Raw genomic sequence first — 115,343 nt, forward strand, 5'->3', positions numbered from 1 at the left:
CATAATTGTGATTAAAGTTGAAGGAAATTCAATCCAATCAATATTTAATGTTTCTGGATTAGAAAACAACAACACATTCGGTTCTCTTTTTATATCCTCTCTATTTTCTAAAACCCATTCGGCAGAAATTTCATTTATTGGTGATATTCTATCCCATATTGTAACTATCATATTAACTTCCATTTTTTATACTCTCCTTTATTAATAAAAATAGGCAAATGTATTAGGAGTTATAGATGGATAATTATAACCACCAAACCAATACAATTTATTATTGACTAAAGCAATACTACCACACGATTTTTGGGAAGGCGGTATTAAATGAACACTATAACTATTTAATGTAATATCATAATTATAAAGTATTGTTGACATTGCATAGCTGTATTTACTTCCTCCTCCTACTAAAATATTGTTGCTATCTTTTATAATAGCTGAAAAATAAATCCATGAATCATTAGAAAACATTGAAGCAAGTTGTGTCCACGTATTTGTAGTACAATTATAAACATAAGTTTTTGTTGCACCACTGTATACATTTGTTCCAAAGCAATAAATAGAATTATTATTAGGATTATATACCATACCAGAGTAAGCAAGAAAAACGGGGGCATGACCTTTAATAGTTACTGTATCTAATGATTTATTATATAACCACACTTCATAAGAATTGTCGCCACCAATATTATAAAAAGTGTTTTCATCAGACATAACCCATCGACAAGAAGGTCCTTTCATAGTAGGGGTTTTAGCAGTAATATTTGACCATGTTTTTGCAATTGTATCATATATATAAATAATATCAGTAGTGGAAGTTGGTTGACTATTTGTATACCAATAAATTTTATGATTAAAAACACCCAACACATAAGAATGATATACTATAGGTACGGGGGGCGGTGTTTCATCGCTCCAAACATTGGTTGTTGGGTTATACATTTTTGTTTTTAAAGTTTCACTCATAGAAAAAGTAGCTATGTAATATAACTTTTCGTCGCATACACATGAGCCAATATCTTTCCAAAATGTAGTTGTTTCATAGTCAGCACAATTATACCATTGCCCATGCGGGTTCCACCATCCTTCCTCTGGAATATCCAACGTCCCGACTTCCAATCCATTTTCAGTTCCAAATGTAAATCCTTTTAATACTTTAGGTGCTGTTACATTTCCGTATTCACCCCCTTCACCCAATAACTGAAAATTTTCCCCGTCCCGTATGAAAGAATAAATCCCTGCCTTTGGTTTAAAATCTTCGCCACTGGGTTTTTTTAAGCTTCTCGCTAATTCATCGGATGAAATACTCAAAGTGGCTGGTCCTGTGGCAATAGCATTAAATTTAACGCTGAATTTCGAACCATCTGAAATAGTTTTTTCGCTATCAATTGTGTATGTATTACCGTTGTTAACTGTGGTACCCAAATGCGGGACATGACTCTGTGTATCCCCCACATGCCCCTCCAACTCCGTCTCAACCCTCTTAATCTGTGTATCAATAATATCCATATTCCCGTTGTGATCCTCTATGTTATAGAAGTCCTCCTGGGATGGCTTTTTCAAATTATAGTTAGCCGTATTTACTGCCATAATTAAAACACCTCGCTTCTTAATTGTTCATGTGTATATTTTCTTAAATGTGCATGTTTATAGCTGCCCAAAGCCGCGTTTTGCTTGTAAAGCAAGTTCAAATCAATGCAGATGTTCACCGGCACAATTCTCTTTAGCAGTTTTTCCACCTCGGCAAGCATGGACTTGGCCGCCAGCGCCACCCTTACAATGAGCTTGTACTCATTGTTCATTAACTCCAGTGAGTAGCCGGACTCACCGCACAGCGTCTCCAACTGCTGTGCAAGTTTCTTGTAAGTGTAAGGCAGCTTTTCATTAAGTCTGGTCAGAATCCTGAATTTTCTCAATTCAAGGCTATCGGAGCCTTTTGGATTTATATTCAGTATAGCTTCCCAACGTTTTACCCCGTCTTCCGTGGCATCTTCTATAAACTGCTCCTTCATTACATTGTCAAGCCTGCCCCAAAGGGCAAGAATTTCAGGATTTTCAGCAGCAGCAAGCTCTTGGAATTCCCTGAAATCCTGTAAAAACTCCGGCAAATAGTTCAGCATATTGATTTCTCTATCCAATAACATCACCCCTGACCGGAACAGCATCTTTGTCAAGCATCAGATTCTGCTCTAAACCATTGATTTTCGTTCCCGATATGTCCAGAATGCCCTCAACCTCCAGCAGACGGGTTTCAATCTGGCTTATTCTGACTATGAGGTTATCACTGTCAGCCCACTCTTTGCTCAGCTCATTGAAATAATTATCAATAACCGAGTATACATAGCCCTTTACATCCTCCCAAGTCCAGCCTTTACGGTAGGTCAGGTTCAATGTTATGTCAACCCTAGTTTCCGCAACTCCTGTAACCGTAACTATATGCCCGATAGGTGCAAACCCTACCCCATCGCCTTGGCTGTTCAAAGGATCTATCTTAGTTTGAAGCTTGTCAATCAAGTCACTTGAAGGCTTTTGAAACTGGGAGCTAATAACCACCAGTTTAACAGTACCCCCTCCATTCCAAGCAGGATAAACCTTAATACCTCCAACCCCTTGAAGCTGATTAACCTTTTCCTTATAGTCGGACATATTGCCCCCAAAAGCTTGTGAATCCAAGGTAGCAAAATATCTGGCTCTTAGCTGTTCCGTATCCTCCTCATCTTCTCCGGAAATAAGAAGTTCGGTAATTTCCGCTTTTGTCAATCCCTCAATATAGTCCACGGGAATCAACAAACCAAAATACCTGTTTCCTTCAGCTCCTGCAGTTTCACACATGAGTTTGAACTCACACTCATTTATTTTTTCAGCAACAACATAATTAAGATTTCCCAGTGAGAACCTTGAACCCAGCGGAACATTAATATTAAACACACCTTTTAAAATGGCATTGGTAGCTTCAGCAGGTGTTACTCCACGCTCTGCAGCCCTTTTGATTAAAAAATCCCTTGACGCTGAATCGGCAAAGGTTTCATTCAAAATTACATCTGCTTCAATATACATTTGTGCCAGTTCGGCAGCAGCCGGAGCCAACGCATCAAAAATAACCGAGCCCTCACGCTTGTCAATTGTGTCGGGGACCCTATCCAACATCCTTTTTAAAAGCACCTCATAGGTTACAATTTCGTACATTTAAACCATCACCGCCTTTTCAATATCAACATTACCTTCAGTAGTGTATGCAGTAAACTTAACCAAAACCTGACGTTTGTCAGACTCAAAAGAGAAGTCTCCCAAATCTTTAATCCTGTCATCCTCCTGCAAAGCCTCTCGTATTCTGTTTTCTATTTCTGAATAAACCAATACAGCCGCTTCACCAAAAAGGTCTGTTAATTCAATCCCATAATCCCAGTCATAAATCAGATATTGGAATTTCTGGGTATTAAGAATTTTATAAATTGCCTGTTTAACCGCCTCAACCCCGTCAATGAAGCCCCCTATTCTCATTTCCTCAAGATTCATTTTATAGGTATATCCCGGCTGCTGACGGATTTCAAAATCAGGCTGTAAATCATCATTTAAAGTTGGAATCATTTCTTCACCGCCTTATCAAGAACAAGGTATTTTTGTCCCCCCTGAAACTGAATCATTATTACACTCTCACCCTCTGCTAATCCGTTGTGAACCGTAAATGTCTTTTTTCCTCCCAGCTCATCTGTCAATTCCATCACGTGCTCCTTTACATTGTTGGTCAATATCAAATGAGCCTCCTTTAAAATCAGCTTTTGGTCAATACTGATTGCAAGAGGAGCGACACTCAGAACATTTCCGAAAACAACGTTTGTAGGTTTTGAATCATTCACCGCAGCTATTGCCGCCAGCTTGATAATTTCAACCATATTAGGCAACAAAATCACCGCCCTTCAAAGTGATGTCCATATAATGCTCATTACTCTTAAAGGTATGCTTCACAGTTTCCACAAGCATGTAATTCTGAACCTTTATATCTCCAAGCTCCAACCAGACGGGAATAAGGCAACCACCTCTGACCCTAATATCTCCTATGGCGTTGGAAACGGAAAGATTTCGGGTTTTCTTGTTGTATAGCTTTAGAAGCCCGTCAGCTTTGGCTTTAGCATTGGTATTTTGATTAACTTTCTCGTAATACTGAAGAAGTCCCCACGCAGCTATGTTATTACTGTCTATGGCCTCATAGATTTCACGTTTCTTTGTTTTATCATTATCGTAGGCCAATTTTATGAAGTTGTAAGTATTTGAGTCAATAGACGAGGTGTAATCAAAATCCTCAGCTGTACTCTTTTCAATCAGCACATCAAGCTTCAAGGAATCAATACTTTTAAGACTAATAGCACCGAAGTCATCAAACAGAACATACATCTTATTCCTGTTCTGCAATGTAATATCAAGAGCACTCTGAATCATATCCATAAGTGTCTTATTATCCTCCACCCTAGTAGCTATTACATAACCCGTATCTTCGATAGCTCCCGTTAACAGTTTAAATTTACCTGCCAGTTCTTTTATTATCTGGCTTGCGGTACGATTTTCAAATACCTGTGTATCCTTATTTTTGAGATACCTCAGCTGGTCATATGCAGTAACCTTTATAATCTGGTCGCTGCTGCGCTTTTTAGTGAAAACATAGCCCTTGAAAACATTTTTATTGTCTACCATCAGTTGCACTAAGTTACCTTCCTGAAAGCTTATAATTTCATCTTTAACCACTGAAAATTCCAGCTTCCCGGGGACACCTTTTCTGGAAGTCTCCCATGTAATTTCATCCTCAATGCAAGGCTGATACATTGTAGAACCGTTCTGAATCTTTAATTCAACCAAGCTTAATCACCTGCCCTACTCTGATAAGGTTAGGATTTTTGATTCCGTTTAGTTTGGCTATCTGAGGATATTTTGAGCCATCGCCCAGATATTTTTTGCATATGCCCCAGAGGGTGTCTCCCTTTTTGACTTTATAGGATTTAGGTTTGACAGGAGTGGATTTTTTAGTCCCTCCTTTTGGTTTAATACCTTCTACCGGATATTTTATTGCGGTACATTGCCTATACTGTTTGAGGGTCATAGCCACGGTATAATCAAGGCCATTTTCAGCAGCCTCTGTTATGCTGTAATCTTCAAGAGAAACCAAAGTATTTGTTATTTTACGTACAAATTTATTTTTAAAGGATATCTCTTCTTCAATATATAGCTTAAACGGCTTACAATCCGTTTTTAACCGACTGAAATGGTCCAAATAGTATTTGGGATTTACAAAACTCTTATCAGGGTAGTCTGCAAAAGGGTAGTTCACCTGAGGAATTAGTAATTCAAAGGAAAATTCCGTCAAGCCCGGAACCTTTAATATACTTGCCTCACTTCCGTCAATCAGGTTAACAGTCTTATTCTGATTCTTGATTTTTGTTTCAAACTTTGAAGGGGCAACAGGCATCTGAACCCCTCCCAGCCATATTTTATAAGGCATTAGCTATACACCCCCTCTGCTGCAACCGACATGGTTTCATAAACCTTCTGCTCCATATATGAAACAATCCCATCCAAATCAAGTTTGCTGTTTACATTGTTATGATTAGTCATGTCCACCTTGATTTCCGCAGTAGTAAATTTATTCACTACCTCCTGTTCGGCTATATCTCTCATGTACTTTAAGTCCTCTTCGGAAACTTGCATTGAATCCTTCATAGCCCCAGTGTTAGCAGCGGTATTGGCAATATGATTTTTCATATCGCTGTCTGCAACACCGGCGGTCTTAGTAGCAGCAGAATTTGTTAATGACTTGTATCCCGGTACATTAAATTTTGGATCTGATTTTTCCTTTTTAGCTTTAGCCATTGCAATATCAATGTTTGCTTGTCTCTTTTGCATATCTGTACCCATCTGGACTTGACGGTTAAATATATCAGCATCATGCTGCTGCTTTATTGAGTCTATTTTCTGCTTGTACTGCTCCAAATCTGCCTCTCTGGCTGTCTTTTCAGCTTCATTCTGGATTTTCGCCTGTGTTCCGAAGTTAACACGACTAATAGCTTCAATAGATACTCCCGGGAGATTATTCAGTAATCCAATAAACTTGTTGATAATATCAACTGCTCCGTTTACCATGTCTTGCAAAATGGTGAGCACACCCACCTTCATATCTCCCATGAAATTCTGAATGCCAACCCCTGCCGACTTCATCCCCAGCATCATCAAATTCCAGAGATCAATAACCCAGTACACACCAGTAAAAAATGAAATTTTCAGAGCATCCCACAAAATGAGCATAGCATTAACCACAATCATCCAAGCAACATGAATACCTCCTACAGACTGAATCCAACTATAAATAAGGCCTATTATTACTCCTATTACCAATGCAATCCAAAACAATGGAGAAGTGAACAAGGATGCATTTAATCCATCCTGTGCTATTTTCTGCATAGTTGTAGCTATAGTGGAAATACCAAGCCCTATGGCATAAGCACCCACTGCCGCAGCAATCCCCCAGAAAACAGGTGCAATGGAAGCCCAGTTGTTATAAATCCATGTAGCAGCGTTTGCTATTGCTGCCATAACGGGAATAAATGCTTCAAAGAGAATATTTTTAATAGTTGTTCCAATCTGCTGGAAGGTTGCGGGCATAGTGGCAAACCTTGCCTTAATTTGGTCCGAAGAGCTTAAAACAGAGTTTTTCAAAACCTCTGCCGAAACTCCGTTACCTGAAATGAGCTGCTGTTGAGATTGTCCCGTGTATTTTGAAACTGCCTGCCCCAGTGCAGGTGCATTTTGGAAAACAGACGCCATGTCCTCTCCCTTTAATTTTCCTGAAACAATTGCATCGGTTATTTTATCAATGCCCTTTGTTGCTTCACCCGACTCAGCTCCCGCAAAAGACTTATTCATTAGTTCGGTAAACCCAAGGATTTCATTATTATCTTTAAATTTACCCTTAGCTGAAAGCCCCAGCTTTGATACAGTTGCAGCAGTTCTATCATAGCCGCTTCTTGAATTATTGGCAGCAGAATAAACTTGATGCTGTAATTCTCCTGCGCTTTGACCTTTATCAGTCATCTGTGAAAGTCTGGCATTTTGATTTGAATATTTATCAACCATAGCCATACCTTCCTTAATCTTAGGTAAAAACCCTTTAACCTTTGCCGCCACGTCAGAAAAAGTAAGCTTCTTCTTTTGTTCCTCAGTCTTCTCTTTTAAATTTTCAATGGATTTACCAATAGCATCAATTGATTCCTTGACTTGACTTTGAGCTCCGTAAAATTCCCTTGACATTATTCTTGCCACATTTATAACTTCTCTGAAGCCACTCATATTAAAGGGTTTTTTAAACTGATTCTGAAGTTCCTGCGTTTTATCAATTATTTCTATCACAGGCTTTACCACCGTACTTAGTGCAGTTGTAGTCCCAGACGTCAATTGTAGTGCATTTGCTACTGTAGCCATTTATATCACCACCTTTATGAAAAAGGGGTTACCGCAAAATTAAGCTTATCTTCTTTAACCTGTACTAAGGAGTATAAATTGTATCAATGGAAGCTTGGTTAATGATATTTGCAGTTGTTTCTCGGCGAACACGGATATTTTACCGGAAAACCTTCACGATGAAGGTTTTAGCGACACAATGAATCATGGACGATGAATGTGAGCGACGGTAAAATATCCTATGATGAGCCGCTAGAAACTCTTGCAAATATCTTGGAAGCAATCATTGATACAACTTTATACGGGAGTACAGGTGTTAAAATAAAAAGCTTTCTGTTTTGCCACAACCCCTTTTATTTTTAGTTACCTCTTTTTTGGCTTGTTTTTGTTGATTTCCTTTTTATCGTTTTCAATCTTAATCTGAATAGCCGCAGTTATAAAGGCCCTTTCTTCTCTTGGAAGCTTCAAAAACTCACCGGGTGTTATATGAAATTTGTGAAGGCAATAGTATGCAATATTAGCATCACTATCGCCTTCGTTAATTAGTTTTTTGCTTCGTCTACCATGTCTTCCATAGTAACGTCAAAACCGTTAATCTCTTGGATTTTAGCCAGATAATCTGCATATTCTCCCGGCTTTAGCATGGTTTTAAGAAGAATGTCCTCACCCATACAGCCATAGCTGTTCTGCAACTCAGCATTATGTAAATCAGGAAAAACAGTACATCTTGCAGCCAACTTCCCGAGGTAGGCATTGTAGTCGGTTTCGGGAGTATACTGATTTTTCTTTCCCGGTATCTGCACCTTGCGAGTACATGCCTTTCTGATGGCTTCATCCTCTTCCGAAGTAATAGAGCAGATTTCCCACTCCACTGGCGCCCCGTTTTCATCTACAAACCTCTTTGATGCAGCATACTTTACATTCTCATTATCTAATACATTCTGCCTTAAAAAAGAACTTAATCCGCTCATATTAGTAACACCCTTTCCTTATTTAACATTCCATTCCCGGAAGTATTGAGAATTTTTCGTGAATTTCAAAATCTTCAAAAGTAAAGTCCATATCTTCATCCAGAAATTCCGCATCTGCATCGAACTTTGTAAGTATTCCGCCGTCAACATTACAGCCCTTTAAAATAACAGTCTGCCTTGCTGCACTGGAACTCGAGTCCTCATTTGTTACCTGAATATCAAAATAGATATCCTCTCCCGTATCCTTGTATCTTGCCAGCAAATCTCTGAAAATAGAGGTATTGTAATGGAAAGAGGCAGAGCCTGTTCCCTTCCAGCCCGTAGCCTTGTTACCCTTTCCGGTTCTGCCAAGAATAGGTACTTCACTCTTGGTTTTTTCAACCTTTGCTTCAAGTTTTATAGCCTGCATAAAATTATATCTTTTATCCCCAATAGTAACGTAACACTCTGCTAAAGATGCATTTAAAACATCCTTTCCATTCATACTCTGCATATTCATCCGCTCCTTTTTTATTATTGTACAACCGTAGTCATATAAAGCTGTTCCATAGAATTCATAATGGTAACAGAATCCTGAATTACAATTGCCCTTTTGCTCTCTCCCTTTGCAATAACAACATCTTCAGGCTTAAAGTTTTCTATAGCCCTTATGCTTTGAAGCTCCTGATGGTGCTTTACAACGTCATTCCAGAAGGAAATTCTTCCGGCTGCGTCATTTGGAACATTGCCGTTGTACTTAGTGTTAAACAAAACAGCAATATCGTTTGCAATCTGGTCAAGAACCCTGATTGTCTGATTTCTTCCAAAATCGCTGTTCTTGTCATCGGTATAAGCTACAAAGCTGTTGATATCCTCAAGTATACGAATATCATCCCCAACCCTGTGAAGTATAAATTTACCTTCTGAAACAGCAGCTTCAAGCTCGCTTTGTCTGAAATCGGCATTCACGGTAAACTCACCGTCATACACCTTGTTTGTGTTACTCTTGTTAACAGGACAGCCCGCTGACATACCTGTTACCCAGTAAACTAATTCTGACGGTGCATTTTCTCCTGCAGCCTCGTTCTGGACATTGATAATACCTTCATAATCTGATGGTGTTCTGTAAAGAACAGTCTGGAATTTAACTCCCGACTCATCCCTCATTCTTTTTGTGAACTCAACAAAAATCTCAGTTACCTCCGGAGATGTCTCCAGACATCCAAGAGTGTTGAAGGAATAGGATTCAATTTTGTCCAGAAAACTTTGATAGTCCTCAACAGCAGCATTTGCGCCGTTGGTTCCTCCAATGAGCTGTATTCCGCTTGTTAATGCAATTTCACCCACAATAAAATCAACAAAATCATTTGGAATTAATTCAGCCATGCTTGAAACCGTCTGGGAATCAACTCTCGTTAATCCCAAAAATGTCTGTACATCAAACTTGCCTGCATCGTTGCCATGCTGTGTAATAACAATTTTGATATCATTTCCCCTTACTCCGGCATATTTTGCAGTAGCATATTTACATGCGGCCTTTTGCCCTTTATTGAGTTTGTAGAAATATCCTGCTCTTATGTGCCTGAACAAATCTCTCAGACCCTTTAATTTTTCATCCTTGAATTCATAACCGAAAAGCTTCAGGGAATTCTTCTGAAAGCTATCTGCTTCAACTTTGAAAACCTCTCCGTCAACGCCCCAGTCAAGAACCAGCGGCATTGCAGCATACCCCCTTTCGCTAAGAGTTGCGGTTGCCCTTGATGTGCTTACAAAATTAATGTAGCTTCCGGGTAAAACCTTGTTTTGCTTTAAAAAAGTGCCTCCTCCAAGTGCCATGTAATTCACCTTTCCTTTCAAAAATTTTGTTTATTTAATATCAACCGTATCAAAGAATTGAATATATAAAGCTGCTCCTTTGAAAAGGTTGGTATTTCTGAAATTGATGCTTTGCTATTCCTTTTTAAGTCCGCCTTCCACAGCTATATTTTCCATAGGCTCCTCTGACTGTGTTTCCTTATAAACATAGAAATTGTAATTTACGTAAAAAAGCAGTACACCCTCAACAACCTCACAACTCATTTTGGAGCCTCTGAACATGTCAGCTTCCATAAAAACAGACTCCAGTGTGTCGTATAAACGGTCAGCAACCTGACAAATTTCTGTATTTTTGTTTACCTTTGAAGGACAATACTTAATAGTGAAACGCTGCTCTCTGTAGTATCTCTTGCCTGTTATCTGTTTCTGACTGAAATTATTAAGAGAAACAAAAAAGCAAGGTGCTGTCAGCCCCTGCTCTGCCTCTTCTTTGTATACTGCAATAGAATTTCCGAAATCCCGGGTTAACTTAGCTGCAATTGCATCAATCACTTCAATAAGAATAAAAATCCCTCCTTTACTGTTTGAATCATAATAAACATTTAAATTCCCCCTCACTTTTAAAGAACAAAAAAGGAACCGGAAAAATTTATCCGCTCCCCACTTAACTTAAAGTTCCTTTTGAAATATTTTGTTATCTCTTTTTACAAATACTATTTTACATCATATATACTGGTATTGGTTGGTATTGTTTTTAGAAATTTATCATGTTTTTTTCTTACGGTCTCCCATGAGTAACTCATACATTCTCCTGTCTGCTCCCAAGTCAATCCGTCTATGTAGCGATAAACCATTATCTGTCTTACGGTACTGTCCTCAATACTATCTATAAATTCATAGGCTTTGTTGATTTTTTCCATAAGACTCTGTGTCTTTAACCTTATTCTTACTCCGATTTCATTTCTCTCTTTAATACATTCCTCAGACATTTCCTCCCGGCCTGTAATTGTAAAGGACTTTGGCAAATATGGGAACTGTGCCATACTTCCTCTTACCTTGTCAGTTACAATCGTCTCGTTGTCCCCGTAGCTCAAATCCAGAAGTTTTTCATTTAGCTGCTTTATTTCTTTCTTTAGCTTAATTATCTGACTTAATTCTTCTTTTATCATAATACTCTCCTTTTATATATAATCCTTTTGCGACTCTATTCCCATTCGGGAACAAGTTATTTAAAATAAATCTATATTTTAATGTACTCAATATAATATTGTCTCTTATTGGGAACAATAAAATAATAACACCACCATTTACCAATGTCAATAAAAAATCTCCATATGGAAAATAAAATTTGCATTCGGGAACAAAAGTTGTATAATATAATTGTTACGACTTACGCAGGAGGGTTTAACATGGCATCAGTCAATGAAAGAATAAAAGAACTGAGAACATCTCTGGGTTTTTCAGTTGATGAATTTGCTAAAATACTTGGTATTCATAGAAGTTCTGTTTATAGATATGAAGGAGAAAATGAAAAAGAGACTAGAGATGTGCCTTTGAGTCTGGCTATATTAATTTCCGAAAAATTCAATGTAAGCCTTGATTGGCTTGGAGGACTAACCGATACAAAACAGCCGGAACTAAGTGTAAAGGAGCTAACAGAAGTGTATGCTTCTCTAAATGAGGAAGCCAAAAAAGAATTATTCAATTATGCAAAATATTTAAAAAGTAGGGCATAAAAAAATAGAATTAATCCACTGTACGAAACATTTTTATCATAACGGAATAGGATGTAGTAGACATAAAATATTTATTTTAAAGGAGACTAAATTATGCCTACGCCGTTAGAAACTGCAATACAAAAAGGTATTGAATGGCTTGTAAGCAAACAAAACATTAATGGCTCGTGGGGGGCAACATATCCCGTTTCCACTTCAAGCCTTATACTTTTAAAACTTGAAAGCTACGCAAGAGAACAAGGCCTTTCACCTTTTGATGATAAATATATTTATAAAAATAATGTGATAAGCGGCTTGAATTTCATATTCGAAAATACAAAAGTAGATGTCAACGGGTTATACTATCAAGATGGGACTTATATAAACTACACAACAGGCGTTGCCTTATCCGCAATATGTGCTAACACTGAACCTGACAGGGTCATAAGCGCATCAAATCCTGCCGTGAATGGTCTGACCTATAAACAGGTTGCGCAAAAAGTTGTAGATTATCTCGCCTTTACCCAACAGGATATTGGAGAAAGAAAGGGCGGATGGTCATATTCAAAAGGTTTTGTACCAGATAACTCTAACTCCGGTTATGTAACTTTAGGCCTCGAATTTGCACTAGATCCCATTTACAATTTTGCATGCAGTATTCCTGATAGTACCATAAGCAACCTTAACGATTGGATAGATTTTATACAGAATACTAATGGAGGTTCAGGTTACCAGCTCCCCAATCAATGGGTAAATATTCTGAAAACCGGCAATCTCATACTGGAAATGAATATTTGTGCAGATCCTTTGTCAAGTGCCAGACTGAAAAAGGCAACAACATATATTGCAGACAACTGGACTGCCTCTGTATGCCTAGTGGACTGTGCAGGATGGAACAGCAGCCCTGCTGATTATCAGGCTACCTTTACAACCATGAAAGGTCTTACCTCTTATGGAATAGACATAATAACAACGAGTACCGATGTTGATATTGATTGGTTTGCTGATATGTCTACGGTTATAATAAACCAGCAGCTTCCTGACGGTTCCTGGCCCAGAAGTCAGTGGGATCAAGAACAGGACGCTCTGTTATCTGCGGTCTGGGCCTTGCTAACACTTGAAAAAGTTGTACTGCCTCCCAGCGAATCCAAAATACCTTATATTGATAATATAACTGCCATATCAAGTGAAATTAGTTTTCCAATGGATTTAAGCAAAACCGTTGAAGTACAGGGAGAAATCAAGCTCTTTGCTTACAAATATACTCAAAACGAAAGTGAAAATATCCCCGGTACAAAACCGAGTAAAGGTGACGATGTAGCTTTTGCTCTGTTATTCGGCAATTATGGTGAATTTCCATATGCAGCTCCGGCTGGAAAACCAACCGTAGAAGATACTCTTAATGTTCAAAGTCCTGCAAGTTTAAAGCTAATGAGTTTGTCATTGAATGACAACCTGAGATTGTTCAACGTTACCGATAATAAGTTAGTCAGTCTCGGTGATATGTTCCTTGGTGGAATTATATATAAACTGCAAGTGCAAAAATTGATTTCAGGAACGGCTGACCAATATGAGGCGGATTTTGATTTACCTGCTAACTCTATATACAGCGTTGCTATGTTGTTACAGGTAGAATTTTAGTCCTTTTCAATTATTATTTATATTTTGGGACATAAATAAAGAATTGAGATATAATCTCAATCCTTTATTTGGTGCCGAAGACCGGAATCGAACCGGTACGGGAGGTTAGTCCCGCAGGATTTTAAGTCCTGTGCGTCTGCCAGTTCCGCCACTTCGGCATATCAAAATCAACCGGCGACTAGCTTATTATAATACTATATCATGTCAGGTGTCAACACCTATTTGTCCAAATTTTTAATTAGTCATCCAGTTTAGTATTGTGCAGACTTTCTATATCCACTGCTGCCGCGTTTGGATTCAACACTTTTTTTCAGGTCATGCAATTTCTCATCGCTGTCCTTCATAAACTTTGCCAAACGGTCTTCAAAGGAAGCGTTAGATGAACTGTTTTTCCCTGAGTTCCAGTCAACTTCTACCGGCGGTCTGGATTTAACTATAGTTGGGTTTTCTTCCATAGCTTTTTTAATTGACAGGCTTACCTTACCATTTGTATCAATAGATAAAATCTTTACTTTTACCATCTGATTTTCTTTAAGATGAGCACTGACATCTTTGACGTATTCTTGAGCTACTTCAGAAATGTGAACGAGTCCTGTTTTTCCTTCGGGTAATTGGACAAATGCCCCAAATGCTGTAATTCCAGTCACTTTACCCTCAACTATCTTACCTACTTCAAGTGGCATAAAATAAGAAATCCTCCTCAACAACAGCCATAGATAAGCAATCACAATGTACAAAATATTGTACATTGCATAAAAGCAATTCGATTATATATCATATAATATAATCCGTCAAGCAATAGTTACTTATTGGTGTCTATGTAAATTTTCTCACCATCTTTAACATACCCAAGCTTATCTCTTGCAATCTTTTCAGCAAACTCCTCTGTATTTATTAGAGACTTCTGTTTCTCCAACTGCTGTTTTTTTACTTCCTCAGAATGAATATTTGCCTTCAAAGAAGATACCTTTAAATTACCTATATCCAGCAACGTCTGTTGATGATATACGGTATACCCAAAGTAGCAGATAGCAGCGATTAATAAAAATGTCCATACAGTGAATTTCTTTTGTTTCTTCATTGTCTTTCCTCGTAAGATATAATGATTGATATGTTTATTTGTTATATTCTATATGTCGGCTAAAACTCCTTCTTGATTAAGTCTTTTTTCGAACTTTTCTTTTAAATCTGCTCCAAAGCTTTACCTTTTTAAGTCTGCCGATTGCCACTCCTTTTGCCTTACGAGCTGCTTTTCCAAAAAGCCCGAATAATAGTCTGCCCAATTTCCCAAAACAGCCTCCTATAAACCTTAACGGTACCGATAAAATTTTAAATATTAATCTGAAAGGATAAGTTACTACCTTCCAAATGAAAAGTAATACTTTCTTTATAAAGTTAATAATCATCATTGAAGAGGCAATTACAAGCCTGCTAAAAACAGACAAATATAATGTAACTCCAAGTATATTTCCCAGAAATATAAAACCTCTCATCTGTCCGTCGTTACTGTTATATACGGTTAAAAAGACTATTATTGCAGACAGCAGCCAGTAGATTATGTCCTCTATACTTAGTATTACAACATTTGTCTTAATCGCTCTTCTTTTTATTCTTAAAACATCATATAAAAAAGCTATAATTACACCGGCCAAAACGGCATAAAAAAATATGTATACCTGTTCAACAATTAAACTCATTAGCTACCACAAGCCTTTATATATTATTTAAACATTTTACCGAAAAAGGACTTAGACTTGCCGGTTTCTCCATCACTGTATTCAAGTGAGAAAATATCTCCATCTACAACAAGCTCATTGGAATCAAGGTTCAGTTTGTTAATATGCAGTTCTGTCCCCCGGATAATAAGAACACCTAAATCAGTTACAGCTATAATGCTTTCTTCATTAAAGCTTTCTACGTCAACTACACCGGTCACGCATAACTTCTCCCTGTTATCAAGGGTTATGGTCTGCTTCATAGGTGTTACAGTCTTTTTCTCTTCCATAAATCCAGCCTCCCTATTGTATCTTGCATGAATCCCATTAATTATATATGCCTGTACAACATGAAAAAGAACATTAAAAAAGGATTTAATCCCCCCTGTGACAGTTGATTAAACCCTTTATATTTAACACTTATTTTAACATGTACATTTCCTTTGCATCATCTTTTGCAACATGTTCGGTTATACGTGTTATTTCTATTTTAGTTATGTTGTTTCCAAATTGAATTTCAACTATATCCCCAACTTTTACTTCTGAGCCCGGCTTGGCTGCTCTGTCATTTATCTTAACACGCCCCTGCTCACAAACCTCATTGGCTACTGTACGCCTTTTTATAAGTCTGCTCACCTTCAAGTATTTGTCTATTCTCATTTTGACCCTCCACATTTCTGATATGTATACATATTCGTAAAAGGAAATACAAGTTCAACGGAGGGAAGCGACTTTGCTCCCCTTGCTGAAACTTGCCGATACTATTTGTTAATCATTTCCTTTAAGTCTTTGCCAGCCTTAAATACAGGAGCTTTGCTCTCCGGAATATTTATTTCTTCCATTGTCTGCGGGTTTCTGCCTTTCCTGGCTGCTCTTTGTTTTACTTCGAATGATCCAAAGCCAATAAGCTGAACCTTGTCCCCACTGGTTAACGCTTCTTCAACGCTTTCCAGCATTGCATTTAAAGCTTTATCTGAGTCTTTTTTTGAAAGGCCTGACTTCTCTGCCATTTTGTCTACCAATTCCGATTTATTCATTAGTAATTCCTCCCATTTGGTTACTACACTATGATTTTATCCATTTTCCTCACATTTATTCATTTTGGCTTCATTCCACAATTCATCCATCTCAGATAGAGTCATATCATTTAAATTTTTACCAAGTTCTGCTGCCTTCTTCTCTATATACTCAAATCTTTTAATAAACTTATTTGTAGATTGGGTTAGTGATAATTCAGGATGCACCTTGCAAAAGCGAGATAAATTAACTACTGAAAAAAATACATCTCCCATTTCTTCTTCAATGCCTGTTTTACTCGAATTCAATACTTCCTGCTCCAGTTCGTCTATTTCTTCTCGTATTTTTGCAAAGACATCTGAGGTATTATCCCAGTCAAATCCCACTTGTGCAGCCTTTTGCTGGACCTTATAGCTTCTCATAAGTGCAGGCAAATTTTTAGGAACATCCTGAAGTACTGAGGCTTGATTTATCAGTCCCTTTTCCTTTTTCTTTATTTCCTCCCAGTTTTCAAGAACCTGATCAGAGGTATCTGCCTTTACATTTCCAAATACATGAGGGTGTCGGTGAATGAGCTTGTCACAAATCCCGTTGATTACGTCCTCCATGGTAAAATCTCCGTTCTCTGCTGCTATAACCCCATGAAAGACTACTTGTAAAAGTACGTCTCCAAGTTCCTCAACCATCTTCTTTTTATCGTTTAAATCTACTGCTTCAAGGTACTCATATGTTTCCTCTATAAAATACCTCTTTAAACTATCATAAGTCTGCTCACGGTCCCACGGACAACCGGTTTCGCTCCGCAGAATCTTCATAATATCTATTAATCTATCCAGTTTACCTTCATTCATATTAATTCTCCAATTGCCTGTATGTGGCCTTTGCGTATTTCCCTTTTCTTGTTATTATACTACATTTTCAGCATTATAACCATGACCGGCGTAAATAGAGAACTAATATATTATTATTAAATTACCTCTTCTTCCAACTCTTCTATTTCTGTTTCGTCAAACTCTTTTTGCTTAGCGTCGGCAAAAAACACCCTGTCTGCAACAACTTCCGTAACATAGTGCCTGTTTTTTTCTTCATCCTCCCATACTCTGGTATGTATACTTCCCTGAAGGGCTATACGATGACCTTTTGAAAAGTATTTGCTTGCAAACTCTGCGGTTTTCCCCCATGTAACCACCGGAATAAAATCTGCAGTTTTATCATTTGTTACCTTTCTGGGGTCCCTGTCTACGGCCAGAGTAAATGCTCCCACCGCTCTCATTTTTTTGGTTGTGTACCTGAGATCAACATCTTTTGTTAACCTACCTACAAGACTGACATTATTCATAAAAAAATCCTCCTTTGCTCCCGTTATACAGGAACTAATTTTTATTACAGCAACCGTTTCCCACGCTGCTATAGATATGCAATGCCTGACTTGTGAAGATAAGGTTGACATGTTCAAAGCTGTTAATGAAATATTAACGAAAAAAACTAAGAATTGGTGTTTTTAATTTGAATTAAAAAATTAAGAAACTTTTGAAAAAAAGAAAAGTTTTAGAAAATATTGCTTACAAAAGAAATTATATATTTTACATTACTTCCTGTCAACTGTTAATTATAATAGGGAGGATATGATAATCCCCCCTAAATAAAACCAACCGATTATATTTAAGCCTAAAAATAACCTATTGACCTATACACTATTGTTCCATTTGTTTTCCTAAAAATCCTGCTGCTGATTGTGCCAGTTTTGCTTCAACTTCTCCCATTCTTACATTTGCATCCACAGAAAGCATTATTACAGCTCCTATAGGATCACCTTCAGAAATGATTGGGGAAACAACCTGAGAGAAGTATTTTCTTTCACCATTTTCTTCTGCCAAAATTGAAATTGATTTTTCTTCAGGAGATTTTATAAGTAGTGTTGTTTTCTCCTCTATGGTTTTTTCAACATCAGAGCTAAGTTGCTTTTCAAGAAATTCTTTTTTCGATGCACCTGATACTGCAATTACTGTGTCTCTGTCAGTAATACATGTAATGTGCCCGCTAGTCTTGTGCAGTGACTCTGCATACTGTGTTGCAAAATCACTGAGTTCTCCAATTGGAGAATACTTCTTTAATATAACCTCCCCTTCCTTATCCGTAAATATTTCCAGAGGATCACCCTCTCTTATTCTCAAGGTTCTTCTTATTTCTTTTGGTATTACAACTCTTCCTAAATCGTCTATACGTCTAACTATCCCAGTTGCTTTCAAAGTATATTACCTCCTTAATAGGTTATTTTAGTCTTATTATTGTTTTGTTGATGATTTTTTATACATAATTGGTTGTACACACAGTCCCTCACTTTTGTTAAATTAAAAGTAACGAGTATCTATATGATTATTTATATAGGGTTTTATCAATTTTTGCTAAAGCATTTTCATCTTTTTTAAGTGGGAATTCTTTTTTCCAGCTGTCTAATTTCTTTGTTATGAATTCGTCGTTAAATCTTGTATTCAGGATTGTTGACTTTATTTCGTCTTTAACATCATCAAACTTTGTTTCTTCTCTCTTTTCAAATTTCATAACATGATATCCGTAAGAAGTTTCAACAACACCGGTATCTCCTGCCTTGTGGTTTGCAAATGCCCAATCTTCAAACTGTGGCACCATTTTACCCTTGCTAAAGGTATAAACACCTTTGTTATTAACCTTTCCGTCCTGACCCTTGTCGTCGGAGTTCTTTTCAGCAAGTGCCTGCATGTCAGCACCTTGTTGTATTTGTTTCAGAAGGTTGTCTGCCTTTTCCTTTGCTTCCTTCTTCTTACCCTCAGTGAAGGCTGCACCTGTTTGTAAATCCTGTGTAGCAACGAGTATATGTGTTACAGTTACTTTATCATAGTCAGCTTTATGTGCATCATATTGCTTCTTAATTTCGTCGTCTGTTATTTTAACTTTATTTCTTTCACTTTCCATGTATTTCTGTGACAAAACAAGCTCTTTGTAGACTTCTTTATAATCTGCCAGAGATACACCATAATCATTTTTCAACTGTTTTTCGGCTTCTGCTCTGCTTCCGCCTGCATTTTGGATTCTTTGATCAATAGCTTTTTCTATGTTATCCAAGTCTGCTTTTTCAAGCTTGACACCGGCTTCTTTCGCCTTAATCAACTGAATCTTGATTTCCTGTATACTATCGAGTGTAGCTTTCTTAATCTGTTCTTTTGCAGTACTTCCTTGATATTTCTGGTTCCAGTCAAACTTTGTAGAATCTTTACTTTGTGCATTCTGAAGGAATGAATTCATATTAAACTTTGACAACACCAAATATTCCTGTTTTGTAATACCTAAATCTCCTACTTTTCCAACATCTCCTGACGACATACTTAAAACAACGACTACAGCTATTACTGCAACTACCAGTATAGCGGCAATAATTCCTATAATCAGCCCTTTTGATGTCTTTTTCACTTTAGCGTTTTCGTTTTCCAAAGGTAATCTCTCCCCATTTTTTTATTCAAAACCTAATTTGTAACCTGAATTTTACAAATTACTCTGATTATAATTATATTCAATTATCCATTAGACTGCAATTTAATAATGTATTGTAACAAAATCTTAATATTTGCCAAATTTTCTCTGCTGGAGGAATTTATTAATTTGAATGACAAATAAGGGTTGCTGCTGGCATTGAGCATAATCCTTCTAGGGTATTTATCCATCAGCACTCCCAGATATTGAGATACAGCTGACGCAGATTTGCGCAGTGCAAACAGTATTATATCCTCCTTCTGTGTAATGCCGATAAAACCGCACTCCACAGCAAGTGCCTTGATATACGCAATATCCATCAGGTTTTCAACTTCTTCAGGTATATCCCCGTATCTGTCTATCAACTCATCCCTTAAATCAATTACATCATTTTCATTTTGTATTGCGGCAATTTTCTTATACATATCAATTTTTTGCTCTTCTGAGCTTATATATTCATCATCGATATATGCATTAACATTCAAGTCAACTGCCATTTCCTCGTCCGTAGTGCGGACTTCCTTGCCGCTGAGCTCCTGAACCGCTTCATCCAAGAGCTTGCAGTACATTTCGTAACCAACTGTTTCCAGATGTCCGTGCTGCTCCGGCCCAAGTAAGTTTCCCGCTCCTCTTATTTCAAGATCTCTCATGGCTATTCTGAAGCCTGAACCAAACTCAGTAAATTCTTTTATAGCCTGAAGCCTCTTTTCTGCTACCTCTGACAAAACCTTGTCCTTTTTATATGTGATATAGGCATATGCAAGCCTGTTGGATCTCCCAACTCTTCCTCTTATCTGATAAAGCTGGGACAACCCCATTCTGTCTGCATCCTCTACAACAATAGTATTAACATTGGGCATATCAAGACCCGACTCTATAATGGTAGTACATACAAGGACGTCATACTCCCCGTTTATAAAACCGTACATTACATCTTCAAGTTCTTTTTCATTCATTTGTCCGTGGGCGACCGCAACTCTTGCTTCGGGAATCATTGTCCTGATTTCCTGTGCCTTTAAGTCAATACCCCTTACTCGGTTATACATATAGAAAACCTGACCGTTTCTTGCCATTTCACGGATTATGCCATCTCGTATAAGCTCCATATTGTACTCCATAACGTAGGTCTGAACAGGGTATCTTTCTTCCGGCGGATCTTCTAAAACACTGATATCCCTTATTCCCACTAAGGACATGTGAAGTGTTCTCGGAATAGGTGTTGCTGTCAATGTGAGTACGTCAACATTTGGCTTTAATGTTTTAAGCTTTTCTTTGTGGGTTACTCCAAAACGTTGCTCCTCGTCAACTACCAATAGCCCAAGATCTTTAAATTCAATATCCTTTTGCAGAAGCCTGTGGGTACCGATGAGTATATCCGTATTTCCGGCTTTTACGGATTTTACTATTTTTTTCTGCTCTGCAGGAGTCCTGAATCTGCTCATGACATCCACAGTTACCGGGAAGTCGCTCATCCTTTTCTTAAAGTTCTCATACAACTGTTGGGCCAGGATAGTGGTTGGAGCAAGATATGCTACCTGCTTTCCGTCCATAACAGACTTAAATACAGCCCTTATAGCGACTTCTGTTTTGCCGTAGCCCACATCTCCGCAAAGGAGTCTGTCCATGAGTCTTTCTGACTCCATATCCTTTTTTATTTCATCAATACATTTAAGCTGGTCATCGGTTTCCTGATATGGGAATAGCTCTTCAAACTGTCTTTGCCATACGGTATCTTCACAAAAAGCATGACCCTTTGCAGACTGCCTTTGAGCATAAAGCTTTATGAGTTCTGCCGCAAGCTGTTGCAGAGATTCCTTTACACGGTTCTTGGTTTTAGCCCACTCAGTTCCTCCAAGCTTATTGACCTTTGGGGTTTTGCCTTCAGAGCCAATGTATTTTTGGAGCAAATCCAGCTGGTTGGTGGGAATGTAAAGGAAGTCTCCTTCCTGATACCGAATTTTCAGATAATCCCTCTTAATTTCACCAACACTGAGCTTTTCAATACCGATGTATTGGCCTATACCGTGAGCCTGATGTACGACAAAATCTCCAACATTCAGGTCCGAAAAGGCCTTTATTTTGTTGCCGGCTCTCTTTGCCTTTGCTTTTTTTATTCGCTTATCCTGTCCGAATACCTCGATATCACTTATTACAACAAAAGCCGCCGTAGGGTATTCAAACCCTTTCTGCAAGCTGCCGTGAGTTACAACAACCTCCCCGTTCTGCAACTTATACTCGGTATTATCTTTGTAACTGGAAGAAATCTCATTTGTTGCAAGGGTTTCAACTAACCTGTGTCCTCTGCCGCTGGGGCCTGAAAGAACTATTATTTTATATTCTTTTTTCCTTAGCTGTTCAATGTCGTCAACAAGCAAATCTATATGGCTTTGGTAAGAATTCCCTGATTTACATGGTATTGATATCTGATTATACGGTCTGATAAGGGAGTTGTTAGATGAAATGGCGGACAATGTTACAGTCCTCAAATTCAAAATCCGGTCTACTATGAAGTCTGCAGAAAAAGCCCATTCTGCTCCTTTAGGCAAAATACCGCCTTTTTCCAGAAGACTTTTTGCCAGCTCTTCATGCTCAAGCTGGACATTCTCAATTCTTTGAGTTATCCTCAGGGTTTCATCCAGTACAACTATTGATTCCCTCTCAATGTAATCAATTACGGAAGCAGGAGTTTCCAGAATGTACGGGAGGTATCTGTCAATGCCCGGAAAATAGTGGTGTTCAACCAGGTTATCTATGTCTTCCTCAACACGCTTTGATATATTTTTAACACCTTCACTGTTGTCCTTTTGCTTGAGCTTTTTAACATAGTCTGCCAAATCTTTTTTTATCTTTGAAACAATTGCTTCCTTTGATATATCCTTGTATACTACATCTCTTGCAGGGGCAATTCTGCACTCTTCAATTGAGTTTGTGGACCTCTGCGTTGTTTCATCAAAATACCTTATAGAATCAACTTCGGTATCAAACAGTTCAATACGCACCGGGTGTTCACTGTTTACCGCAAAAATATCAATAATCCCCCCACGGACAGCAAACTGGGCTTTGCCCTCAACAGCTTCAACTCTTTCATAGCCATATAAAACAAGCTTTGAAACCAGTTCATCAAGATCAATTTGCAGACCTACAGAAAAATCAACAACTCCTCCTCTGAAGAGTTCAACAGGTGAAATCATCTGTATTAATGCTTCGGCTGACATTACAATCAACTTGTAGTTACCCTCTAAGCACCTCAGTAATGTTCTAGTTCTTTGATATATAATATCGTTGCTTCTGGCTTCTATATTATATAGCATGGTCTCTTTAGGAGGATAGTACAGGACGTCATCACCCAGAAAAAAGGAAAAATCCTCATAAGCTCGCCGGGCCTGCATTTCATTGTAGGTTACATACAGTCCTCTTCTCTGTAAATGAGTACATAGGGAATATATCATATGCACTTTTTGTGAATCTGAAGGGCCGATAACCGAGACAGGCCCTTTCCCTTCACGCACATTGGTTAAAAGGGTATTATATTCATCTATCTTCAAGAGAGGATCTGTAAAAAAATTCATTTCTGCAACCTCCGGCTGTAATTATTTATTAAAATTGTTCATGGCCTTTTCCGGCCCGCTTTTCGCTGTCATTATTGCCGCCTGCGCAGCCTTTTCAACACTTTGGTCAATTACCTGCCTATCCTCTTTTGAGAATTTGCTAAGAACATAGTCAGCCAAATCCCATTTTTCCGGTGCCCTGCCGATACCGATTCTCACTCTGGGAAATCTATCATCCTGTAATTGGTATATTATGGATTTCATGCCGTTATGTGTACCGGAACTGCCTTTGGGTCTTACTCTGATTTTCCCCGGTTCAAGGTCAATATCATCATATATTACTACCAATCTTTCGACAGGCAGCTTGTACCAGTCAACTATTTCCCTTACACTTTCTCCGCTGAGATTCATAAAAGTCTGAGGCTTTACAAGAATGGTTCTGACTCCCTCTATCTCACCTTCTCCGTATACCGCCTTAAAACCGATTCTGGAGAGTTTTATGTTATACTTAGCTGAAATATAGTCTATAGTATCAAAGCCAACGTTATGCCTTGTATTTTCAAATTTTGTACCGGGGTTGCCAAGCCCCACAAGAAGATATACATCTCCCATCTGTGCCGCCTCCTGTCATTTGTATATAATATATTCATGCCTAAAAGGGCGGTTCCTAAAAAAGAACCGCCCCCGGAAAATCAACTTCTAAGTATACAGGTTATATCTGGGTAAACAATGTACTGATCGATATATCTCCATATATTCTCTCAATAGCCTCTGCAAATACTCCTGCTACAGACAAGGACTTAATCTTGTCAATTTTCTTTTCTTCGCTTAGTGTTATAGTATTTAATGTAACCAACTCTTTTATTGCTGATTCACTAATCCTCTTAATCGCCGGGCCTGAAAGTACTCCGTGGGTACAGCTTGCGTATACTTCTTTTGCGCCAGCCTCTATCAGAGCGTTAGCACCGTTGACAATAGTACCTCCGGTATCAATCATATCATCAACAAGGATTACTTTTTTATTTCTTATGTCACCTATTATATTCATTACTTCTGAAACATTTGCCTTAGGACGTCTCTTATCGATTATAGCCAGCGGGCAATCCAGTCTTTCAGCAACCTTTCTGGATCTTGTAACACTGCCTACGTCAGGGGAAACAACTACAACGTCCTCCATTGTGTCAAATTTTTCTTTGAAATATTCAGCAATAATAGGAAGACCCAAAAGATGGTCCACAGGTATATCGAAAAATCCCTGTATCTGTGGAGCGTGCAAATCCATCGTTAGTATTCTGTCTGCTCCGGCTATAGTTAAAAGATTTGCAACAAGTTTGGCGGAAATAGGATCTCTTGCCCTTGCCTTTCTATCCTGTCTGGCGTACCCAAAGTACGGCATAACTGCTGTAATTCTACCTGCTGAAGCTCTTTTTACCGCATCAATCATAACCAAAAGCTCCATAAGGTTATCATTTATCGGCTGGCAAGTGGATTGAATGATAAACACATCTGAACCTCTTACTACTTCACCGATATTAACAGCTGTTTCACCGTCACTAAACCTTCCAACATTCGCAATACCTACGGGTATTCCAATCTTTTCAGCTATCTCATCGGCTAAAGGCTTATTGGAATTACCTGTAAATATTTTAATATCCTTTCCGTGCAGATTCATTTCAATTCTCCTTTTTATTACATTTATAATATTGTGTGTTTATTTCCGCTTTAAATCCTTCTTTGTAACCCAATCCTGCTTTACCGTCTGCCTTTGTCGTGCTATTGCGAGAGAATTTTCAGGTACTTCCTCCGTTATGGTGGAACCTGCGGCAACATATGCATCATTTTTTACAACAACAGGTGATACAAGATTTACATTACATCCTATAAATGAATTATCTCCAACAATTGTCTTGTTTTTGTTCTTTCCGTCATAATTTACAAAAACAACGCCACAACCAATATTAACATTTGAACCAACCTCGGCATCACCTACATATGTCAGATGCGAGATTTTAGTCCTATCCCCGATAACTGATTTTTTAATTTCAACAAAATCTCCGATTTTAACGTTCTTACCCACATTACTTCCCGGTCTCAGATATGCAAACGGTCCCACATGAGTAGCATCCCCTATGGAGCTGTCATATGCAACTGAATTTGCTACTTCAACATTATTTCCAATCCTACAATTGACAATTCTTGAGTTAGGGCCAATTATGGAGCCCTCCCCCACAACCGTATTTCCCTCTATTATGGTATTGGGCATAATTACAGTATCCTCACCGATAACTGCACCTGCATCTATAAAAGTAGATGAAGCATCCATTACCGTGACGCCCGACAACATAACCTTTTTCAATATAACGGATTTAATTTCCCCCATAGCAGTTGAAAGTGCTACTCTGTCATCTACTACAATAAATTGGGTTTTGTCTTCCGAAGATATCTTGTTTTTGTTTTGAAAAGATTGGAAAATCTGAGCAATGTTAAACTTTGAAAATGATTGAATACCTAATTCATTTAAATGGTCTTGAAAGCTTTTGCTTTTAAACACATAGACCGAAGCTTTCCCATTACATGAAATAATAGCTGTCGTGTCGTTCCCCTCTGATGTATGCTTTTCCAGTAAATGCCTGAAAGTCTCGGCCAGTATCAGCGGCTGGTCTCCCCAGTTGATTATAAAATTCTCCGAATTGCCGATTAAATCCCTGACTCTATCAATATCATCACAATGTATTGATTGAACTTCACCTGTTACTTCGGCTAATGCAGACCCAGCCCACTGCAATACACTTTGACCCAGTATGCTATGGCTTTCAACAGGTTTTTTGGATTTAAACGTGCTGCTATTACTGTCTGTAATGACTAATCCTACAATTTTATTCATTATTAAGCCCCCACTGTATTTTACAGGATATATTCTCTCATTTTTAAAGAATAATTTCAACCCGTTAATATAACTAAAATTTAGCCGGATTTTGTTTACATTTTATTCCATTGTTATAGTAGTACCTATTTAGGATAAAAATAAAAAAAGATACCCTATTAAAGTATCTTTTTTATTCTTGGAATCACTGCTTTTTATGAGTTCGTATAGCTCTCAAGAATAGCAGTTTGAAGTTTTTCTCTGGCCTCAGCATTTATAGGATGTGCTATATCTCTAAATTCACCGTCCGGTGTTTTCCTGCTGGGCATTGCAATAAACAGGCCGCTCTGACTTTCGATTACTTTGATGTCATGTACAACAAACTCATTGTTGAATGTTACAGAAACTACTGCTTTCATTTTTCCTTCAGTTTCAATTTTTCTGATTCTGATATCCGTGATTTCCATAGTGGCGAACCCTCCAAGAAGTATTATGTTTTAGATACAATATTCGCCATAAATGCTAATAATCCTTCTTTTTGTACATTATTTTTACATTTTTTTGGTTTATTTTACATTGGATATTATTTCCCGACTAAATATTAGGTTTTATGTCGATAGAATTGTTCTCCTGCATCTCCGATGTATTAAGTTTCATCAAAGAATAATAATTTTCTACAAGTTTTTTATCCGGCAGACTTGTTTCTATCATAACTCCAATTCCAACTACTTCACTGTCAAATTGGTTAGCCAACTCTATAATACCCTTTGAAGTCCCTCCGGCTTTCATAAAATCATCTATAAAGAGTATCTTTGAATTTCTTTTTAATGATTTCATTGGAAGTACCATTGTCTGTATTTTCTTTGCCGACCCCGATGCATAGTTAATATTTACAGATGCTCCGTCAGTAGCTTCATTATAATGTCGTACTATTACCAGAGGAACATTAAGGTATTGTGCAGTTGCAAAAGCTATAGGTATACCCTTTGTTTCCACTGTAATAACGCAATCCAGCTCCAAACCTGAAAATCTGGTAGCAAACATCATTGCCATCTTGTTAACCCATTGTGGGTTATAAATGATATCCAGCATATATAAAAACCCGCCCGAGAGTATTCTGTCCGGGTGAGATAATTCATTTGCAAGTTCTTCCAAAGTTTCGTATACAGTCTTTTCACTCATAAAAGGAACATATTTAACTCCGCCTGAGGCTCCCGAAATAGTACATATATTTCCCATGGAGTTCTTACTAAAGGTTTTTTGCAGTAATTCAAGATCCTCACTTATTGTAGATTTTGCAGAGCCGAACATTTCCGAAAAATATCCAAGTGTAAATATCTTATTCGGATTGTCGCACAAAGTTTTGATTATAACAGAAATCCTTTCATTTCTTTGGATTTTATCCATAAAATCTCCCCACATCTTTAGTTTACATCATAGTTATTATACAATAATATAATGAATAATAAAACTTAAATTGCAATCATAATTCGGATTAATTGAATTTATCTAATATTTATCCCATATGCATCATACAATATGTAAAGGATATTTCCGCTTCAAATTGATTAAAAATATATATTCCTTTTACATTTATATGAAAATAATGTATTATCTTTTTGAGTAGAGCTTACTCTATATTCAATTCATCAACTAATTTTTATTAGCAATACAACAAGGGAGTGTTTTCTTTGAATAATAATTCGAACATTTTAGATTCTGAAAAAATCAGACGTGTACATTTTATAGGAATTGGCGGATCAAGTATGAGCGGTCTTGCCGAAATTCTTTTGGCAAAAGGCTATCAGGTATCAGGCTCCGACATCAAGTCTTCCCATGCAACTCAGAAACTTGAGAGCAAAGGTGCTGAAATATTTATCGGGCACAGTGCCGAAAACATAAACGCTCCGGACCTAACGGTTTATACTGTTGCTGTTAAAGATGATAATCCTGAAATGATACAGTCAAAAGAGCTGGGCATACCGGTCATAGACCGCGCCGAGCTTTTAGGACTCCTCATGAAAAAGCATTCCTTTGGAATAGCCGTTGCAGGTACTCACGGAAAAACTACAACAACCTCAATGATAACAACAATAATGTTGGAGGCAAATACAGACCCTACGGCACATATTGGAGGCGAACTGGATTGTATAGGCGGTAATACCCGCATAGGAGGTTCTGAATATTTTATAACCGAAGCATGTGAATATTATGGAAGTTTCCTTAAATTCCATCCTTTTATGGCAGTAGTTCTGAACATCGAAGTTGACCATGTGGATTATTTCCGTGACTTGGAGCATATTAAGTCTACCTTCGGAGAATTTGTTGCTCTTGTTCCCCGAAACGGGTATATTGTAGCCTGTGCTGATGATGAAAATACTCTTTCTGTTGTCAGCAAGAGAGACTGTAATATTATAACTTATGGTTTAAAAAACAAGGATGCAATGTGGACTGCAAAAGAAATAACATACAACAGCATGGGCTGTGCTTCCTTTGAAGTATATAAAGAGGGTACAAAAATGGGAGATGTCTCTTTGTCTGTTCCTGGCCCTCACAATGTAAGCAATTCTCTTGCCGCTATTGCAGCAGCACACACTTGCGGTTGCAGTATGGATAACATAGCTTATGGTCTTTCCAGATTCGGTGGAAGCCACAAGAGATTTGAATTGAAAGGCTTAGTGGACAATATTAAGGTTATTGATGATTATGCTCACCATCCGTCGGAGGTTCAGGCTACCCTAAATGCGGCCAAAAGCAGTGACCATAATAAAATATGGTGTGTTTTTCAACCCCACACTTATACAAGAACAAGAGCCTTTTTGGATAAATTTTCAGAATCCTTCGGAGAGGCTGATAATATAGTAATAACTGATATTTACGCTGCTCGTGAGAAAGACCCCGGAGATATACATTCAAAAATTCTTGCGGACAGGATTCGCGAGAATGGCGGTAATGCAGTTTATATAAGTGACTTTCAGGACATAGCCGAGTATCTGGATAAAAATGCACAATCGGGAGATCTAATTCTCACAATGGGTGCAGGCGATATCGTAAGGTGTGGTGAGATGTTCCTAAACTTAAGGGCGAACAAGTAATATGACTTAGCAAAACTAATTTTTATCTATCTTAACTTGTACTAAGAAGTATAAAATTGTATCAATGGAAGCTTGGTTAAAGATATTTGCAGATGTTTTTCGGCGAACACGGATATTTTACCGAAACACCTACAGGATGTAGGTGTTAGCGGAACCATGAATCATGGACGATGAATGTGAGCGACGGTAAAATATCCTAATGTGAGCCGCTGGAAACTCTTGCAAATATCTTGGAAGCAATCATTGATACAATTTTATACGGGAGTACCAGTGTTAAATCAGAAAATTTTTCTGTTTTACGACAGCCCCTTTTATTCTTTTAAAATTTACTTATGCTTTAGTCATTGCAAACTTGACTTCCCCTTCAGCTGCAACTTTGCCGTCTACACTTGCCTTAACCTTTGCCTTGGTAACTCCAAGCCTGCTCATTAGAATCTCTGCCTCAAGAGTAAGAACATCGCCTGGCATTACCTGATTCTTAAATTTCATACCATCAACGCCTGCAAGTACACCCAATTTACCCTTGTTTTCTTCCAAAACAGCTACAGCTATTCCGGCAGCCTGTGCCAAAGCTTCTACTATCAATACACCCGGCATTATCGGGTATTCCGGAAAATGTCCTTGAAAAAAAGGCTCGTTAATAGAAACATTCTTTACTGCAACTATCTTTTTTCCCGGTTCAAGTTCTATAACTTTATCCACCAGTAAAAAAGGGTATCTGTGGGGCAATAATTCTCTGACTTCTTTATTTGTAAGCATATAACCTCCAATTAACTTTTTAATACATATAATTATGACTAGGTAATATATTCGACTATATAAATAAAAAATCCTTTTAACCTATAAAATTTTACTACAGACCGTTTATTTATTTAATCTTTACCAGAAAACACCCTGCTACCGGTCTTTCAATACCTTTATAGGATGGTCTGTTTCGTAGGCTGCCATTAATTATCATCTGTGAAGAGGCTCCTCCATCCAGCATTGCCACATCCCTTACTCCCAATTTCACCAGATATTCGCCCATTTCTTTACCTGTCATTCCTTCACTGTAGCCCGGTTGACGTCCATCTGCAACCAACATTATTATTTTACCGTCAGTCTTGATGCCTATAACGGTTCTGGGGTCCCTATTACCCAGAGTTCCCGCCCACTTGTCACGTTCCGGAACTACTGTTTTTCCGTCTTTGACAAGCATACTTCCACACTCATACGCCTGATAGCGGTAGCCCAAATATGGCTCCATCCTAATATTTACTTTATCCCCTGCTTTTAAACCCATTTTTTCAGGTATTGACTCTTTTCCACCATAGAAGCTTATGACATTCATGCCTTTTCTTATGTTAACTTCTTTTGTACTCTCTACTAAGGTTGTTATTACATTATTATCAACTATTATTGTTGTATTTTTTATTTCAGCTCTGTTTGTACTTCCGAATTTGTCATTGTATAAAACAATGTCATTATTTTTGCCTATTCTGTTCATGTCATTTATTTTTATTTTATTACCTTTATGCTCAAGAGTAATATTTGAATAAAAGGTTTCAAATCTGGCACCTTTTTTATCTACAATGAGTACAGGACTCAGTCCCGTTGATGCTGTCAGCATCTGACCATCTATTGCAACCATACCCGTGGGCTCACCGAATTGATAGAAAAACCCTCCGTTAATTGCTGCATAAGCTTCGTTTCTTTTGCATATATCAGATAGTTTTTCAAAGCCGAAAATATTATCAAATGACAATGCCGGTTTGAATTCAACCCTCTCATCCCTTGGGTCAAACTCCAGCATATATATTTCCTGTTTATTTCCCTTGATAATTTCTGTTTTATGCTTGTATTGAACAGGTAAAGGCTGTACTGAGTTTAGTGACGTACCTGCAGAATTTTGGGTCTTATCAGTCTTTCCTTGAGTGTTGTCACTATTATTCCGAAAAAATAAAAATTGTCCTGCATAAATTAACATGAAGGACAATACTAAAATCAATCCAATATGTATAATCAGTTTCTGATTATTTTTTTTCATCAAATACTCCTCCGGTAACTGAGGCAGAGTCTTCCTTTTTGTACTTTTTAGACAACTGCTTGTACATCATATCACCTAAACCGATACCTCTTTGAGATGCAACCTCACAAAGCTGATCATCAAGCATTGATTTGTATATGTCAGACGCTGTATCGTTTCCCAGATAATCCGACTTTGGTACCGTAGCCTTCATCTGTTTAAAAAGCATGCTTATAAACAGGCTTTCAAACTGATGGCACACTTCTTTTAATTGGCTTTCATCGCCTTTTGCAGCAGCCTCTCTGAGTCGTTTTTCAAAATTGTCCTCAGTAACTTTTGAGCTGGTGCTTCTGGCAGTATCAAATGTATTTTTTGAATTAATGCTTCCTACATCCATAAAAATTCACCTGTCTTCTATCTTCTCAAATTATTTGCTATCTGAAGCATATCATCAGATGACTGTATAGCCTTTGAGCTGACTTCATATGCTCTCTGTGCAACTATAAGCTTTACCATTTCGTCAACAACCTGAACATTTGAGGATTCAAGAAAGCCCTGTTTCATGATGCTCTTTGCATTTTCATCTTCGCTGACCTGTAAAGGTTCTCCGGTAGCTGAATTGCTTGAGTAAAGATTGTTGCCTACTGCTTCTAAAGCATATTTATTAGGAAAAGTTACCATTCCTATAGTCTGATCCATAGGAACGCTAACGCCTTCTGCATTCTTATAGCTCATCTCTCCACGAGGAGATACTGAAAGCTCCGATGTTTTTACTTCAGGGTCGAATAATATTTCTCCACCCGAATTGTCCAGAACGGCATAGCCATCAGATGTAGTAAGCTTCTTCATACCGTCTTCTGTAATACTCAACTTAAAGGAACCATCTCTTGTGTACTTAACAGTTCCCTGTGGTCCCATTATAGTGAAGAAACCTTCTCCGTCTATGGCAAAATCAAGGGTTGAGCCAGTCTGTTCAGGAGTACCGTTTTCAAAATTTCTGATAGTAGAACTTACTACAGTTCCATGTCCCACCTGAAGATTTACAGGCTTTCCGCCACCATTTAAAACATATGCCCTGTCCATTGTCTGGTACAGGAGATCCTTAAATTCTGCTCTTTCCTTTTTATATCCGGTGGTATTAACGTTTGCAAGATTATTTGAAATAACATCTACATTGAACTGTTGAGCCTTCATTCCCGAGCCGGCTGTATATAACGCTCTCATCATAGCCTTAAATCCTCCAAATAAATTTTAAATATATGTTTATCGGAATGTATTATCTAACCAAACCTACCTCGTTGACTGCTTTATCCAAGGTTCCATCCTGAGCCTGCAAAACTTTTTGATTTGCCTCATAAGCTCTCATAACCGTAATCATATCAACCATTTCATCTATAATATTAACATTTGACAGCTCGTCATAACCCTGAATAACTGAACCTGTAAATTCAGCTACCTCTCCACCGTTATTCTGAACAAGGTTGTTTCCGAATTTTCTTAACTGAGTTGAATCAGCAAACTGAGCTATACGAAGAGTGTCAACAACAGCCCCGTTCTGCATGATGTTACCCTTGCTGTCAACTGTAAAATCCCCCTGTTTAAGAGTTATAGGCCCTTTTTTACCCAGTACGGCATACCCATCTCCCGTTACCAGCTGATTATTGGAATTAAGAGTAAATGAACCGTTTTTCGTATAGAACTCCTGCATTGTGTTATCCTGAGGATTTGTAACTCCTACAGTGAAAAACGCAGGACTTGCTTTATCACCGGTATTATCATCTTTTATTGCCAGGTCGTATCTGTCTCCGGTCTGCACAATCTGCCCCGGTGTGTAGTATGTATATACTTCGCCGACATCACTGCTGAGCTCCATTGAACCAACAACGGCTGACGGATTTGTGGGACTCTGTGTGTCGTTAATTCTCCTTGTCAATATTTCAGGAAAACTCTGGTAAACTACTGTATCTTTCTTGTATGCTGTAGTGTTGACGTTTGCCATATTGTTTGTGATAACGTCCAGTTTCTTTTGATTTGCCAGCATACTCCACGCAGAAGTATATAAACCTCTTATCATAAGATATCTCCTTATGTAAATTCATTACTTTATATATCGGCAATAATAATTATTTACTTTAGATTTTTTCTATACTAAATATATCCTAAATATCAAAAAGAGGGGTAAATATTTACCCCTCGATTACACTTTTTTTATCTTTTATAATTTGCCCTTTTTTCTGTAAGTGCACTGGCTTCAATTGCTTCTATATTGTCCAGAGCCTTGCCTGTTCCAAGAGCTACACAAGATATAGAATCATCTGCAATCAGCACATTTATACCTGTTTTATCCTGAAGCAGTTTATCCAGACCGTAAATAAGACTTCCCCCGCCTGTCATAACTATACCCCTGTCACTGATGTCAGCAGCAAGCTCAGGTGGTGTACGTTCCAGAACTGAATGTACAGCTTCAACAACACTTGAAATAGGTTCTTCCAACGCTTCCATCATCTCAGTTGAGGATATGGTGATAGTCTTTGGAAGTCCTGAAATAAGGTTTCTTCCCCTGATGTCCATCGTAACTTCCTGAACTCTTGGATAAACCGTGCCTATGTTAATTTTCAATTCTTCGGCAGTTCTTTCACCTATCATGATGTTATGCTTTTTACGCATATAACGAACAATGGCTTCGTCAAACTTGTCTCCGGCTATCTTTATGGAAGTACTCACAACTGTACCTCCCAATGATATTACTGCAATATCCGTAGTACCGCCACCCATGTCAACAACCATGCTGCCGCAAGCCTTTGCAATATCAATGCCTGCTCCGATTGCAGCTGCAATTGGCTCTTCTATCAAATAAGTCTTTCTTGCTCCCGCCTGCATGGATGCGTCTATTACGGCACGCTTTTCAACTTCAGTAACACCGCTGGGGACACAAACCATAATTCTTGGTTTGAAAAACTTTCTGTTGCCGGTAACTTTATTTATGAAATATTTAAGCATTCTCTCTGTTATGTCGTAGTCAGAAATTACACCTTCACGCAACGGCCTGATAGCTACTATGTTTCCCGGTGTTCTTCCCAGCATTCTTCTTGCCTCTTCGCCTACCGCAAGTAATTTATTTGTGTTCTTATCTATAGCTACAACGGATGGCTCTCTTAAAACTATTCCCTTGCCTTTAATGTATACAAGTACTGTGGCAGTACCCAAATCAATACCGATGTCCTGTCCAAATCCCAAACGAAACAACTCCTTGATTCCCTTAATTTGATAATTTAACAGAAATTATAAGCATTTATAAAGTACGTTTTAAATTTGTACATATTAAGTCAAAATTATCTATTATTTATATTATCATATTAATATAATTATGCAATATTTTTGTACTTTTTATAAGTTACAAAATGGTAAATATTTCTTTGATTATAAAGCTACCTTATCCAATATACCCTTTAGCTTTGCAATTGCTATTCCGTAATTGCATATACTTACCTCCTGAGCGTTGGCAGACTCTATACGGGAAAGTACATATTTTCGGTTAAACATACAGCAGCCACACTGAATAACCAGTGAGTATTTTGACAAATCCTTTGGAAAGTCTGCCCCACTGACAATATCAACCGTCAGACCCTCTCCGGCTTTTTGTCTGAGAAGCCTTGGAAGCTGTACCCGTCCGATATCCTCGCTGAGGGGTGCGTGTGTACAGGCTTCTGCAATCAAAACAGCCGATTTCTCAGTTAGTGCATCAATTGCTTCTGCACCTTTAATGTATGCAGAAACATCACCTTTGTATTCTGCAAATAACACGGAAAATGATGTCAACAAACTTTCCTCAGGTTTTTTTGCATATACCTTATCAAAGACCTGAGAATCGGTAATTATAAGCTTTGGCGGGTTTGCCAATGCCTTTAATGCACTGTCGAGCTTGTCGGTAGTAATACTCATAACCATACATTTTAAATCAAGTAAATCTCTGATTATCTGTACCTGCGGCAGAATAAGCCGTCCCTTCGGAGCCTGAATGTCCTGAGGCATAACCAGCAATACTAAATCTCCTTCGTTTACCAGATGTGCTGTTATGCTGCTTACCTCAAAATCTTCCGGTACGGCTCTTATAAGTTCTTCTCTGACTTTATCAAGTCCTGTTTTTTCCTTCGCACTGATAACTATTGGCATAAGCCCAAGGGTGTCCTCTACCTGCTTTTTAATATCATTGGTATTCTCAAGTATATCTGCTTTATTGATAACAGGAATAACGGGGATTTTACGCTTTTTAAGCTCATCAGTCCATTCCTTTTCCAACGAAAGCTCTGTCCCTGAAAAAAACACAATAGCTACATCTGTTTTTTCAATAGCTTTGCGGGTCTTTTCTATTCTTAATTCTCCCAGAGTACCCACATCGTCAAAACCTGCGGTATCAATAAACATAACAGGACCTATGGGATGCAGCTCCATTGCCTTGTATACGGGGTCTGTGGTCGTTCCGGCTATTTCAGATACCAGAGCAATGTCCTGTCCCGTTATTGCATTAATTAATGAAGATTTTCCACTGTTTCTTCTGCCGAACAGTGCTATGTGCAGTCTGTTTGCACCGGGTGTATTTGTAAGACTCATTTTTTATTCCTCCTAATCTAGAACCTGAAATCCCTCTTACCATCATGGAGCTCGCTTAAATGCTCTTTTACGATTCTTTTAACATCTTCGTTTTGCAGCAGTTCAACTTCTTCTTCTATCATTTTTTCACCTTTTGTTCTTGTATCTTCCGATGCATAGTCTTCCAGATATTCTTTTAGTGTCATAATTGCATTGGGATGACAAACGTGTGCGATTGCACCGCTTTTAACAAGTCTCATAAACCTGTCTCCTGTTCTGCCTTCACGGTAACATGCTGTACAGAAACTTGGAATATACCCCAGTGTCAAAAGCCAGTTAACTATTTCATCCATAGTTCTTGTATCGTTAACTTCAAACTGTGCTGAGTTCTCCGCTTCTTTTTCCACGTAACCGCCAACACTTGTTGATGAACCTCCGCTGATTTGTGAAACACCAAGTTTGAGACATTCCCCGCGGGTCTTTTCCGATTCTCTTGTTGACATGATTATCCCTGTGTAGGGTACTGCGATACGAAGTATTGCTACAATTTTTTCAAATATTGAGTCTGGTATTGCATTTGAATATTCCTTCAAATCCACGTCATCAGCCGGTCTAATACGGGGTACGCTGATTGTGTGAGGCCCGACTCCCATTGCATCCTCCAAATGCTTTGCGTGCATAAGAAGACCTACAAAATCGTATTTATAAAGGTTCAGGCCAAACAGTACACCAAGGCCTACATCATCAATTCCGCCTTCCATTGCTCTGTCCATGGCCTCAGTATGATAAGCATAATTGTGCTTTGGTCCCTTGGGATGCAGATACTCGTATGTGGGTTTATGGTAAGTTTCCTGAAATAATATATAGGTTCCTATTCCCGCATCCTTGAGCTTTCTGTAATTTCCAACGGTTGTAGCGGCTATATTCACATTTACTCGGCGTATTTCGCCGTTCTTATGCTTTATTCCATATATAGTTTTTATACTTTCCAATACATATTCTATAGGACAGTTTTCCGGGTCCTCTCCCGTTTCAAGGGCAAGTCGTTTGTGCCCCATATCCTGCAAAGCCATGACTTCTCTTACGATATCTTCCTGAGACAACTGCTTTCTTGCAATATGTTTGTTTGAGCCGTGGTAGGGACAATATCTGCACTCGTTTACACAATAGTTTGACAGATAGAGAGGTGCAAACATTACTATCCTGTTTCCATAAAACTTCCTTTTGATATGCTCCGCAAGCCCAGACACTTTTACTTTAACTTCATCCAGCTCACATTCCAGTAATACTGCCGCTTCCCTGTAGCTTAACCCTTTGTACTCAGCTGCCTTCTGAAGAATATCTTCGATAAGCGGCATATTTTCCTTATTCCTGCGTGCATACTCCAAGGTTTCTAAAATTTCCTCATCATTAATAAAGTCTTCTGCATTTTTTGATTTACTGTTATACATATTTTAATTCCTCCACAAAAACAGATTTTTAATCTGACATTACGAGGATGTTATAAGTGGATTTATATTTTCGAGTAAACGGTCTTTGTATTGACTCCCCTCAACATTCCCAACTTCCCTGAAAGGGAGCTGATAACATCGTTCGGGGCATCAACAACCACGCTTATAATGGAGACACCCTTTTCACGGTATGGAATACCCATTCTTCCCACAATATATTTCCCGAATTCATGCAGTATCAGGTTTATCTTTTCTGCTGACGTTATATCATCAACTATTATTCCTATCAGAGCAATCCTTGTCTCCATTTGGCTGCCTCCCTTATAAATAAAATAAACCCCGGATGCTTTTACAGGCACGGGGTTTTCCTACTCCACCTTATAGCACCGTCTTACCACTCGGGACTGACCCTCGTGCATTCAGAACGATTATTTCAAATAAATCTCTTTGCTCTTAGCATTAAAACTTCGAGTTCAGATACTTTGATAATATTTTAACATAATCACACAGTACCTTCAAGTTAATAATTACCCACCTTTTAAGATAAATATTGCAAAACCTGTCCGTCACTACTAAAATATATGTAACTCACAAATTATGGAGGATGCTATATGAATTGGTTCAGAAAATTTATGATTGGAAGGTACGGACCTGATCATTTGTCCGCCGGACTTCTTTTTTTATCATTGCTTATTTCATTAATAGGTATGTTTGTACCGATTAACTGGTTTGGTTATCTGGCTTATATTCCGCTGCTTCTGAGTCTTTACAGATTGTTTTCTAAGAATATTTATAAAAGAAGAGCGGAAAACAGCAAGTTCTTGAAGCTCTGGAATCCAATTGCGGGATGGTTCTTTAAAAGAAAAAACCGTTTAAAGGAATCTAAAACTCACAAGTACTTCAAATGCCCTCAATGCAAGCAAGAGGTACGTGTTCCCAAGGGTAAAGGCAAAATTCAGATAACCTGTCCAAAATGTAAGACAGAGTTCATACGAAAATCCTGACTATATTATTCCCGTATAAAATTATATCAATGGCTGCTTCTAAGCTTCCATTGATATAATTTATACAAAACTAATTTTGCAACAACCCATCCTTTTTCTTTTTATGACGCTTACAGTAAGGAAGATATTTTGAATTTTCGTTATGGTATTTTAAGCACTCGGCACAGTTTCCATGACGTACACATGATTTCTTTTTGCAATTGCATTTTTCTAATCCGTTTTCAAGAACCATCCCCACAATCTCCTGCCTTCCCTTAATTAAGGTATTTTTTATAAGGTAAGTATCCTGCTTCATCCGGCAAATGTCAACTGATAGAGTGGCTTTTGAAGATTATAGCTAAAATAACGTGCCTAAAAAAATAAATAAATAATTTACTACTCTTTTAGTAATTGAATATTTTTTTCATTCATAACATGAGACCTCCTTATTACAGCTTTATAACTATATTTTCCCCATCTTGCGTCCGAAAAGCTTTTGTAATCCATTATATATCGGAGCTGACTGTTTAGCCATCAGCGGGCCGGTAATTGCCAAAATAAGCACATATAGCACTGCAAAGGATTGGATGACCGGCAGAAGTCCTCCTGCCTTGCCCATATTCGCCATTATAATTGAGAATTCACCTCTTGATACCAGCGTAAGACCGATGTTTGCTCTGGCTTTTCCGTTTATCCCAGCCGTACGCCCGGCTATTATACCGGAAACCAAATTGCCGATAATTGTAAGTACCGCCGCTATAACTGCCATCCAAACTGCACCGCCCAGAGACAAAGGGTCAATTGTTAGTCCGAAGCTGAAGAAAAATACAGCTCCGAAAAATTCCTTAAAGGGAAGAATATTATGCTCTATTCTTTTTGCATGTACAGACTCTGCAAACACCAGTCCCACCAACAAGGCACCTATAGCTTCGGCAACGTGCAAAGATTCTGAAAAACCTGCCACCAGAAACAAAAACGCCATTACTATCAGCAGGAACAACTCTGTAGACGGAATATCCAGAAGTTTGTCAAGATATTTAATGACTCTCTTACCCACAAAAAGCATAAACATTATAAAAACTATGGCTGTGGCTGCGGTGAAAATAATTCCCCAGACAGACTTGGAACCGCTCAAAAGTAACCCTGATAATATAGATATATGTATGGCAATGAACAAATCATCAAACATAATCATTCCCATAATTATTTCTGTTTCCTTATTAGCTGTTCTTTTAAGGTCCATCAGCACCTTCGCAACAATTGCTGTTGAGGAACTGGTCATAATTCCGCAAATAACCAGAGTTTCCTTTATTGGAAGTCCTCCAATCCAGCCCATAATCAAACCCGTAGAAAAGTTGATTAAGATATAGAATAACCCACCCGTCAATATTGATTTCCCGGATTTAACAAACCTTGATACAGAAAACTCCATGCCCAAGCTGAAAAGAAGGAAAAGAATACCCAAACGTCCCATAAACTCAATGAACTGTGAGCTTTCAATAAACCTAAGATCAAGTATGCCATAATGCGGTGCATGTGGGCCTACAGCCATCCCAATCAAGATATAAAAAGGGATAACTGAAAAGCGCAGCTTTTTTGATATCAACCCCATCGCTGCTATTAATGCAACCGCCAAACCAATTTCAAAAATTAAATTGTGCATTATAACCTCCCCTCTCTGATATAGTTTTTGAATACTTTCAAATTTTTTCTTTCTCCCATGACAATTAACGTGGAATCAGCAGTAACCTGATAGTCCGGCCCGGGATTTATATTCTTATCACTGTTTTTTTCAATCACTGCCAGTATGGTAATTCCGGTCAACTTGCGTATATTCATTTGTGCAATGGTCTTCCCGACACATGCAAAACCTGCTTCAACCTTATACCACTCAATAACCAATCCACCTAATACTACCTCTATGTTGTCCAATGACTTGGGGCTATACGCCATACCCCCAATAATACCTGCCAACAGCCTTGCTTCTGCATCCTCCATACTTACCATTGATGCACTGTCATCTTCTCCATTATAAAAATGGTACAACTCTCTGCGGCCATCGTCGTGAATAATAACCACAATCTTATCTCCGCCGTTGACTTCCATTTCAAATTTCTTTCCAATTCCCGGCAAATCTAACTCTCTGATTATCACAAGTATTCCCTCCAAAATTCTCGTTCTTTTTATATACTCCTTACAAAAACCCATTCTAAGGCGAAAGTCTGTCTACGATTCAATATACGTATATTCTCCTGTCCTGAATTTACTATGCAATCTGATTCTAATAAACACTCTGATTCTTTTATTTTCGGTGATGCTGCTTTTAAAATTACTTATACACCTCTCTTTTTTTAGAATTTCATCTTAAAATTGCGACAGAATTTATTATGGGTAGCCCTAAAAAGCTATGTAACTCTAAATTGAATCGTATGGCTGTGTATATTAATAGTCCTGTCGTTTAATACTATTCTGCCTGTCCTCTCACATCATTGTCAGAGAGAAGCAGCCCCAGCCCATATATTTTTTTGCGGAACTATATATCCGTATATTTAGTTGTAATATTAATCCAATACCTTAGATAAAACTTTAGTAAAAATTTGATAATCAAATGGTAATTCAAATGCTAATCAACCATTTTTTTAACAGATAAGAATCAGATGGTATTCATCGTACTCTCATTTTAGCTTATTTAAGCACAATTTTCAATACTTTGTTTGAAATTTTTTATTTAATACTTATTATCGATGATTATCTCAGTAAATCATGTGTTATATCTATAAATCATTTTTGACATTTCAAATAATTGGTGAAACACTTTTTTACACATACATAAATCATACATTTATGTAAACAAATTGCATTATTACCATTATACAAAATCTATACCCAAAATGATTATAATTGAACCATTATAACTCAAATCCTCAACGCTTCCTTATTATTTGACTAAATTTCACAGCTATCATTCATAAGCCCTTCCCAAGAGGCATATATATACACTGTAGACGATGCCATACAGCTTTTTAGCGAGTTTTACTTGCTTAAAGGATAATATATCTACGCTGCAATAAATAATGCCTTATCAAAAGGGGGGTATATGGTTGAAGGAGTACATAGAAGAGCGGGTTTTGGAACTCGCAAATTATATCATCGACAAAAGGACAACAGTACGATACGCCGCTAAAAAGTTTGGAATAAGCAAGAGTACCGTCCACAAGGACGTAACCGAACGGTTGGAAAAAATAAATCCTGTACTGATGAATGAAGTGAGAATAATACTCGAGGAAAATAAGGCAGAAAGGCATATACGAGGTGGCGAAGCAACAAAGGCAAAATATCAGGCGAAATAAATTTACATAGAGAAGCCAAAATTAACGATAAAAGCCGGCTGTTTTAAGCATCCGGCTTTTACCATTAATTGATACTTTATCCTTTTAAAAAATACATTCAAAAAGACATTCTAAAGGAATATAAATATTTTTCTTGTAAAAGCTTAAATAGCACAATTTATTACAAATCTGATACACATTCATATACAATTAATATTATAATCTTAATTGTAAAAATAGATTTTATTTTGTAAAGAGGTGATAGCTGACGTAGAAGATTGTCCAAGGAATTTATATGCATTTTTTATTGGACATACTAATTTTTCAAGGCTATTGATATCTTTCTCAATAGCTGCATTCTCAATTGGTATATATGAAAATTTATGGAAAAAGTTAAGGGGATTACAATGAGAGGGGTAAAAAGAAGGTTCAACGTTAAAAAAAGGAAAAGAAGACTGGCAATTGCTGGAATACTGATTTTTTGTATTGCAACAATTTGGCTCTTAGCTACCCGCCAGACAGAGCAAAATAAAATCCTTACATCAGGCAGAGCCGAGAATAAGCCAAGTGCGGTGCAAACCGAAACATCGGCATCCTCGGAAAAAAAGGAAATTGCAACATCTACCTCACCGACACAAAAAGATATTGCAAAATCTACTGTAGCAGGGACAAGCAATACTAAAAAAACTGTACCAATAACCAAAAAAGGGAATGCGCAATCTGCGAGCAGCAGTCCGGCAACTTCAAAAGATACACATCCCCAAAACAATAAGCCGCAGCCAAAAAATACTAATTATTCGCAGGTTTTTAAAAAGGATATTTTTATAGGAGACTCTATCACCGAAGGAATGTCCGACTTTGATTTTCTGGAAGAGGACAATGTATGTGCAAAGCTTGGTCTAAATCTGAATACAATCGATCAACAGATTGAAAAAGCCCAAATAATGAAGCCTGAAAGAATATTTCTTTTAGTTGGTTCGAATGACATAGAAGATGACGGTACAACACCGGAAGCATTCAAGAAAAAATATGCTGATGTTATCCGAAAAATTAAGAAATCTATTCCTGGGGTAAAAATCTATGTACAATCAATACTTCCTGTTTTACCGCAGGTCACTCAAAAACACCCTATCGTCAACAATGACAGAGTAGGAAAATTTAATTCTGCTATTCAGGCGATGGCCAAAGAGGAAAACATAAGCTATATAAACATAGCTTCGTTGGTAAATGATTCAAGTAAAAAGTTATATGAACCTGACGGACAACATTTCAAGTCCCAATTTTACAACTTATGGCTTGATTATCTGGAGTTAAATACAAAATAAAATTTAGGAGAGATAAACAAAAATGACAAAAAGGTTTTCAGTAATTATTGCATTGATGGTTGCTTTTATGGTATTTACCGGCTGTTCCGGAAAGAGCGGTACAAATATAAATTTAAATGATGTACATGAAAACATTAAAAAGGTTGCAAATGTAACCGACATGAGAATTGAAGACGGCAGCAAGCTTAAAAAGCTATATGGCATTGATGAAGCAAAGCTTGACGGTTTTTATCTTTACAGAGCAGGCTCAAATGTAAAAGCCGATGAAATACTGATTTTAAAGGTTAAAGATAAAAACGACATGGAAGATATTAAAAGCAATATTAACAAAAGGATAGAGAAGCAGGAAGCAAGCTTTAAGGATTATCTTCCAAAGGAATATGATTTGATAAAAAATAACGTTATAAAAACAAAAGATAATTTTTTACTTTTTGCAGTTTCACAGGATGCGGACAAAATCAGCTCAGCATTTGATGAAAGTGTAAAGTAGGTCTTGGGGGTATAGAACTTGGTATTCAGTAGTCTTTTATTTATATTTATTTTTTTGCCGGTTACTCTGGCATTATATTACTTGTTCCCCAAGAGGGTCAGAAACATTGTAATTTTGGTTACAAGCCTTATATTTTATGCATGGGGTGAGCCTGTATATATTGTAATAATGCTTTTTTCTACAGTATTTGATTACGTTAATGGCAGACTTATACAAAAAAATATAAACAACAATAATAATAAAGCTGCAAAGGCTGTACTTATTTTCTCAATAGCTGTAAATTTAGGCTTGTTGTGTTTTTTTAAGTATTACGGATTTATAATCAACAACATAAATGAACTTTTTAATTTGAGTATTCATGTTAAATCCATACCTCTGCCTCTGGGTATATCCTTTTATACTTTTCAAACCATGTCTTACGTAATAGATGTGTATAAAAGGGTTGTTCCCGCACAGAAGAATTTCATTAATTTTGCCACTTATATATCTATGTTTCCTCAACTACTGGCAGGGCCAATTGTTAAGTACAGGGACGTAGAAAAAGAAATAACAGACCGAAGGGAAAGTCTGCAGCTTTTCAGTGAAGGAATAGAACTTTTCATAAAGGGACTGTTTAAAAAGGTCTTTATTGCAAATAACATAGGGGCAATCTGGAGTGTAATTAAAGTATTGCCCCTAGACCAGCTCTCTGTTGTTTCGGCATGGGTAGGGATAATAGCCTTTACTTTTCAGATATATTTTGATTTCAGCGGCTATTCCGATATGGCCAGAGGCCTTGCAAGAATGTTCGGGTTTAAATTACCTCTGAACTTCGACCATCCCTATGCTTCAAAGAGTATAACAGAGTTCTGGAGAAGATGGCATATGACCCTTGGCAGCTGGTTCAGGGAATATGTGTATATTCCTTTGGGCGGCAACAGAACCACCAGATACAAGCATTACAGGAATATATTCATCGTATGGTTTCTAACAGGTCTGTGGCATGGCGCAAACTGGAATTTTGTGTTATGGGGATTATACTACGGTATCTTTGTAACCTTGGAAAAAATGTTTCTGTTAAAGTGGCTTGAGAAACTGCCGGGGATATTAAGAAACATTTATTCACTTCTGATAGTAATAGTTGGTTGGGTATTATTCGAATTTGAAAGTGTATCGGGTATTCTCAACTTTTTAGGAGTAATGTTTGGAGTTAATGCATGCCGGTTTATAGATACAACGGCAGTATATTACATGTATACCAACGCCGTTCTATTTGTAATTATGCTTCTATGCTCTACACCAATACCTTCAAAAGTGTTGGAGACTGTAAGATTCAAGTCTGAAAAAATTAAAATAGCTGCCTTTTTTGCCTTATACATTGCGATGATGTTTATTTGCACTTCTTATTTGGTGAATCAGAGTTATAACCCATTTTTGTATTTCAGGTTTTAAGAAGGAGGAAAACATCTGGCTATGAAAAAATATTATACTGCAATTACAGCTATATTTTTAGTATTTATCGGAATAATGATGGTTATATGTCTTCTATCTCCTGCTAAAACCTTTTCTGATGAAGAAAACAGAACACTTCAAACAATGCCCAAATTTTCAGTTGAAAAACTTAAAAGCGGTGAATTCACAAAGCAGTTTGAGAATTATATTGCTGATCAGTTTCCAAAAAGAAATTTCTTTGTTGGGGTAAAATCAAGAAGTGAACTGTTGTTGGGTAAAAAAGAGAACAACAATGTTTACAGGGGAAAAGACGGGTATCTGATGCAAAAGTTTGTAGGGGATGACCTAAAAGCTACCGAGAAGAAAATGGAGTACATAAATAACTTTTTAAAGGATATCTCCGTTTCAAATAAATACTTTATGCTTGTCCCAACTTCTGTAGAAATAAATAGGGACAAGCTGCCTTATGCAGCCCCTGCTCAAAGTCAGTTAACCTATATAAATGAAGTTGAAAGTTGTTTAAACAGCGATGTAAAATTCATAGATGTTTATAGCACGCTTTATTCCAAAAAAAATGAGTATATTTACTATAAAACGGATCACCATTGGACAACTGACGGAGCATACTATGCTTACCAGAAGTTTTGTCAGGTTGCAGGAATCAAAAGCAGAAGCAAAAGTGAATTTAACATAAAAACCGTTACAAAGGATTTCTACGGTACTTCTTATTCCAAGAGCGGCTTCAAAGATGTAAAACCGGATTCCATCAATATTTATGAGCCCCTTGATACTAAAGAAAGCTGCCACGTGGAATACTCTGACAATAAATCAGGCTCTGATACTCTTTATTCAATGGACAGCCTGAAGCAAAAAGATAAATATGGAGTATTTCTTGGAGGAAATCATTCTCTTGTAAAAATAAAAACGTGGTCAAAGAATAACAAAAAAATAGTAGTAATAAGAGATTCCTATGCAAACTGCTTTGTACCGTTTCTGGCTTCAGCCTACAGCGAGATTTATTTGGTAGATATGAGATATTATGATGATAGTGTATCCCGTCTGATATCAGCAAACAAAATAGATGATATTCTGTTTTTATACAATGCAAGTACCTTTGCTGAAGATGATTCCATACAGTTTATTGAATGATAAAAAGCTTTTATATATTTATATAACCGGATTACGGGATTATTCCTGTATCCGGTTATTTTGCATTAACCTGAAGTTTATATATTACTTATAAGTTCGTCAGTATTAAATGCACCTTTAAATATTTTTATAATTTCTTCGGCAAGAACATCTGCTGACTTGTCAGGCTCATTATACAGCCAATACATCAGCAGTTGACTATAACCTGCAACATAGAATCTTGTCTGAGTTATGTAAAATGAATCTCTGCTGGCTTCATCCTCACCCACGGTTTTATTCAATATAATTGTAAACCAGTCAAAAATAAGCTTTTGAAAGAAATTATTAAAGGATTGCTGCTTATCGTCCTTAAAAGCATTTTTAAAGAATTTACGGTTTTCCTCAAAGTATCGCAGTATTCTGGGGACCTGGTTAATCGATTGCTGTATCAGTGATTCTCCCGCATCAGCATCAAATTCAATTACAAGCATCTGTGTAACTATCTGGTACAGTAAATCATACTTATCGTTAAAGTGATTATAAAAGGAATGCCGGTTTACTTCCGCTATATCAGTGATATTTTGTATCCTGATTTTATCAAATGGCATTATTGTCATTAAATACTGAAATGCTTCAATTATTGCAGTTCTGGTTCTGGTTTTTTTGTGTTGATATTTCACTATAACACTCCTTTGTTATTTTTTGGACAAACTTTAAATTCTGTCCATTTAAAAATAGTATACTAATTGGTAATATAATTCTCAATAGTAAATTATTTCCAATAAAGGAGTGATAGGTATGTCACATGTATTATTTATTAATGTATTTGGACACGGACACATAAACCCCACCATCAGTGTAGTCAGTGAATTGGTGGATAGAGGCGAGAAAGTTACATATATAGCAGGAGAAGAATTTAAGGACAAAGTCGAAAGTGCAGGCGCAAGATTTATTGGATATAAGAATTTTGACGAACTCGGCTTTAACAACGGCGATATCAGTCCGGCGGAAATTCAGCCTCAGTTAATGGAAATAACTCGTGTTTATGTGGAAATTATTGAGGTTATTTTCAGCATTAAGGACAAATTTGACTATGTCATATATGATTCCTTGTTTTTTGTGGGAGCGGAAATAGCACGAATATTAAAAATCCCTTCCATCAGCTCAAATTCTACTTTTGCAGTAAATGATAAAACAAATTATCTGTCAACGTTTTTTACCAGATTCGGGCCAGTTATAAAAGAACTTCTCAACAATCCTGACTTTCAGGGAACTATCCACTTTTTAAGGGAAAAATATGGGGTAAATGTACCTAATATATTAGACATGCACAAAATGAAAAGCGACCTTAACCTGGTTTATACCTCAAGATATTTCCAAATAAATAGTGAGGGTTTTGATGACACCTATAAATTTATCGGACCTTCAATATCTGACAGACAAGAAATTCTTGAGCCTGAACTGATAAGTAAAGAAAAAAGTAAAATCATCTACATTTCTCTGGGCACTATTTTTAACAAATCTGTGGAATTTTATGAAAGCTGTTTTGAAGCTTTCATAGGCATGGATGCAAAAATTATTATGTCTGTTGGCATGAACATAGATATCGACAGCTTTAAAGATATTCCTGACAACTTTATAATCAGGAATTATGTACCGCAATTGGAGATTTTAAAGCATGCGGATCTCTTTATAACTCACGGCGGAATGAATAGTACAAATGAAGGCTTGTATTACTCCGTACCGCTGATAGTTGTACCTCATTTTTTTGACCAACCGGTTGTGGCATACAGGGTTGCCGAACTGGGTGCAGGCATAGTAATTGAAAAAGCTAAAGTTTCTCCTGCGCTTTTAAAAGCTTCCGTTACCAAGATTTTTTCAGACAATGCCTACAAAGAAAACAGTGAAAAAGTAGGTAAGTCACTTAGAGAATCAGGAGGGTACAAGAAAGGAGTTGATTATATTATTAACTTAAAGGACAGCAAAGAGGCAGCAGGTGAGCTTATTTACAGTTAACTTTTAAATTATAGGAGGTCTGTTATGAAGAAAAAAGTAATTTCGTCACTGCTTTGTTCAGCACTGATATTTGCAAACGTTTTGGGTACAAATGCTTATGCTTTTGAAACTAAAGTTGACCCGGGAATTCAATCTTATACCAACACCATAAAGACAACTGCAAGTGAAGCGGAGTCAATTTATAAGGAAATTATTGATACATTGAGCTTTCAGACATACATAGAAAAAAACTGGGACAAATTATCTGTGGAAAAAGACATGGATTTGTACAATTCAACGGAAAAATCCGTTGGGAAACCGGGAGATATACTCATTACAGTCTTTGATAAAACTAACACTGATATTAATGCAATCACTATGGGTTCTCTTACAACACATTCAGCATTTGTAGATTCTGACCCTACAAAAGTTCTGGAACTTTTTCAGGATGGCATAGGCAACCGTGATAATGACTGGAGAACAAGATACAAAAAAATTCTTGTAGTACGTCCAAAGGTTGATGCAAAAATTATTGCAGACGCCATTGCATACGGACATACCAGGGTTGGTACTCCCTTTAGCTACTTCACTAATATGTTCCAAAAAACAAAGACAGATAAATACTATTGCTCACAGTATGTTTGGGATTGTTATATGAAAAGCGGAGTTGATTTGGATGGAAATGGCGGAAAAGCTGTTTTCCCCTACGATTTCCTGAGAAGCGATAAAGTATCAATTGTTTATAAGCAGGGCTAATCCATTAAATTAAGTTAAATGGGCTGTTGTTTAACCTGTACTCCCGTATAAATTGTATCAATGATTGCTTCCAAGATATTTGCACGAGTTTCTAGCGGCTCATCATAGGATATTTTACCGTCGCTCACATTCATCGTCCATGATTCATTGTTTCGCTAACACCTACATCGTGTAGGTGTTCCGGTAAAATATCCATGCTCGCCGATAAACATCTGCAAATATCTTTAACCAAGCTTCCATTGATACAATTTATACTTCCAAGTACAAGTTAAGCTACAGCCCATTTTTTATTTAATAACCGTTTTACCGCACATGTAAGGCTGTATAGCCGCCGGTATATTTACTGAAGGTTATTTCCCACAAACATAATAAAAATTTTAAATTCTTTCACGTTCTTCGAAGTGTGTGTGCAGAAGCTCATGTGCCAATTCTCCGAATGGCTCTCCAAGGTAAGTCTTATATAATTCCAGTATCTCCTTGTTTTCATGTGACTTCCTGACAGGCTTTCTTCTGTCTTCTTCATAAATGGCTTCTATGCGTTTTTTGATAATTTCGTCATTGCCATGATGGTAGGGCTGTCCTCCTCCCGCAATACATCCGCCTGGACACGCCATTATCTCGATTGCATGGTAATCGGCTTTTCCGTCCCTTATATCCTCCAGAATGTGCCGTGCATTGCCAAGGCCGCTGGCAATACCGATTTTCAGTTCCTGATCCCCTATTTTTACGGTAGCCCGACGTACGCCGTCCATTCCCCTTAATTCTTCAAAATCCACTTTTTCAAGAGGTTTTCCCGTTAACCACTCTGAAGCAGTACGAAGTGCTGCTTCGATAACTCCTCCGGCAGTGCCGAATATGACCGAAGCCCCCGTAGTCTCTCCAAGAGGACTGTCAAACTCGCTGTCCGGCAACATTGTAAACTCTATTCCTGCTTCCCTTATCATAGCACCAAGTTCACGGGTTGTGATTGAAATATCTACGTTGTTATGCTCGTCCTTTGTGAGCTCAGGACGTTTCGCCTCTGCTTTTTTTGCTATACACGGCATTATGGAAACTACAACAATATTATTGGGGTCTATTCCATTCTTTTTTGCATAATAAGTTTTTGCTATGGTCCCAAGCATGATATGCGGTGATTTGCAGGTTGAGGGGACATGAATCAGTTCCGGGAACTGATGCTCAATAAACTTCACCCACGCAGGACAGCAATTAGTCAATATAGGCAGCGTTTTATTGTTTTTAAGGCGGTAAATCAGCTCGGAGGCTTCCTCCATAATTGTCAGGTCAGCGCCGAAATCCGTGTCAAATACCGCATCAAAGCCCATACGTTTAAGTGCTGTCACCATCTTGCCTGTCACAATAGTTCCCGGCTCCATGCCAAACAGCTCTCCCAGAGCAACCCTGATGGCAGGAGCAGTTTGAACAATAACATACTTATCGGGGTCACTTATTGCTTCCCATACCTTGTCAGTGTGGTAGACCTCAGTAAGTGCCGCCGTGGGGCAGACCTGAACGCACTGGCCGCAATAGGTACAGGAGGATTCCACCATTGGAATGTTTGCAAACGGACCTACGAATGAGTTAAATCCTCTTCCTATACCCGAAAGGATGCCACAGGTCTGCACCTTATTACATGCTGTTTCACACCGTCTGCAATAAATGCATTTATTTGCATCCTTAACAATGGCATCACTGGATATATCCTTAGGATAGCTCATTCTTTCCCCTTCCCAACGGATTTCACGTACATTCAGCTCATTTGCCAGTGCCTGAAGTTCACATTCCAAATTCTTCGGGCATGTGAAGCATTCATTGGGATGATTTGACAGAAGCAGCTCAACAGCCATTCTTCTTGCCATGATAGCCCTTCGTGTATCAGTTCTGACCGCCATACCTTCTTGTGCTTTTGTAACGCAAGATGGTACAAGCTTGTTGCGGTTGTTCCTCTCATCAACTACTTCAACCATACAAACCCTGCAGGACGCTGTATTATTGTATAGCTGCAGATCGTGGAGATCCAGGTGGCACAAGGTTGGAATCCTAACTCCTGCCTTGTGGGCTGCCTCAAGGATAGTGATTCCCTCAGGCACAATCAGTTCCTGGTCATTTATACGGATATGCAGCATTTTATCGTTATTGGTACTTTTATTGCTCATTTTCTTCTCCATTTCCGGCAGACTTTTCACCTCCCGATTATGACTTCATGCCGATTTTATTTTTAGGAACATATTTGCCTTCTCCTCTGGGATGGTCAACATCCTTAACCAAATCCAGATACTCATTCCAGAAGTGTTTCATAGTACTGACCACCGGATTTGGAGCTGTCTGACAAAGCCCGCAAAGGGAACTGTCCTTAACCATGTATGCCAATTGTTTTAATGCATCCAAATCATCCATTGTGGCTTCTCCTGACGCGATCTTATGAAGCATTTCAAAAAGCCTTTTTGTTCCGATTCTTCCGGGTGCGCATCTGCCACAGGCTTCATCCATAGTAAATTCCAGATAAAACTTTGCAATATTAACCATGTTGTCGTCTTCATCCATGACAATCATACCTCCTGAACCCATCATGGTTCCAATTTTCAGAAGTCCGTCGTAGTCAATAGGCGTATCCAGATTTTTTTCGGTTATAACTCCACCCGAGGGGCCCCCGGTTTGAACAGCCTTGAACTTTTTGCCATGAGGAATACCTCCCCCTATATCAAAAATAATTTCACGGAGTGTAATTCCCATAGGCACTTCCACCAAACCAACATTGTTGATTTTTCCGGCAAGGGCAAATACCTTTGTTCCTTTGCTTTTCTCAGTCCCCATGGAGGCAAACCATTCAGCACCTTTTGTCATTATTACTGGAATATTTGCAAAGGTCTCAACATTGTTTACACATGTAGGATGTCCCCAATAGCCTTCTTCGGCAGGGTAAGGCGGCTTATAATTCGGCTCACCTCTTTTACCTTCGCAGGAATTAATGAGTGCTGTCTCCTCTCCACATACAAAGGCACCGGCACCGTATTTGAGCGTGATATCAAAGTTGAAATCTGTTCCGAAAATTCCTTTTCCCAGTAAACCGAGTTCTCGTGCCTGCTCAAGGGCTTTCGTCAGTCTTTCTATTGCAAGTGGGTATTCCGCCCTAATATAGACAATGCCCTTATCTGCACCAATGGCATAGGCACCGATGGCCATAGCCTCAATTACACTATGAGGGTCGCCTTCCAAAATGCTTCTGTCCATAAATGCACCGGGGTCCCCCTCGTCTGCATTACAGATAATAAATTTTTCCTTATCTTGCTGTTTTCTGGTAATCTCCCATTTAAGTCCGGTTGGAAAGCCCCCGCCTCCTCGGCCCCTGAGCCCCGACTTTTTAACAGTATCAACGACCTCATCCGCAGACATTTGAGTAAGGGCCTTTCCTAGTGCTTGATAACCTCCCAGTGCTATATACTCACTGATATCTTCAGGGTTAATAAGTCCGCAGTTTCTTAGCGCAACTCGTAGCTGCTTCTTGTAGAAGGCCATCTCTTCCTGTGTATGAACCTTTTCCTGAGTCTGGGGATCCTTGTAAAGCAACCTTTCCACCCTATTACCGTTTATGATATGTTGTTCGATAATTTCTTTTGCGTCCTTAGGTTTAACTCGGACATAAAATACGTTATCAGGTTCAATTTTGATAATGGGACCCTGTTCACAAAATCCAAAACAGCCTGTCCTTATAACCTGAACCTGTTCGGACAAGCCCTTTGCCTTCAGGATTGCACCCAAATTCTTTATTACTTTATCACTATCACTAGCTAAACAACCTGTTCCACCGCAAACCAGAATATTTTTGTTGGTTTCTTCCGAGTTACGATGTTGTCTTACCATAACTTTTACAGATGCTTCCTGCTTGATTTTGTCAAGTTCTGCAAGGGATTTAATCTGCATATTGCTCCTCCTTATTGCTACGGTACATCTCAATAATATCGTCTACATCTTCTACTTTTACCCTACCGAAAACCTTATCATCTACCATAACGACAGGCGCAAGACCGCAGGCACCAATACACCGCACATCCTTCAAGGTAAACAAACCGTCCTTTGTTGTCTCATTTGATTCTATACCGAGTTTTTCCTTAAACTTTTCAATAACTTTATCCGCTCCCCGTACAAAACATGCCGTCCCCATACAGACGCTTACTGTATGCAGTCCGCCAGGTTTTGTGGTAAAGTACGAATAAAAACTTACAACACCATACACTTCTGCACCGGGAATACCAAGTTTACGAGCAACAAACAGCTGTACATCTCTTGGCAGATATCCAAAAATATTCTGAGCCTTGTGCAGTATTTCAATAAGTGCACCCTTGGTCGTTTCAAGACTTTCTATATATGCTTCCAGTTGATCAAACTTTTCCTTAGGGGGTTTGCGTTCAGCAGGTTCCATAACATCTATTTCCTGTGGTTTTGTCATATAAATCACCAACTTTCCAAAAGACTTATATATAATAATTCCAAAGAAGCTCATTTTTAATGCAAATTACAAATAAAAAATGTATTACACCAGTTCTAGGCATAAAAACAGCAGCCTCAGACATTCTGAGGCTGCTGTTTTTTCATCGTCTATTCTTATTTAATTACTGTTTTACCGCCCATGTAAGGCTGCAATGCAACCGGTATATTTACCGTGCCGTCTGCATTAAGGTTATTTTCCAAAAATGCAATGAGCATTCTGGGAGGCGCAACAACCGTATTATTCAGTGTATGAGCAAAGTATTTTCCGTTTTCACCGTCCACGCGGATTTTCAAACGACGAGCCTGAGCATCCCCAAGGTTTGAACAGCTTCCAACCTCAAAATATTTCTTTTGTCTTGGGGACCATGCTTCTATATCCACTGATTTAACCTTCAAATCAGCAAGGTCACCTGAACAACATTCCAGAGTCCTGACGGGAATATCCATTGAACGGAATAAATCAACCGTGTTCTGCCACATTTTATCATACCACATCTTGCTGTCCTCAGGCTTACATACAACTACCATTTCCTGCTTTTCAAACTGGTGTATTCTGTAAACTCCTCTTTCCTCTATACCGTGAGCTCCCTTTTCCTTTCTGAAGCAGGGTGAATAGCTGGTCAGAGTGTGTGGCAGTGAAGTTTCGGGTATTATGGTGTCTATGAACTTTCCTATCATGGAATGTTCACTTGTACCAATGAGGAACAAATCTTCACCCTCTATCTTGTACATCATTGCTTCCATTTCAGCAAAGCTCATAACTCCCGTAACAACCTCGCTGCGTATCATGAAAGGAGGTATGCAGTAAGTAAAACCGCGCTCTATCATAAAATCTCTGGCATATGAAATTACAGCGGAATGAAGTCTTGCAATATCTCCCATGAGATAATAGAATCCGTTTCCGGCAACTTTTCTGGCACTGTCCAAATCAATTCCCTTTAGCTTTTCCATAATTTCAGTGTGATAAGGAACCTCAAACTCAGGCACTACCGGCTCACCATAACGTTGAACCTCTACGTTTTCGCTGTCATCCTTTCCTATGGGAACACTCGAATCAATTATATTAGGAATAGTCATGAGAATGTTTTTTACCTTCTCTTCAAGCTCTGTTTCTTTTACTTCCAAGGCTGCAAGGCGTTCAGACTGGGCTGTAACCTGCTGCTTCATTTCCTCTGCCTCAGCCTTTTTGCCCTGAGCCATAAGTCCGCCAATCTGCTTTGAAATCTTGTTTCTGTTTGCTCTTAAAGTTTCAGCCTCCTGCATTGTACTTCTCATCTCAGCATCCAGAGCGATAACTTCATCAACCAAACCAAGTTTTCTATCCTGAAATTTATTCCTTATATTCTGCTTTACAATCTCGGGATTCTCTCTGACAAATCTTAAATCTAACATCCTGTTTCCTCCTGTATTAAATATTTTAGTCAAAAAAACCTTCTGTCCCAAATAATACTGGGACGGAAGGTATCCGCGTTGCCACCCAAATTGCCGATAAAATTTATCGGCCTCTCGACATAAGTACTATAAAGGGTACCAACCTTTCGATTCTTCACCGACAGCTACAAAAGTGGATAGATTCATTATTTCACCGATTTTCACCACCCATCGGCTCTCTTGAGAAATAAATAAATCATAGCTTTCATTATCGCTGTTTATTGGTATTTTGATATATTATTCTCTATTATATATATATTTATTATAGTTTTCAAGTATTCATATTGTTTTAATCTACCGCTTCGCATTCACGCATAGCAAGAATAGTCTGCTGTATCAGGTAATCCAGTTCCCATCCCAGTAACTCAGCTCCACGCTCTATAACCTCCCTGGAGCATCCTGCTGCGAAATTGGAAGTCTTATATTTTTTCTTAACCGATTTCAGCTCAAGGTCTGAAACACTTTTTGAAGGCCTCATAAGAGCAACTGCACCAATGAGTCCTGTAAGCTCATCCACTGCATAAAGAACCTTTTCCATTTGATGCTCAGGCTTGATGTCTACCGTGAGGGCATAGCCATGACTTGCGGTTGCATGAATAATCAGCGGGTCTATTCCCCTTTCCTTCATGATTTCCTGCTGCTTTATACAGTGCTCTTCAGGATATTGCTCAAAATCCAAATCATGGAGTAGCCCCACGATTCCCCAGAAATCTTCTTCCTCCGAATAACCCAGCTGTCTTGCAAAATATCTCATTACACCCTCTACAACCTGTGCGTGCTTTAAATGGAAAGCATCTTTGTTATATTCCGTAAGGAGTTCCCATGCTTCTTCCCTTGTAGTTGTTCCCATAATTACTCCACCTCTTCTAAAAAATATATAACTGCGTGTATTATAATCGATTTACGGCAGCTTCAAGCTGTAAAAAAGCCTTTTCAAGTATAACTCTGGGACAGGCAATATTTATTCTTTGAAAGCCTTTCCCCTCTTCCCCGAACATAGTCCCGCCATCAAGCCACAGCTTTGCATCCCTTACTATAAGTTCTTCAAGTGCTTCTTCCGTTAAGCCAAGCTCATTAAAATCCAGCCATATCAGATAAGTTCCCTGTGGCTCCACTAGCTTTACCCGTGGCAGTCTTTGGGTAAGGAATTTTCTTACATAAGAAAGGTTTCCTGCCAGATAAACCTTTAGCTGTTGCAGCCATTCATGCCCATGCTCATAGGCTGCTTTACAGGCAACAATACCCATAGTATTAATCTGACCGTGTCCTGTCTTGTTTATCTCTATCTTTATTGCTTCTTTAAGCTCCCTGTTGCTTATTATAATGTTGGACGCTTGTAGTCCTGCAAGGTTAAAGGTTTTGCTGGGAGCGGTACAGGTAATGGTAATATCTGAAAATTCAGGCTTTATATTCGCAAAAACCTCATGTCTGAAGCCGTTATAAATAAAATCTGCGTGAATTTCGTCAGCTACAACTGTAACTCCATGCTTTTTACATATATCCCCCAGCCTTGTAAGTTCCTCTCTGGTCCACACCCTGCCTACCGGATTATGGGGATTGCACAGAATGAACAATTTGACACTGCTCTCTATGATTTTAGTCTCAAAATCCTCAAAATCTATGGAATAGGTTCCTTCATTATATATAAGAGGATTATTTACAAGAGTTCGACCATTATCACGTATTACATTTGAAAAAGGATAATACACGGGTCTCTGAATCATAACCGCATCCCCCTTAACGGTTAATGCTCTGACTGCCATGGCAATTGCAAAAACAACACCCGGTGTTTTAACAATCCATGACGGTTGTATTTCCCAATCATAGTTGTCGGAAAACCACTTCTTGAGAACCAGAAAATAATCCTCCCTTGTTTCAGAATATCCAAAAATACCGTGTTCAGCGGATTTTACAAGGGCCTCTATAACAGGGGCCGGTGTTCTGAAATCCATATCAGCAACCCACAAGGGTATAGCATCATCAGGCATTCTGTTTCTCCCATGGAAGTCATGCTTTACTGAATTGGTATTTTTCCTGTCAATTACTTCGTCAAAGTTATAGTTCATAAATAACCTCCTTTACACTTTAATTAATTCCTTTAATCTTACATTGTTAGAAAATTAAAGTCAATATCCTAGTAAACATATATGAAAAATATAATTATTATTTCAAAATATATTGACTTTTGCAAATACGAGGAATATAATGATTACATACTAATTATATAGGAAATATATGAAATATATATTTCAATTTCTTATACGCATAACACATTGATAATTACATTAAACTAATATAAAAGGAGTGTACTAAATATGGCAAAAATATATAAAAGTCTTACTGATTTAATTGGAAAAACACCTCTTCTGGAGCTTTCAAACTATGAAAAAACACACGACCTAAAAGCAACTGTTCTTGCAAAACTGGAATATTTTAATCCGGCAGGAAGCGTTAAGGATAGAATAGGAAAGGCTATGATTGATGACGCCGAAGCAAAGGGTATTTTAAAGGAAGGCTCAGTAATAATCGAGCCTACCAGCGGAAACACAGGAATCGGTCTGGCATCTGTTGCTGCTGCAAGAGGATACAAGATTATTCTTACCATGCCCGAAACAATGAGTATAGAACGTAGAAATCTCTTAAAAGCTTATGGCGCAGAGATTGTATTAACAGAAGGTACAAAAGGTATGAAGGGTGCTATTGCAAAAGCCGAAGAACTTGCAGCAGCAACTCCAAACAGCTTTATTCCCGGTCAGTTTGTGAATCCGGCTAACCCCGCTGTTCACAAAGCTACTACAGGACCTGAAATCTGGGAAGACACAGATGGAAAAGTTGATATATTTGTTGCGGGAATAGGTACAGGCGGAACAATTACCGGAACAGGTGAATACCTGAAATCACAGAACCCAAATGTAAAGGTAGTTGCAGTTGAACCTGCAAGCTCCCCGGTTCTTTCCAAAGGCACTGCCGGCGCGCACAAGATACAGGGTATAGGTGCCGGTTTTGTTCCCGATACCTTGAATACCAATATATACGATGAAATAATCGCAGTTGAAAACGATGATGCTTTTACAGTCGGAAGAGAGCTTTCCAGGTCAGAAGGCCTTTTGGTAGGTATTTCATCCGGTGCGGCTCTTTGGGCTGCAACTGAGCTTGCAAAACGTCCCGAAAATGCAGGAAAGAACATCGTAGTACTGCTTCCGGATACCGGTGAAAGATATCTTTCAACCCCTTTGTTCTCCGAATAAAAAACCAAATAAATTTATAATCACCAGGGCAAAAGGCAGAAGAAAGCTACAAAAAAGCTTTCTTCTGCCTTTTGCTTTATTACGTTTAAACTGTCGCCATTGAAATAACATATTATAAATGTTAAAGTATACTCAATAAGTACACAAAGAGACAGCAAATAGTGAGGATGTGAACATATTGGTTGTGTTAATTACAGCAGGGGGAACAACTGAGAAAATAGATGACGTAAGAGCTATTTCAAACAACTCCACCGGACGATTAGGAACTGCAATAGCAGAGGCTTATTTGAATTGTAAAAGCATTTCTATAGAAAAGCTTTACTATGTCTGCAGTAAAAGTGCAGTTGCGCCTTCTTCAGATAAAGTAAGCATAACAAGAATAGATAGTGTAGCACAGCTTGCATCTGCACTGGAAGAAATTCTTACCAACCACAAAGTTGATATAGTGATTCATTCCATGGCGGTAAGTGATTATGGTGTTGACTCTGTTACAACTAAGGACAGTATATGCAAATCCATAGAGAGCTATATTCTGGATAACCCTGAGAAAATCACAACTCTCCCTCCAAAGGAACTTGCTGCCGGTCTGACTGACTATGCCTTGCGTAATTCAGCAATTAATAATAAAAATAAGCTTAGCTCCGATATAAACGACCTTATAATAAGTATGAAGAAAACTCCTAAAATAATTGGAATGATTAAAAAATTTCAACCGGAAACAACACTTGTAGGCTTCAAGTTATTGAGCAATGCTACCGAAGAAGAGTTAATAGACATAGGGCACAACCTCCTTGAGAGAAATAATTGTGAAATGGTGCTGGCAAATGACATGAGGGGAATTACAGGTGACAGTCATACAGGTCATCTGATTTTCAGGGACAAATCTTACCTGACATATCAAACAAAAGCACAGATAGCGGCTGCAATAGTTGCTCATTCTTTTGAAATTACTATGAACAAAGGGAGAGTCTAGAATGAAAAATATTATTCTTGGAGTAACAGGGAGTGTAGCAGCCTACAAAGCTGCTTATATAGCAAGCATATTGACTAAGCGAGGATACAACGTTGACGTTATTATGACAAAGAGTGCAATGGAATTTGTTACTCCCCTGACCTTTCAATCACTGACCAAAAACAAGGTTTACTGGAACATGTTTGAGGAGATTACACCAAAGGAAATAAAGCATATATCCCTTGCAAAAAAAGCTGACCTGTGTCTGATTGCCCCGGCCAGTGCTAATGTGATAGGCAAAATTGCAACAGGTATAGCCGATGATATGCTGACAACAGTAGTTATGGCAATGAATCAGGTTCCAATCTTCATTTGCCCTGCTATGAATACCAACATGTACAACAACCCCATTGTTCAGCGGAATATCAGAACTCTTTCGGAACTGGGTTACAGGTTTATTGACCCGAAAGAAGCTGTTCTTGCCTGCGGTGACCTTGGAAAAGGTGCATTGGCCGATGTTGAAACTATAGTAAATTCTGTGGAAACATATTTTAAATAACTCCATTGGTGGTATATATATTGTACGGCTGTTAAAATAAATCAGGAGGCCTTTCAATGAAGGAATTAATCGATAAACTATACGAAACACAGGAGCTAGAAAGAAGTGAACTGCTCCTAATACTGAACAATTTCAACGCAGATATGAGTGAATATCTTTTTGATAAAGCACGATTTGTTTCAAAAAAGCACTTTGGTAACTCCATTTATACCAGAGGTTTAATAGAATTTACCAATTTCTGTAAAAATGATTGCTATTACTGCGGTATCAGCAGAAGCAATCCAAATGCAGACAGATACAGATTAAGCATGGAAGAAATTCTCTCCTGCTGCGAAACAGGGTACGAACTTGGTTTCAGAACCTTCGTATTACAAGGCGGTGAGGATGGGTACTATTCGGAAGACAAAGTTGTTGAAATAATAAAAGGCATTAAATCAGCGTACCCGGACTGCGCTATAACTCTTTCCATCGGTGAACGCAGTTATGAAGCCTACAAAAGATTTTTTGAGGCCGGAGCCGACCGCTATCTGCTGCGTCATGAGACGGCAACGGACGAGCATTACAATAAGCTCCATCCCGCAGAACTTTCATTGTCTGAAAGAAAGCAATGTCTGTATAATCTGAAGGAAATCGGATTTCAGGTAGGAACTGGCTTTATGGTAGGCTCTCCATTCCAGACCATGGAAAACATAGCAGAAGACTTGCTGTTTTTAAAGGAGTTCAAGCCCCATATGATTGGCATAGGGCCATTTATACCACATAAGGACACACGGTTTTTAAACGAAAAACAAGGTAGTCTTGACCTTACACTTTTACTAATAGCAATATTAAGACTTATGAACCCAAAAGCCCTTATACCTGCAACAACAGCTTTGGGGACAATTGATAAAAACGGACGGGAAATGGGTATTATGGCAGGGGCAAACGTTGTAATGCCAAACCTATCACCTGTTTCCGTCAGAAAGAAGTATTCTTTGTATGACAACAAGATATGCACCGGAGAGGAAGCAGCAGAATGCAGGTTCTGCCTTCAAAACCGTATGCAGAAAATCGGTTATGAGCTTGTTGTTGACAGAGGAGACTATAAGGAATAGATAAATAGCAAAAATGGGTTGTTTAACCTGTACGCAAGTATAAATTGTATCAATGGAAGCTTGGTTAAAGATATTTGCAGATGTTTATCGGCGAACACGGATATTTTACCGGAAAACTTACACGATGTAAGTTTTAGCGAACAATGAATCATGGACGATGAATGTGAGCGACGGTAAAATATCCTATGATGAGCCGCTAGAAACTCTTGCAAATATCTTGGAAGCAATCATTGATATAATTTTATACGGGAGTACACCGGCTAAAACAGAAAAAATTCTGTTTTGCGACAACCCATTTATTTTTTGCTAAAGATTATTTAAGCAGAGCATTTGCTATGAGCATGTCAAACTTCCTTATATCAACACCTTTTTGCAGATTTATTTTAATATGACCTGCCCTCGTCCACAACTCTACTTCCGCATTAAAATCAAGAAATCTGCCTGCATTTTCTGTTGACCACATATTAATGGATGAATACGGTAAAGAGTATACCTCAACCTTTTTACCTGTAAGTCCCTGTGCGTCCCTTACAATCAGCCTCTTATTGGTGAAAACCGCGGTATCCCGGAATGTTTTGTACGCTGCTACTGCCACTTCTCCCTCAACCATCAGCTCATTCACATCCTCAGGAATCGGACATTCAGCTATCAGAGTCCATGCCAGAGTACTATTTGTTTCAGCCATGCAATTTTCCCTCCTTGTGGTTTACGATTTTTTAAAGCCCCTAATAAAAGTGTAATCTATTACCAATATACTATACCGTAAACTATAATTCAATCACCTTACTACTCTTGCACTCTGACCTTTCATAACACTCTCAACTTCCTTGAGACTTGCCATTGAGGTATCACCGGGGGTAGTCATTGCGAGCGCTCCATGGGCAACACCATAGTTTACAGCTTTCTGAGCATCACCTGTTGTCATCAGACCATAAACCAAGCCTGATGCAAAGCTGTCTCCCCCTCCTACCCTGTCATAAATCTCAAGACTCGGGAATTCTATAGACTTATAAATAGTGCCGTCAGCCCAGCATATTGCACGCCAGTCATTAACTGTAGCAGTTTTAACTCCTCTTAATGTTGTAGCAACTACTTTCATGCTGGGATATTCCTTGACAACCCTGTCTATCATTTTCTTATAGCCTTCTATATCAAGGTCTTTGAGGTTTGTGTCATTGCCTTCAACCTCAAAACCCAGACATTGAGTAAAGTCCTCTTCATTTCCAATCATAACATCTATATACTTTGCGATTTCCTTGTTTACTTCCTGTGCCTTTTTATTTCCTCCGATGTAGCTCCACAGAGAAGGTCTGTAGTTTAAGTCATAGGATACAATAGTATTATACTTCTTTGCAGTTTTAACAGCCTCAATAACTACCTCGGGTGTAGTCTCAGATAATGCTGCAAAAATTCCCCCAGTGTGAAACCATCTTGCCCCCAGTTTACCGAATATATATTCCCAGTCAATGTCCCCTGCCTTCAACTGTGAAGCAGCAGTATTTGCTCTGTCTGAAACACCGAGGGCAGCTCTGATTCCAAAGCCTTTCTCTGTAAAATTCAATCCGTTTCTTACAGCCCTGCCTATACCGTCAAAAGGTATCCATTTAATGAGAGAGGTATCAACTCCGCCCTGCAAAATCATATCTTCAATAAGCTTTCCGATATCATTATCGGCAAAAGCAGTAACAACCGCACATTTCATTCCAAAGCACTTGCGAAGCCCGCGGGATACATTGTATTCACCCCCACCTTCCCAAGCTTTGAATTCTCTGCTGTTTCTTATCCTTCCATCTCCCGGGTCAAGTCTTAGCATTACTTCACCAAGAGAAATGCAATCATATGTATAACTTCCTTCAGGTTTTAAGTTCAGAATAGACATAACGGCCTCCTTATTTGCTGTAAAGTCACTATCAGGCTCTGGCCTGCTTTACCTTTTCAATAAACTGCTTTCCAATAGTAACAATAGACTCATAGTCACCTTTTTTAGCTCCGGCAGTTAAATTTCCGCCGACTCCAACTGCAACACTTCCGGCTTTTATCCATTCTGCCGTGTTTTCAAGGTTCACTCCTCCGGTAGGCATAAGTTTAATCTGAGGCAACGGGCCTCTGAAAGCTTTGATAATAGCAGGGCCAAAAAGTTCTCCCGGGAATACCTTTACTATGTCAGCACCTGCTTCCATGCACTCAACAGCCTCTTTAACAGTCATAGCTCCGGGCATACAAGCAATCTGATATCTGTTACAAACCTGAACCACCTCTTTGTTCAGGCAAGGGCTTACAACGAACTGAGCTCCTGCAAGAATAGCTGCTCTGGCTGTCTCAGGGTCGAGAATAGTGCCTGCCCCTATGAGAATCTTATTGTCCTTGTTGGACTCTGCCAACTTCTTAATTACATCCAACGCCCCATGTACCGTAAAGGTTATTTCAATAGCACTTATTCCTGCTTCTACACAGGAATCTGCTATTTTCATAGCCTGTTCAGCGCTATCAGCCCTAACAACAGCCACAACACCGCAATCGCAAATCTTTTTCAATACTTCATTTTTATCCATAACATTACCTCATCAAAAAATTATTGAATAACTTAACCTTATATATTAATATACTAGTATACAAGTTGAGTGTCAATCCACTAAATTTTAATTCAATTACTCTTTAGTTCAACTAAAAGCTTACCGCTGTAAATTGTAAACATGTTGCTTACTGTGCTAAAATTGAACAGGAGTTCATTAAAGTTTTAGTGTGCATAGGAGAGTAACATGAATAGATTTCAAAGAAATGTACTTCCGCTGAAAGAAGTAATTTATATGGAAGTTAAAAATAAAATACTAAATCTTGAGTATAAACCCGGTCAAATGATTAGTGAGACAGAAATATCCGAACTGCTGAATGTCAGCAGAACCCCCGTAAGAGAAGTTTTTATACGACTTTCCTACGAAAAGCTTATTGATATATATCCTCAGAAGGGTACCTTTGTATCTCTTGTAGACCTATCCTACGTAAAGGAAAGCGTTTATATGCGAAACCTTCTTGAATGTCAGATTGCGGGTGAAATAATAGACATCGGAATGAAGGATTTACCTGCTGAAATAAAAAAGAATATACGGTTGCAGAAGGATTTAGTTGAAAATGAAGGCAATATTGAAGAATTTCTGGAGCTTGATAATGACTTTCACAAGGTTATATTCAAGGCGGTAAACCATGAAACCATCTGGGATATTATAAGTACAACAAGAATTCACTACAACAGATTCAGACTTTTGACCATGTATGAGCCTGAAATGCTGAAAAGGGTATTCCAGGAGCATTTTGACATTATGACAAAAATTGAAGAGGGCGATAAAGCAGGCTGTAATGCATTGCTTAAAAAGCACCATTATAACGGTCTCGAACATGCAGATGTTCTAAAGGAAAAGTATCCGGGATACTTTCTATAAATTAATTTTTATCTTTTTTAACTATACGCCAGTATAAATTGTATCAATGAAAGCAAACATTGATACAATTTTATACGGGAGTATATGTGTTAAAACAGAAAAACAACTACTTTTCCCTACATATTTGCCTTACGGCTTCTGGTTACTTCGAACTTTTCCAGCCAGCCTTTTTTAAATTTAAGTGAAATAAATCCGGTAATACTGGTGGCAAGTGCCCCTAAGGAATCAACTATTAAGTCCTTCATAGTATCTGCCAAAGCAGCTCTTCCCATCATAAGACTTCCGTCTTCATGAGCAAATTTCTGCATGTTAAGCCCCAGCAGTTTATCAAAAGCAAACTCGTATATTTCCCACAATGCACCTATTGCCAAAGCGAAGGAAAAGGCAAAAACCGCAACAAACAAAGGGCTCAGATTTATTTGCACCTTTTCTGAATCATTCAGAAGCTTTACAATAGAAAATCCAAGTGCACCAATCATCGCACCGCTGAAGGTATGAAGTACCGTATCCCAGTGAGGTATCTTATAGTAAAAACTTCTCACCTCTCCTAAGTATATGGCCGCATACAAGAAAAATACAAAGACTATGTGCATAAACCCGGGAATATTTATTTTCCATTTTCTTTCTAACATTGATGGAAGAAACATAATAATCATACCCATAATGCACTGAATCAGCATAAGAACGTAGTCGCTTCTAAGCTTGACAAAAGCCTGCCCCACAACAGGCTTTGAAGGTGCAGTAATAACATTCACAAGTGAGAAGCCCGTTGACATGACCAATGTGGCAAAGACAAACCAAAAAGTCGTCTTTTCCCAATTTATTTTTTTCTTTATAAAAATAATATCACCCCACTAATTAATATAACTGTACAACATTTAAAAATATCTTATTGAATACTTTATATCACTGGAATTTAAGGGTCAAGTTTAATTTTTAACAGCTAAAAACAAACCGCATAATACTGCCAACTATGGATTGACATGATTATGCGGCTCCTTTGTATGAAAATCCTTCAAATTATTTATAAGACTTATTGTATATTTCAACAACATCTTTATCGGATAACTTCACCGGGTCGCAAGCAAACAAACCACCCATTGTATGCCTTGCATTCTTCGCCAGAGCCTCCATTTCGCTTTTCTCAATACCGTATTCGGACATTTTTAAATTGTCCATACCGCAAGCTTTTTGAAGCTCTAGGAGGGCTATTACAAAATCCATAGGCTCCTTTGCATCTTTTTTACCCAAGGCTACAGCCATATCAATCATCCTCTGACTGCACGCACCTGATTTCGCAAAAAATGTATAGTACTCCCTGCTCACCATAATAAGTCCTGCTCCATGGGGTAAATCCGGGTGAAATGCACTCATGGCATGTTCCAAAGAGTGTTCTGAAGTACAGCCGGATGTGGATTCAACCATTCCCGCAAGTGTATTTGCCAAAGCAACCTTTTCACGTGCCTCTTCATCGGAGCCGTCATTTACGGCTTTTGAAAGATATTTGCCTAAAAGCTCTATGCTCTTTAAGGCATACATATCACTCATTTCATTTGCAACTACATTAATATAGCCCTCTGTGCTGTGGAACAGTGCATCAAACCCCTGATACGCTGTAAGATGTGCAGGAACTGTCATCATGAGGTCAGGGTCAACGATAGACAATACAGGGAAGGTTTTATCATAGCCAAAACCGATTTTTTCATTGGTTTCGTCATTTGTTATAACTGTCCACGGGTCTGCTTCAGTACCCGTACCGGCAGTAGTTGTAATAGCTACTACAGGCAAAGGGTCAACAGCAACCGGCATACCCTTGCCGGAACCCCCGCCTACATAATCCCAATAATCACCTTCGTTTGAAGCCATTACAGCAATGGATTTTGCAGAATCAATACTGCTACCGCCTCCAAGACCAATAATGAAGTCGCAGCCACTCTCCCTTGCAAGTTTAGCTCCCTCCATAACATGAGGCTTTATGGGGTTTGGCAATATTTTATCAAATAGAATGAATTCAACATTTGCCTTTTTTAGCTCCTCTTCCAGTCTGCCCAGATAACCGTACTTTTTCACAGACGTTCCGGCTGATGTGACAATTAATGCTTTTTTCCCCGGCAAGGACTGATTATGAAGCTCTGAGAGCTGACCCTTACCAAAAAGTATTCTTGATGGAATAAAATAATTAAAACTCATATGGTGAAATCCTCCTTAATGCAATATCTCATGTATGAATATCCAATATATTTATACCCTTTAATTCATACTCCAATTACAAAATATGTAACTGTGTCTAAAATAATTATAGCATTATAGTTATTTAAAATCGAACTAATAAAAAAACAAGCCGCATAGTTACGCCAACTGAAGATTGACATTTATATGCGGCCTACCAAATTATATTATAAGGATGTTTTTCTTACTTGCCATAGTAAACTTTCAGGTACATATCCTTGATTTCACTTAAAAGTGGGTATCTTGGGTTGGCACCTGTGCACTGATCATCGAATGCCTGTTCAACCATTTCATCCAAGGTTGCAAGGAATTTTTTCTCATCCACGCCTGCTTCCTTGATAGTCTTTGGCAATCCTACTTTTGCCTTTAACTCATCTATTTTAACTATAAGCTTCTTAAATTTGTCTTCATCGCTGGAACCTGTAATTCCGATAAAGGATGCTATTTCAGCATATCTCTTTAGTATTTCAGGATATTTATACTGTGAGAACGCACCCATCTTTACAGGAGCTTCAGCTATGTTGAACTTCATAACTTCAGTAATCAAAAGTGCATTTGCCACACCGTGAGGCAGGTGGTGGAATGCTCCCAGCTTGTGAGCCATTGAGTGGCAAACACCCAGGAAGGCATTTGCAAATGCCATACCGGCCATTGTTGATGCGTCAGCCATTTTTTCCCTTGCTATAGGATCTTTTGCACCGTTTTCATATGCTGAAGGTAAGTATTCAAAAATGCTCTTTGTTGCCTGCAAAGCAAGACCCTTTGTATAGTCTGTTGAAAGCATTGAAGCATATGCTTCAAGGGCATGTGTCAATGCATCTATACCGGAAGCTGAGGTTAAGCCCTTAGGCATGTTCATCATAAGGTCTGCATCAACTATTGCCATCTTTGGCATTAGTTCATAGTCTGCAAGAGGATACTTTACACCTGTCTGTTCGTCAGTGATAACAGCAAACGGTGTTACCTCTGAACCTGTTCCTGCTGATGTAGGAATTGCAACAAAGTATGCCTTCTCGCCCATCTTAGGGAATGTGTATACTCTTTTTCTGATATCCATAAATCTCATTGCGAGGTCCTGGAAATCAACTTCAGGATGTTCATACATTGTCCACATGATTTTACCTGCATCCATTGCGGAACCTCCGCCTAATGCTATGATAACGTCAGGCTTGAAATCTCTCATTGCTTCAGCACCAACCTTTGCACAAGCAAGAGTAGGGTCAGGAGCTACATCAAAGAAAGTATGATGCTTGATATTCATATCATCCAAAAGATTTGTAACAGCTTTAGTATATCCATTGTTGTAAAGGAATGAGTCTGTAACTATGAATGCCCTTTGCTTATTCATTACGGTCTTGAGTTCTTTTAGTGCAACACCAAGGCATCCTTTCTTGAAATAAACCTTTTCAGGCGCTCTGAACCACAGCATATTCTCTCTCCTCTCAGCAACAGTCTTAATATTAATCAGATGCTTTACTCCGACATTTTCAGAAACGGAGTTGCCGCCCCATGAACCGCAACCAAGAGTGAGTGACGGAGCAAGTTTGAAGTTGTAAAGGTCTCCGATTCCACCCTGTGCTGATGGTGTATTTATAACAATTCTGCATGTCTTCATTGCTGCAGTAAATTTATCAAGTTTATCCTTGCTGTTTACAGTATCAATATATAATGATGCAGTATGACCGAAACCGCCGTCTGCTATAAGTCTTTCAGCCTTTAATACAGCATCATCGAAGCTCTTTGCCTTGTACATTGCAAGTACAGGTGAAAGCTTTTCGTGTGCGAAAGCTTCGGACAATTCAACTGACTCAACCTCTCCTACCAATATCTTCGCTTCAACAGGAACTTCAAAGCCTGCCAGTTTTGCAATATTGTGAGCTGACTGACCAACGATTTTAGCGTTTAATGCTCCGTTAATCAATATAACTTCTCTTACCTTCTGAGTTTCTTCCTTGTTGAGCATGTATGCTCCTCTGAGACTAAACTCTTTTTTAACTTCGTTGTATATTTTATCTAAAACGATTACTGACTGCTCGGAAGCACAAATCATACCGTTGTCAAATGTCTTTGAAACAATGATTGAACTTACAGCTGTCTTTATATCGGCACTTTCGTCAATTATTGCAGGTACATTACCCGGTCCGACGCCTATAGCCGGCTTTCCTGAGGAGTATGCAGCCTTAACCATACCCGGTCCGCCTGTGGCAAGTATTATATCAGCTTCCTTCATAACTCTTTCTGAAAGCTCTATTGTAGGTTCATCAACCCATCCGATGATTCCCTTTGGTGCACCTGCTGCAACAGCAGCTTCCAGTATTATATTTGCAGCCTCAATAGTGGATTTCTTTGCTCTCGGATGTGGTGAGAATATAATTCCGTTTCTGGTCTTCAAAGCGATAAGTGCCTTGAAAATTGCTGTTGAAGTTGGGTTTGTAGTTGGTACAATTGCTGCAACAACGCCAAGAGGTTCCGCTATCTTTGTGATACCAAAAGCTTCATCACGTTCAATAACACCACAGGTTTGTGTGTCCTTATATGCGTTATAAATGTATTCTGCTGCATAATGGTTCTTGATTACCTTGTCTTCTATAACACCCATTCCGGTTTCAGCCTGAGCCATTTTAGCAAGAGGAATTCTCTTTTTATTAGCAGCTAGTGAAGCAGCTAGAAATATTTTGTCAACCTGTTCCTGTGTAAATGTTGAATATTCTTGCTGTGCCTTTCTTATCTCTGCCAGTTTATCCAACAGAGTGTCAACACTATTTACTACCAAATTTTTCTTAGTCATAATAAGTCACACTCCATATTCTTGAAGTCAAAGTTGATTTGCTTCTGAATCTCCAACCAATATTTTTTATAACTCTGGGTATTGTTATTTTTTTAACAACCCTTAATTTCTTAGTGTTAATTATTTAACAATTAAATTGTAACCCTTTGTTAATTAATTGTCAATGTTTTTTTGATATTTTTTTACATTCCACATATTAACAAGTATTGTAAGATACGGTATTTATATTATAAAGAAATAGGAGTGAAGCTATAAACTGTATGCCCTTTTGCTAAAGCACCTCATGCAGTCTGGAGGAATTTATTACTGCAACCGCCTTACTTTTGAGGCGGTTATATATTTCCCCAGCTTTACCGCCTGTAAAATCTCTGGTCTCAGGCAGATCGTCCTCTATTATAACAAGCTTTTCCGCCTGCTCTGCTGCCTCCAGATTTCTGATATTCTGAAATCCCAAGGGCATATTACAGAGTACGGTAGTATGAGCTTTCTCTATATACGCAAGATTCTCGTTAAATAGCCTGTCTGTGATACTGGAGAACGGTTTTTCCACAAGATAATCTATACCAAATACCTCCGCTGAGGCTATATCACTGTCCCCCTGAAAAAAGACCCCGGCTGATACATAGTACCCCTGTTCGTAGAGCTGTCTTAATACACTTCCGGCTGTTCCCCCTCCGCCTATAACGTGAAACCTTACGGATTTGTTTTTCTCATTGACCTTATGTATATAAATATCCAGTAAACCTGTTATTCTGTTTTTGTAAACCAATGCATTTACACCATAAACGCGTGACAAGTTCATAGACGTAAGCACCTCCTCGGGACTTCCGTCTGACACAATTTTTCCATCATTCATAAGAACAAGCCTTGTACAGTATTTTGCTGCAATTTTCAGGTCATGGATTGCTGCTAACACGGTTTTTCCCTGTTCAGACAGGTCTCTTGCATATTTGAATATCTGTTCCTGATATGTAATATCCAGACTTGCGGTAGGCTCGTCCAAAAGTATGATATCTGTCTGCTGTGTCAAGGTTTTTGCAAAAAGCACTCTCTGCCGCTCTCCTCCTGACATTTCGTTTATTGCACAATCCTCCAGCTTCTCAGTATCTGTATACTCCATGTTTTTTCTTGCAATCTTAAAATCCTCTTTGCTCTCTCTTTGCATCCTTTTTAGATAAGGATATCTTCCCATAAGTACTACTTCCTTTGCGGGAAACGGGAAACCTATCTGGGTATTCTGATGCATCAGAGCAATCTTTTCCGCAAGACTTTTGTTACTCATCCGGTCTATCAATACTCCGTTAACCTTTACAGTACCTTCTGCCTTATAAATACCGTTAAGACATTTAAGCAGTGTGGTTTTCCCTGCACCGTTAGGGCCTATGAGACCAACCAGTTCTCCTTCTTTTACCTTAAGGCAAATATTATCGAGTATTCTTTTATTGTTAATCTCATAATTAAGGTTTTGAATTTCAATAATGCTCTCCATACTAGATTACCGCCCCTCCTTCCTTTTTGCTTCTTAGTAAAAGGTAAAGGAAATAAGGTGCTCCCACCAACGCTGTTATTATTCCTACTCCAATCTCGTAGGGAATGGCTACCACACGTGATACAAGGTCACAGGCCACAAGGAAAATTGCTCCTCCGATACTGCTGGCAGGCAGCAGCTTTTTATAGTTTGGTCCAACCAGAAGTCTCATTATATGGGGAACAATCAAACCCACAAAACTTATGGCTCCGCTGACACAAACCGCACTTGCTGTGGCAACGGAAACCAATATCAGCAGTACTGTTCTGATTTTTCCTGAACTTAATCCTACGGACTTTGCTTCCTCTTCCCCCAGCATAAGAACATTCAAGTCCCTTGAGAAAACAAACATAAGTGCAACACTTAGTATGATTGGAATTATCACCAGTTGTACGTGTTCCCACCGCCTCCCGTCAAGTCCTCCCGTGGACCAGAAAAGAAACTCCTTTACCTGATAATCATAGGACAGAGTAAGGATAATATTGGTTATTGCCCCTATAAAAGTACTCACCGCTATACCGGAAAGCATAAGTGTAAGTACGGGTACTTTTCCTTTCTGGTAGGACAGCAGGTAAATTACAAATATTGCAATAAATGCTCCCGTAAATGCAAAAAGCGGCATAAAATACATGCTTGCAGCAGTTAACCCCAGCTTTATAGCCAGAACAGCTCCCAATCCGGAACCGCTGGATATTCCCAACAATCCCGGATCAGCCATGGGATTTCTGAACATTCCCTGCATTACTGCCCCGGATGAGGCAAGGGCTGTACCTGCAAGTGCAGCTACTACCACTCTGGGGAACCTAACAAGAAAAATTATAGGCTCCTGTCCTTCAGCAAATGTGGCATGTTTTAATATACCTATATTTTTAAGTATGATTTTAAAGGTATCAAAAAAAGGTACGTTTACCGCCCCTATAGCTGTTCCCGCAACCATTACAATCAGCAGAAGCAGCAGCATTATCGGTATAAATCCTATATTTGTCAGAGCTTTTTTTATTTTTTTATTTTTCATTTTTCCTCCGGATTATTTAAACAGTCCCGGATAGGCAACCTTTGAAATATCCTCTACTGCCAGTACAGCGTATTGTGATGTTGATGAAATATGATTATACGGTACTGAAATAACTTTATTATTCTTTACTGCTTTTATATCTGCCAGTGCCTTATCGCCTTTTATCTTCTCATTCAAAGTATAAAAGCTAACCTTTGCGTCATAGTACCATGACGGCAGAATAATAATCTGTGGGTTATACTTTATTATCATTTCCTTGGATAATTCAGGCCATCCTTCAAGACCCTCCTTTGACACAGGGTTCATAAGACCGGCTCTTGTGACAATATCATCAAAATTTGTTCCCTTGCCGCTGGTGGTACCCATTTCACTGTAATCAAGTACTGTTTGCTTCTGGTCATCAGTCATTAGTTCAAGCCTGTCATTTACAGCCTTTAGCTTCTGCTCCATCCAAGCAATTATATCCTTGGCCTTGGCTGCCTCTCCTACAATTTTTCCTATGAGTTCAAGGTTATCTTCCACCTGCTTGATATTTGAGGGAGTATTTAGCATAAACACCGTTAAATTCGCATCTCTTAGCTGTTTAATGACATTTGCATCTGCCATTTTATCCAAAAAAACAAGGTCAGGCTGCAACGCAATTATTTTTTCCGCATTTGATTCAATCCTTTTACCGACTCCTTTAGCTTCATCAGCAATATTGGAAACTTTGGCATCGTCTGCATAATAAGTCATAGCCGCAATTCTGCTTTTGTCTACCAGTGACATAAGCATTTCACAGGTTCCAAGTGGCAAGCTTACTATTTTCTCAGGCTTAGCCTTAATAGTTACCTTTGTGCCTTTTGAATCCTCCAATGTGAGAGGATATTTATCTGTTGCAGTACTTTCTACGGATGTATCTATTGCCTTAGTAGTATCAGAAGCCTGCTGGTTTGTATCACTGCTGCAAGCTCCGAAGATTCCGGTAATAAAAATCATTGCAAGTATAAAAGATAAAATTTTCAAATTCCTTTTCATTTTACAATATCTCCTAAATATTTATTTTTTTACCCCTTTAAACATAAAAGCCCTTCAAACGTTTTGTGTTTAAAGGGCATAATTCCATCTTGGAATTTTTTATTAAACACACCCCCTATCACTCGTAGAGTTAACAGTGTACACTTACAGACAGGTATTCTGACTAAGGCATCAACACTCTCCATTCCTTCCCGGTTAATGTACCAGTGGATTATATGGAGAACTCCTCCAACACAGCGGCGGGACCGTACAGGGTTCAAACCTGTTTCCCTTATCTGTAGTTCTTATTAAGTTATATTGCATATATTAATATAAAACAAGTTTAATAGCAAATCCAAATCAGACACATTATCGTCCAAATTTCTTATTTTGGCGAATCTGTCAATTAAATACAATATTTATCAAAGTTTATTAATCTTTGATAATCTCCCTTAAAAAGCTTTGTCCCGGAAAAGCATTCTCTGCATTAAATACTTCTGCAATAGTGCAGGCTATATCAGCAAAGGTTTCTCGTGTCCCAAGATTTACATTCTCTCTTATACCCTTACCATAAATAATTACAGGTATATGTTCTCTTGAATGGTCAGTACTGGGAGTAGTTGGGTCACAGCCATGATCCGCTGTAATTATCAGTATATCGCTATCTTTCATGGCAGACAAAATTTCAGGCAGTCTGTTGTCGAATTCCTCTAACGCCTGTTTGTAGCCTTCCGGATTATTTCTATGTCCAAACAACATATCAAAATCTACTAGATTTGTAAAAATCAGGCCATTGTTCTCTTGCTTCATAAATTTTAATGTAACGTCAACACCATTCATGTTGTTTTTTGTATGTTCAGCAACAGTAACTCCTTTTTTCGAAAATATGTCTTCTATTTTTCCCACAGCGACAACATCCAGACCCTTTTTATTCAGAACATCCAGAAGCGTGTCGGACGTGGGCTCCGCAGAAAAATCTCTTCTGTTGGGTGTTCTTGTAAAGTTCCCCGGTTCCCCTATAAACGGTCTGGCAATAACACGCCCCACCATATGTTCTCCTTGCAACATTTCCCTTGCCATACCGCAAATACGATACAATTCTTCCAGAGGAACAATTTCTTCATGGGCAGCTATCTGAAATACACTGTCTGCGGAGGTGTAAACTATAAGTTTCCCCGTCTTCATGTGTTCCTCGCCGTACTCCTTGATTATTTCAGTTCCCGAAGCGGCACAGTTTGCGAGAACACCTCTTCCGGTAAGCTTTTCAAACTCCTCAAGAACTTCTTTTGGAAAACCGTCAGGATATGTGGGAAAAGGATATTCAAGCTGGAGGCCTGCAATTTCCCAATGTCCTGTTATAGTGTCCTTCCCTTTAGAAACCTCCTCCAATCTGCCATAGCTCCCCATAACATTTTCGGGTGCGGAAATATAGTCTATTCCATCTATTTTTCCAATTCCAAGGCGGCTTAAGTTGGGAAGATTTATTCCATTACATACCTTTACGATATTTCCCAATGTATTACTTCCTTTATCACCGTATTCGCCGGCATCCGGAAGTTCACCTATTCCTACACTGTCAAGAACAATCATTATTACTCTATCTATATTTGTCATAATCTACTCTCCCGGTTATTTTTAATTTTTACACATACCTATTACTATTATATTAATACCAAATATTTGCTTTTTCAAACATATCACAAAATTATTAAATTAATATTATTTCCATATTATTCAAAATTTATACAATTTATATTAAGATTATGGTATAGTTTATTATAGTCCTTACACATAGTATATTTCTGGTCAAAAAACACCAACCGAAAAATAAAGGAATGATTTGCATAATGAAAAAAAAGATGATTATCTTCAAACGCACTTTTTACGTATTGTGTATTATGTGCTTACTGCTTTTAGTCAGCACAATAATAATACTTGCATTAGGCGGTTTCAATATAGGACATTTAAATTCTGCAGCACCAAAGCCCACTGCACAAAGAAGTTTATCGGGTTTATCAGAGAGCACTGACGATACTGCTGATACCAGCAAATCTCCAAGCACTCCTTCGATACCTCAGTCAATAACAATATCAGCCGTAGGTGATATCATGCTGCATCAGGGAAACCTTAATAGTGGCTATAACTCCCAAAATAAGACATATGACTTCTCCGGCTTTTTTGAATATGTAAAGCCGTATTTGAGTTCATCTGACCTTACAATAGCTAATTTTGAGACGGTTACAGCCGGTTCAGGTATCAAGTACAAAAGTTTTCCTCTTTTTAACTCACCTGACAGTATACTTCCTGCTTTGTCCCAATCAGGAGTTGACATACTCTCTACCTCCAACAACCATTGTCTGGACTGGGGTATCAACGGTCTTACAAGAACTATTCAAAAAATCAGAGAATATAAAATGGAAAACATCGGAAGCTCCATTGATGGTAAAGACAAATATGTTATTAAAGACGTAAAGGGCATTAAAGTAGCTATTCTTAGCTATTCCCAGTTCTATAACGGCCATGAAGCAAGGTTAAACAGCAGTGATAAATCCAAATATCTTAATATATTAAGCGAAGCCAACCTTCAAAAGGATATAAAGGAAGTAAAAGCACAAGGTGCTGATGCGGTTATAACTGTCCTTCACTGGGGTGATGAATATATTCGTACGCCAAATACATATCAGACAAATTTGTCAAAAAAAGTTTTATCATGGGGAGCTGACATAATACTTGGCTCTCATCCTCACGTTGTACAAAAATCAGAAATAGTACAAGTAAACGGTAAAAATAAGTTTGTTATTTATTCTATGGGAAATTTTATATCCGGCTACAGACGTACAGACAAAGCAAAACGACTTAATAAAGTCTATACTGAAGATGGGGTTATTGTCACCCTCAAACTTGATAAAGACACAAAGGGCGGCATAAATATTAAAGATGTGTCTTATATGCCTACATGGATTGATATGTATTCTTCAAAGAATAAAAATATTTACAAAATACTTCCGGCTCCATCACCTGATGTACAAGCTCCTTATGTAAACAGCAGAAATAAATCCTTTGTAAAGCAGTCATATAATAATACTATGAGCATTATGGCAAAATTTAATGGTAAGTAATATTATTATATATAAATTTACAAATTGAGTGAATTCTTATAGAATATATTAAGGTATTTGTTGTTATAACTAAGAAAGGTAAATTCAAAACGTAATGTTTATTAATTTTTATGGTAGAATTTTAAATGCGTTAAAGAATAAACCATACCGGAAGGCAGTAATTGCTTCAATAATTCTGATAATCTTAAATGCATTTAAGACAACTCTTTTCAACTACCTCATGCTGCCAAAGACAGGCGGAGGTACGTTAGGTTACAAGTTCTGGATTTCTTTACTTATTTGTGCTATTATTTTTTCCTTTGTTCTTAGCCTGAAGTCAAAATACGTTTTTTTAATCGTGTATATTATACAAGTGATTTACTGTTTTACAAATATATCCTACTTTCTATATTACCACAGCTACTTGCACTTTCTTCAGTGGATTTCCTTGTTCAAGGAAGCTATGATTTCAGCTTCCCACTTTGCAAACCCAATTAGTGTTCATCTTTTGGTAGTTTTTATTGATGTTCCTGTAGCTCTTTACATTTTCTTCTTGTGTTTCAAACGGGAAGTCAAAAGTACAAGGCTGCCTTTTTTGCGCAACGCTGTTATTGGCTTGTCCGCAGTAATTCTTATAGTGATTGAGATATTTAATTTTGCTAACGGTGAGTCTGTTGTACAGTTCATGGAAGACAGGTATACAGGAGAAACCCGAATAGTTGAAAGGTACGGTACTGTTGTAAACGGTATAGTTAATATAGTTCAAAATAATACTGAAGAAAAGCTGATTAAGCAACTTCACTACGGTAAAAGCATTTCTTCACCCAGTTCTGTAACTATTTCAAAAAGTACCTCTCAGCAGCCAAATTATGTTGTAATACAAGTTGAGTCAATGGATTCAAATATTGTCAAACAAAAATATAAAGGCTCCTCTGTAATGCCTTACCTTAGCTCATTAATGGATAACAGCGTATATTATCCGTATACTCTTAGCTATCATAAAGGCGGAGGTACCTCCGACGCTGAATTTTCAGTTATAAACAGTGTCGAAACCCTTGATGCTTTCCCGGCAATCAAGCTTTCTTCATACGGCTACCCCAATTCAGTTGTCTCCAAACTTGCAAAGGCCTCGTATAACACTATGGCTTTTCATGGCAATGTGGGTACCTTTTATAACAGAAATATAGCATTTTCAAAAATGGGCTTTAACAAGTTTTATGATATAAGCTCAATGAACTATGATGACGAGGGCTGGGGCGCACCTGATGACAAGGTCTTCTCCTTTGCTTATGATAAAATTGAAAAAAGTAAAATGCCTTTTTATACACATATTATAACAATGACAAGTCACGGCCCCTTTGAAAGTGCCAGACATTATTATAATAACAAAGCTTACGACGATATAGAAAATGAGATTGTGAAGAACTACTATAATTCCTTTAGTTACGTTGATAAATCAATAAAGGATTTCGTGGAGAAGGTTCAGGCAAAATACAGCAACACTTATATAATAATTTATGGTGACCACACTCCCAATGTGAACTCACAGGATTTCGCTCAGGCTTCGTTTATAGAGGGAGACAAATATTTTGAGTTTGTTCCTATGTTCTTGCTTACGCCTGACCACAAGAAGTACAAGGAAGATTCTGTTACAGCATCCTTCCTTGATGTCGCTCCAACCATACTGGCAACCTCAGAGCTGTCATATAGTGTAAAAACCGATGGAAGGAACCTGTTGGATACAGAAACTGCACCTTCAAATATACCTTTTAAGGGGGGTTCTTTTGACCGCAGCTGGTTGTATAACACCATATCAAATCATAAGTATGTGGAGGAAGAACCTTTGTGGCGAAAATACCTGCCATCCTTTATTTCCTCAAGCCTTATTGAACGACATAAATAAGTATATACAACAACAAGAGGTAGGGTTTTCCCTACCTCTTGTTTATTATTTTACCAACATTTTTAATTATGATTGATATGGAGCCGTCCGGGTTATTTGCAAATTCTATCATATCCCTGTTGTCGTAATAGCTTAGTGGAAAATTTATCTCAATGCCTGTATCCGTCTTGATTTTATGAGTCTTAAATTTTTTCTCTGCCAATTTTTCAGGTACAGTAATAGCCTCCTCTGTAAGTCCGGCTTTTTGAATCTCCTGTATGTACTCTTCCCTGACGGCAAGATTGGTTTCAAAAACCTCCTGAGCTATTTCATCCACCCGTATTTCGTTCTTCTCCTCCAACCCTTCGGATACAACTTTTTTAAGCTTAGCTACCTTGTCAAAATCCTCATCATAGTATTTTTTACTTATCTTCTGTGTAACCTTGTCAATAATTTTCAGCTTTTGGTTGTCCGACAAATCAGTTGAACAGTTAATCAGGTAATTGGACAGGTAAAATTCCTTTGTTCCGTTTATTTCGTAGGCTTTTTCGATGAGTTTTATTTCACCTGTCTCCAGACTGATAAGAACTGCTTCATCAACTTTTTGCCCATCAGAGGGTAAAAGCGTTTTGTGGCGTATAATCGTATTTGCCGCCCCCTCTTCCATCTGGCTCACGTAGTGGGTAAATCCTGTTTTATAGTTCAGTTTCAATAACCCCAGATATGGTTCATTACCTGCAAGAAAATGACAGCATATAAGGTCTCCGGGGGCTATATCAATATTTTTAAGCATAAATTCAAAAGTCATTGCTGCAATGGCCCGGGTTACTTCCATAAAACAGCCCGAATCCTCTTTAAGTGCAGCGCACATATCCCTTACCGTATTAACCTCACCTGTAAACTGAGCCTTTTTTAAATTTGTATCCTCAAAGGTTTTGGAAATATGCTTTTCCAAAAATTCTGCCAATTCTCCGTTTAGCTCAATTTCCTTATCAGAAAGTACCGGGAAATTTACACTGGTGTCTAAAATATGCAGGACAGCTGTATTTATATGAATACTGTATTCCATAACAAGTAATATCTCCTTTTCATTCGAAGTCAAAACCCGTCCTATATTATATCAAACTTTTAATACAAAAAATAATACATATTTGATATAATCTACTTTAGTGAACAGGAGGAATCTACATGTTTGGAAAAATTAAATCATCTATATATGTTTTAAAAGCAAACAGTGCCTATCAAAAAGGTAGTACTCAGGAGGCCATAAGCTGGTTGGATAAAGCCTACAAAACCGGAAGTGCAAAACCCGGCATAGTTATAACTTTAGGCTATCTCCTTTTAAAGGAAGGGCAGCTTGACGAATCATTAAAGATTTTTAAGGAGCAGCTTAACTATACTTTAAAGATTAAAGATAATGACCTGTACAGTCTCAAATCCAATTACGCCCTTGCATTGTGGAAAAATGGGGAACTTGACAGAGCTATTGCACTTTATGAGGAGATATTCCCAAATTACAAAAATACAAATGTTTATGGAAGCCTTGGCTATTTCTATGTCCTTAAAGGCGACCTCGAAAAAGCTCTTAAATTCAATCAAGAAGCTATGGAATACAATAGTACCGGTGCTGTAATATTGGATAATATGGGTCAAACCTACTATTTGCTGGGTGAATATGAAAAAGCGGATGAAATATTTAAAAAGTTGATTGCATTGTCGCCAAAGTTCCCGGAAGCATACTATGACTATGCACTGGTACTGGAGAAACTGGGAGACAAAGAGCATTGTATAGAAAATCTTAAAAATGCTTTGAATTACAAGCCGAATTTCCTGTCAGGTGTTACAGTGGAGCAAATTGAGAATAAGCTGCAGCAGGTTCAGGCAGAGTAAAATACAGTTTTAACTGCAAAAAAGTTTGTAGCATAAACCAACACAAAGGTTACGGCTACAAACTTTTTTTATCTATATTGTTTGCGACAGAACTTATAATACTGATATTATTTCAATTATTTTTGCTCCCAAATTCTGGAATGTCAAATATTCTCCACTCATTATTCACTGATTTTAAATTAAATGTTACTTGAATGCTTTCAGATTCTGTATATGTTTCTTTAATTGAATTGGCTTGCCTTTCAAATATGCTGCTACCATTAAAACAACTAATATTTCCATTCGCCTCATAAGTCATGTCATATGCTACTGTAACAGTTATATATGATACAAATGGAACTTTATAAATTGACATTACGTCAACAGATTTAATTTTAAATTTCTTTATGGCTCCTAACTTTCCTAATCTTTTCTCCATACCAATTTTATACATTTCGCATAAATTGATTTTTCGTTCCTTGTTGTAATTATTTAATACATAATTTCTCTCGTAAAAATCATTAAATTCCTGTTCCTTTTCTGCTATCAACTTTTTCTGTACATTAATATTATAAGTATCGTAACCAAGTGGCAGATTATTTACACTTTCTGTGCACTGTATATAGGTTTTAATGAATTTGACACTATCAGACTTATTATTAAAAAATATAAGCTGATCGATAATAATATAAACAAGAAGTACAGCTATAACTAATAATATGCTAAAAATAATCCTCTTCTTTTTTTTAGAGTATTTCTTCAGTAACAATACAGTCATCCCCCAAATTTCTATCTATGCATATGATACCATCAGCTATCTCTATAATTCTTTTGCAATAGCCTGCTATTTTATTATCATGTGTAACAATAATAACAGTGACACCTTTTTTATTTAAATCAACTAACAATCCCATAATCTCATCAGCAGTTTTGCTGTCAAGCGCCCCTGTAGGTTCATCGGCTAAAATAATTGACGGAGAATTTACAAGAGCTCTGGCAAGAGCCACCCTTTGCTTCTGTCCACCTGACATTGTACCGACTTTTTGAGTTTCTAATTCTTCAACACCCACCATTGCCAGTGCCTCTCTGGCCGTTGTTTTCATTTTAATTAATGGTGTTTTGTTAAAATATAGTGGTGTCAAAACATTTTGCAATGCAGTTTCATCGTTTAATAATGCAAAATCTTGGAGTAGGATGCCTATACTCTCATTTCTGAATTTAGAAAGCCTTCCTTCAGACAATTTATTAATTTGCGTATTGCCAAAAAAGTAACTACCTTCAGTACTGTTATCTATACACCCGATGATATGCATCAATGTTGATTTGCCAGCGCCAGATGTACCCATTATTGCTATCATTTCGCCTTCCTTTATTTCTATATTTATATTATTTAATGCAGTTAACTCGTTAGGCATACCAATATTGTACTTTTTTGTAACTCCGTTTAATTTAATCATTATATTCGCTCCTTAACTTATTCTTAACATATCAATAGGTTTATTTCTTTTTAATAAAAAGAAGGGTATAATAAATGAAACTACAGACACGGCGATACTTGAAATACAAACTATTAATAAACTTTTATCATTCAGAATAAAAAGTGTACTTTCTATTCTTCCAGTACGACGTGTATTAAAATAATGTAAAATTCCTATGAAAAGCAATCCTGAAAGTACAAAATAAAGCAAGGAGTATATTCCGGTTACTAAAATAGCACGCCTTTGTGTACATCCCGTTATGTAGTAAATTTTAAATTGATTCATGTTTTTTAATGTAGTAAGCATACACATAGATATAATCCCACATGAGGACACTAAAAACAACATAATAATAAAAGGCAGCAGTAGTGACATGAGATGCGATATTTCTTTTTGCTCATCATTAATTAGTTCAGTGTCTGTTTTTGTATATGCGATAGATATTTCCTTTTTTAATTGATTAATTGTATCTTCTGGACATGATTTATCAAGGTATATGAAAACATTTCCATAAGGTACACTCGATATACTGACTTTTGATAGAGAAGTAACTATAAATAAACCAGTTTCAGTCTGACTTTTATATAAAAGCGATAAAGGTAATTCCATATTCAGTGCAGTTAAATTTAGCGACAATACCTTCTCCGGCTTTGACAAAATACCTGTAACCATATAGCTTATTTCTTTTTTTACGTTATCTTGTTCCGTAGGTATGTATGCAGTAATTATATCACCTATTTTATATTTGTTTGATAAATATCCGCCGATAACGCAAGGTTCATAACCATTTATTTTTTGAACATCAAACCATTTTCCCTTTGATAATGGATACTTAATAGCTTTTTTGGATTCATCGTCCATCATAAAAATATTCACTGCTTTATCTTTACTTGCATCTTTGTTTAGAGACCCAAAACTTCTTCGAATATTGGAAATACCTATAACCCATTTAAACCTTTTTGTTTTTTCTTTTAAGGTATCAGCAAGCTTATCTGCATTTGTTTCCCTATTTTGATTCATACAATATATTATTCTATAGCTACTATTTTTAAAAGTATTCATAATATTTGTGTTATTTATTGACATGTTTATCACAACGACTAATATGACAGAAATGCATGCTAATTCCACAATAAGTATCGAATTTAAGAACTTATTTTTCTTAAACATTTTCATAGCCAGCAAAAATGTCTTCAAATCATCACCCCATATTTCAATTTATTTGTCGGAAACTACAATAATTTTTGGTTTGCTATTAATGATTTTTTAAATACACTTATTAAAAATGGTGTTATTGCCAATATAATAATTGATAAGAACGATATATATATAACTAAGCAGTTGGAAATTGTTATAGATGTTTGACTAAATATACTTACATTTGTTTTTTTAAGTATCAATAATACAATTAAACTAATAAAATATGATATAGTAAAAAGGAAAGCCATTTGAGAAAATAATAACAATATACTCTTTAAGCGTGAACAACCACAAATACGAAGTAAAATATAATCCTTTCTTGATTTCTCAATCATATACTTATATAAAAAGGTAAAGTTGAAAATTGCTATTAGTCCTATAAAAATACTGGATACAAGAGGTATAAATAGACTGGTAATAACTTTCTCGGGTATAGATTCCGGTAATATAACCTTTATATTCTTAATATTTGTTTCTAAATACTTCTTTAGCATCTCTTTTTGTTTATCTGAAGTACTATCGGGTAAAATTATATCAAAAGCAGATAGAGTTAAAAACTTAAGTCCTGTAGTATATGGTATTTCATCAAGATAATAATACTTTCGAATTCCTTTTACTTTAAAGCTTTTATTTTTAATAACCATGTTGTCTCCAATATTATATTGCTCAACATTTGGATTATATCTATTATCAGGATTTCTAGGTATAACCACATAGCTACCTTTTTCAATATCCTCAAATGAAATAGGAGATCCAAACACATCCTTGGAAAATTTATTCGGATATAAATAACCTACAAGCTGTCTGTTATTTGTATTATCAATAAAAAACATAGAAATATTTTCTATATCTGAAATATTATTATTCTTAATAATATTTACAACATTATTTGTAATCTGTTTATCAAGCTTACATTTTTTCAAATCAGTTTTTATTGTACGCATGCTTGTATATTGTGATACGTAATTTGCTCTAGTATTAATTATCGTTGTGAAAAAAAACATGTAAGCAAAAATAGTAATTATTTGTACTACAATAAACAGTATAAAAACTAAACGATTTTTTTTATATAATGATACTATTCTATCTATTAATATATATATTTTTTTAAGCATAATACACTCCCAAGCATATGATTAATAATAAATAAGCAAAAATAAATAGGCAATATTACGATGCCTATTTATTTTTGAATCTTATTTATTTTGCTACAAAAACAAAGCACACGATCTCTTAAAAATATGTATTCCTAAAACTTAATTAGTAACCTTCAAATATAGATCCTTATAAACGCTAGCAGATCTACTAGTTCCATTATATATGCGTGCTAATGAATGACCGGTTGCAGTATCATGGCTTGATATATGACCCATAGATCCTACACTGTCCATTTGCTCGGACCAATCATATAAAGTTCCAGCTCCGTCTGCAAAATCTATTTCAGTATATACCCATTTACCCTCGCATGCTGCATTTGCACAACCCCAAACATCGTCATAAGGAAGTATTGATCCCTCATCATATTCTACAAACAGCCTCCAACCAGTACCACTCTTCTCAACATTTGTAGAATCTGTCCTTACAGTGGTATAACTATAAGTGTATGCATTTACAAATGTAAAAGAGGTAATAATACAAACTAATACTGCTATACATAAAACTGATTTTTTAAGATTTTTTTTCATAATTTTTCACCTTCTAAAATTAAGACGTATCTTTTGATAAATAATAACATAGTTCTCATATTTTGTAAAATTTATATTGTTTCATTTTTTAAAGATAAGCATTTGTAATTGATTGAAATGCAAGTAAATGTACATCCATCAAGCATAAAAGTTACAGACGAATATAAGGGAATCAACTGAGACAAGCAGATAGAAAACCGTAAATTATCAATACGTTGCAAAATAGATCATCCATTGCTCATTGTTAAAAAGCGGTTTAGATATAGAGAAGCACATGAACCAATTCCAAGTACTATTCGCCAGTGCAAACCTTGTCATGTGTTTGATAACTGAGCGAAGCAAGGACTTTTAAATGGCATAACCGTGCCGTTTTTCAGGAAATATACCCCAAAAGGGGCATATATAAAGCAAAAAATAGCACCCCCAATGTGCTATTTACTAAAAAACATCTTGAATTCTAAGTGGATACATTAAAAGAGTTCCCTAGCATACCAGTATTCAATTAATGGATTAATCGTTTCCGTATTCTTGTTTGATGTTTTTGCCTACCAAACCAGCGGTCCGGTTAAATTCTTACTGTTATGCTCTCATATTTTATCTTTATCCTTTGTAAAAAGTATAAAGATGATTTTCGGATAATTTATCCAAAAATATTTAATTCAACTTCCTCTTAGAAGCTGAATTCCAGCATGGATTCTAAAATCTTTTTATGGCCTTCTTCGTTGGGATGAATACCATCTGCACAAATCTGTGTACCGTAGTTCTTACTTAGCAAAAAGCTTTCTCTGATATCTATCATTTTGCAGTCCATTTGGCGTGAAACCCACTCTACTGCATTGTTATAAGCTTCCTGCCAACGGTATATCCTTGCCACATCACCCAACCAGTGAAGTATATTTTCCTTGTTTAACCCTTTTGAAATCCAGTTAAAATATCTCTCAGGTTCCAGAGGCGGTAAGTTCATAAGTACCGGAGTTATCCCCTTTTTTCTGAACATCTCCACCATATTTTGAAGAGTGTTTTTAAAGCTTTCAATGGAAGTCTTAGGCTGATGCACCAAGTCAGGGTTTTCAGCTACCTCGCTCCAATTAAAATCGCAATCATTTCCGCCAAATTCTATTATTACAATATTTTCTTTATCGGAAATTAATTTGTCTATAGAATTTGATATTCTGTTCAGGGCCTTAGTGGATGTCATACCGAAGTATGCATTATTTTTTACATTAAACCCTGTTATCTGGGCAAAGCTGCTTATGCTGTTATCCTTCATTACCTTGTATTTGCCGTCGTTTTCATCCAGAATAACGCCTTTTAAAATTGAATCTCCCCAAACAATTATATTTTTATTTGCTGAATTTGACATAGACGATACACTCCTATTACCTGTAATTATATATCACTAAAATTATGTATTATATTATCAATATTTTATTATCTAGTTTTCAATACTATATTACCCGTTTTAGTTCTTCTTGTCAAGGTTTTGTAATAACTATATTGTAATAAATAAACAATGTGTTATAATTAAGATAACCATTTATCAGGAGTGATATTCATTTTGGACAATATTAAAGTCAATAATATAAAGGAAGAACTTGGCCAATTATCGGCCTCCCTTGGCTCATACAAAACTGAAAATTGGAGTCAGTTTCCTGCAATAGATTTATATATGGATCAAGTAGTAACTTATCTTGAAAGATTGTTGAACATTTTCGGGGATACTTCCGATTCCAGTAAGACAATTACCTCAAGTATGGTAAATAATTATGTAAAGGAAGGCTATTTAAAACGTCCTGTTAATAAGAAGTATGACAGGGTGCATCTTGTGTCTCTTTACATTATGTCAATGCTGAAGCCGGTATTGCCAATTCCGCTTATTGCCCGTTCACTGGGTAATTTTAACGACGAAGATGAGTACCATAATTTTTATAATGAACTGACAAATCTTCAGGATCAGGCATTTAGCAGTGTTTCTCAAAAGCTACTAACCCTCATTGAGAATGTGGATGAAGACGATTACGAAAACTCACTTCGTCTTTTTGCATTACAGCTTTCAAGCGAAGCAAATGCTCATAGGATTGCAGCTGAGAAAATAATGTCCTTGCTGAATCAAAATGATAAGACTAAAAGCAAGTAATTATGCAATTATTTGGTACAATCCTATAACCAGCAACAGTATGCCCGATATGACTGTTGCTTTTTCACCCAGAAATTTTGATGCATATCGTCTGCCTATTATTGCCCCCACCCATATAGTCATCAGGCTGAAGGCTACTACTGCCGCTGACAAAACAAATGCATTAATTCCCGATACACCTGCCCCAAATCCCGTACCAATACAATTGGATGCCAGTGCTATGCCCAGAAGTATGGATTCTTTAAGTGATATATCTCCGGAATAGTCTCTATCTGCAATACCCGGGTCATCCATTACAGCCTTTATATCGTCTATGTACTGAAGGCTGTTGCCATGAACCTTTTTAGATTTCCTTCTGCTATTCAGATATCCGATAATCGTGAATAAGCCCATAATAATCACTATAGAACCGCCAATAGTCTTTCCAAGGAAATCGGGAATATAGTTTGTAAGTATGTTTCCAAGCAGACTGGACAACAGTGTTGCTATACCCGAAAATAAAGCGATTGAAATATTTGACTTGAACGGTACATTTATCTTTCTTGCTCCATATGCCAGACCGATTGCCATATTGTCTAAATTCGGTGCCAGGCACAGTAAAAAAATTGATAGAATAACCCCCACGGTCTTTTCACCTCAGGATAGTATATTTTCATTTAAACAGAATAGTGCATGTCCCACAAAAACGTATTATTCTATGTAAATTTTATACTTTTAAGTATTTTTATGTTTTTTATGTTAAAACGTATTGACAACTTTTAAATATGGATGTAATCTTATATTAAATTTAATATCTGCCCTTAAAACCGTTGATGTGGAGATAACGGTGATACGTGCACTTACAGAGAGCAAGGGAAGCTGAGAGCCTTGCAGAACGCAGTACATCAAATGGACCACTGAGGGCGTAGTCAAATGGAAATATCTTTCCAGAGTATTCTACGACGTAACACATGCGTTATTTGTGAGAAATATGTTTGTATTTCGTAAGTGTGTAAGATTTATTTACTTACAAAACAAGGTGGCACCGCGGGTGAATTTTTTACACTCGTCCTTGACTATTTCAGTCAAAGGGCGGGTGTTTTTAGTTTATCAAAGAAAATAAATCTTGCACAAAGAAGGAGTGGTTTTATGTACAAACCAAGTTTGGAGGAAGCAAAACAACTGTCAGCAGGATATACAATTATACCTGTCAGTTGCGAAATCTTTTCGGATATTAAAACACCAATTGCAGTACTCCAAAGCCTCAGGGCAGTGAGCAGTCGTTATTATCTTCTGGAAAGCGTTGAAAACGGCGAAAAATGGGGTCGGTACTCATTTCTGGGCTTTGATCCCGTTATTGAACTTTCTTGCAAAGACGGAAACCTTGAAATTAAGGGCGAGTGTTCAAAAAAGGTTGCCACAAATGATCCCAACAGTCACATCAGAGAAATTCTGAACCAATACAGAAGCCCCAGACTCAGCTTTCTTCCACCTTTTACGGGAGGCTTTGTAGGTTACTTTGCATACGATTATATAAAGTATTCCGAAAGAACACTAAAGCTTGACGGAATAGATGACACAAACTTTAACGATGTGGATTTAATGCTCTTCGACAAGGTAATAGCCTTTGACCATTTTAAGCAAAAAATTATTGTCATTGTTAATATAAAAACAGATAATCTTGAAGTAAATTATGAAAAAGCTTTAAAGGAAATAGACCGTATAATACATTTGATTAAACAGGAAATCCCTAGCGAAAAGACAGTCTCAAAATTATTGTCACCCTTTACCCCTAAATTCAGCATTGAGGAGTACTCCAAAATTGTAGAAAAGGTTAAGCACCACATTTTTGAAGGCGATATATTTCAGGCTGTTCCATCCAACAGGCAAACAGCAGACTTTGAAGGAAGCCTTTTGGATGCCTACAGAACTTTAAGAACCACTAATCCGTCACCATATATGTTCTTTGTAAAGTTTGATGATTTAGAGATAACCGGAACCTCACCTGAAACTCTTATAAAGCTTGAAAACGGCAATCTCTCCACCTTCCCTATCGCCGGAACAAGACCCCGTGGGGAAACCGAGGAAAAAGACAAAGAATTGATTAGAGGCCTTTTAAGTGATGAAAAAGAGCTATCCGAGCATAACATGCTTGTAGACCTTGGGAGGAACGATTTAGGGAGAATCAGTGAATTTGGAACCGTTGAGGTTAAGAATTATCTGAGTATAAAGAAATTCTCCCACGTTATTCATATAGAGTCCAAAGTTATCGGCAAGCTTCGTAAGGATATGGATCAACTGGATGCCATAACTGCTATCCTCCCTGCCGGAACTCTTTCGGGAGCACCCAAAATCCGTGCCTGTCAGATAATAAATGAAGTTGAGGGACATAAGAGAGGAATTTACGGCGGTACAATAGGATACATTGATTTTACGGGGAATATGGACACCTGTATTGCAATAAGAACAGCTATTCTAAAGGATAAAAAAGTATATGTTCAATCCGGCGGAGGTATAGTTGCAGACAGTGTTCCCGAAACAGAGTACATGGAAACCGTCAATAAGGCAAGCGCCGTAATAAGTGCTTTAGAGATGTCCGAAAGGGGGATTGACTAATGATTTTATTAATTGATAACTATGACAGCTTTTCTTATAACCTATATCAGCTTATAGGGACTATAAACAGTGATATAAGGGTAGTCAGAAATGATGAGATTACCATCGAGGAAATAGAAGCTTTAAACCCTTCACATATTATTCTCTCCCCGGGGCCGGGTCGTCCCTCAGATGCAGGTATATGCGAGGCAGTAATAAAGCACTTCCATAAAGTAAAACCCATTTTAGGGGTATGCCTTGGACATCAGGCAATCTGTGAAGCCTTTGGAGCTACTGTTTCATATGCAAAGGTACTGATGCACGGTAAAAAAAGCCTCATACACATTGCAAACGGCAGTGCTGTTTTCAGAGGCCTTCCACCCATTATTGAAGGTGCAAGATATCATTCCTTGTCAGCAGTACGCAACACTCTCCCCGACGAACTGTTGGTTATAGGAGAGGATGACGGCGGTGAAGTAATGGGCATTAAGCACAGAGATTATAATGTTTACGGACTTCAATTTCATCCGGAATCTGTTTTAACACCCAATGGTATAAAAATATTGGATAACTTTCTTAGAATAGGCGGTGAGGCAAATTGATTCAGGAAGCTATATATCAGGTAATCAACAAACAGGATTTAAACCGTGATAAAACAACACAGGTTATGGAGGAAATCATGGAAGGCCGTGCTACCACTGCACAGATAGGCTCATTCCTCACAGCCATGAGAATGAAGGGTGAGACCATTGACGAAATAACCGCATGTGCAACTGTTATGAGGCAAAAGTGCAAGCGAATCCATCCGCAAAAGGATGTTCTGGATATCGTAGGAACAGGCGGAGACGAGGCCAACACTTTCAATATTTCAACAGTTTCCTCTTTTGTAGTTTCAGCAGGAGGTGTCCCCGTTGCAAAACACGGAGGACGTTCAGTATCCAGTAAATGCGGAAGTGCCGACCTTCTGGAGGCACTGGGTATTAATATTGCTTTGTCTGCGGAGCAAAGTGCAGAAATACTGCAAAAAATCGGAATGTGTTTTATGTTTGCTCCAACCTATCATGCTTCTATGAAGTATGCAGCTCCTGTCCGCAAGGAACTGTCAGTGAGAACTATTTTCAATATACTTGGCCCTCTGGCAAACCCGGCAGGAGCAAATATGCAGCTTTTGGGTGTATATGATGAAAATCTGGTGGAGCCCCTTGCCAGAGTTCTACTAAATCTGGGCGTTAAACGGGCAATGGTTGTCCACGGTCATGACGGTCTGGATGAAGTAACTCTCTGCAACACCACCACAATCTGCGAAGTAAGCAACGGCAGCATTAACAGCTTCTTCCTCTCCCCTGAGCAATTGGGTTTTTCAAGATGCGCCTTAAAGGATTTGGTGGGGGGTGACCCAAAGGAAAATGCCTCAATAGCTCTGGAGATTTTAAACGGCAGTAAGGGGCCAAAAAGGGATATCGTTGTACTGAATTCGGCACTATGCCTTTATATGTCTTACAACCAAACTACTCTAAGAGATTGTGTTAAAATGGCTGAACAGCTTATTGACAGCGGTGCTGCAAAGACCCAGCTGGACAAATTTATAGAGCTGTCAAACAGCTTTAATCAAGAGGTGCCATGATGATATTAGATAAAATTGCTGCCAGTACAAAAATACGTGTTGAAAAACTGAAAAAGGAAGCGCCTTTTGCTTTGGTAAAGTCTGAGGCATTAAAACTGACAAATAAGAATCCTTTTGCTTTTGAAAAAGTAATAAAAAATGGTGAGCTTACTTTTATATGTGAAATAAAAAAAGCTTCTCCTTCTAAAGGACTTATTTCTGAGAATTTTCCTTATATTGATATAGCCAGAGAATATGAAGCCGCGGGAGCAGGAGCAATCTCGGTTCTGACAGAGCCTGAATTTTTTCTGGGTAGTGACCAATATCTGAAAGAAGTAAAAAAAGAGGTGCGTATTCCTGTGCTTAGAAAAGATTTTACCGTTGACTCATATCAGATTTATGAAGCAGCATTAATTGGTGCAGATTGTGTATTGTTGATATGTGCTTTGCTGGATACTGATACTTTGAAAGAATATATTAAGATTGCTGATAGCCTTGGACTATCCTGTCTTGTGGAAGCCCACGATGAAGACGAAGTTAATAGTGCAATTGAAGCAGGCAGCAGGATTATCGGCGTAAATAACAGGAACCTGAATACCTTCGAGGTTGATATAACAAACAGTGTACGGCTTAGGAAACTTGTACCCAAAAATATAAGTTTTGTATCGGAAAGCGGTATCCGCAATGCTCAGGATATATCAGTACTGCGAGAAGTAGGAGCAAATGCGGTTCTCATTGGTGAAACCCTTATGAAAAGCGGTGATACAGGGGCTGAACTGGCAAAACTGCGGGGTTCTGTAAAAAACTAAACATTTCTCACGGGAGGATTCTTATGTCTGTAAAAATAAAAATCTGCGGTTTAACAAGACCTCAGGATATTGAATATGTAAATGAGGCTCTGCCGGATTTTATAGGTTTTGTTTTTGCGAAAAGCAAAAGACAGGTAACTGCTGAAGTTGCAGAAGGGCTTAAAAAACCTCTGGATTCAAGAATACCTGCTGTGGGAGTTTTTGTAAATGAGGATACGGATATGATAACCTCCCTATGCAAAAACGGTATTATTGACTTCGTCCAACTCCATGGAGACGAAAGTTCAGAATATATAGAGTCACTGCGTCAGAAAATAAACAACCCGATTATAAAGGCTGTGAGAGTCAAGGACAGTGAATCGGTAAAAGCAGCCTGTTCACTTCCCTGCGACTATTTGCTTCTGGATACCTACTTAGGCAATGAGTACGGAGGCACAGGCAAAGCCTTTGACTGGGGGCTGATTTCAGATACAGCCAAACCTTTCTTTCTGGCTGGAGGAATATCAGCCGGAAATGCAGAGACAGCAATAAGAAATATAAACCCCTACTGTCTGGATGTCAGCAGTGGCGTGGAAACAGATTCCATTAAGGACAGAAATAAAATTTTAAATATTGTAAATTTGGTAAGGAGTGTGAAGTAAATGCTAAAAGGCAGATACGGAAAGCATGGCGGGCAGTATGTCCCTGAAATTTTAATGAACACCATAAACGAACTCGAGGAGAGTTATAACTACTACAAGAATGATTTTGACTTCAACAGGGAGCTTGATACCTTATTGAAAGAATACGCCGGAAGGCCCTCCCTTCTCTATTTCGCAAAAAAAATGACGGAGGATTTGGGTGGCGCAAAAATATACCTGAAGCGTGAGGACTTGAATCACACAGGCTCCCACAAAATAAACAATGTTCTGGGTCAGGTACTTCTGGCAAAAAAAATGGGCAAAAAGCGTGTAATAGCAGAAACAGGTGCAGGACAGCACGGTGTTGCTACCGCAACCGCTGCGGCTCTTATGGGTCTGGATTGTGAAATTTTTATGGGCTTGGAGGATACCAAGCGTCAGGCTCTTAATGTTTTCAGAATGGAGCTTTTGGGTGCAAAGGTTCATCCGGTTACAAGCGGAACGCAAACCCTGAAGGATGCAGTTAATGAGACTTTTCGTGAGTGGGCTTCCAGAATGGAGGACACAGCTTATGTACTAGGTTCTGTTATGGGGCCTCACCCCTTCCCAATGATTGTAAGAGATTATCAGAGTGTTATCGGTAAGGAAGTCAAAGAACAGATGCTTGAGAAGGAAGGCAGGCTACCGGATGTGGCTATGGCTTGTGTTGGCGGCGGAAGTAATTCAATGGGACTTTTTTACGACTTTATCGGAGACAAATCCGTTGAACTGATAGGATGTGAAGCAGCGGGAAAAGGTGTGGACACTGAATTACATGCAGCAACTATTGCAAAAGGACAGCTCGGAATATTCCACGGTATGAAATCTTATTTCTGTCAGGATGAGTATGGGCAAATTGCTCCTGTATACTCTATCTCAGCAGGACTGGATTATCCGGGTATAGGCCCCGAACATGCATCCCTGCATGACACAGACCGTGCCAAGTATGTTCCCGTAACCGATGCCGAGGCGGTTGCCGCCTTTGAATATTTGTCCAGAACAGAAGGTATCATTCCGGCAATTGAAAGCTCCCACGCAGTTGCACATGCAATGAAAATTGCACCTAAAATGGGAAATGACAAAATAATAGTCATTTGCCTGTCAGGAAGAGGAGACAAGGATGTTGCCGCTATTGCAAAATATATGGGGGTGAATATAGATGAGTAAAATAAGTAATGCATTTAAGAATGGCAAGGCATTTATAGGCTTTCTTACAGCAGGTGACCCGTCACTGGAAAAGACCGAGGAATTTGTACTGGAAATGGTTAAGGCAGGTGCTGACCTTATTGAGATAGGTATTCCGTTTTCAGACCCCATCGCAGAGGGTGAGGTTATTCAAAGAGCAAACGTAAGGGCATTAGCCAATGGAACTACCATGGATAAAGTTTTTGAAACAGTTAAAAGAATAAGACAAAAGACTCAGGTTCCAATTGTTTTTCTAACCTATCTTAATCCTGTGTTCACCTACGGTTATGACCACTTTTTCAGACAATGCAGTGAGTATGGTATTGACGGTGTTATAATTCCTGATATTCCTTTTGAGGAAAAAGGCGAGCTAATTCCTTTTAGTGATAAATATAATGTTGATATTATATCATTAATTGCACCTACCTCCGAGGAACGTATAAACAAGTTAGCTTCCTGCGCTAAGGGGTTTGTCTACTGTGTATCCTCAAAGGGAGTTACAGGTGTAAGAAATGAAATAAAAACAGACCTTCAGTCAATTGTATCCTCTGTCAGGTCTGCCACTAATGTTCCGGTAGCTGTTGGGTTTGGTATATCCACACCTCAGCAGGCATCAGAGATTTCTAAATATGCTGATGGGGTTATTGTTGGGAGCGCTATTGTGAAAATTATTGAGCAATATGGCAAGGATGCTGCAAAACCTCTATATGATTATGTCAGCAGTATTAAACAGTCTATAAAATAAAGTTTTTATGTTTTAACACCTGTACTCCCGTATAAAATTATATCAATGCTTGCTTCCAAGATATTTGCAAGAGTTTCTGGCGGCTCATCATAGGATATTTTACCGTCGCTCACATTCATCGTCCGTGATTCATGGTTTCGCTAAAACCTACTTCATGATAGGTTTTCCGGTAAAATATCCGTCTTCGCCTATAAACATCTGCAAATATCTTTAACCAAGCTTTCATTGATACAATTTATACTCACGCACAGGTTAATAAGAAACTAATTTGCCACAACCCTCTCCTTATTTTTCACAAACTGCTATCATATTGCTTGCGGTTTTCTTCATTCCTTTTTCTACTTTAAAATTCTCTACGGAATAAAATTCTACCGAATCAAATACCCTATTCAGTATTGTGCTGAATTCTTCAAATTCATACTCTTTTATATGAAAAGGATTATGAACATTTCTTCTCATGGCCTTGTTTGGTGTAGATATAATGAACTTCCCCCCTTTCTTCAAAACCCTGTAAGCCTCTTCTACGTGCTTAGCAGTCATATCAACAGCCAAGTGTTCAAACACTTCAAAAGAAACATATACATCAAATTCCTCTGCAGCATAAGGCAAACAGGTAACATCTCCCCTATTCCAATGTACATTTGGCTGTCTGTAAGCCCCCTTTGCAAATCGTATATTATCTTCCGCTATATCTACCGCCTCCACACTCTTACACAACTTTGCTAAGTACGCAGCACCATAACCAAAGCCACAGGGAGCTTCCAGCACTCTGCTCTCATTATTCATAAAGGTCAAAGCAAAGGTGTATCTCTCCGCTATTTTAAGGTAAACACGAAGCGGAAGAAATTGTGAAGCCGGTATGCCTCTTTCCCACATATGAGCAAGATAATTCTGCTCCACTTCTGCTTTGATTTTCATGTCCGGTATAAAGCCTGAAATATTGTTCTTATATATAGCGTCTTTTTTTAAAATACTGCTTGTTATTGACAGGATTTTATCAGAGTTTTTACTAATCTTAATTTGCTGAGGAAGTATATATGATTTATTATACAAGTCATACCAGATATTATTTATAATTAACTTTTTGTCCTGATTGTTATTTAATACAAACTCTATTAATTCATAGCTGTGATACTTCTCCCTTTTGCCTATGATTACTTGGGCAGCAGTAAAATCAAAAGTGTCAAAATCCTTAGTTTCATAGGAGATAAACTCATTCAATTTGTTACGGATATATTCAAAGGTGGGATTAACCTCGTTTTCCAGAAGTCTTAAAATATCCGCTTTCCCTGAAAATTTGTGCCATAATTTTTTATTTTCCTTTATTTGCTTTTCAAGCAGTACAGTTTGTTCCATAATACTGTCCGTATCATATATTTCCTGTAGCTTAATACTTGTTTTGCAAGGGTTTGACTTCTTTTTTATAATAAGGAGCTTTTCTGTCAAGCCCATATTCTTGTTACATATCAGCTGTCTGTCTTTTAGCATAAGGTATTCCCCTATTATATTTTTCTCATCAATACTCAATTCACTGTCTTTAAATATTTCAGGAAGAGTAGTAAACAATTGCATAGCAGCATCTCCCGCTTTCCCCTCCAAATCCTTGTCAAACGGGTAGTTCATAAAGTATGAAACCGGAAGCATTTCCACCAAATCCAAACCAAAAACTTCTAAATTTGTTTCTACAAACTCTCTATCCCTTATTACCATATGAGGTGACTTACTTTTTGTCTGCAAAACACTTATGGGGTCAAGTATTATGCAAAATCCGTTATTGTCCAAATGATTAGATATATTTTCCAAAACTTTTTTATACTTTATTTCATCTGTTAAATGCAGCAATACATCTCCTGCAAATACTAAATCATATTTTCCGCTATAGTACATTTCATCGCTTACATCACCATTTTTGAATAAATACTCCGGGTATGTTTTACTCAACTCAGCTACCGACTTCTCTGAAATATCAATGGCTTCATACGCTGTGACTTTATTACTATGAAACAGTCCTGTAAAGATTCCGGTTCCCGGGCCCAGCTCCAAAATTCTTTTGCTGTTTATATTATCAATTAATTTATTTATTATTGCATCCAGCAAATATATTCTGTTCTGGTAAAGAAACTGGTTATATATCTCACCTAAGCCTATAAACCCTACCCCTTCAATGTCAAATCTTGAATTTAGTCTCCTATTCCAATAATTCTTATAATCAAAGCCTGTAATGTCTTTGTTTTCGGCTGAAATATCCTCCAGTAAAGATATTATTGATTTTAACTGCATATTCAAAGAATAATTATCAATAACAAAATTTCTGTATTCGTTTGAATTATATTCAGCATCACTAATTTTCAAAACAGCTTCATTAACCGTGTTCCATAAATATTTGCGAGGATAAATTTCTGATGCACCTGCGAAATTGTGCATAATCGGCTTTATACCTTTGGCCATTGCCTGCATTACACTCATGTTCTGAGATTCCAGTACACTGGTGCAGAGTATATAGTTTTTATCCTCTAACCATTTATCCAGATTCGTTTGCCAGCCTTCAAAGTTATAGTTTTTTTCCAGTCCCATTTCGGCTACCATTTGTTTGAAATACAGTGAGTATCTTGGGTCTTGAAATTGACCCGCAATATAAAAATTATATCTGTTATCACAATCGTATAGGGCTTTAAAGACTTGTAAAAGCAGCATTGGACCTTTTTTGTAATTAATATATCCTACATAAGCAACATTAAATCCTGAGCTTCTATTTTTAAAATTGAAATGGGATAAGTCTACTCCGTTTGGTATTACCGTAGTAATTTTTTCATCTATACCAAAAGTTTTAACTGTATATTTACGTATTGATTCCGATATGAATATGAGCCTGTCAACACAATTCCAATTAACTCTTGCCGGATAATTTGTAAATGCCTCATAGCTATGCAGTCTGCAAATTATTTTTTTTTCTTTTGCAATATTAAGTTTTCCTGCGTATACCAAAATATCATCACACCATTCAAACCAACAAATATCAGCCCATTTCATCCATTCTTCCAGTTTTTCCATGTGCAACATGCTGACAGTTATTTTTTTTATATCATAATACTCTGACAGTTTATTAACTATATCGCCGATGAATTTATCATCGCCTTTTGAAAATATAGCTAATTTTATTTTTTTGTCTCCCATAATAACCCCACTCATTATAAATATATCTGTTACTATTTATATGCTGCAAATATGTTACACATAACGTCACTTTTTATTGTTTTTTGTTAACATAAGGAACAAATTAAACTATACACCCATATACTGTTAACGTAGCATACTAAATCCTTCACTAGTATGTCTATTACCAAAACTTTTAAGGAGGTGGAAATTATAAAATGGCTACTAATGTTATAATAAATGGCGGTTTTGAAACGGGTACATTTCCTCCCTGGAACGCTTTTAATGCCGTAGTAACAGCCGCTTATAGCTATTCAGGTACTTTTTCAGCACAGCTACTCGATGGTGGTACAACATCGACTATTTACCAGATAGTTGAAGCAGATTTTACTGAGCCCTATGAATTCTCAGCTTTCCTCGCAAAAGTAGGGGAATTGCCAAACCCACTTACAACTATAACTATAGCTTACTTTGATGCAAGTTATAATTATCTCGGTCTAGGTCTTGTAATAAGTATCGCCCCCGGTACTCTTCCTGATGCAACACTGGATAATTGGCAGGAGTTCACAGGCACAACTACGCCTGCACCCATTGGAACAGTGTACACTATCGTATCTGTAAGTAAACAGGGCGAGACGAATACAGCCACTGTAGTCGTAGACGATGTATCCTTGATAACTTCGTCCGGACCTGTTGGACCTACCGGGCCGACTGGGCCGACTGGACCTACCGGACCTACCGGACCTACCGGTGCTACCGGGGCTACAGGGGCTACTGGCGCTACTGGACCTGCCGGTGCTACTGGGGCTACTGGAGCCACCGGACCTGCCGGTGCTACGGGTGCTACTGGACCTGTCGGTGCTACGGGTGCTACCGGACCTGCCGGTGCTACTGGTGCTACCGGACCTGCCGGTGCTACTGGGGCTACTGGAGCCACCGGACCTGCCGGTGCTACTGGCGCTACCGGACCTGCCGGTGCTACGGGTGCTACTGGACCTGCCGGTGCTACTGGACCTACTGGACCTGCCGGTGCTACCGGTGCTACAGGGGCTACGGGTGCTACGGGTGCTACCGGTGCTACCGGACCTGCCGGTGCTACTGGCGCTACTGGACCTGCCGGTGCTACCGGTGCTACAGGGGCTACGGGTGCTACCGGTGCTACTGGACCTGCCGGTGCTACTGGCGCTACTGGACCTGCCGGACCTACCGGTGCAGGTATCGCTTCTTACGGAAATGTATACGAACTTGCAACTATAGCAGATTCGACTGTGGTAGGTGGTGCGGACGTACCATTCAGCAATAACGGTCCTTTGGTTGGAATAACTCACACCCCAGGCCTAACTACAATAACTGTTCCATCTGCCGGTGATTATGAAATCATTTACAATGTATCTATCACTGCCGGAGTAGGATCAGCCATCGCTATTGCAGTAAATGGTACTGTTCAGCCATCAACAGAAATAACAGCCTTGGTTGCAACCGGTGAACTAAGCGGAAATACCATTCTGACTCTAAGTGCCGGTGACGTAATAACCTTGCGTAATAACTCTGCTACACCGTTAGTAATGACACTTGCACCGGGTGTCGGTGCTCAAATGGATATACTATTCCTGAATTAAACTTAATTTAAGACTATGAGGCCTCCTATACATGCGTTATTGTAGGGGGCCTTTCTTTACATATTGAATATAATACAGCTTGCTTATCAATCATCTTTTCTCTTATACAATATATATTATTACCAACCTATATAAAAATTCCTATAATAATGTCGTAATTTATTGCTTTTTGTTAACATAAGGAACAATTCACCTTAGATACCCATACAATGTTAACGTAGCATACTATATTCTAATATGACTACACCAAGACTTTTAAGGAGGTGACACTAAAGAAATGCCTACTAATGTTATAATAAATGGCGGTTTCGAAACCGGAACCTTTCCTCCCTGGAATGCGTTTAACTCGGTAATAACATCCGCCTATCACCATTCAGGTGCTTTCTCTGCGGAGTTGCTTGATGGTGGTGTAACATCTACAATCTATCAGATAATTGCTGCAGATTTTAGTAACCCTTATGAATTTTCTGCATTCCTAGCTAAGGTAGGGCCATTACCAAACCCACTTACAACTATAACTATCGCTTATTTTGATGCAAGTTATAATTATCTTGGTCTTGGTCTTGCAATAAGTATCCCTCATGGTACCCTTCCTGATGCTGCGCTTAATAACTGGCAACAATTCTCTGGTACAACCACTCCTGCACCGCCTGGAACCGTTTACGCTATTGTATCTATAAGTAAACAGGCAGAACCAAATACCTCAAATGTTGTCGTAGATGACGTATCCTTGATATCTTCATCCGGGCCTGTTGGACCTACCGGTCCTACAGGAGCTACTGGTGCAACAGGAACTACTGGTGCCACAGGGGCTACCGGAGCTACCGGAGCCACTGGTGCTACTGGCGCTACCGGAGCCACAGGTGCTACGGGTTCTACCGGAGCCACTGGTGCTACAGGAGCCACTGGTGCTACCGGAGCCACAGGCGCAACTGGTGCTACTGGAACAACTGGTGCTACCGGAGCTACGGGTGCTACGGGTGTTACTGGCGCTACTGGTTCAACAGGACCTACTGGTGCCACGGGTGCCACGGGTGCAACTGGTGCCACTGGTGCTACCGGAGCTACTGGACCTACTGGAGCAACAGGACCTACGGGTGCTACTGGCGCAACAGGTGCTACCGGAGCTACGGGTGCAACAGGTGCTACTGGTGCCACTGGTGCTACGGGCGCTACTGGAGCCACGGGCGCTACCGGAGCCACGGGCGCAACGGGTGCTACGGGTTCTACTGGTGCAACTGGACCTACTGGAGCTACGGGCGCTACCGGTGCTACAGGTGCTACAGGAGCAACAGGCGCCACTGGAGCTACTGGTTCTACAGGTGCCACGGGTGCTACCGGACCTACTGGTGCCACGGGTTCGACCGGAGCTACTGGTTCTACAGGTGCTACTGGAGCCACGGGTGCTACGGGAGCCACGGGTGCTACGGGAGCCACGGGTGCTACCGGAGCCACAGGTGCTACTGGCGCAACGGGTTCTACTGGTGCAACTGGACCTACTGGAGCTACGGGCGCTACCGGTGCTACTGGTGCTACTGGAGCTACGGGCGCAACGGGTTCTACTGGTGCAACTGGAGCCACTGGTGTTACAGGAGCCACTGGTGCTACAGGTGCAACAGGAGCCACTGGTACGACTGGAGCCACTGGCGCTACCGGAGCCACAGGTGCTACGGGCGCAACGGGTTCTACTGGTGCAACTGGACCTACTGGAGCCACTGGTGCAACGGGCGCTACCGGAGCTACGGGTGCTACTGGTGCTACCGGAGCCACGGGCGCTACTGGAGCCACGGGAGCTACGGGCGCAACGGGTGCTACGGGTTCTACTGGTGCTACCGGTGCTACGGGTGCTACTGGAGCCACTGGTGCAACGGGCGCTACCGGAGCTACGGGTGCTACGGGTGCCACGGGCGCAACGGGTGCTACTGGCGCTACCGGACCTACTGGTGCAACGGGAGCCACTGGTGCAACGGGAGCCACTGGTGCTACCGGAGCCACGGGTGCTACGGGCGCTACGGGTGCTACGGGCGCTACAGGTGCCACGGGTACTACCGGACCTACTGGTGCAACGGGTGCCACAGGTGCTACTGGAACTACTGGTGCCACGGGAGCCACAGGTGCTACTGGCGCTACAGGCGCAACGGGCGCAACGGGTGTTACCGGCGCAACGGGTGCTACAGGCGCAACGGGCGCTACAGGTGCTACGGGTGCCACTGGTGCTACCGGAGCCACGGGTGCTACCGGAGCTACGGGTGCTACGGGCGCTACAGGTGCCACAGGTTCAACAGGTGCAACAGGCGCCACTGGTGCAACGGGCGCAACGGGTGCTACCGGCGCAACGGGTGCCACAGGTGCTACTGGTGCAACAGGAACTACTGGAACCACAGGAGCTACTGGAGCCACTGGTGCTACCGGAGCCACAGGCGCAACGGGTGCTACCGGAGCTACCGGTGCTACTGGAGCAACAGGACCTACGGGTGCAACGGGTGCCACAGGTGCTACTGGAACAACTGGTGCTACCGGAGCTACTGGTGCTACTGGTGCTACTGGTGCCACTGGTGCCACGGGCGCTACTGGTGCCACGGGCGCTACTGGACCTACGGGTGCTACCGGAGCCACAGGTGCAACTGGCTCAACTGGTGCCACAGGTGCCACAGGTGCTACCGGAGCCACGGGTGCCACTGGTGCTACAGGTGCCACTGGTGCTACTGGTGCTACTGGTGCTACCGGAGCCACTGGTGCTACGGGTGCTACCGGAGCCACAGGTGCAACAGGACCTACAGGCGCAACGGGTGCTACCGGAGCCACTGGTGCTACGGGTGTAACAGGCGCTACTGGTGCTACTGGTGCCACAGGGGCCACTGGACCTACAGGCACAACGGGTGCTACTGGAGCCACTGGACCTACAGGCGCTACTGGCGCTACTGGCACAACTGGAACAACAGGCGCTACTGGCGCTACAGGCGCAACGGGTGCTACCGGAGCTACCGGAGCTACCGGTGCTACTGGAGCAACAGGACCTACGGGTGCAACGGGTGCCACAGGTGCTACTGGAACAACTGGTGCTACCGGAGCTACAGGCGCTACGGGTGCCACTGGTGCTACTGGCGCAACAGGGGCTACGGGAGCCACAGGTGCTACGGGCGCTACCGGTGCTACTGGACCTACTGGCGCTACCGGAGCCACAGGTGCAACAGGTGCTACGGGTGCTACCGGAGCAACGGGCGCTACTGGTGCTACTGGAGCCACAGGTGCAACTGGTGCAACTGGTGCTACCGGGCCTACAGGGCCTACGGGACCTACACCCACTCTGTCCTTCACAGAGGCAGCAGGTCCAACCTCAGTGCTTCCTGCCGGAGTAGAGGTTACCGTAGTTACTTTAAATGTCCCTGTTACAGCAGGTGAAGATGTGAAAATTGACTACGCAGAATCCATTGAGATTACTGCAAACGCAAATTGGGTTTTAAACTTTCAGTCACGTCTGTATAGAGATGCCACCTTGATTGATACAAGAACCGTAAACAGGTCTCAATCAACGGCAGGTACTCAAAGGTTCCCTCTGGCAAGCACGCAGGTTGATACACCGCCCGCAACAGCAACAGTCAGTTATACTCTCCGTATATTTGTTAATACAGCAACAAACATTACAGCAGCAACTGCGAATAATATAGATATAAATACTATTGTATTCCCTTAGTACTATAATTCTTAACCGTAGGATGCCCTTGGGTGTCCTACGGTTTTTACTTACCTAACTGGTAAAACTAGAAACATTTTTGCTGTGTCTGAATATAATAATATAACTTCGCGTCGGAAAGGATTGAAAAAATGATAAGTATCAGTCTTTGTATGATTGTAAAAAATGAGGAAGAAACCCTTGCCCGCTGTTTAGATACTGTTAAGGACATAGTGGATGAAATCAACATTGTTGACACGGGTTCAACAGACAAGACAAAGGAAATAGCCTCCGGATATACCGACCGTGTTTTTGATTTCCCTTGGACAAACAGCTTCGCTGATGCACGAAATGAATCATATAAGTATGCTACAAAAGACTATATCCTGTACTTGGATGCGGATGATGTGATATTGGAAGCAGATCAGGTTAAATTTAAAGAGTTGAAGGAAACCCTTGACCCGTCCGTAGACTCGGTGTCTATGTATTATGATGCCGGTACGGACGAATTTGGTAATGTTACTTTAAGATACCGACGTAACCGTCTTGTTAAAAGAGAGAAAAATTTTCGATGGTATGGAGATTGCCATAACTATATAGAAGTCAGCGGAAAAATTATTAATTCAGAAGTAGCTATAACTCATAAAAAGGTACGCCATTCAGTGGGGCGAACCGTATCCATTTTTGAAACAAAAAAACAGCGTGGAGATGCCTTTAGTGCCAGAGACTACTTTTATTATGGAAATGAATTAAGAGAAAATGGTCGTTATCAGGAAGCAATAGAAAGTTACGACCAAAACCTTGCTTTAAAACAAGGTTGGGCTGAGGACAAAATATTTGCATGTTTATTTAAGGGAGACTGTTATAGGTATTTAAATGACAAAGAAAATGAGTTAACAGCTTTATTTCAATCTTTTAATTATGCGCCCCCAAGGGCAGAAGCCTGCTGTCGTATAGGATACAATTTTCACCGCAGCCGCCTGTATAAAACGGCTATTTTTTGGTATGAGCTTGCAACGCAGCAAGTTCCAGACCCCGACAGATGGAGCTTTATATATATGGCATATTACACTTGGTATCCGCATTTACAACTATGTGTATGCTACTACAACATAAAAGATATGCAAAAAGCTTATGAGCATAATGAAAAAGCCGCAGGCTACAGGCCGTCAGACCCCAGCGTTTTGTATAACAAAGAACTGTTTGCAAAAATGATAGAAGAAGGCACAATTAAGCCGTAGACAATAGGTTGTTTGTAATTAAGCAGTATAAAATATATCAATGATATGCAAACAGCTTGGAAGCAATCATTGATATATTTTTATACGGGTTTGATAACTTACGGGAGTTTATTTCCTGCCGCCAGATATATCTCATACCACTCCTGCCTTGTAAGCTCGATTGTTGATGCCTTGCAAATATCCCTGAGACGGGAAACATTGGTTGTACCCACAATAGGCTGCATATTGGCAGGGTGTCTCAACAGCCATGCAATAGCTATTGCTGTATTTGTAACACCTTTATTCTGTGCCAGTTCATCTATTTTTTTATTGAGCTCGGGGAATTTATCATTGTTTAGAAAAACTCCCTCAAAAAAACCGTATTGGAAAGGTGACCATGGCTGGATTGTAATGTCATTTAGCCTGCAATAGTCCAGTATACTACCGTCTCTGTCAATAGAGCCATCCACTTTCATGTTTACATTGAATCCGGCATCTATCATTCCGGTATTTGTAATACTAAGCTGTAGCTGATTGATAACTATTTTCTGATTAAGGTATTTTTTCAGCAGTTCTATCTGCATTGGGTTCTGATTGCTTACTCCGAAATTTCTTACCTTTCCGTTACTTTGGAGAATTGAAAAGGCTTCAGCAACTTCTTCCGGTTCAACAAGGGCATCCGGACGATGCAGAAGCAGGACATCTATATAATCTGTCTGCAATCGTTTTAAACTTCCATCAACAGCCTCTAAAATATGCTCTTTTGAAAAATCAAAGTACCCTTGCCTTATACCGCATTTAGTCTGAATTATAAACTTCTCTCTTATGCTTGGACACATATCAACAGCCTGTGCAAATACTTCTTCTGATTTCCCTCCACCGTAGATATCAGCATGGTCAAAAAAATCTATCCCCTCTTCCAAAGCAGTATTTATTAGGTTAGCAGCTGCTTTTTCAGACAGTTCGTTTATCCTCATACAGCCTAAAGAAATTTCAGAAGCAGTAAGTGCTCCGTTTCCAATGCTAATTCTTCTCATAAAATCATCCTCCTGATGAATTAAAATAATACCTGAATTCTACACCTTAAAGTAAACTTTAAGTCAATACTACTATTGTGTACAAAAAATAGCTGCTCCAAAACCTTTTTCTTTCCGGTTTAGAAACAGCTACTTTAAATAATAAAATTTATATGAATTATTGAGTTACTGCAAAAGCAGCAGCTATTGCAGCACCTAAACCTGAACCATCTTTTACCAGTTTTATTTCAATATTGGATGCATCCTCCCCAAGAGCTTCTTTGAATGCTTCCTCCATCAGATTAGGAACGTTAGGCATCTTTTCATATATAGTTCCGTCTATTGCAATTACATGCTTGTTTTTTACAGAAGTACCGTTGTTTTCCTGATGGAACAATATCCCCATGTGGGAAACTGCCACAAGCCTTACTGCTCTTTTTAAAATAGCTTCGGACAGCTTCTTTATTACCTCGGCGTCTTCTAATGTACAATTGTATTGCTCTTGTGTTTTGGATGGATACAAAATAAAATTCTCAACCATTAATGCATTAATACTCTGATTGAAAAATGCATCAGCATTAACAGCTTCTGATGTAAAAATTGCTTTATTTTTATATAAATCCAGACAAGCCTCTTTTAAAATACTTCCCATGTAGTAACCTGAAACCATTTTTTCAAGGAGCTGTGTTCCCGGCACCTGACTGTTTTTATCTATTATCTCATCATATTTAGTTACGGGAAGTCCTACATTGTAACTGGCTGATTCAGTATTTACTATCATTTTTTTGCCATTAAGAGGATGGTTGTTTTCCAGATAACAGGTATTATGTCCTGTCCCCATTATAGAGCCAATATCAGCAGTCTGATAACCGTACATGGCTACCAGCAAGGTACCTACAGTATCATTTAGTATGGCAACGGGCTTAACATTTACGTTTTTAGCCTGCAATGCCTGTTCAAGCAGTTTGTTTACATTGTTGCCCTCAACTCCGGAGGTGGTTATTTCCTTGGTCCACTGAATGAGGTAAGCGTCATTTATTCCTTCCTGCCTGCATGGAAATGAAAATGTGTTTCCCAGATACAAAGCTTCTTCCGGCTCAAGCAATTTCCCTATACTTTCAGCCATAAAGCCAAAGAGCTGCTTTTCATCAATATCTGACTTTGTAAGGTCATAATTTTCTTCTTTATTAATAAGCTTATGCTTTATTTCAGCAACTTTCTCAAAGCTTCCGTTACTAATTTTAAACTTGGTGCATCTAAAATTAGTACCGCCCATGTCGATGGCCATAAAAGTACCCTGTTCTTTTCCCGTAGGCTTTCCAATAAATGAAGGAATCATTTTAAGACAGGTTTTTTCACCATTCAAGCTTTTTTCCATAGTTTCCTTAAACAAGTTTGCTATACGCAGCATGTTTTCTCTTTCAACCTCAAAATCGTTAATAACATCTTGTATTATTTCAGATTTGAACCCCATTATGCACCTCTCAAATTTATATTTTACTTATTATACTGATTGTATTTTAACTCCGAAACGCGGTCAAGCTTGAATTACACCATTTATATAAGACATTGCCTTGAGAAGTTCATCGGTTTTCTCATTCTGATAAAATAACTCAAAGGTCTTCGTAGTATAAAACATGTATTTCAGTACCATACCCTTATCCGTAGATTCAAGGGATACGTTTTTTACTGAAGTTAAAGGTATGAATATCAAATCTCCACATATATCCTTGTCATCCATTGGTTCAAACTTTTCCTTGAAAACTACCATCTCACTATTACTTACAATGGAATAGTGTGTTTGAGTACTGACTTTCCTGAATATTGACCAGTATCTGTCATATACTCTTTTTTGATAAAGTTCGCACACGGATACCTGATTTTTAAATAATGCTTGAGTTGTCAGGGCTTTGCCTATATACTCCCGTTCATCACTATTGTTCTCAAACAAATTAACTGTTTCTTCTGTAACTCTTCCATGAATGATAAGCTTCCGCAATTCCTTTACCAATCTGTCCATAATTTCTTCTGCAAAAGAATCGAAAAAAATTCTTTCCCTGCCTTCTTCCTTATAGTAAAGATTAAGACAAACAGGCTTGGGAAGTCCTTCTATAACTATGTAATTGATATCGTTATATTCAATGGCATGTTTTGATATGTTCCCATTTACTTTTTTTAAAACAATAATTCTATCTTTGTATAGTAACAAAAATTTTTCAAATGCATTATTCTTTTCGTTAGTAAGAGTAGAACACATTAATATATTGATAGGGCTGAGTTCACCCTGAATCAATATATTATAGTATTCCTCATATTCACTTTTAAGAAGTTCTATATCATTCTCAATAAAGTCTTTTGCATTTGACCCATCGGTATAAAACATATTTTCACTCCTTCTGCAGCCGGGATTTTAAAACCCTAGTAAGTATAATTGTACAAAATTATATAATATTTGTAAAACAAAAAATATGTCAGTTATTTTTCCTTTGCATATTTGATAAGCCCTTCTGTAATACCTGCTACCATTTTGTTCTGATAATCATCTGTATTAAGTAGCCTGTCTTCCTCCGGGTTAGTCATAAAACCCATTTCCAGAAGGATTACAGGTACCTTTGACCAATTAAAGCCTGTCATTTCAGATGTCTCTTGGATACCTTTTGATTTGGCTTTTGTGCTTTCCAGTACACCTGCCAGAATAAGTTCCCCTGCTTTTTTGCTCTTTTTCAGAAGCTCTGTATCCTTTATATACTTGTTTCCGGGTATCATCATAAGTACACCGGACACACTGCTGTCATTAGTACCATTCCCGTGTATGCGTATGGTAAGGTCCACGTTAGAGGAATTCCAGAGTTTTGCCCGTTCTACATTTGTAAGTCCGCATACCTCGGTTTCCCTGACCATAATTATTTTTGCACCTTGTTTTTCCAAGGATTCTCTGAGCTTTTTGGATACGGTCAGATTCAGGTCTGCTTCTGTTACCTTTGTTACTACACCCACTGTACCACTGGCAACTGCAGCTTTTTGAATTTTAGCACCGGGAGCTATAGGGTCAGTTTGTTTTTTGTCCACTGTGTTTTTGCCATGTCCCGGGTCAATACATACGGTCAAGTCTTTAAGTGGAGTACTGCTAACCGTCTGAACTTCTTTATCCGGTTGCTTTATTGTATGCTCAATTATTCCGGCACGACTGGCAACAACATAGCCTAAAGCTACAGAAACCGCTAAGGCTATTAGGTATAATTTTATATTCCTCATAATAAAAACTCCTTGTTCTTTTTTAGTATACATAGTAGTTTTTGTATTTTTATCTTATTTTATTATAAAAAAAGATATTACAACAGTCATTTTCACATTAAGCAAAGAACCAATCACAATAGTGATTGGTTCTTTGTTTTTATATATTAATTTATCAATTTTATTTCTAACAACTTACTCTGTCTTAAATTTAGAAATCTGACTTCTTAACTCATCTGACAGGTCATTAAGGTTCTTGGCATGATTTGACAAATCCTCTGCCGCTGCCATCTGCTCTTGAGTGCTGGCTGAGATTTCTTCAGTGGTAGCTGCTGATTCTTCAGCCACAGCTGAAATATTCTCCATGGATTCCATTACTTTTTCCTTAGACACCATTATATTCGCAACTGATTTTTCAGTTCTTTCAATATTTTGAATAACTTCATCCATAGCACTAAATACAGTTTTAAACAATTCCTGAGTATTATTTACTGCAGTTATCTGTTCACTTACTACCTCATTTGATTTAAGAACTTCCTGTACAGTATCATTTGTTTTTTGTTCAATATCAGCAATAATACTGTTGATACTTCCGGTAAACTCTTTTGACTGGTCAGCCAGCTTCTTAACTTCGTTTGCTACAACTGCAAAGCCTCTGCCTGCCTCTCCTGCACGCGCCGCTTCAATTGCAGCATTAAGTGATAAAAGGTTTGTTTGCTCGGATATATTTACCATCATTTTAAGTATTTTTTGTATTTCTTTCATACTTGAACTTAAATCATTAATGTTATCAGAAACTTTAGACGTAGTTTTGCTTACATGACTTGACTTAGTGTTAAGCTCTCTGATAGTCTCCGTCGCTGTTTTGTTCAACCCGCTGATTTCATGTGCAATTGATGTAACCTTGGACACATCCTCTTCAACATATACAATACCTTCAGCAAGTTTGTCCATATGGCTTACGCTTTCATTTATCTCTTCAGCCTGATCTGTAGAACCCTTTGCTATCTGCTCTATTGTAAGGGCTACCTGTTCAGAAGAACTATAGGCTGTATCAGAGGCCGTTGCTATCTGCTGCGCAGAATTGAGCACTCCTTGCGAAGATCCCCTTACACTAGCTACCAGCTTGTTTATATTGGTTATCATCTCATTAAAGTTATTACATACATCAGAAATTTCGTCGTTTTCATTGTCATTTATTAATCCTGTCAAATCGCCTTCTTTTGCTTTCTTCATGGCAGCTGTAAGCTTTTCCAACGGTTTGGATACACTTTTTGCTATTACATTACATAGTACTATAGCTATAAGGAAGCAAATAATTGCGATTATAATTGTTTTGGTTCTGAGGCTGTTTGCTTCATGGTTTAAGTATGAATAAGGTACAACTGATGCAAGATACCAGTCTTTACCAACTATTGACGTATATGTAATCAAACTTTTACTTCCGTCAATCTTCAAATCCATATGTCCGCTCTTGTCACCGGCCTTTAAGGCCTTGGTGATGTTATCTGCCAGTTTTTTGGAGTCATCATTGGATTTGTTTAACGGATACTTGTCTTCCACTCTTGAAGATACGATATTCCCCTTTGAGTCTACTATTAAAATCGGAAACCTCTTACCATTGTCATCTTTTCCGGTGTCCATATCTTTATAGCTGTCTGCAAGAAAATTCACCTTAGGTATAACAACCACCTTTGCAATCTCCTTGCCATAGAGTGTTGATTTCACACTACCTACAATACCCATATAGGGTTTGACTTTTCCATTGTCAGTGACTTCAATTTCAGCCCATTTCTGCTTATTTTCCGCCAGTTTTATTGCTTTTTCTTTGTTTACTTCAAGGTTGTTACCCGTATATACCTGTGATTTAGAATAATTATCACCATACATAAAAGTACAGTTTAATACATCTGAAACAAGGGTGAACTTATTACCTAAAATTGAAGCTAATTCTCTGTCTTTAGTCAGCTTATCGTATTGTTCGCCTGACTCATAGTCGCTAAGTATTTTTTGAACTGCGGTACTCATACCAATATCGTTTATATAGCCTTCCATGGCTTTTATCTGACTGTTTAATACTACACCTGTCTGTTCAATTGTTTCTAAAGAATAAGTTTTTACATTTTTATCAATTGTGTTGGTTGAGCTCGTATAAGAAAATATACCCGTAACTAAAAGCATAACCATCAGAAGTAAATTGAAGGACATTATTAATCTATTCTTTATCCTGAACCTTCTCAGAAAAGCAGAATTACCCGAAAACGTGTTACCTATAGTTCCTTTGGCTTTACCTGGTTTATCTATCGGCCTTTTCTTTAGCAATTTCTTTACAGTCGATACCACAGCCGATATAGCCAAAGAAAGAAATGACTTGATTCTCTTACCGATAATGTTAATTTTCATATGCTTACCTCCACAATTTAAACTTGTACTATAACGATTTTAAGTCTTCTACAATTATTTTATCTCTGTTGTCATAACTCCATAATATGACATGTGGAACATTAGCGAAGTATTCAAAAAAGCCAAAAATATCAGAATACTCAATATTTTTTACATTTCTATCATACTTCACCAAAGGTATTTTATCAAGTACATTTAGTCATATATTAACAATTACGGATAATTTGTCAGATTAATTTTTTGTCTAAAATTACTAAATTTTTTATAATTGTAAAATATTTTGTAAAATTTATGGTAACTTTATAGGTAAACACTAGGAATTTTTTTCCAACCAAGGTTAATTCAGTTTTAAATTGTACTCACCAACAAGAATATATTCGGGATCTTTTATTCCAAGTCTCAGCACATCCCCCTCCTTCAGTTCATCCAAACTATAATCTATTGACTGTGGAATTCCTTCTTTGAGATTTGTAGAGTATCCCCCTCCCTTTTCCATACCGAAAATATTCACTTCTCTGAATTCTGCATTAAACATTAGCATGTTTTTATCCGGGTTTTCAAATGTAAAATGTATTCTCAAAGCACCGTTTTGGTTTCCGTTTTCTATCTTTTCAACTTCATTTATAATCATAGTTGAATTCTTGAATTTCACCCTTTTATTTATTGTGAGCCGTTCTCCTGCTTTCGGTATTTTCAGTGCAACTTTTTTCATTTTCTCCTGACTCTTTACAATTAAATAAGGTATTTTCAGTGTCAGGTCTTTTTCTTGTGGGAGCACATTGAAATAGAATTTGTTGTTAACACCCATAAACCCATCGGGAAGTGTATAAGTATGACTTGTTTTGTCTGTTTCCAGTATCAGATCCTTTTTTTCATAGCCCACACCGTACTGACTGGTAAAAGAAGATATTGTCAGACCGCTTTTGTTAACAGGGTACAGCTCTACAAGAAGCTTATTGTCTTGGAGTCTGGATACTGCTGTTATAGATATATTGTTTTTGGTAACTGTCGGCCCTATCTCATCCAAAGTGTCATAGCCTTGGGGAACTTTCAGCCTGAACTGTACCGCAAGATTATATTTTTTATAGTTAAATGTATAGGTATTTTTTGTACTTAAATTATCCTGTTCTATTTGGTAATCTGCCCAAACACCTTCTGTTCTTCCTCCACCTCCGATGCTGCTTCCTGAAGGAAGATACTCTTTTCCGTTTACAGATATTACTAAACTGTTTTTATCGGTATTTATGTCCTTTTCAATATTGGATAAGTCCTTTTTCTCATGGAAATTCTTCAACTTAACATAGCAATTCAAAGAAAGATTATTCTTCGTTGCAATGACACTGTTTATTGTAAGAATTGCCTGACTGTTTTCGGAACTTATATCGTGTCCGTCTATGACATATTGAATACTCTGGTTATCTTCCGTAATCCCGTATCCCGGTATAAATCCAAACAGCCTCCCCATAGCATTTACCACATTGTCAAAGCCTATTGAAAATACTGAAACTGCAATTATTAGCACTGCTGCTGCTATGGCCGATAAACCTCTGTTTACAAAAGGCTTCCGCCTCACTATTCCTGCTTTTGAATAAGTAGATTTTTTTATCCTTTCAAGGCTGTTGGAATCCGGTTTAAATCTTAAATCCTTTTCAAGGAGCTTGTCTGTTTCCTGTATGTCAAGTAAATCTAATGTCTTCAATATTTTTTTATCCATGTTATTTTCCCTCCATTTCTTGGGGCTTTTCCATATTACCCACTATTGTCCTTAGCTTGGACAATCCTCTTGACAGTCTTTTGTCTATTGTATTTTGTTTAATTCCCATCAGTCCGGATATTTCCTTGGAATTCTGCCCAAGGTAGTATTTTCTGATAAATATTTCACTATCAGGTTCACCCAAGGCCTTTATAGCTCGAATAAGCATATCTTTGGTCTCGGCATCCATTTCATCTTCAGCAGTATAATCTTCCAAATCTTGTGTTTCCAGCGAAACAAGATTTGTCACATGCTTTCTATTTTTTCTAAACAAATCTATTGCCCTGCGTTTAGAAAGAACAGCAATATACGCCTTCAGGGTTCCTTTTTTAAGGTCTATTACACTTCTGTTTTGATATACCTCATAGAAAACCGAGCTGACACATTCTTCTATGTCCTCTATTGAAAAGCATTGACTCAGCTTGTTATATATAATTGTATAAACCAGACCTGAATAAGTGTCAATGAGCTTCTCCAGACCCTTTTCAGGTTTGTTTTTTAATAAATCCAGTATTTTTTTATCCAAATCCTGTACCTTCCCTTCGAAATTGAAACCGGTTCACTTATTAGTTCGCAGCTACTATTTAAAATCTGACACAAAACCTTTAAAATTATTCTATAAAAAAAGCAGCCCTATAATGAGCTGCTTCATCTCTTTTGATATCAGTATTTCTATAAATCACCCTTGTTTAATTCTTCTATTGATTTATAAATGCTTTGCATTTTAAGATCTGTTTTTGCTATAGTATCTGCGCATTCCTGAAGTTCATGTGCAACTGAAAGCGGTACGGTATCATTGGTTTTATATCTAAGCTGATGCTCAAGACTGGCCCAGAAATCCATCGCCATTGTTCTTATTTGTATCTCTACAGGTACTATTTCCTTCCTGTCAGAGAAAAATACAGGAACTGATACAACAAGATGCAAGCTTCGATAGCCATTCTCTTTTGGGTTTTGAATATAGTCTGTTACTCGCAGCAAAACAATATCATCCTGCTGTGTAAGCATTTTTGCAATCATATATATATCATCAATATAATAACATACCACTCTTATTCCGGCGATATCATTAAGGTTTTCTTTAGCCGAATCCAGACTTATCTCATGCTCTCTTCTGCTTAGCTTTCCAAAAATACTGTTTATTGATTTTATACGGCTTTGCATATGATGTATAGGGTTCCTTTTATGTATAACCTGAAACTCATCATCAAGAATTTCTAATTTTGTACTTACCTCACGTATCGCTGATTGATACAAATGCTGCATCTCAAAAAAAGATTTTTTAAGGCTGCCAATATCTTCTCCGGTAAATAATTGTTCCAAACCGTTTAAGGAGCTGATAGTTGCGGTTTTTTTCATTATCATGCTTAATTGTACTCTCCTTTGTATTCGATAGGCTAGTTACCTATACCATGCGTACATTTGACAGTCAAAACTGTCTCTACATATATTATATCGGTACAAAGTAAAATAAGTATGAAAAATATATGAATATTTTTAAATAAACTAAATGTTTTTCTACTCAGGAAGTTTTTTCTAGCTGCCCTTATTTCCTTGCTATAACTGGAAAGGTATGTTTATTGCACTTTTCAGTTATTTCGGGGTATAATTATGTATACTAATTTTAATAATTTTTCATCATAATTTTAATCACTTAATAATAAATTTATCTGATATCGGTGGAGATATGGCGGGAGATATCCATGAAAATTTTTGTAAAAGCAGGTATTATAATTTTATTATTGGCTTTTGTTGCGGTTCTGGCTGCCGGTTTTTATTTTTATGATCTTTCGGTTGCCCGCACAAAAAAAACATTTTTGGCTGAAGATGCAGCTCTTAAAAAGTCCGTTATGGTAACCACTGAAATTGAACTTAAAAAAACGTCATCAGAATTTACAGATGATGTTGACTGGTTGAGCAAACAAGCCTATGAGACAGTTGGTATTGTATCTTTTGACGGGCTGAACCTGCAGGGATACTATATCAGCGCGGAATCCCCATCCGTGAATACAGTTATATTGTCTCACGGTTATTCCTCAAAGGGGCTGTGGATGGGTTTATATGCCAAGCTGTATAATATGTTGGGTTATAACGTTCTTATGCCTGACAGCAGAGGCCACGGCAGCAGCGAAGGAAATTACATAGGATTTGGCTGGGTAGACAGAAAGGATTATTTGAAATGGATTGATTTCGTCATTAAAAAAACAGGCCCTGATACCAATATAGTTCTTCATGGGGTCTCCATGGGAGGAGCAACGGTTCTCATGACCGGCGGAGAGAACCTCCCCTCCAATGTAAAGGCCATTGTATCTGACTGTGCCTATACCTCGGTGAAGGATGAACTCTCCTATCAAATGTCAAGGATATATCATCTTCCGTCTTTCCCTCTGCTTAATGTCACTAGTCTTATTACCAAAATAAAGGCAGGGTTTACTTTTGAGGAAGCTTCCGCTCTTAATCAGGTAAAAAAAAGCAAGACCCCTACACTTTTTATTCACGGCGGTAATGATGAATTCGTTCCTACCAGTATGGTAAACCAGTTGTTTGAGGCGTGCAGAAGTGAAAAAGAGCTTTTCATCGTCCCCGGTGCCGGCCACGGAGCTGCATTAGATGCAGACCCCGACGGTTATATTGCCAAGGTAAAGGATTTCACAGAAAAATACATTAACAAATAATCCTTTAAGGTACTTCCATTTCAAATGACACGCAGAAGTTTGGAAGCGGTTTCCCGCTGTTATATCCCACAAGGGGGTCTGAATCCTTCAGAAGTCCCCACCTGCATGTGCCTCCTGTTCTCTTTGTTCCGGCTGTCAAAGCGTATCCCACCTTGACTCCCGTTGACGGCACATCTCCGTCACAGGTTATTTTCACGGAATCACCTGTTATTTCAACTGATTGTATGGTTATTCTCTTACTTTGTGTGTATACTTCAAAGCCTTTTCCGTTTTTCCATTCTGTCAGGGTGCTTTGATTTGGCTCAGGTAGCGTAGTATCCCAAACCAGTGGCCCTACCGGCACATGGAACTTCACTGTTATAACATTTCCGCTTTTCTCTACCCTTGTAGGCTGTAGAGGCTGCCAATCATGTCCACGGACTACTCTTTCGTAATAAACCTTGGCATACTGCTCTCCTAAATGCTGATATCCGTTTGCTGTCAGATGGACTCCGTCAACGGCATATTCTCTTTGATAGTTTGGCCCTACGCAGACCATGTCGCCGGGATAATCCAAGCCTGCCTTCCATTGTATCAGTGTAGATGTGGCAGTTCCCACACTTCCGCAGGAGTTCTGCTGAACAATGAACATGGGTATATTCTGTGTCTGTCCTGTGATAGCCTTAATATCCTCATTGTAGTCTGCCCATAATTTACGGAGCTCATTTTCATAGTTTGTGTTGCCTGCATCCCTCTCACCATGTGTCATTATAACAGCACCTACTCCATAGGTTTTGCCAGCCTGTTGTGCAAGGCGTTTTATTGCTTGGACTTCAAATATAGTAGCTGTATATGCACGTCCTGAATAAGTGGTTTCGGGTGCACCTTTACTGAGGGCATCAATACCCTGTCCTGTTTCGCCAATGGCAGTATGTACTGAAACATAGTCTTTTCCCGAAGCATTTCTTACCAGAGCTGTGATTTGGTTAGCCATTGCTGTATGTGGCGTTTCTCCGAATATGTTCCCCGGGTATGCACCTCCGTAGTAATAGCCGTACTCCCTCACAGGCTCAACCAGAGGAATCATCCTGAACAGGCTATTATCTGGGTCAAATGGAGGAAAATTAACCTTTTCCAGTG

The 115,343-nt window shown here is 38.4% G+C and carries 110 protein-coding genes, 1 tRNA gene, 1 riboswitch and 1 other annotated feature (2 of these 113 only partly in view); of the genes, 33 read left to right on the plus strand and 78 right to left on the minus strand.

Translation table 11 applies throughout. From position 1 onward, the window contains the following. The 9 genes in view from P0092_RS20305 to P0092_RS20345 are tightly spaced (at most 18 nt apart) and all read right to left on the minus strand, a layout consistent with a single transcriptional unit that may run on beyond the window. Positions 1-183, minus strand: partial view of a hypothetical protein gene (locus P0092_RS20305; RefSeq protein ID WP_004618586.1) — the 5' portion only. It extends 120 nt beyond the left edge of the window; 183 of the gene's 303 nt are visible here — the first part of the coding sequence; its start codon is at positions 181-183; the stop codon falls past the left edge of the window. Between the two features lie 18 nt (positions 184-201). Next, positions 202-1,587, minus strand: a complete 1,386-nt coding sequence (locus P0092_RS20310; RefSeq protein WP_004618585.1) for a Kelch repeat-containing protein — start codon at positions 1,585-1,587, stop codon at positions 202-204. A gap of 2 nt (positions 1,588-1,589) precedes the next feature. Then, the gene (locus P0092_RS20315) at positions 1,590-2,141 is read right to left on the minus strand and encodes a putative phage tail protein (RefSeq protein ID WP_004618584.1); all 552 of its coding nucleotides are present in this window, start codon (positions 2,139-2,141) and stop codon (positions 1,590-1,592) included. Further along, on the minus strand, positions 2,128-3,183 hold the full coding sequence (locus tag P0092_RS20320) for a baseplate J/gp47 family protein (protein ID WP_004618583.1): 1,056 nt from the start codon (positions 3,181-3,183) through the stop codon (positions 2,128-2,130). The genes P0092_RS20315 and P0092_RS20320 overlap by 14 nt, the downstream gene beginning before the upstream one ends. Continuing rightward, complete coding sequence (locus P0092_RS20325) at positions 3,184-3,585, minus strand: DUF2634 domain-containing protein (RefSeq protein ID WP_004618582.1); 402 nt, start codon at positions 3,583-3,585, stop codon at positions 3,184-3,186. Continuing rightward, entirely contained in the window at positions 3,582-3,890 is a 309-nt protein-coding gene (locus tag P0092_RS20330; protein ID WP_242831748.1) for a DUF2577 domain-containing protein, read from the minus strand. Before P0092_RS20330 ends, P0092_RS20325 begins: the two co-directional genes overlap by 4 nt. Position 3,891: 1 nt before the next feature. Beyond that, positions 3,892-4,848: an XkdQ/YqbQ family protein gene (locus P0092_RS20335; RefSeq protein WP_004618580.1), complete on the minus strand. Its 957-nt coding sequence runs from the start codon at positions 4,846-4,848 to the stop codon at positions 3,892-3,894. Further along, the gene (locus tag P0092_RS20340) at positions 4,841-5,488 is read right to left on the minus strand and encodes a LysM peptidoglycan-binding domain-containing protein (RefSeq protein WP_004618579.1); all 648 of its coding nucleotides are present in this window, start codon (positions 5,486-5,488) and stop codon (positions 4,841-4,843) included. The genes P0092_RS20335 and P0092_RS20340 overlap by 8 nt, the downstream gene beginning before the upstream one ends. Then, a complete protein-coding gene (locus P0092_RS20345; RefSeq protein WP_004618578.1) occupies positions 5,488-7,461 on the minus strand; it encodes a tape measure protein in 1,974 nt (657 codons plus the stop codon). The genes P0092_RS20340 and P0092_RS20345 overlap by 1 nt, the downstream gene beginning before the upstream one ends. Positions 7,462-7,659: 198 nt before the next feature. Between P0092_RS20345 and P0092_RS20350 the strand changes: the two genes are divergently transcribed. Continuing rightward, the gene (locus P0092_RS20350; RefSeq protein ID WP_199398941.1) at positions 7,660-7,803 is read left to right on the plus strand and encodes a hypothetical protein; all 144 of its coding nucleotides are present in this window, start codon (positions 7,660-7,662) and stop codon (positions 7,801-7,803) included. Positions 7,804-7,982: 179 nt separating this feature from the next. On the opposite strand, the gene P0092_RS20355 is transcribed toward P0092_RS20350, so the two are convergent. From P0092_RS20355 to P0092_RS20375, 5 genes are all read right to left on the minus strand, one after another. Then, a complete protein-coding gene (locus P0092_RS20355) occupies positions 7,983-8,411 on the minus strand; it encodes a phage tail assembly chaperone (protein ID WP_004618577.1) in 429 nt (142 codons plus the stop codon). A 22-nt stretch (positions 8,412-8,433) separates the two neighbouring features. After that, on the minus strand, positions 8,434-8,904 hold the full coding sequence (locus tag P0092_RS20360; RefSeq protein WP_004618576.1) for a phage tail tube protein: 471 nt from the start codon (positions 8,902-8,904) through the stop codon (positions 8,434-8,436). Positions 8,905-8,924: 20 nt separating this feature from the next. Next, the gene (locus tag P0092_RS20365) at positions 8,925-10,226 is read right to left on the minus strand and encodes a phage tail sheath family protein (RefSeq protein ID WP_004618575.1); all 1,302 of its coding nucleotides are present in this window, start codon (positions 10,224-10,226) and stop codon (positions 8,925-8,927) included. Between the two features lie 114 nt (positions 10,227-10,340). Next, positions 10,341-10,757 (minus strand): phage tail terminator family protein, encoded by a 417-nt coding sequence (locus P0092_RS20370; RefSeq protein ID WP_242831745.1) that lies wholly within the window; start codon positions 10,755-10,757, stop codon positions 10,341-10,343. A gap of 161 nt (positions 10,758-10,918) precedes the next feature. Further along, positions 10,919-11,374, minus strand: a complete 456-nt coding sequence (locus P0092_RS20375) for a hypothetical protein (protein ID WP_004618573.1) — start codon at positions 11,372-11,374, stop codon at positions 10,919-10,921. A gap of 240 nt (positions 11,375-11,614) precedes the next feature. On the opposite strand from P0092_RS20375, the gene P0092_RS20380 reads away from it, so the two are divergent. Together P0092_RS20380 and P0092_RS20385 are read left to right on the plus strand one after the other, a co-directional pair. Continuing rightward, positions 11,615-11,941: a helix-turn-helix domain-containing protein gene (locus tag P0092_RS20380; protein ID WP_004618572.1), complete on the plus strand. Its 327-nt coding sequence runs from the start codon at positions 11,615-11,617 to the stop codon at positions 11,939-11,941. A 93-nt stretch (positions 11,942-12,034) separates the two neighbouring features. Then, positions 12,035-13,561: a hypothetical protein gene (locus tag P0092_RS20385; RefSeq protein ID WP_004618571.1), complete on the plus strand. Its 1,527-nt coding sequence runs from the start codon at positions 12,035-12,037 to the stop codon at positions 13,559-13,561. A 69-nt stretch (positions 13,562-13,630) separates the two neighbouring features. Here P0092_RS20385 and P0092_RS20390 read toward each other — a convergent pair. From P0092_RS20390 to purR, 17 genes are all read right to left on the minus strand, one after another. Continuing rightward, positions 13,631-13,719: transfer RNA gene (locus P0092_RS20390), tRNA-Leu, on the minus strand. Between the two features lie 93 nt (positions 13,720-13,812). Next, the gene (locus P0092_RS20395) at positions 13,813-14,244 is read right to left on the minus strand and encodes a S1 domain-containing RNA-binding protein (RefSeq protein ID WP_004618570.1); all 432 of its coding nucleotides are present in this window, start codon (positions 14,242-14,244) and stop codon (positions 13,813-13,815) included. Between the two features lie 119 nt (positions 14,245-14,363). Beyond that, complete coding sequence (locus tag P0092_RS20400) at positions 14,364-14,642, minus strand: FtsB family cell division protein (protein ID WP_004618569.1); 279 nt, start codon at positions 14,640-14,642, stop codon at positions 14,364-14,366. A 76-nt stretch (positions 14,643-14,718) separates the two neighbouring features. Then, positions 14,719-15,258, minus strand: a complete 540-nt coding sequence (gene yabQ, locus P0092_RS20405) for a spore cortex biosynthesis protein YabQ (protein ID WP_004618568.1) — start codon at positions 15,256-15,258, stop codon at positions 14,719-14,721. A gap of 23 nt (positions 15,259-15,281) precedes the next feature. Then, complete coding sequence (yabP, locus tag P0092_RS20410) at positions 15,282-15,566, minus strand: sporulation protein YabP (RefSeq protein ID WP_004618567.1); 285 nt, start codon at positions 15,564-15,566, stop codon at positions 15,282-15,284. A gap of 130 nt (positions 15,567-15,696) precedes the next feature. Beyond that, on the minus strand, positions 15,697-15,936 hold the full coding sequence (locus P0092_RS20415) for an RNA-binding S4 domain-containing protein (RefSeq protein WP_004618566.1): 240 nt from the start codon (positions 15,934-15,936) through the stop codon (positions 15,697-15,699). Positions 15,937-16,037: 101 nt separating this feature from the next. Then, positions 16,038-16,313, minus strand: a complete 276-nt coding sequence (locus P0092_RS20420) for an HU family DNA-binding protein (protein WP_004618565.1) — start codon at positions 16,311-16,313, stop codon at positions 16,038-16,040. Between the two features lie 36 nt (positions 16,314-16,349). Then, positions 16,350-17,144, minus strand: a complete 795-nt coding sequence (mazG, locus tag P0092_RS20425; RefSeq protein WP_004618564.1) for a nucleoside triphosphate pyrophosphohydrolase — start codon at positions 17,142-17,144, stop codon at positions 16,350-16,352. A 116-nt stretch (positions 17,145-17,260) separates the two neighbouring features. After that, positions 17,261-17,632: a single-stranded DNA-binding protein gene (locus P0092_RS20430; protein ID WP_004618563.1), complete on the minus strand. Its 372-nt coding sequence runs from the start codon at positions 17,630-17,632 to the stop codon at positions 17,261-17,263. A 355-nt stretch (positions 17,633-17,987) separates the two neighbouring features. After that, the gene (gene spoVT / locus P0092_RS20435) at positions 17,988-18,542 is read right to left on the minus strand and encodes a stage V sporulation protein T (RefSeq protein ID WP_004618562.1); all 555 of its coding nucleotides are present in this window, start codon (positions 18,540-18,542) and stop codon (positions 17,988-17,990) included. A 127-nt stretch (positions 18,543-18,669) separates the two neighbouring features. Beyond that, the gene (locus P0092_RS20440; RefSeq protein ID WP_004618561.1) at positions 18,670-19,761 is read right to left on the minus strand and encodes a peptidylprolyl isomerase; all 1,092 of its coding nucleotides are present in this window, start codon (positions 19,759-19,761) and stop codon (positions 18,670-18,672) included. An 83-nt stretch (positions 19,762-19,844) separates the two neighbouring features. Next, entirely contained in the window at positions 19,845-23,369 is a 3,525-nt protein-coding gene (gene mfd, locus P0092_RS20445; protein WP_004618560.1) for a transcription-repair coupling factor, read from the minus strand. Between the two features lie 21 nt (positions 23,370-23,390). Beyond that, positions 23,391-23,960: an aminoacyl-tRNA hydrolase gene (pth, locus tag P0092_RS20450; protein ID WP_004618559.1), complete on the minus strand. Its 570-nt coding sequence runs from the start codon at positions 23,958-23,960 to the stop codon at positions 23,391-23,393. Positions 23,961-24,060: 100 nt separating this feature from the next. Beyond that, entirely contained in the window at positions 24,061-25,020 is a 960-nt protein-coding gene (locus P0092_RS20455; RefSeq protein WP_004618558.1) for a ribose-phosphate diphosphokinase, read from the minus strand. Between the two features lie 39 nt (positions 25,021-25,059). Next, positions 25,060-26,232, minus strand: a complete 1,173-nt coding sequence (locus tag P0092_RS20460) for a UDP-N-acetylglucosamine pyrophosphorylase (RefSeq protein WP_004618557.1) — start codon at positions 26,230-26,232, stop codon at positions 25,060-25,062. A 194-nt stretch (positions 26,233-26,426) separates the two neighbouring features. Further along, positions 26,427-26,678, minus strand: coding sequence for a septation regulator SpoVG (gene spoVG / locus P0092_RS20465; RefSeq protein ID WP_004618556.1), 252 nt, complete (start codon positions 26,676-26,678; stop codon positions 26,427-26,429). A 127-nt stretch (positions 26,679-26,805) separates the two neighbouring features. Next, positions 26,806-27,618, minus strand: a complete 813-nt coding sequence (gene purR / locus P0092_RS20470; protein WP_004618555.1) for a pur operon repressor — start codon at positions 27,616-27,618, stop codon at positions 26,806-26,808. Between the two features lie 284 nt (positions 27,619-27,902). On the opposite strand from purR, the gene murC reads away from it, so the two are divergent. Then, positions 27,903-29,306: a UDP-N-acetylmuramate--L-alanine ligase gene (gene murC, locus P0092_RS20475; protein WP_004618554.1), complete on the plus strand. Its 1,404-nt coding sequence runs from the start codon at positions 27,903-27,905 to the stop codon at positions 29,304-29,306. Between the two features lie 330 nt (positions 29,307-29,636). Here the strand turns inward: murC and fabZ are convergent, their stop codons facing one another. From fabZ to P0092_RS20520, 9 genes are all read right to left on the minus strand, one after another. Beyond that, positions 29,637-30,065 carry a 3-hydroxyacyl-ACP dehydratase FabZ gene (gene fabZ, locus P0092_RS20480; RefSeq protein WP_004618553.1) on the minus strand — a complete coding sequence of 143 codons (429 nt, stop codon included), beginning with the start codon at positions 30,063-30,065 and terminating at the stop codon, positions 29,637-29,639. Between the two features lie 109 nt (positions 30,066-30,174). Continuing rightward, positions 30,175-31,332, minus strand: a complete 1,158-nt coding sequence (locus P0092_RS20485; protein ID WP_004618552.1) for a phosphodiester glycosidase family protein — start codon at positions 31,330-31,332, stop codon at positions 30,175-30,177. Then, a complete protein-coding gene (locus P0092_RS20490) occupies positions 31,319-31,708 on the minus strand; it encodes a rod-binding protein (RefSeq protein ID WP_004618551.1) in 390 nt (129 codons plus the stop codon). The genes P0092_RS20485 and P0092_RS20490 overlap by 14 nt, the downstream gene beginning before the upstream one ends. Before the next feature lie 17 nt (positions 31,709-31,725). Continuing rightward, a complete protein-coding gene (locus P0092_RS20495) occupies positions 31,726-32,538 on the minus strand; it encodes a flagellar hook-basal body protein (protein ID WP_004618550.1) in 813 nt (270 codons plus the stop codon). 49 nt (positions 32,539-32,587) lie between these two features. Continuing rightward, the gene (locus tag P0092_RS20500) at positions 32,588-33,385 is read right to left on the minus strand and encodes a flagellar hook-basal body protein (RefSeq protein WP_004618549.1); all 798 of its coding nucleotides are present in this window, start codon (positions 33,383-33,385) and stop codon (positions 32,588-32,590) included. A 134-nt stretch (positions 33,386-33,519) separates the two neighbouring features. Next, positions 33,520-34,548 (minus strand): rod shape-determining protein, encoded by a 1,029-nt coding sequence (gene mreB, locus P0092_RS20505; RefSeq protein ID WP_004618548.1) that lies wholly within the window; start codon positions 34,546-34,548, stop codon positions 33,520-33,522. A 183-nt stretch (positions 34,549-34,731) separates the two neighbouring features. Beyond that, entirely contained in the window at positions 34,732-35,922 is a 1,191-nt protein-coding gene (gene hydF, locus P0092_RS20510) for a [FeFe] hydrogenase H-cluster maturation GTPase HydF (RefSeq protein WP_004618547.1), read from the minus strand. Between the two features lie 17 nt (positions 35,923-35,939). After that, a complete protein-coding gene (hydG, locus tag P0092_RS20515; protein WP_004618546.1) occupies positions 35,940-37,352 on the minus strand; it encodes a [FeFe] hydrogenase H-cluster radical SAM maturase HydG in 1,413 nt (470 codons plus the stop codon). A gap of 62 nt (positions 37,353-37,414) precedes the next feature. Next, positions 37,415-37,660, minus strand: coding sequence for a TM1266 family iron-only hydrogenase system putative regulator (locus P0092_RS20520; RefSeq protein WP_004618545.1), 246 nt, complete (start codon positions 37,658-37,660; stop codon positions 37,415-37,417). Between the two features lie 303 nt (positions 37,661-37,963). On the opposite strand from P0092_RS20520, the gene P0092_RS20525 reads away from it, so the two are divergent. Further along, positions 37,964-38,356, plus strand: coding sequence for a hypothetical protein (locus P0092_RS20525; RefSeq protein WP_004618544.1), 393 nt, complete (start codon positions 37,964-37,966; stop codon positions 38,354-38,356). A 70-nt stretch (positions 38,357-38,426) separates the two neighbouring features. On the opposite strand, the gene P0092_RS20530 is transcribed toward P0092_RS20525, so the two are convergent. From P0092_RS20530 to P0092_RS20540, 3 genes are all read right to left on the minus strand, one after another. Then, positions 38,427-38,651 carry a hypothetical protein gene (locus P0092_RS20530; RefSeq protein WP_276187012.1) on the minus strand — a complete coding sequence of 75 codons (225 nt, stop codon included), beginning with the start codon at positions 38,649-38,651 and terminating at the stop codon, positions 38,427-38,429. Between the two features lie 147 nt (positions 38,652-38,798). Further along, entirely contained in the window at positions 38,799-39,998 is a 1,200-nt protein-coding gene (locus P0092_RS20535) for a cation:proton antiporter (RefSeq protein WP_004618542.1), read from the minus strand. Further along, complete coding sequence (locus P0092_RS20540) at positions 39,998-40,489, minus strand: cation:proton antiporter regulatory subunit (protein ID WP_004618539.1); 492 nt, start codon at positions 40,487-40,489, stop codon at positions 39,998-40,000. Before P0092_RS20540 ends, P0092_RS20535 begins: the two co-directional genes overlap by 1 nt. 947 nt (positions 40,490-41,436) lie before the next feature. On the opposite strand from P0092_RS20540, the gene spoIIID reads away from it, so the two are divergent. The 5 genes from spoIIID to P0092_RS20565 all read left to right on the plus strand — a co-directional run bounded on the left by spoIIID (position 41,437) and on the right by P0092_RS20565 (position 46,059). After that, a complete protein-coding gene (gene spoIIID / locus P0092_RS20545) occupies positions 41,437-41,685 on the plus strand; it encodes a sporulation transcriptional regulator SpoIIID (RefSeq protein ID WP_004618537.1) in 249 nt (82 codons plus the stop codon). A gap of 386 nt (positions 41,686-42,071) precedes the next feature. After that, the gene (locus tag P0092_RS20550) at positions 42,072-42,989 is read left to right on the plus strand and encodes a GDSL-type esterase/lipase family protein (protein ID WP_004618534.1); all 918 of its coding nucleotides are present in this window, start codon (positions 42,072-42,074) and stop codon (positions 42,987-42,989) included. A gap of 22 nt (positions 42,990-43,011) precedes the next feature. Further along, positions 43,012-43,479, plus strand: a complete 468-nt coding sequence (locus P0092_RS20555) for a DUF4358 domain-containing protein (protein ID WP_004618531.1) — start codon at positions 43,012-43,014, stop codon at positions 43,477-43,479. Positions 43,480-43,497: 18 nt separating this feature from the next. After that, positions 43,498-44,910, plus strand: coding sequence for an MBOAT family O-acyltransferase (locus P0092_RS20560; RefSeq protein WP_004618529.1), 1,413 nt, complete (start codon positions 43,498-43,500; stop codon positions 44,908-44,910). A gap of 21 nt (positions 44,911-44,931) precedes the next feature. Further along, entirely contained in the window at positions 44,932-46,059 is a 1,128-nt protein-coding gene (locus P0092_RS20565) for a DHHW family protein (RefSeq protein WP_004618527.1), read from the plus strand. Between the two features lie 77 nt (positions 46,060-46,136). Here the strand turns inward: P0092_RS20565 and P0092_RS20570 are convergent, their stop codons facing one another. Next, positions 46,137-46,718: a TetR/AcrR family transcriptional regulator C-terminal domain-containing protein gene (locus P0092_RS20570; RefSeq protein ID WP_004618525.1), complete on the minus strand. Its 582-nt coding sequence runs from the start codon at positions 46,716-46,718 to the stop codon at positions 46,137-46,139. A gap of 118 nt (positions 46,719-46,836) precedes the next feature. On the opposite strand from P0092_RS20570, the gene P0092_RS20575 reads away from it, so the two are divergent. Then, the gene (locus tag P0092_RS20575) at positions 46,837-48,054 is read left to right on the plus strand and encodes a macrolide family glycosyltransferase (RefSeq protein ID WP_004618523.1); all 1,218 of its coding nucleotides are present in this window, start codon (positions 46,837-46,839) and stop codon (positions 48,052-48,054) included. 24 nt (positions 48,055-48,078) lie between these two features. Beyond that, positions 48,079-48,789 (plus strand): YiiX/YebB-like N1pC/P60 family cysteine hydrolase, encoded by a 711-nt coding sequence (locus P0092_RS20580; protein WP_004618522.1) that lies wholly within the window; start codon positions 48,079-48,081, stop codon positions 48,787-48,789. A gap of 377 nt (positions 48,790-49,166) precedes the next feature. Here P0092_RS20580 and P0092_RS20585 read toward each other — a convergent pair whose 3' ends face one another. The 6 genes from P0092_RS20585 to P0092_RS20610 form a co-directional block, all read right to left on the minus strand. Continuing rightward, entirely contained in the window at positions 49,167-50,945 is a 1,779-nt protein-coding gene (locus tag P0092_RS20585) for an NADH-dependent [FeFe] hydrogenase, group A6 (protein WP_004618519.1), read from the minus strand. A 37-nt stretch (positions 50,946-50,982) separates the two neighbouring features. Then, positions 50,983-52,710 (minus strand): NuoF family protein, encoded by a 1,728-nt coding sequence (locus P0092_RS20590; protein ID WP_004618517.1) that lies wholly within the window; start codon positions 52,708-52,710, stop codon positions 50,983-50,985. After that, a complete protein-coding gene (locus P0092_RS20595; protein ID WP_004618515.1) occupies positions 52,700-53,236 on the minus strand; it encodes an NADH-quinone oxidoreductase subunit NuoE family protein in 537 nt (178 codons plus the stop codon). Before P0092_RS20595 ends, P0092_RS20590 begins: the two co-directional genes overlap by 11 nt. A gap of 155 nt (positions 53,237-53,391) precedes the next feature. After that, positions 53,392-54,669 carry a serine--tRNA ligase gene (serS, locus tag P0092_RS20600; protein ID WP_004618513.1) on the minus strand — a complete coding sequence of 426 codons (1,278 nt, stop codon included), beginning with the start codon at positions 54,667-54,669 and terminating at the stop codon, positions 53,392-53,394. A gap of 55 nt (positions 54,670-54,724) precedes the next feature. Beyond that, positions 54,725-54,929 (minus strand) — a binding site (T-box leader). Positions 54,930-54,997: 68 nt separating this feature from the next. Next, positions 54,998-55,558, minus strand: a complete 561-nt coding sequence (locus P0092_RS20605; RefSeq protein WP_004618510.1) for a hypothetical protein — start codon at positions 55,556-55,558, stop codon at positions 54,998-55,000. Positions 55,559-55,598: 40 nt separating this feature from the next. Then, positions 55,599-56,774 (minus strand): MalY/PatB family protein, encoded by a 1,176-nt coding sequence (locus P0092_RS20610; protein WP_004618508.1) that lies wholly within the window; start codon positions 56,772-56,774, stop codon positions 55,599-55,601. A gap of 249 nt (positions 56,775-57,023) precedes the next feature. On the opposite strand from P0092_RS20610, the gene cysK reads away from it, so the two are divergent. The 5 genes from cysK to P0092_RS20635 all read left to right on the plus strand — a co-directional run bounded on the left by cysK (position 57,024) and on the right by P0092_RS20635 (position 60,871). Then, positions 57,024-57,956 (plus strand): cysteine synthase A, encoded by a 933-nt coding sequence (cysK, locus tag P0092_RS20615; protein WP_004618506.1) that lies wholly within the window; start codon positions 57,024-57,026, stop codon positions 57,954-57,956. A gap of 184 nt (positions 57,957-58,140) precedes the next feature. Beyond that, entirely contained in the window at positions 58,141-58,929 is a 789-nt protein-coding gene (locus P0092_RS20620) for a phosphopantothenate--cysteine ligase (RefSeq protein ID WP_242831746.1), read from the plus strand. A 1-nt stretch (position 58,930) separates the two neighbouring features. Then, positions 58,931-59,467, plus strand: coding sequence for a bifunctional phosphopantothenoylcysteine decarboxylase/phosphopantothenate--cysteine ligase CoaBC (gene coaBC, locus P0092_RS20625; protein WP_004618502.1), 537 nt, complete (start codon positions 58,931-58,933; stop codon positions 59,465-59,467). A gap of 56 nt (positions 59,468-59,523) precedes the next feature. After that, positions 59,524-60,561, plus strand: a complete 1,038-nt coding sequence (gene hydE / locus P0092_RS20630; protein WP_004618500.1) for a [FeFe] hydrogenase H-cluster radical SAM maturase HydE — start codon at positions 59,524-59,526, stop codon at positions 60,559-60,561. 163 nt (positions 60,562-60,724) lie between these two features. Beyond that, complete coding sequence (locus P0092_RS20635) at positions 60,725-60,871, plus strand: hypothetical protein (protein WP_199398939.1); 147 nt, start codon at positions 60,725-60,727, stop codon at positions 60,869-60,871. A gap of 3 nt (positions 60,872-60,874) precedes the next feature. On the opposite strand, the gene P0092_RS20640 is transcribed toward P0092_RS20635, so the two are convergent. The 3 genes from P0092_RS20640 to P0092_RS20650 form a co-directional block, all read right to left on the minus strand. Then, positions 60,875-61,246: a PH domain-containing protein gene (locus tag P0092_RS20640; protein WP_004618498.1), complete on the minus strand. Its 372-nt coding sequence runs from the start codon at positions 61,244-61,246 to the stop codon at positions 60,875-60,877. A gap of 93 nt (positions 61,247-61,339) precedes the next feature. After that, positions 61,340-62,440 (minus strand): sugar kinase, encoded by a 1,101-nt coding sequence (locus P0092_RS20645; RefSeq protein ID WP_004618497.1) that lies wholly within the window; start codon positions 62,438-62,440, stop codon positions 61,340-61,342. Positions 62,441-62,471: 31 nt separating this feature from the next. Further along, positions 62,472-63,113 (minus strand): bifunctional 2-keto-4-hydroxyglutarate aldolase/2-keto-3-deoxy-6-phosphogluconate aldolase, encoded by a 642-nt coding sequence (locus P0092_RS20650; RefSeq protein ID WP_004618495.1) that lies wholly within the window; start codon positions 63,111-63,113, stop codon positions 62,472-62,474. A gap of 207 nt (positions 63,114-63,320) precedes the next feature. On the opposite strand from P0092_RS20650, the gene P0092_RS20655 reads away from it, so the two are divergent. Further along, positions 63,321-63,998, plus strand: coding sequence for a GntR family transcriptional regulator (locus tag P0092_RS20655; protein ID WP_004618494.1), 678 nt, complete (start codon positions 63,321-63,323; stop codon positions 63,996-63,998). A 116-nt stretch (positions 63,999-64,114) separates the two neighbouring features. Here the strand turns inward: P0092_RS20655 and P0092_RS20660 are convergent, their stop codons facing one another. The 7 genes from P0092_RS20660 to P0092_RS20690 form a co-directional block, all read right to left on the minus strand. Next, a complete protein-coding gene (locus tag P0092_RS20660) occupies positions 64,115-64,753 on the minus strand; it encodes a DUF2238 domain-containing protein (RefSeq protein ID WP_242831744.1) in 639 nt (212 codons plus the stop codon). 265 nt (positions 64,754-65,018) lie between these two features. Continuing rightward, positions 65,019-66,188, minus strand: coding sequence for an iron-containing alcohol dehydrogenase (locus P0092_RS20665; protein WP_004618490.1), 1,170 nt, complete (start codon positions 66,186-66,188; stop codon positions 65,019-65,021). Between the two features lie 223 nt (positions 66,189-66,411). Beyond that, positions 66,412-69,015 carry a bifunctional acetaldehyde-CoA/alcohol dehydrogenase gene (gene adhE / locus P0092_RS20670; protein ID WP_004618488.1) on the minus strand — a complete coding sequence of 868 codons (2,604 nt, stop codon included), beginning with the start codon at positions 69,013-69,015 and terminating at the stop codon, positions 66,412-66,414. Between the two features lie 271 nt (positions 69,016-69,286). Beyond that, positions 69,287-70,504, minus strand: coding sequence for an ABC transporter ATP-binding protein (locus P0092_RS20675; RefSeq protein ID WP_004618486.1), 1,218 nt, complete (start codon positions 70,502-70,504; stop codon positions 69,287-69,289). A 1-nt stretch (position 70,505) separates the two neighbouring features. After that, on the minus strand, positions 70,506-71,558 hold the full coding sequence (locus P0092_RS20680; RefSeq protein ID WP_004618484.1) for a FecCD family ABC transporter permease: 1,053 nt from the start codon (positions 71,556-71,558) through the stop codon (positions 70,506-70,508). A 12-nt stretch (positions 71,559-71,570) separates the two neighbouring features. After that, entirely contained in the window at positions 71,571-72,575 is a 1,005-nt protein-coding gene (locus P0092_RS20685; RefSeq protein WP_004618482.1) for an ABC transporter substrate-binding protein, read from the minus strand. 132 nt (positions 72,576-72,707) lie between these two features. Beyond that, positions 72,708-72,897: riboswitch (cobalamin riboswitch) on the minus strand. An 89-nt stretch (positions 72,898-72,986) separates the two neighbouring features. After that, complete coding sequence (locus P0092_RS20690; protein WP_004618480.1) at positions 72,987-74,168, minus strand: phosphopentomutase; 1,182 nt, start codon at positions 74,166-74,168, stop codon at positions 72,987-72,989. Positions 74,169-74,401: 233 nt separating this feature from the next. Here P0092_RS20690 and P0092_RS20695 point away from each other — a divergent pair, with 233 nt between their 5' ends. Together P0092_RS20695 and P0092_RS20700 are read left to right on the plus strand one after the other, a co-directional pair. After that, positions 74,402-75,673, plus strand: coding sequence for a CapA family protein (locus P0092_RS20695; protein WP_004618478.1), 1,272 nt, complete (start codon positions 74,402-74,404; stop codon positions 75,671-75,673). A 94-nt stretch (positions 75,674-75,767) separates the two neighbouring features. After that, positions 75,768-77,555 (plus strand): LTA synthase family protein, encoded by a 1,788-nt coding sequence (locus P0092_RS20700; protein WP_004618476.1) that lies wholly within the window; start codon positions 75,768-75,770, stop codon positions 77,553-77,555. Positions 77,556-77,586: 31 nt separating this feature from the next. Here P0092_RS20700 and P0092_RS20705 read toward each other — a convergent pair whose 3' ends face one another. Continuing rightward, entirely contained in the window at positions 77,587-78,603 is a 1,017-nt protein-coding gene (locus P0092_RS20705; RefSeq protein WP_004618474.1) for a nucleoid-associated protein, read from the minus strand. 119 nt (positions 78,604-78,722) lie between these two features. Here P0092_RS20705 and P0092_RS20710 point away from each other — a divergent pair, with 119 nt between their 5' ends. Next, positions 78,723-79,424: a tetratricopeptide repeat protein gene (locus P0092_RS20710; protein WP_004618472.1), complete on the plus strand. Its 702-nt coding sequence runs from the start codon at positions 78,723-78,725 to the stop codon at positions 79,422-79,424. Positions 79,425-79,536: 112 nt separating this feature from the next. Here P0092_RS20710 and P0092_RS20715 read toward each other — a convergent pair whose 3' ends face one another. From P0092_RS20715 to P0092_RS20740, 6 genes are all read right to left on the minus strand, one after another. Continuing rightward, positions 79,537-80,172 carry a hypothetical protein gene (locus P0092_RS20715; protein WP_004618470.1) on the minus strand — a complete coding sequence of 212 codons (636 nt, stop codon included), beginning with the start codon at positions 80,170-80,172 and terminating at the stop codon, positions 79,537-79,539. Next, positions 80,150-80,860: an ABC transporter ATP-binding protein gene (locus tag P0092_RS20720; RefSeq protein WP_004618468.1), complete on the minus strand. Its 711-nt coding sequence runs from the start codon at positions 80,858-80,860 to the stop codon at positions 80,150-80,152. The genes P0092_RS20715 and P0092_RS20720 overlap by 23 nt, the downstream gene beginning before the upstream one ends. A gap of 12 nt (positions 80,861-80,872) precedes the next feature. Further along, entirely contained in the window at positions 80,873-82,057 is a 1,185-nt protein-coding gene (locus P0092_RS20725; protein WP_004618466.1) for an ABC transporter permease, read from the minus strand. Positions 82,058-82,113: 56 nt separating this feature from the next. Beyond that, positions 82,114-83,196 carry an ABC transporter permease gene (locus tag P0092_RS20730; RefSeq protein ID WP_276187015.1) on the minus strand — a complete coding sequence of 361 codons (1,083 nt, stop codon included), beginning with the start codon at positions 83,194-83,196 and terminating at the stop codon, positions 82,114-82,116. Positions 83,197-83,337: 141 nt separating this feature from the next. Continuing rightward, positions 83,338-83,766, minus strand: coding sequence for a hypothetical protein (locus P0092_RS20735; protein WP_004618462.1), 429 nt, complete (start codon positions 83,764-83,766; stop codon positions 83,338-83,340). A 670-nt stretch (positions 83,767-84,436) separates the two neighbouring features. After that, positions 84,437-85,129, minus strand: a complete 693-nt coding sequence (locus P0092_RS20740) for an SGNH/GDSL hydrolase family protein (RefSeq protein ID WP_004618460.1) — start codon at positions 85,127-85,129, stop codon at positions 84,437-84,439. A gap of 195 nt (positions 85,130-85,324) precedes the next feature. On the opposite strand from P0092_RS20740, the gene P0092_RS20745 reads away from it, so the two are divergent. Beyond that, complete coding sequence (locus P0092_RS20745) at positions 85,325-85,903, plus strand: DUF1836 domain-containing protein (RefSeq protein ID WP_004618457.1); 579 nt, start codon at positions 85,325-85,327, stop codon at positions 85,901-85,903. Here P0092_RS20745 and ytaF read toward each other — a convergent pair whose 3' ends face one another. Then, positions 85,904-86,527 carry a sporulation membrane protein YtaF gene (ytaF, locus tag P0092_RS20750; protein WP_004618455.1) on the minus strand — a complete coding sequence of 208 codons (624 nt, stop codon included), beginning with the start codon at positions 86,525-86,527 and terminating at the stop codon, positions 85,904-85,906. A 504-nt stretch (positions 86,528-87,031) separates the two neighbouring features. On the opposite strand from ytaF, the gene trpE reads away from it, so the two are divergent. The 7 genes from trpE to trpA are packed head-to-tail and all read left to right on the plus strand — an operon-like array spanning position 87,032 to position 93,478. After that, positions 87,032-88,498: an anthranilate synthase component I gene (gene trpE / locus P0092_RS20755; protein WP_004618453.1), complete on the plus strand. Its 1,467-nt coding sequence runs from the start codon at positions 87,032-87,034 to the stop codon at positions 88,496-88,498. Beyond that, complete coding sequence (locus P0092_RS20760; protein WP_004618452.1) at positions 88,498-89,079, plus strand: anthranilate synthase component II; 582 nt, start codon at positions 88,498-88,500, stop codon at positions 89,077-89,079. Before trpE ends, P0092_RS20760 begins: the two co-directional genes overlap by 1 nt. Next, entirely contained in the window at positions 89,076-90,101 is a 1,026-nt protein-coding gene (gene trpD / locus P0092_RS20765) for an anthranilate phosphoribosyltransferase (RefSeq protein WP_004618449.1), read from the plus strand. Before P0092_RS20760 ends, trpD begins: the two co-directional genes overlap by 4 nt. Continuing rightward, complete coding sequence (gene trpC, locus P0092_RS20770; RefSeq protein WP_004618445.1) at positions 90,101-90,889, plus strand: indole-3-glycerol phosphate synthase TrpC; 789 nt, start codon at positions 90,101-90,103, stop codon at positions 90,887-90,889. Before trpD ends, trpC begins: the two co-directional genes overlap by 1 nt. Positions 90,890-90,912: 23 nt before the next feature. Then, positions 90,913-91,530 (plus strand): phosphoribosylanthranilate isomerase, encoded by a 618-nt coding sequence (locus tag P0092_RS20775; RefSeq protein WP_004618444.1) that lies wholly within the window; start codon positions 90,913-90,915, stop codon positions 91,528-91,530. Continuing rightward, complete coding sequence (trpB, locus tag P0092_RS20780) at positions 91,531-92,715, plus strand: tryptophan synthase subunit beta (RefSeq protein WP_004618442.1); 1,185 nt, start codon at positions 91,531-91,533, stop codon at positions 92,713-92,715. Next, positions 92,708-93,478: a tryptophan synthase subunit alpha gene (gene trpA / locus P0092_RS20785; protein WP_004618440.1), complete on the plus strand. Its 771-nt coding sequence runs from the start codon at positions 92,708-92,710 to the stop codon at positions 93,476-93,478. Before trpB ends, trpA begins: the two co-directional genes overlap by 8 nt. Before the next feature lie 285 nt (positions 93,479-93,763). On the opposite strand, the gene P0092_RS20790 is transcribed toward trpA, so the two are convergent. After that, complete coding sequence (locus P0092_RS20790) at positions 93,764-96,652, minus strand: methyltransferase domain-containing protein (RefSeq protein ID WP_004618438.1); 2,889 nt, start codon at positions 96,650-96,652, stop codon at positions 93,764-93,766. A gap of 197 nt (positions 96,653-96,849) precedes the next feature. Here P0092_RS20790 and P0092_RS20795 point away from each other — a divergent pair, with 197 nt between their 5' ends. From P0092_RS20795 to P0092_RS20805, 3 genes are all read left to right on the plus strand, one after another. Further along, positions 96,850-98,250 (plus strand): NTTRR-F1 domain, encoded by a 1,401-nt coding sequence (locus P0092_RS20795; protein WP_004618436.1) that lies wholly within the window; start codon positions 96,850-96,852, stop codon positions 98,248-98,250. A gap of 277 nt (positions 98,251-98,527) precedes the next feature. After that, on the plus strand, positions 98,528-101,944 hold the full coding sequence (locus P0092_RS20800) for an NTTRR-F1 domain (protein ID WP_004618434.1): 3,417 nt from the start codon (positions 98,528-98,530) through the stop codon (positions 101,942-101,944). A 131-nt stretch (positions 101,945-102,075) separates the two neighbouring features. Further along, the gene (locus P0092_RS20805) at positions 102,076-103,164 is read left to right on the plus strand and encodes a glycosyltransferase (protein WP_004618433.1); all 1,089 of its coding nucleotides are present in this window, start codon (positions 102,076-102,078) and stop codon (positions 103,162-103,164) included. A gap of 98 nt (positions 103,165-103,262) precedes the next feature. On the opposite strand, the gene P0092_RS20810 is transcribed toward P0092_RS20805, so the two are convergent. The 8 genes from P0092_RS20810 to P0092_RS20845 all read right to left on the minus strand — a co-directional run bounded on the left by P0092_RS20810 (position 103,263) and on the right by P0092_RS20845 (position 112,914). After that, entirely contained in the window at positions 103,263-104,180 is a 918-nt protein-coding gene (locus tag P0092_RS20810) for an aldo/keto reductase (RefSeq protein ID WP_004618431.1), read from the minus strand. A 157-nt stretch (positions 104,181-104,337) separates the two neighbouring features. Further along, positions 104,338-105,633 carry a hexokinase family protein gene (locus tag P0092_RS20815; protein WP_004618429.1) on the minus strand — a complete coding sequence of 432 codons (1,296 nt, stop codon included), beginning with the start codon at positions 105,631-105,633 and terminating at the stop codon, positions 104,338-104,340. 63 nt (positions 105,634-105,696) lie between these two features. Next, positions 105,697-106,542, minus strand: a complete 846-nt coding sequence (locus tag P0092_RS20820; protein WP_004618427.1) for a hypothetical protein — start codon at positions 106,540-106,542, stop codon at positions 105,697-105,699. 92 nt (positions 106,543-106,634) lie between these two features. Next, complete coding sequence (locus P0092_RS20825) at positions 106,635-107,414, minus strand: N-acetylmuramoyl-L-alanine amidase family protein (RefSeq protein ID WP_004618425.1); 780 nt, start codon at positions 107,412-107,414, stop codon at positions 106,635-106,637. 174 nt (positions 107,415-107,588) lie between these two features. Then, on the minus strand, positions 107,589-109,796 hold the full coding sequence (locus P0092_RS20830; RefSeq protein ID WP_004618423.1) for a methyl-accepting chemotaxis protein: 2,208 nt from the start codon (positions 109,794-109,796) through the stop codon (positions 107,589-107,591). Between the two features lie 337 nt (positions 109,797-110,133). Continuing rightward, entirely contained in the window at positions 110,134-111,510 is a 1,377-nt protein-coding gene (locus tag P0092_RS20835) for a hypothetical protein (protein ID WP_004618421.1), read from the minus strand. Position 111,511: 1 nt separating this feature from the next. Beyond that, positions 111,512-112,075, minus strand: coding sequence for a sigma-70 family RNA polymerase sigma factor (locus P0092_RS20840; RefSeq protein WP_276187016.1), 564 nt, complete (start codon positions 112,073-112,075; stop codon positions 111,512-111,514). A gap of 146 nt (positions 112,076-112,221) precedes the next feature. Next, positions 112,222-112,914 (minus strand): GTP pyrophosphokinase, encoded by a 693-nt coding sequence (locus tag P0092_RS20845; protein ID WP_004618418.1) that lies wholly within the window; start codon positions 112,912-112,914, stop codon positions 112,222-112,224. A gap of 338 nt (positions 112,915-113,252) precedes the next feature. Between P0092_RS20845 and P0092_RS20850 the strand changes: the two genes are divergently transcribed. Continuing rightward, on the plus strand, positions 113,253-114,224 hold the full coding sequence (locus P0092_RS20850) for an alpha/beta hydrolase (protein ID WP_004618416.1): 972 nt from the start codon (positions 113,253-113,255) through the stop codon (positions 114,222-114,224). A gap of 4 nt (positions 114,225-114,228) precedes the next feature. On the opposite strand, the gene P0092_RS20855 is transcribed toward P0092_RS20850, so the two are convergent. Further along, a protein-coding gene (locus P0092_RS20855) for a dockerin type I repeat-containing protein (RefSeq protein ID WP_004618414.1) crosses the window boundary here: on the minus strand, positions 114,229-115,343 show its 3' portion. Its footprint extends 433 nt past the window's final position; 1,115 of the gene's 1,548 nt are visible here — the last part of the coding sequence; its start codon lies off the right edge, out of view — the gene reads right to left on this strand; its stop codon occupies positions 114,229-114,231.

This window comes from Ruminiclostridium papyrosolvens DSM 2782 (assembly GCF_029318685.1).
Classification (GTDB): Bacteria; Bacillota; Clostridia; order Acetivibrionales; family DSM-1351; genus Ruminiclostridium; species Ruminiclostridium papyrosolvens.

Bases quoted from the DNA above. Each gene is read 5' to 3' on its own strand.
- P0092_RS20775 (WP_004618444.1), top strand. From the start codon at position 90,913: ATGTCTGTAAAAATAAAAATCTGCGGTTTAACAAGACCTCAGGATATT.
- P0092_RS20665 (WP_004618490.1), bottom strand. From the start codon at position 66,188: ATGAGTTTTAATTATTTTATTCCATCAAGAATACTTTTTGGTAAGGGT.
- adhE (WP_004618488.1), bottom strand. From the start codon at position 69,015: ATGACTAAGAAAAATTTGGTAGTAAATAGTGTTGACACTCTGTTGGAT.
- P0092_RS20695 (WP_004618478.1), top strand. From the start codon at position 74,402: ATGAAAAAAAAGATGATTATCTTCAAACGCACTTTTTACGTATTGTGT.
- P0092_RS20705 (WP_004618474.1), bottom strand. From the start codon at position 78,603: ATGGAATACAGTATTCATATAAATACAGCTGTCCTGCATATTTTAGAC.
- P0092_RS20325 (WP_004618582.1), bottom strand. From the start codon at position 3,585: ATGATTCCAACTTTAAATGATGATTTACAGCCTGATTTTGAAATCCGT.
- P0092_RS20455 (WP_004618558.1), bottom strand. From the start codon at position 25,020: ATGAATCTGCACGGAAAGGATATTAAAATATTTACAGGTAATTCCAAT.
- P0092_RS20710 (WP_004618472.1), top strand. From the start codon at position 78,723: ATGTTTGGAAAAATTAAATCATCTATATATGTTTTAAAAGCAAACAGT.
- P0092_RS20330 (WP_242831748.1), bottom strand. From the start codon at position 3,890: ATGGTTGAAATTATCAAGCTGGCGGCAATAGCTGCGGTGAATGATTCA.
- P0092_RS20530 (WP_276187012.1), bottom strand. From the start codon at position 38,651: ATGAAGCAGGATACTTACCTTATAAAAAATACCTTAATTAAGGGAAGG.
- P0092_RS20575 (WP_004618523.1), top strand. From the start codon at position 46,837: ATGTCACATGTATTATTTATTAATGTATTTGGACACGGACACATAAAC.
- P0092_RS20800 (WP_004618434.1), top strand. From the start codon at position 98,528: ATGCCTACTAATGTTATAATAAATGGCGGTTTCGAAACCGGAACCTTT.
- P0092_RS20645 (WP_004618497.1), bottom strand. From the start codon at position 62,440: ATGTCTATTCTGAACTTAAAACCTGAAGGAAGTTATACATATGATTGC.
- P0092_RS20315 (WP_004618584.1), bottom strand. From the start codon at position 2,141: ATGTTATTGGATAGAGAAATCAATATGCTGAACTATTTGCCGGAGTTT.
- P0092_RS20730 (WP_276187015.1), bottom strand. From the start codon at position 83,196: ATGCTTAAAAAAATATATATATTAATAGATAGAATAGTATCATTATAT.
- P0092_RS20790 (WP_004618438.1), bottom strand. From the start codon at position 96,652: ATGGGAGACAAAAAAATAAAATTAGCTATATTTTCAAAAGGCGATGAT.
- pth (WP_004618559.1), bottom strand. From the start codon at position 23,960: ATGGGAGATGTATATCTTCTTGTGGGGCTTGGCAACCCCGGTACAAAA.
- P0092_RS20655 (WP_004618494.1), top strand. From the start codon at position 63,321: ATGAATAGATTTCAAAGAAATGTACTTCCGCTGAAAGAAGTAATTTAT.
- P0092_RS20495 (WP_004618550.1), bottom strand. From the start codon at position 32,538: ATGATGAGAGCGTTATATACAGCCGGCTCGGGAATGAAGGCTCAACAG.
- cysK (WP_004618506.1), top strand. From the start codon at position 57,024: ATGGCAAAAATATATAAAAGTCTTACTGATTTAATTGGAAAAACACCT.
- P0092_RS20825 (WP_004618425.1), bottom strand. From the start codon at position 107,414: ATGAGGAATATAAAATTATACCTAATAGCCTTAGCGGTTTCTGTAGCT.
- P0092_RS20610 (WP_004618508.1), bottom strand. From the start codon at position 56,774: ATGAACTATAACTTTGACGAAGTAATTGACAGGAAAAATACCAATTCA.
- P0092_RS20835 (WP_004618421.1), bottom strand. From the start codon at position 111,510: ATGGATAAAAAAATATTGAAGACATTAGATTTACTTGACATACAGGAA.
- P0092_RS20680 (WP_004618484.1), bottom strand. From the start codon at position 71,558: ATGAAAAATAAAAAAATAAAAAAAGCTCTGACAAATATAGGATTTATA.
- P0092_RS20400 (WP_004618569.1), bottom strand. From the start codon at position 14,642: ATGAAGAAACAAAAGAAATTCACTGTATGGACATTTTTATTAATCGCT.
- spoVG (WP_004618556.1), bottom strand. From the start codon at position 26,678: ATGGAAATCACGGATATCAGAATCAGAAAAATTGAAACTGAAGGAAAA.
- P0092_RS20385 (WP_004618571.1), top strand. From the start codon at position 12,035: ATGCCTACGCCGTTAGAAACTGCAATACAAAAAGGTATTGAATGGCTT.
- P0092_RS20700 (WP_004618476.1), top strand. From the start codon at position 75,768: ATGTTTATTAATTTTTATGGTAGAATTTTAAATGCGTTAAAGAATAAA.
- P0092_RS20590 (WP_004618517.1), bottom strand. From the start codon at position 52,710: ATGCAGATTAAATCCCTTGCAGAACTTGACAAAATCAAGCAGGAAGCA.
- P0092_RS20365 (WP_004618575.1), bottom strand. From the start codon at position 10,226: ATGGCACTTGGAGGAGGCACTTTTTTAAAGCAAAACAAGGTTTTACCC.
- P0092_RS20760 (WP_004618452.1), top strand. From the start codon at position 88,498: ATGATTTTATTAATTGATAACTATGACAGCTTTTCTTATAACCTATAT.
- trpE (WP_004618453.1), top strand. From the start codon at position 87,032: ATGTACAAACCAAGTTTGGAGGAAGCAAAACAACTGTCAGCAGGATAT.
- P0092_RS20725 (WP_004618466.1), bottom strand. From the start codon at position 82,057: ATGAAAATGTTTAAGAAAAATAAGTTCTTAAATTCGATACTTATTGTG.
- P0092_RS20650 (WP_004618495.1), bottom strand. From the start codon at position 63,113: ATGGATAAAAATGAAGTATTGAAAAAGATTTGCGATTGCGGTGTTGTG.
- P0092_RS20565 (WP_004618527.1), top strand. From the start codon at position 44,932: ATGAAAAAATATTATACTGCAATTACAGCTATATTTTTAGTATTTATC.
- P0092_RS20605 (WP_004618510.1), bottom strand. From the start codon at position 55,558: ATGGGAACAACTACAAGGGAAGAAGCATGGGAACTCCTTACGGAATAT.
- P0092_RS20585 (WP_004618519.1), bottom strand. From the start codon at position 50,945: ATGAGCAATAAAAGTACCAATAACGATAAAATGCTGCATATCCGTATA.
- P0092_RS20795 (WP_004618436.1), top strand. From the start codon at position 96,850: ATGGCTACTAATGTTATAATAAATGGCGGTTTTGAAACGGGTACATTT.
- P0092_RS20420 (WP_004618565.1), bottom strand. From the start codon at position 16,313: ATGAATAAATCGGAATTGGTAGACAAAATGGCAGAGAAGTCAGGCCTT.
- trpA (WP_004618440.1), top strand. From the start codon at position 92,708: ATGAGTAAAATAAGTAATGCATTTAAGAATGGCAAGGCATTTATAGGC.
- P0092_RS20375 (WP_004618573.1), bottom strand. From the start codon at position 11,374: ATGATAAAAGAAGAATTAAGTCAGATAATTAAGCTAAAGAAAGAAATA.
- P0092_RS20500 (WP_004618549.1), bottom strand. From the start codon at position 33,385: ATGATAAGAGGTTTATATACTTCTGCGTGGAGTATGCTGGCAAATCAA.
- P0092_RS20430 (WP_004618563.1), bottom strand. From the start codon at position 17,632: ATGAATAATGTCAGTCTTGTAGGTAGGTTAACAAAAGATGTTGATCTC.
- P0092_RS20340 (WP_004618579.1), bottom strand. From the start codon at position 5,488: ATGCCTTATAAAATATGGCTGGGAGGGGTTCAGATGCCTGTTGCCCCT.
- trpC (WP_004618445.1), top strand. From the start codon at position 90,101: ATGATATTAGATAAAATTGCTGCCAGTACAAAAATACGTGTTGAAAAA.
- fabZ (WP_004618553.1), bottom strand. From the start codon at position 30,065: ATGCTTACAAATAAAGAAGTCAGAGAATTATTGCCCCACAGATACCCT.
- hydE (WP_004618500.1), top strand. From the start codon at position 59,524: ATGAAGGAATTAATCGATAAACTATACGAAACACAGGAGCTAGAAAGA.
- P0092_RS20485 (WP_004618552.1), bottom strand. From the start codon at position 31,332: ATGAAAAAAAATAATCAGAAACTGATTATACATATTGGATTGATTTTA.
- purR (WP_004618555.1), bottom strand. From the start codon at position 27,618: ATGGATAAAATCCAAAGAAATGAAAGGATTTCTGTTATAATCAAAACT.
- P0092_RS20395 (WP_004618570.1), bottom strand. From the start codon at position 14,244: ATGCCACTTGAAGTAGGTAAGATAGTTGAGGGTAAAGTGACTGGAATT.
- yabP (WP_004618567.1), bottom strand. From the start codon at position 15,566: ATGGAAGAGAAAAAGACTGTAACACCTATGAAGCAGACCATAACCCTT.
- P0092_RS20690 (WP_004618480.1), bottom strand. From the start codon at position 74,168: ATGACAAATATAGATAGAGTAATAATGATTGTTCTTGACAGTGTAGGA.
- P0092_RS20550 (WP_004618534.1), top strand. From the start codon at position 42,072: ATGAGAGGGGTAAAAAGAAGGTTCAACGTTAAAAAAAGGAAAAGAAGA.
- P0092_RS20720 (WP_004618468.1), bottom strand. From the start codon at position 80,860: ATGATTAAATTAAACGGAGTTACAAAAAAGTACAATATTGGTATGCCT.
- P0092_RS20820 (WP_004618427.1), bottom strand. From the start codon at position 106,542: ATGTTTTATACCGATGGGTCAAATGCAAAAGACTTTATTGAGAATGAT.
- P0092_RS20805 (WP_004618433.1), top strand. From the start codon at position 102,076: ATGATAAGTATCAGTCTTTGTATGATTGTAAAAAATGAGGAAGAAACC.
- P0092_RS20810 (WP_004618431.1), bottom strand. From the start codon at position 104,180: ATGAGAAGAATTAGCATTGGAAACGGAGCACTTACTGCTTCTGAAATT.
- P0092_RS20555 (WP_004618531.1), top strand. From the start codon at position 43,012: ATGACAAAAAGGTTTTCAGTAATTATTGCATTGATGGTTGCTTTTATG.
- serS (WP_004618513.1), bottom strand. From the start codon at position 54,669: ATGTTAGATTTAAGATTTGTCAGAGAGAATCCCGAGATTGTAAAGCAG.
- P0092_RS20740 (WP_004618460.1), bottom strand. From the start codon at position 85,129: ATGTCAAATTCAGCAAATAAAAATATAATTGTTTGGGGAGATTCAATT.
- mfd (WP_004618560.1), bottom strand. From the start codon at position 23,369: ATGAATTTTTTTACAGATCCTCTCTTGAAGATAGATGAATATAATACC.
- P0092_RS20320 (WP_004618583.1), bottom strand. From the start codon at position 3,183: ATGTACGAAATTGTAACCTATGAGGTGCTTTTAAAAAGGATGTTGGAT.
- P0092_RS20380 (WP_004618572.1), top strand. From the start codon at position 11,615: ATGGCATCAGTCAATGAAAGAATAAAAGAACTGAGAACATCTCTGGGT.
- P0092_RS20345 (WP_004618578.1), bottom strand. From the start codon at position 7,461: ATGGCTACAGTAGCAAATGCACTACAATTGACGTCTGGGACTACAACT.
- P0092_RS20310 (WP_004618585.1), bottom strand. From the start codon at position 1,587: ATGGCAGTAAATACGGCTAACTATAATTTGAAAAAGCCATCCCAGGAG.
- P0092_RS20735 (WP_004618462.1), bottom strand. From the start codon at position 83,766: ATGAAAAAAAATCTTAAAAAATCAGTTTTATGTATAGCAGTATTAGTT.
- P0092_RS20685 (WP_004618482.1), bottom strand. From the start codon at position 72,575: ATGAAAAGGAATTTGAAAATTTTATCTTTTATACTTGCAATGATTTTT.
- mazG (WP_004618564.1), bottom strand. From the start codon at position 17,144: ATGAATGAAGGTAAACTGGATAGATTAATAGATATTATGAAGATTCTG.
- P0092_RS20360 (WP_004618576.1), bottom strand. From the start codon at position 8,904: ATGCAGAGTATGAATGGAAAGGATGTTTTAAATGCATCTTTAGCAGAG.
- hydF (WP_004618547.1), bottom strand. From the start codon at position 35,922: ATGAGTCTTACAAATACACCCGGTGCAAACAGACTGCACATAGCACTG.
- P0092_RS20525 (WP_004618544.1), top strand. From the start codon at position 37,964: ATGAATTGGTTCAGAAAATTTATGATTGGAAGGTACGGACCTGATCAT.
- P0092_RS20815 (WP_004618429.1), bottom strand. From the start codon at position 105,633: ATGGGGTTCAAATCTGAAATAATACAAGATGTTATTAACGATTTTGAG.
- P0092_RS20355 (WP_004618577.1), bottom strand. From the start codon at position 8,411: ATGAGCGGATTAAGTTCTTTTTTAAGGCAGAATGTATTAGATAATGAG.
- P0092_RS20415 (WP_004618566.1), bottom strand. From the start codon at position 15,936: ATGAGAATAGACAAATACTTGAAGGTGAGCAGACTTATAAAAAGGCGT.
- coaBC (WP_004618502.1), top strand. From the start codon at position 58,931: ATGAAAAATATTATTCTTGGAGTAACAGGGAGTGTAGCAGCCTACAAA.
- hydG (WP_004618546.1), bottom strand. From the start codon at position 37,352: ATGTATAACAGTAAATCAAAAAATGCAGAAGACTTTATTAATGATGAG.
- P0092_RS20460 (WP_004618557.1), bottom strand. From the start codon at position 26,232: ATGAATAAAATTGTAGGATTAGTCATTACAGACAGTAATAGCAGCACG.
- P0092_RS20675 (WP_004618486.1), bottom strand. From the start codon at position 70,504: ATGGAGAGCATTATTGAAATTCAAAACCTTAATTATGAGATTAACAAT.
- P0092_RS20520 (WP_004618545.1), bottom strand. From the start codon at position 37,660: ATGGAGACAAGGATTGCTCTGATAGGAATAATAGTTGATGATATAACG.
- P0092_RS20640 (WP_004618498.1), bottom strand. From the start codon at position 61,246: ATGGCTGAAACAAATAGTACTCTGGCATGGACTCTGATAGCTGAATGT.
- P0092_RS20850 (WP_004618416.1), top strand. From the start codon at position 113,253: ATGAAAATTTTTGTAAAAGCAGGTATTATAATTTTATTATTGGCTTTT.
- yabQ (WP_004618568.1), bottom strand. From the start codon at position 15,258: ATGAGTTTAATTGTTGAACAGGTATACATATTTTTTTATGCCGTTTTG.
- P0092_RS20535 (WP_004618542.1), bottom strand. From the start codon at position 39,998: ATGCACAATTTAATTTTTGAAATTGGTTTGGCGGTTGCATTAATAGCA.
- trpB (WP_004618442.1), top strand. From the start codon at position 91,531: ATGCTAAAAGGCAGATACGGAAAGCATGGCGGGCAGTATGTCCCTGAA.
- P0092_RS20845 (WP_004618418.1), bottom strand. From the start codon at position 112,914: ATGATAATGAAAAAAACCGCAACTATCAGCTCCTTAAACGGTTTGGAA.
- P0092_RS20830 (WP_004618423.1), bottom strand. From the start codon at position 109,796: ATGAAAATTAACATTATCGGTAAGAGAATCAAGTCATTTCTTTCTTTG.
- P0092_RS20490 (WP_004618551.1), bottom strand. From the start codon at position 31,708: ATGGATGTAGGAAGCATTAATTCAAAAAATACATTTGATACTGCCAGA.
- P0092_RS20580 (WP_004618522.1), top strand. From the start codon at position 48,079: ATGAAGAAAAAAGTAATTTCGTCACTGCTTTGTTCAGCACTGATATTT.
- P0092_RS20595 (WP_004618515.1), bottom strand. From the start codon at position 53,236: ATGACAAAACCACAGGAAATAGATGTTATGGAACCTGCTGAACGCAAA.